This window comes from Ensifer sp. 38_S197 (assembly GCF_056924495.1).
In genome coordinates this window covers 1,989,269-2,104,611 of sequence record NZ_JBXOVZ010000001.1, presented here as the reverse complement: position 1 = coordinate 2,104,611, position 115,343 = coordinate 1,989,269, and the positions used below count along the sequence as shown (strand labels likewise).

Below are 115,343 nucleotides of genomic sequence, written 5' to 3'. Positions count from 1 at the left end.
GACGATAGCCAGACCACAATCCTACGCCCCAGAGTTCCGGCTGCTCGCCACGCCGCTGATCCTCTTCCTGCTCGTCTTCCTGGGGTTCCCGGCGGTCGTCAATCTGATCTATTCGGTCTCCGAGGTTTCCTTCGAGACCCTTCGCCAGCCGGCGTTCACCGGGCTTAAGAACTTCCTGGCGGTCTGGAGCGATGGCGCCTTTTGGCAGGCGAGCTGGTTCTCGCTCCGTTTCGGACTGCTGACCGCCGCCCTCGAATGTCTGCTCGGCCTGTTTCTGGCGATATTCCTGTCGCCACTTATCGAACGGCGGAGTTGGCTGATGGCGATCCTGATGCTGCCGCTGATGGTCGCGCCAGCGCTGGTCGGGCTGATGTATCGTCTCGTCCTGCACGAATTCGTCGGACCGGTGCCCTATTATCTCTGGACCTATTTTGGCGCCAGCGTCTCTTTTCTCGGTCCCGGCTCCGCCTTCTGGACGCTGGTCGTCGTCGAGACGCTGCAATGGACGCCATTTACGCTGTTGCTCTTCTACATGGCCTACCAGGCGATCCCGTCGGAAATTGCCGAAGCCTCCGCCATGGACGGGGCCAAGAGCCTGCAGCGCCTGTGGTACATCGAACTGCCGATGATGGGCCCGACCATCGCCGCCGCCCTGCTCATCCGTTTCATCGACGGCTTTCGGGTCTTCGACAATGTCTACGTGCTGACCGGCAGCGGCCCTGGCGGATCGACGGCGTCGCTGTCGATCTACATCTATGAGGCCTTCTTCAAGCAGGGTGCGATCGGCAAGGCCGTCGCCGCCTCGGTCATCCTGTTCGCCGCCTCCTTTGCGGCGCTCTATGGCCTCAATGCCCTTGCGAGCAGACGGAAAGGAGCCAAACGATGATCGCCGCACTGCGCTGGATTGTCTTCGCCGTCGCCGCCATCGCCCTGAATTTCCCGGTCCTGGTGACGCTTTCGACCTCGTTCAAGAGTCCACGCGAACTCTCCGGCAATCCCGGCCTCTGGGTTCAGGCGCCAACGCTTGAAAACTACCTGACCGTCTTCCACGTCTCGGATCGGTTGAACATCTTCCTCTATCTGTTCAACAGCCTTGCCGTGGCGCTGATGGGAACCGTTCTGGCCGTCGCGCTGGCATTGCCGGCGGCCTATGCGATCGCCCGCGGCAAGTTCGGCGAGCGCACGCTGCTACCCTTCATCGTCAATCTGCGCGCCGTGCCGCTGATCATCTTCGCGATCCCGCTGTACATGATGTTCCAGTGGCTGGCGTTGCTCGACACCCGCCTCGGACTGGGGCTGATCCTCACGATCGTCAACCTGCCGCTCGCGCTGGTCATTCTCGTCAACGCCATTCGCGATCTGCCTGCCGAACTCGACGAGGCGGCGCTAATGGATGGCGCAAGCCGCACGCAGATCCTATTGCGCGTCGTGACGCCGCTTTGTCGTCCGGCAATCGTCACCAGCCTGATCTTCGGCTTCATCACCGCCTGGAACGAATTCCTGTTCGGTCTGATGCTGACGACGTCGAAGGCTGTGCCGGTTACCGTTGGCGCCTCCTTCTTCTTTGCTGCCAGCGGCGGCGGCGTGCAATGGGGCGTGGCCTCGGCCGTGATGATCGTCGGCGCCTTGCCGCCGATGCTGCTCGGCCTCGTCATGTATCGCCAGATCAGCGGTTCGATGACCGCCGGCGCGGTCAAGGGTTGAACGTTTTCAGGAGAGACGCATGGGTACGATTTCGCTCAGGAAAGCCGGCAAGCGCTATGGCGCGGTGGAGATCATCAGGGAGCTCGACCTGGAGATTGCCGACGGCGAATTCGTCGTCATCGTCGGGCCTTCCGGATGCGGAAAGTCTACGCTGTTGCGAATGATTGCCGGCCTCGAAGAAACCACAGCCGGCGAGATCCTGATCGACGGCAGGGACATGACCGCCGCCTCGCCGGTCGATCGCCAGCTCGCCATGGTCTTCCAATCCTATGCGCTCTATCCGCACATGACCGTGCGCCAGAACATGGGCTTCGGCTTGAAGCTCGCCAAGGTGCCGACTGCGGCCGCAACGGCCAAGATCGAGACTGCAGCCGAAACGCTGAAGCTCACGTCGCTGCTCGACCGTTACCCGAAGGAACTCTCCGGCGGTCAGCGCCAGCGCGTCGCCATCGGGCGGGCGATCGTGCGCGAGCCGGTCGGTTTTCTCTTCGACGAACCGCTGTCGAACCTCGATGCGGCGTTGCGCGTCGATATGCGGCTCGAAATCGCCAAGTTGCATCGCACGCTCGGCGCCACCATGATCTACGTGACCCATGACCAGGTGGAAGCGATGACGCTGGCCGACCGGATCGTCGTCATGAAGGATGGGCGGATCATGCAGCAGGGCAGCCCGCGAGAGCTCTACGAGAAACCCGCCAACCTTTTCGTTGCGCAGTTCATCGGCAGCCCGAAGATGAACCTCTTGCCCTGCCGACGCGACAGCGGCGACCGGATCGACCTGAGCGGCGAAGGACACCTGGCGCTCGCAATGCCGGGAATGGCCGCGCCCGAGCAACTGGGAGCTCGCCCCGAACACCTCTTGCTGGTCGCGCCCGACAGCGGTCATTGCCGCGGCGTCGTCGAGGCGAGTGAGTATCTCGGCGGCAACATGAGCGTCTTCGTGCGTGCCGGCAGGCTGGGCCTGATCAATGTCACCGCGCCGGCCGACACGCCTTTCCAGGTCGGGGAAGCCGTCGGCATCAGGATCGACGAGGCCCGGTCCGCCCTGTTCGACGGTGCGGGCGCCGCCATCGGCGCCCGTCACTGACACAAGCTCTCAGCCTTCCCTGACACGCTCAGGCAGCAGCACCATCGCGCCCGTCGTTTGGCGTCCTTCGAGCAGGCGGTGCGCCTCGGCCGCCTCCGCCAAAGGCAGGCGTGCGTGGACGGGGATCTTGACCGCGCCGCTCGCGACGACGTCGAAGAGGTCCTTGCTCATGGCGAGCACATCGTCGCGGCGCGCCAGATGCGTGGGCAACAGCGGCCAGGTGGCGTAGAGCGAGCCCTTCATCGCCAGTATCGTGATGTCGAACGGCGCGATGGGACCGGACGCCGCGCCGAAGCTCACGAAGTGACCGAACGGCCGCAGGCTGTCGAGCGAGCCTTCGAAGGTCGCCTTGCCGATGCCGTCATAGACGACATCGACGCCCCTGCCTTCCGTAATCTCGCGAACGCGCGCTACGAAGTTTTCCTTGCCATAGTCGATTACGTGGTCGGCGCCATTTGCCCGCGCGAGCTCAGCCTTTTCCGCTGAGCCGACCGTACCGATAACCGTTGCGCCAAGATGCTTCGCCCATTGTGTCAGGATCAGGCCGACACCGCCCGCCGCCGCATGGACGAGGATGGTGTGACCGGCCTCGACCCGGAAGGTGCGACGCAGGAGATATTGTGCCGTCAGGCCCTTCAGCATCATCGCAGCACCCGTCTCGAAACCGATATCTTCCGGCAGGTGCACGAGGACATGGGCAGGCACATTGTGCTCTTCCGCATAGGCGCCGAGCGGCTCGGCATAGGCGACCCGATCGCCCGGCTTGAAGGCCTGGACGTCAGGTCCGACAGAGATCACCTCGCCTGCCCCTTCTTTTCCGGGCGTGAATGGGAGCCGCGGCGGCGGATAGGAGCCACGACGCAGGTAGACGTCGACGAAGTTGACGCCGATCGCGCGGTTGCGAACGCGAACCTCGCCTGGCCCTGGCTCGCCGATCTCGACATTTTCATAGGCGAGCACATCCGGCCCGCCGTGCTGGTGCACGCGAATTGCTTTCATGCGTTTCTTCCTTTGACTTGGATGCTGGCGGCGGGACCCAAACGGCGCCTAGACGGCGATGGATGCCGGCCTGGCTGTCACGGGCAACGTCGCTTGAAGCGCTCCTCTCTGATCACAGCGAATAGATAGCCATCCCGAAGTTCCCATTGTAGATTGATATCGATGACAACAGAGTTCAAACTTCATGATACCTGATCAGATCGGCATCGACCTGCTGCGCACCTATGTCGCCGTCTGCCGGCAGGGCAGCTTGAACCGCGTCGCCACCCAGACCGGCCGCACCCAATCGGCGCTCAGCATGCAGATGCGCCGGCTCGAAAGCCTGCTCGGCCGCCAGCTGTTCCAACGCACAGGCCGCGGTGTCGTGCCGACGCCCGAGGGCGAGCTGTTCCTGGGATACGCGACCCGTATGCTCGCACTCGGCGACGAAGCGGCGGCCCGCCTCCGGCAGGCGGAACTGAGCGGCGGCGTGCGCGTCGGCCTTGCCGAGGAAGTGGCGACGACGGCGCTGCCGGAAGCGCTCGGACGGCTGCGGCGCGGCTATTCGGAAATCCGGCTCGACGTGGTTGTCGAGCAATGCGTCCCACTCGGGAAGTCCTGGCCCGAAGGCGATCTCGATATCATGGTCGTGCCGACCTCCGTCGTGACCGCCGATGCACTGACCACCTGGAACGTCGAGCTGCAGTGGGTCTGCGCCACGGACTATGCGCTCGATGAGATGCGGCCGATCGATCTCGTCGCCTTCGCCGCGCCCTGCCTGTGGCGCCGGCGCATGATCGAAACGCTGGCGGACAAGGGGCGGGAACACCGGATCACATTTACGAGCCAGAGCATCACGGCCCTGCAGGCCGCCATAGAAAACGGCCTCGGCATCGGATTGCTGCCGCCGGAGGCGGTGCGGGCGAGTACGATGCGCGTGCTCACCGCTTCCGCCGGCGTGCCGAAGCCGCTTCCGGTCCAATACGGGCTCTTTGCAAGGGACCGCCGCGCAGCCGTCGTCGACGCGGCGATCGCCGTTCTGCTGGAGGGGCTGCCGCTGGCGCCGGATACTTAAACTCTGTCGCGCAGCAGTTTTGTACAACAGGCGAAGTATCAAAAAGCGCAGGGGCGCGAACCGAAAGTTCGCGACGCGTTTTAAGCTCCCCAGGTCGTCTCCAGAACACGGATCCAATTGCCATGGCAGATCCTGGCAAGCGCCGCATCGTCGTAGCCACGCTCGCGCAAGAGGTCGACAAGCAGGGGCAGGTCGGCCGCACTGCGCATCGCGGCCGGGATCGTCGTTCCGTCGAAGTCCGAGCCGAGCGCGACATGCTCGATGCCAATGCGATTGACGATGTAATCGATGTGATCGGCAAGCAGCGTCAGCGGCGTATCCGGGTTCTTGACGCCATCGGAGCGCAGGAACAGGACGCCGAAATTGATGCCGGCGAGACCGCCGGTGTCCTTGATTGCGTCAAGCTGCCGATCGGTCAGATTGCGGCTGTGCGGGCAGAGCGCATGCACGTTGGAGTGGGACGCCACCAGCGGCGCCTGCGACAATGCGGCGATATCCCAGAAACCCTGCTCGTTCATGTGCGAGAGGTCGAGCATGATCTTCAGCTCGTTGCAGGCGCGCACCAGATCTCTGCCGGCTTCGGTCAGGCCCGGGCCGATATCGGGCGAGGAGGGAAAGCGGAATGGAACGCCATAGGCGAAGATGTTCGGCCGGCTCCACACAGGCCCAAGCGTGCGCAGGCCGGCGGCATGGAGCACGTAGAGCGCTTCGAGGTCGGCGCCGACAGCCTCGATGCCTTCGATATGCAGCACCGACGCAAACGCGCCCTTCGCCATGGCGCCGCGGATATCCGCCGCACTCCGGCAGATCTTCAATCGTCCCTCGGACTGGCGCTCGATCCGGATCAACAGGCTTGCCATGCCGAGCGTCGCTTCGAGCGCGCTCGCCTGATCCGGCGTCGCAAACTCGCCGCTACCGTCTTTTGCGAGCCCCGGAGAGGACACATAGACGGCGCACAGGCCGCCGGCCAGACCGCCCTCCTCTGCCTTGTCAAGGTCGATATGCCCTGTATCGACGCCATCGAGAAAGCGGCGTTCCGGCGCGCCGCCGGGCGAACGCCAGAGCCGCGACAGCACATCGTTATGTCCGTCAAAGACCGGAATTTTCGCTTGGATCGCCAATTCTGGATCGCCTTCTCAACCTGTTGTCCTGCGTGCGACTCATGGATAGTCGCGGACGGACCATAGACTTTGGATGCGGGCACCGCACCCCTTTTCCTCAGAGCGTCCCTAGTGTGTTCATCCGAACCACGCCGCTCTAGAGAGCACGGCAGGCATGCCGGGCAAATGCAAACCATGCATAGGCCCTGCCGGAATCGGAATTGGCAGCAAGCGCGGCCGTCGTGCTTAGTCGGAAAATACGCACGGGAGCACCCGGCAAACGGAATGGAGAATGGACATGACGAAGCCGGCAACGCTGGATTGGCAAGCCGCCGAAGCAACCGCCAAGCGCCTGACCGCACAATGGGCAGAAGATCAGCCGGGCGGCGCCGTCATCGGTTTCGACGAATCCGGAATCTGCTTTTCGCATTCGGGCGGCGTCGAGAGCCTCGCGACGTTTGCGCCATTCACGGTTGACAGCGTGGTGCGTTATGCGTCCCTCACCAAGCATGTCTTTTCCGCGATGGTGCTCACCCATGCCGACGTCATTGGTCTCGATGATCCGCTCGGCCAACACCTTCCGGAATTGCGTTCACCGCTTGCCGAAGTCACCGTCGGGCAGGCTCTCGACATGAGCGGCGGGCTGCCGGACACCCGCGAATGCCTGTCGTTGCTCGGCCTCTCGGTCTATACGGAGACGAAGGCGGGACCGCTGCTCGATTACATTTCGCGCCTCGAACGGCTGAATTTCGATGCTGGCCGCGAGGTCTCCTATTCGAACACCGGCTACCGCCTCGTCGAAGCCGCGCTCGTGCGCAAGGGTTTCCGCTTCGACGACTTCGTTGAGCGCGAGATCGCGACGCCGCTTCGCGTCGCGCTGAAGGCGCCAGACGTCTGGAACGACCCGGTGAAGGGCCTCGTTTCCGGCTATTGGCTTTCGGGGGAACGCTGGCAGCTTTCCGCCGCCGGTCTGCACATCTCCGCGTCAGGCAGCCTGACGGGCAGCGCGCGAGCGCTCACCACCTGGCTCCAGGCCCTGCTTGACGATGAAGGTCGCTTCGCTGGCCTTCTCGACAAGCTGCAGGCAACGCGCTTTCTCGCCGACGGACGGCCGACCGGCTACGGTCTGGGCTTGCGCAAGTCCTGGCTCGGCGCGCACGAATTCGTCGGCCACGGCGGCTCGCATCCAGGCTACAAGACCTATTTCCTGCTCGATCCCAAGACCCGCGCCGGCTTCGTCGTCGTTTCCAACCGCGAAGACACCAACGGCTACAAGATCGCGCTCGAAGGCATGGCGGCGCTCACCAGTCTCCCCCTACCGGCTCCCGCGGCCGATCTCGGCGACGGTTTCTACGTAACGGAGACCGGCCCCTGGTGGATTGAGATCAATGGCAGCACCTGCACCTATCTCGATGCCGACGAGACGCTTTATGACGACGGCGAGGGCTGGGTCTCGTCCCGCTCCGCCTCGGCGCCGATACGGCTTCGTCGCGATGGTCCTGCGCTCGTCGGCGAGGTCGGCCATGCCGCCAGGCGCTTCCTTCCCGCGGCGACGCATGAGCCAGTGCCGGCCTCGCTCTCCGGCGTCTGGCTCTCGGACGAAGGCGCGGAATTCACGATCGAGAACGACACCGTCTTGATGGGCGTCGGCCCTACCCGCCACGCCATGGCGCTGACTGCACTCGGCAATGGCCGCTTCCTGCTCACCCTGATCGATGGTCCCTGGGTCAAACGCATCTGCCTGCATCTGCTTGCGCCCGATCATCTCGAGTTGGTGTCGAGCCGCGCCCGCATGATCGAATATCGCCGTCGCGCTTGATTTTTCTTGATGCCGCGCGGGCGCTGCCGCAAAGAAGCCTGTCCCCGGCACCGGCTGAGCGGACTGGACTTCCGGAGTGCATGTCGTGGAAATCAAATGGCTTGAAGACTTTCTGGCGCTGGCCGGCACGCTGAACTTCTCCAAGGCGGCAGACGAGCGTCACGTGACCCAGTCGGCTTTCAGCCGTCGCATCCGGCAACTGGAGGCCTGGCTCGGCGCGACGCTCGTCGACCGGGCGACCTATCCGTCGCGCCTCACCGAAGCAGGCGTGAAATTCGTGCCGGTGGCGCAGGAAACGTTGAAGCAGCTCTATCAGGCGAAGCGCAACCTTCAGCAGGAGGAAGGCTCCGACGCCCGCACCATCAAACTGACGGCGCTGCACACGCTTTCCTTCACCTTCTTTCCCGAGTGGATGAGCCGCGTGAACGCCAGGATCGGGCCGCTCTTCTCGCGACTTCGCCCGGACTCCGGCAGCATGGAGGAAAACCTCAACTCGCTCGTCGACGGCGAGTGCGACTTCCTGCTCACCTATGCCCATACCCAGGTTCCACACCTGCTGGACCCGCGGGCCTTCGAACATCGCGTGCTGGGCCACGAGCGCATCCTTCCCGTTTCGGCGGCGAGCGAAACGGGCGCGCCCATGCACCCGCTCGACGGCGGCACGAAACCCTTTCCGCATCTGAGCTACGAGAAATCGTCCTTCTTCGGCCAGCTTCTCGACGACCTGATAGGCCCGGAGTTGCCTACCTCCGAGCGGGTCCACGAAGGCAGCATGTCGGTTGGGCTGAAGGCCATGGCCGAGGCCGGATGGGGCATCGCCTGGGTTCCCGAGAGCCTGATGACGGCCGAACTGGCGAGGGGCTCGCTGGTGCGTGCCGCCGATCCGCGCTGGGATGTCAGCGTAGAGATTCGCCTCTATCGCGCCAAGGAGAACCGTCGCCGGATCGTCGGCCGCGTCTGGCAGAGCCTGGAGGCCGCCACCTGAGCGGCAGTCCAAACGCGGAAGGACGATCTAGATCGCCGTCCGCCGCGCGTGCTCCAGATAGAGTTCGCGCAGACGCTTGACGATCGGCCCCGGTGCACCGGAGCCGACAGGCTTGCCGTCGATACGGGTAATCGGCGCGACGAAATTCGAGGCACTCGTCAGGCAGGCTTCGCGGGCGTTCAACGCCTCGTCGAGCGTGAAGGGGCGCTCTTCGAGCGTCAGTCCCTGTTCGGCGGCCAGCGCCAGGGCGGCAAGCCGGGTGCAGCCGGGCAAGGTCGCGTGGCTGTTGCCGCGTGTGATCAGGCGGTTGTCCTCGGTGACGATATAGGCAGTGGAGGATGCGCCCTCGGTCACGAATCCGTCTTCGATCATCCAGGCTTCATCGCAGCCTTCGGCCTTGGCGATGCGCTTGGCGATCACCTGCGGCAGCAGGCAGACGCTCTTGATGTCGCGGCGCGCCCAGCGCTGGTCCAGTACGGTCTTGACCGAAAGCCCCTTCTCCGCCGCGGCGCCGCTCACCAGCGTCTTTTCCTGGGTGAAGAGCACGAGGGTCGGCTTGATATCCTCCGAGAACAGGAAATTCCGGTCTTCGGCACCGCGGGTGAGCTGGAGATAGACGATGCCTTCGACCAGGTCGTTGTCTCGCACCAGGCGCTTTTCAATCGCCACGATTTCCTCGGTCGACACCGGCAGCGGCACGCCGATTTCGCGCGCTGAGCGTTCCAGTCGGGCCATATGCGGCGCACTGTCGATCAGCTTGCGGTCGAGCACGGCGGTCACTTCATAGATGCCATCGCCGAAGAGGAAACCGCGGTCGAAGATCGAGAGGCGTGCTTCGCTCTCCGGTAGAAACGCGCCGTTGAGATAGACTGTGCGAATGGGCGACTGGGACATGTGGGCTCCGTGAACATTAGGTTGGCGTGCAGCAATGGATCGCCGCACTGCTCGCGATCCATGGCGCAATTATCACTGCGCACTGAGGGCGCGAAGCCTCTCGAGCGAGATCGCTTCGACCGTGTTTGGCTTGCCGCTCGCGGCGTTGAAGCCATGCATCGTGCGCGCCATGGTGAGCGAATTGAGGATCGCCTCTTCGCTCGCCTCGATCGCTGCCTCGAAGAGCGGCGACATCAGGTCGTTCGGAAGGTCCGGATAATCCGCGATCGCTGCCCGCCGCGCCCTTGTGCGGCGCACGGCAGGGGCCGTGGAGAAGGCAAGCGCATAGTCTCCGGAACCGTTGCTGAGCGCCGCCCCGGTGCGGGCAAGGCCGCCGAAGGCGCGCGCGGCGAGGCGCTTTAGATTGCGTGCGCAGAGCGGCGCGTCGGTCGCGATCACGATGACGATCGAGCCATCCCGGTCGTGCGCCGCCGGCGCCTCGTAGGCACGGCCGCAAACGGTGAGCCTGCCGCCATAATTCGTTTGAACCAGCACGCCGAGAGTGAAGACCACGCCGGCGGTCTTGACGCGTCGCGAACTGGTGCCGATACCGCCCTTGAGGCCGAAAGCCACGGTGCCGGTTCCGGCGCCGACTGCGCCCTCCTCCACAGCACCGGTCCTGGCGGCCGCAAGGGCTGCACCGATCTCATCGATCGTCGGGCGGCTGGCGCGGATGTCATTGAGGCGGGAATCGTTGGTCTCGCCAACGACCGCATTGAGCGATACGACCCTGTCGTTGCCGGGTTGCGCCAGCGTCCAGCGATTGATCGCCTCGATGGCGCGGCCGGTCGCCAGGGTGTTGGTGAGAACGATCGGCGTCTCCAGTTCGCCAAGCTCCTCTACCTGAGTGGACCCGGTGAATTTGCCGAAACCGTTGAGTACGGCGAGCGCCGCTGGAACCTTGTCCTGAAAGAGGTTGCCGCCATGCGGCAGGATGGCGGTCGCGCCAGTGCGGATGCGGTCCGCTTCGATGACGGTCGCATGGCCGACCGCGACGCCCTCGACATCGGTGATGGCATTCAACGGGCCGGTTTCATAGACGCCCGGGCGGAAGCCAAGATCTCGAAGTCGTAAGCAATTGATATCTACCATTTTTCCCATCATTTCGTTGCCCATCGACCCGATCGCGAAACAGACTTTTCATCGCGGGCACCCTACCTTTATCGCTGGCGAAACGGCATCTCAAAAATGGAATAGTTTCATGAGAAGCCTGCAACGCCGGCGGATGCATCGATAGTCCGGGATCATGGCGCAAGGGCCGATCGCGCCGTCACGTTCCGAGACCTCGGCGCGCGGCGCAGCTCACGAAGCTGGCCTACTCCATCGCCGAGGCGAAGCTTCGCGAATGGCTTGGCGGCGCACCCATGATCTTGCGGAAGGCACGGCTGAACGAGGCCTCGGAATCATAGCCGAGGCGGTTCGCCACATGGGCGACGCGTTTTCCTTCGCGCAGCCATTGATGCGCCTGATGCATGCGCATGCGTGCCACATAGCGGGCCGGCGTCTCGCCGACTGTATCGGAGAAGCGCTGGGCAAAGCCTGAGCGCGACGCGCCCATGAGTTTGGCGAGCTCGGGCACCGTCCAGTCCTTCGTGGGATCGAGATGAATGGCGGCGAGAACGCGGCCGACCTCCGGATGGCGGACGGCCGCAAGCCAGCCCGTCGCTGTACCGCATCCATGCTCCACCCAGGCGCGGATGATCGTCGCAGTCAGTACATCGGCAAGCCGCGCCAGGATACCGCCCGAGCCGACGCGCTGCATCGCCGCTTCGCGCGTCATGGTATCAAGCAGCGACGGGATCGACGGCTCGCTGGATGCGAGATCGCTGGTGCGCATGACCGAGGGCATCAGTTGCAGCAAGGGGTGCAGGCGATCGACGTTGAACTGCATCACCGCGAAGAACAAAAGGTTCTGGCTGTCCGAATTGGGGCATTGCACGTCGACGATGCCGTCGCAGAGCTGCCGCTTCGGCAGATCGCGGATCGAAATCGTCGGCAGGCCGGGTTCGCTGGCAAGCACATGCGCATCGCCGCGCGGCAAGAGCACGGCATCCCCCGGCGTAAGCTCCATCCAGTCGCCGTCCGGCGTCTGAAGATGAGCGGAACCGGACGCCAGAAAATGAAATCGCGCCGGTTCCTGCGCGGGATAGGAGGTTGCCCATGGCGCACAGGGCTGACAACGCCCATATTCCACTCCGTCGAGCCTCAGGCCGCGCAGGATGTCAGTGAGCGCATCGGTCATTGGACACTCCAACTTTGGACAAACGGCATAGTGTTTTGGATTTTCTAGCATAGAAACTCCAAACCGCCATGCATATTTTCATCCCAACTGCAATGGAGATGAAAATCATGGATGGCATCGTCGCAAGCCCTGCGGGCGAGGCGGATGAACGCAAGAAGCCGCTATGGGCGGCCGTCGTTTCGCTTTCGCTTGGGGTTTTTGGCCTGGTAACGGCGGAATTTCTGCCGGCAAGCCTTCTCACGCCCATGTCCGCCGATCTCGGCGTAACCGTCGGTGCGGCCGGCCAATCGGTAACTACGACTGCCGTCGTTGCGGCCATCGCCGGTCCGGCGATCGTCGTCTACACCGGGCGCTTAGACCGGCGGAATGTCCTTCTCACACTGACCGCGTTACTGGTCATATCGAGCCTGATCGCCGGCTTTGCCTCGAGCCTGCCGATGCTGCTTGCTGCACGGTTCCTGCTCGGCATCGCGCTTGGCGGCTTCTGGGCCCTGTCGCTGGCACTCGCCATGCGGCTCGTTCCGGGCAGGCTGATGCCGCGGGCGATGGCGATCATCATGTCGGGCGTGTCAATCGCGACGGTCTGCGCCGCCCCCGTCGGCGCCTGGATCGGTGCGACGCTCGGCTGGCGCTACGCCTTCCTGCTCGCCGCCGTCGTAGGCATCATCACTTTCGCTGTCCAGGCGCTGACGGTTCCGCGGCTTCCGCCGGTCGGGTCAACCGGCCTGAATACGATCCTCAACGTGCTGAAGCGCCCGGCGATCCGGCTCGGCCTCGCAACGATCCTGCTCGTCGTCACGGGTCACTTTGCCGGCTTCACCTATGTTCGCCCGTTCCTGGAGCAGGTGCCGCAGTTCGGCGTCGAGGCGATTGCCGCAATCCTGCTCGCCTTTGGCATTGGCGGCTTCTTCGGCAACATTGCCGGCGGCTTCCTTGCCGAGCGCAGCACGCGCCTGTCGATGATGTCGGCTGCAGCCGGTGTCGCCGTCACGACCCTGACGCTGGCGATTGCCGGCGCGCTGCCGGCCGTTGCCATCCTAGCCACCGCCGCCTGGGGCTTCGCCTTCGGCGCGCTGCCCGTCAGCGTCCAGTCGTTCTTGAGCCGCGCCGCCGGTGACGAAGCCGAAGGTGCAGGTGCTGCAACGCTCACGACCTTCCAGATTGCCATTTCCACCGGCGCAATCCTCGGCGGCCTTCTCGTTGAATTGCAGGGGCCAGCTGGTGTCTTCCTCTTCGCCGCGGTCGCTGCGATGCTCGGCACATCACTGGTCTCCGTCTACCGCGAGCGGGCGCTGCAAGCCGCGGAGTGACGCTATGCGCCACGGTTTGGTGCGAGAGTGGCAACTCGCACCCGTGCCTGCCGGGCTCAAGGGCCCGGCAGGCGAAACGCCTTACAGCGTAGCCGCCGTCCATGCCGAATGAACCGACCGGCTTTCAGTTATGGGTCGCCAGATGGCGTTCGCGCAATGCAGGTGTGCCGTGCTTGGGGCTTGAAGGCTCAGTTCACCGGCAGGCGCCGTTCTTGCCAGCTCGTCCTCGGCACGATGCCGCCGATGGCGATGCTGAAGGAAGTCACCTCCGTCGCGTCGTCGTTGACAACGCATTTGAAGTCGACGTCATACCAGTTCGACTTGCTGCGGTAGGCGCCGCCACTGGCATTAAAACGGTTCTTTGAAATGAAGCCCCCCCTCGGACCGAAGGGGACGAGACCCTCCGGCGGGGTATTCGGTCTCTGATTACGGATCTGCTCCAGCGCCTCTGTGTTGCAGATCTGGCGGATGCGCGTCTTCACCGGAAGATTGATGAGTGCCTGCTTCACCCGCGGATCGGCGATCGACTTCGCCGAATAGAGTTCTTTTGCTTCGGTCAACTTGCTTGGGATCGGCTTGAGGTCGACCTTTGCAGCCCTATCTGCCGGCTTCGTCTTCGGCTTTTCTTCCGGCTGCTTTTCCGCTTGCTGCCTGGCCTCGGCTGCCTTCATATCCTTCGCCTCAGCCACCGTCGCCGGCGGCTTTTCGTCCGATTTTTCCGTGGCAGTCTCCGATGATTTCGCCGGCACAGCCAGCGTCGGCAACGGCTTTTGCTGCTTTACCGGTGCATCTTCCTTCTTGGGCGGAACCTTTGCCGGTTCGTCAGCGGCCTTCGCCGGTTCGGTCGCAGCCTTTGCCTGCTCCGACGCGTCGGGCTTCTTCCCAGCCGTTTGCGCGGCCGGCGGAAGCTCGGCCTCCTTGTTGTCCTGCTTGGTCTTGGCCATAGCGGACGCGAAGGACTGCGGCAGTTGTTGCGGCGGCTTCGGCTGCGGCTTTGTTTGGGGCTGCGGTTTTGGTTGTAGCTTCGGCTTGGGCTGCGGCTTCGGCTGCTCGGCCTTCTTCTCCTCGCCCTTCTTTTGCTCAGCCTTCTTCTGTTCGGCCTTCTTCTCTTCCTTTGCCTGGGGAGGAGGAACGAGTTCGACGTTGACGGTCTGCTCCTTCGGAGGCTTCGGCAGTTCGAGTGGCAGGTCGAACCAGAGCAAAAAGGCAACGATGAGATGCAAGGCGACCGACGTCGGCGCGCCCCATCCTACCCGGTCCCACCAATTTTTCGCAAAGAGCCGCATCGCCGACGAAGTAAACTATTCGACCGGCGGAACCTAGGAACTTCCGCCGATCTCAACAAGAGGCGCAAATCCTGGGCCTGGCAACCCGGATGCGCAGCTCTTGGCCGGTCGGCCCGACCTCCCGCTTGTCAAAAACGTTCCCGGCAAAAACGGGACGGCGAAATCTGTTTCGGACCGCACGCCAATTTTGCACAAAAATACCTATTACATAATTTCTATAGATTTAATTATCTCAGGACGCAGCGGGCGCTTCCGCCCTGCATGCGCAGCGACATTCCTTTCTGGCTTGGGGGCCTCTATGCAGCGACATTTCACTCACCGAAAACTTTTCACCAAAGCCTTTGCCGCAACGGCAGCGCTGGCGGCTGGCCTGATCGCCACGTCAGCGCTTGCCGGCGAAACGCTCGACAAGATCAAGGCACGCGGCGTGATCAAGGTTGGCGTCGGCACCACGCCGGGTTTCTTCTCGCCCGATAGCAGTGGCCGCTGGCAGGGCTTCTTTGTCGATTTCGGCCGCGCCATCGCCATCACCGTCTTCAACGACGCCGAGAAGGTCGAATTCACCAACTCCTCGCCGCAGCAGCGGCTGCCGGCATTGCAGTCCGGCGAATTCGATATCCTGCTTTCCGGCGTCACCCAGACAGTGAGCCGCGCCTTCAAGCTCGGCTTCCACTTCGGCCCCGTCGTCTTCTACGACGGACAAGGCCTGCTGGTGCGCAAGGACCTCGGCGTCACCAAGGGCGAGGAACTGGACGGCGCGACGATCGGTGTCCAGAGCGGCACGACCGGTGAGCTCAACATCGCCGACTTCTTCCGCAAGACTGGCAAGGCCTTCACGCCCGTCACGATCGAGGAAACCGGGGAATTCCTGAAGGCGCTCGATTCCGGTCGTGTCGATGCTCTGACCCAAGATGCGACCGACCTTGCCGCCAAGCGCACTCAGCTTTCCAAGCCCGACGATTACGTGCTTCTGCCGGAGCGCCTGTCAAAGGAGCCCCTGGCACCGGCGATCCGCGCCGGTGATGACCAGTGGCTCGAAATCGTCAACTGGACCGTCTATGCCACGATCCAGGCGGAAGAATTCGGCATCACCAAGGAAAACGTCGACACGTTCCTGAAGAGCGAAGATCCGGCAATCAAGCGCTTCCTCGGCGTCGACCCGTCTCTCGGCGAAGCCATCGGCCTAGACCCGAAATTCGCCTATAACATCGTCAAGACGGTCGGCAACTACGGCGAGATCTTCGAGCGCAATGTCGGCAAGGGCACGGCCCTCAACTTCGAGCGAGGCTACAACCAACCCTGGACCGCGGGCGGCCTGCTCTATTCGCCGCCGTTCCGTTGAGCCGGGTCTTTCCCATGACACGCTTCCTCCAACCGGGCCCTTCGGGGACCGGACTCGCCTCCCGCCTGCGCTCCTGGGTCGGGCCCCTGCCGCTGCAGCAAGGCGTGCTCTTCATCGGCGTGCTCCTGCTCTTCGCGGTTTTGGGGCAGAACGCAGCCGACAGCATGCACCGCATGGGACTTACGCCGGGCTTCGCCTTCCTCTCCCATCAGGCGAACTTCGAGATCGGTGAAAGCGTGCTTTCCTATTCCGCCGGCGACAGTTATGCCCGGGCGCTTGCGGCCGGCATCGCCAACACGGTCAAGGTCGCCGTCGTCGGCTGCCTGCTTGCAACCGTGCTCGGCGTCGCGCTCGGCATCGCGCGGCTCTCGGGCAATTTGCTGCTTGCCAGCTTCGTCCATGGCTACGTCGAGCTTTTGCGCAATACCCCGCTGTTGCTGCAACTCTTCCTGTGGAGCGCGATCATTCACGTGTTGCCGCCGCCGCGCGGCGCCTACACCTTCTTGGGCAGCGTCTATCTCAGCAATCGCGGCATTTACCTACCCTCGCTCTCGATCGAGGGGGTACCGACCATGGTCTGGCTTTCGACGGTCGTACTTGCTCTCCTCGCCGCGATCCTCCTCTGCCGTCGCCTGTTTGCAGGCTCAGCCTTCTATCTTCCGAAATCTGCCGGTGCCGCACTCGCCGCCCTCGCCCTCTGCTACCTCGCGCTCACCTCCCTTGGCTTCGCGGCCGCTGTCGAAATCCCCGCCAAGGGCGGTTTCAACATTCGCGGCGGCCTGTCGCTGACGCCGGAATTCGCTGCGCTGCTCGTCGGCCTCGTCGTCAATGCCTCGGCGTCGATTTCGGAGATCGTGCGCAGCGGCATCCAGTCGGTGAAATCGGGCCAATGGGAGGCAGCCCGGGCGCTCGGGTTGAAACCGGCGCAGATCCTGCGTCTTGTCGTGCTGCCGCAGGCGCTTCGGGTCATCACGCCGCTGATGATCTCCAGCTTCCTGGATCTCACGAAGAATTCGAGCCTCGCGGTCGCAATCGGTTACCCCGACCTCGTCAGCGTCGCCAATACAACGGCCAACACGACCGGCCAGGCACTGGAAGCGATCATCATCATCGGCTCCGTCTACCTGACCATCAGCCTGTCGGTATCGGCGGTCATGAACCTCTACAATCGGCGCGTGGTTCTGCGCGGAGAAGGAAAGCGATGAGCCAGATCGAACTTGCGCCCCCCGTCGCGCCCGATTGGCACCGCTGGCGCCAGGGGCTTTTCAACGGCTGGGGGAATGGCCTCGTCACGCTTGGAACACTTGCGGCAATCCTCTGGCTGTTGCTTCCCTTCCTGCGGTGGGCGGTCATCGACGCGGTCTGGACCGGTACGTCGGCCGATTGTGCTGAGGAAACGGCCGGCGCCTGCTGGGCCTTTGTCGGCGCAAAGCTGCGATTCATGCTGTTCGCCTTCTTCCCGCCGCCCCTGCAATGGCGCCCGGCGCTGGTCGTGGTGCTGATCCTGACGCTTCTCGCGGTCTCCGCCCTTCCCCGCTTCTGGAGCTTCCGGCTCGTGCCCCTGTGGTTGGCCGTGCTCGTCGGTAGTTGGGCGTTGATGGCGGGGACGGCCGGCATGGAACCGGTCTCGACCAATCACTGGGGCGGGCTGCCGATCACGCTCACCGTCTCGATCGCCGGCCTCGCCTTTGCCTTCCCGATCGCGCTCCTGCTGGCGCTTGCCCGCCAGTCCGACATGGGCATCCTGCGGTGCCTGGCGATTGCCTTCATCGAAGTGCTGCGCGGCGTGCCGATGATCGCCGTTCTCTACGTCGCCATGCTGATCGTGCCGATGGCACTGCCGAGCGGCGCCGCCATCGACAAGCTGCTCCGCGCGCAGATCGGCGTTACCCTGTTCTTTTCCGCCTATCTCGCCGAAGTCATTCGCGCGGGTCTCCAGGTCGTTCCCGTCGGTCAGCGGGAGGCGGCCCTGTCGCTCGGCCTCGGCAGGATCCAGATGCTGCGGCTGATCGTGCTGCCGCAGGCGCTTCGCGCCGTCATTCCGGCTATCGTCAACCTGTCGATCGGCATCGTGCTCAACACCTCGCTGCTTGCGGTCATCGGCATCTACGATCTGCTAAACGCCGCCAAGACCTCGGCGACCGACCCTGGCTGGCTCGGCTTTTACGGCGAGGCCTACATCTTCGCCGCGGCGGTCTATTTCGTCATCTGCTTCACCGGTTCGCGCTACAGCCTGTGGCTCGAGAAGAAGCTCAATGGCGCCAATCGCCACTGAGTGCATGTCAGGCGGGGTTGCGCGACCGCCGTCGCCGGGCCAAGAGTGCACGGGAGTGGAATCGATGACCGGGCAGGTGCATGGGGAAGACGCAGATCGCCGTTATCGGCGGTGGGCCAAGCGGGCTGATAGCCGCCGAGGAGCTGGCTGAACGCGGCCACAGCGTCACGGTCTACGACGCCATGCCGACGGTCGCGCGGAAGTTCCTGCTTGCCGGCAAGTCGGGCCTCAACATCACCCATTCCGAACCCTATGCGGTCTTTGCCGAGCGCTTCGGCAACGCGTCGCCGCGGCTGCGCGCGGCCCTAGACGCGTTCACACCCGAAGATGTCAGACAATGGGCCGCCGCTCTCGGAACGAAAACCTTCGTCGGCTCGTCGGGCCGTGTCTTCCCGGAGGTCATGAAGGCGTCGCCGCTGCTGCGCGCCTGGCTCAAATCGCTGGAAGGCCGTGGAGTCCGGATCCTGACCCGGCACCGCTGGACAGGCTTTGAGGGCAACGAACTCGCCTTCGATACACCCGATGGCAAGAAGCTTGTCAGCGCCGATGCGACTGTGCTCGCGCTCGGCGGCGCCAGCTATCCACGCCTCGGATCTGATGCCGTCTGGCTTGCCTGGCTGGAAGAAAGGGGTATTGCCATCGCTCCCTTCCAGCCCGCCAATTGCGGCTTCGATGTCGACTGGAGCGAAACCTTCCGCGATTGCTTCGCCGGCGCAGCACTCAAGGGTGTCACCGCGACATCTGAAGCGGGCACCGTGCCGGGCGAATTCGTCGTCAGCAAGAGCGGCATCGAAGGCAGCTTGGTCTACGCCCATGCAGCCCCGCTCAGAGACCGCCTTGCGGGCGGGGAACGGGCCGATCTGTTGGTCGATCTCGCCCCCGGACGAACCGCCGAGCGACTGGCGAAGGATCTCGGCCGCTTTGACAGCAAAACCAGCTTCGTCAACCGCCTGCGCAAGGGGGCCGGGCTCGAAGGTACGAAAGCCGCGCTGCTGCGCGAACTTGCGCCCAAAGCCGCGCGGATGAGCCCATCGGATCTCGTTGCCTTGATCAAGGCGCTGCCGATCCCGCTGCGATGCCCGCGGCCGATCGCCGAAGCCATCTCTTCGGCAGGTGGAGTCAAGTGGGATTCGATTGACGATGGCTACATGCTGAAGGCCTTGCCCGGCATCTTTGTCGCTGGCGAGATGATCGACTGGGAAGCACCGACCGGCGGCTATCTGCTGACAGCCTGTTTTGCCACCGGGCGTGCGGCTGCACGCGGCATCGATCGTTGGCTTGCTGAGTAGATATGAAATTCGCCGCGCCCATATCAGGCGCGGCGAATAGTTTCGCAGATAGGATCCCTACTGATCGTTCAGCACCAGTCCTTTGGTCAGTTCCAGCGCCTGGCGCTCGAAGAGACCGCGGTAGATGCCGCCATCGAGACGGATCAGCGCGTCGTGCGTGCCCTCCTCCGCGATCCGGCCGTGATCGAAGACCAGCAGCCGATCGAGCGCCCGCACGGTCGACAGGCGATGTGCGATCACCAGCGTCGTGCGCCCGAGCATCAGCCGTTCCATCGCCTGCTGGATCAGCACTTCCGATTCCGAATCGAGACTCGACGTTGCCTCGTCGAGAATCAGGATCGGTGCATCCGCCAGGAACGCGCGCGCAATGGCGATGCGCTGGCGCTCGCCGCCCGAGAGCTTCACGCCGCGCTCGCCCACCAGCGTGCCGTAGCCTTTCGGCAGGGCCGTGATGAAGTCGTGCGCACTTGCGAGCTTCGCCGCCTTCTCGATCTCGCTCTGCGTGGCGCTCGGCCGCGCATAGGCGATATTTTCCGCAAGCGAGCGATGGAACAGGATCGGCTCCTGCTGGACGATCGCGATCTGCTGGCGCAGCGACGTCTGCGCCACGGAGGCGATGTCCTGGCCGTCGATCCGGATCTGCCCGGACTTCAGATCGTGCAGACGCTGGATCAGCTTGACGAAGGTCGTCTTGCCCGAGCCGGAATGCCCGACGAGACCGACACGCTCGCCCTCGCGAATCGTCACCGAGAACCGGTCGTAGAGCGGCTTGCGGTGCGCACCGTAATGGAACGTGACGTCCTTGAACTCGATGCGACCGTCGGTGATCCGGATCGGCTTGGCATCGGCCCTGTCCTCGATACCGAGCGGCTGGCCATGGATGTCGACGAGCTCCTCCATGTCGTTGATCGAGCGCTGCAGGTTGCGGATATGCTGCCCGACTTCACGCAGGTAACCCTGCAGGATGAAGAACGAGGTGAGCACGAAGGTGATGTCACCCGCCGTTGCCTGCCCGCGCGCCCACAAAAGCAAGGCGAAGCCGATCACGGCCGCGCGCAGGACGAGCAGCATAGCCCCCTGTGTCGTGCCATTGGTCGTGCCTCTAATCCACGTGCGGCGCGTGCGGTCCCGCCATTTGGAAAGCACCTTGGCAAGCCGTGCATCCTCCCGGCTTTCGGCGCCGAAGCCCTTGACCACGATGTTGCAGCTCACCGCGTCGGCGAGCGCTCCGCCGAGCTTCGTGTCCCATCGGTTGGCGAGGCTCGCCATCGGCGCGACATAGCCGAGCGAAAGTACGATCGTCATCAGGATGAAGACGATCGAGCCGATGCCGATGATGACACCCATCATCGGCCAGTAGAACGACATCAGCACCGTCGAACCGACCAGCATCACGACGGACGGGAACAGAGCGACCAGCAATGTGTCGTTCAGAAGGTCGAGCGCCCACATGCCGCGGGTCACCTTGCGCACCGTGGAGCCGGCGAAGCTGTTGGCGTGCCAGTCTGTCGAGAAGCGCTGGATGCGGTAGAACGCCGCCGAGGCGATGTCTGCCATCATCTTGAGCGTCAGATCCGTGACGCCCAGGAAGGTGAGGTGACGCAACAGGATCGCGCCGAGCGAGAGCGCCATCAGCATCCAGAATGCCGCGATCGCTGCATTCCAGGCAAGTTGATCGGTTGCCGCGCCGGAAACGACGGCATCGACGAGCCGGCCCGAATAGAGCGGCGTCAGGACATCGGCGAGCGTCGACAGGAGGACCATGCCGAGGATGATGCTGATCCTGAACGGCTGCGCCTTCCAATGAGACCAAGTGAAACCAAGAACGCTGCGGAACGCACCGCCGCGCAAGGCGAAACGAGTAAAAGCCATAATATTTGCCCGATGCGCGACGCATCGGCCTCAAAAAGATTCAGAATGAACTATGCCGTGAAAAGGAACCCAGCTTCCGATGCGGCATCATTGGCTTGGCGATATTCTCTGGAAGAGAACGGCCAAGGTCAGCGAAACGAACTCTGACCCGGAAAAGACGGAAAGGCGAAGGCGCCCTTCTGCGTCCAGCTCAGAACTGTACGCCGCCCCGTAGGGAGAAAGAAAAAGCTGGCATCTTTTGAAACCTCCCTGATTGGTTGCCGGAAGAGGAGCTATAAGCGAATCGCGTGCAACCGCCAAGTGCAGAAATCTTGCCATGGCGCCAATCGTCACGGCTGCGGCCCGGATGCAACAGTCGCAGAAACAGCCGACGGTGTGCCTTCTGCCCACAACCCTTCTACCAGCGGACGAGCCAGCGGGCGCCGAGGGTCCCGAGCAGTGCGAGGCCAAGGACCGCAATCGTGTACCAGGTCGCGACGAAGAGCGGTGAATCATCGGGGCAGTGCGCCGCATAAAACGTGGCGGCGATGCCGCCGGCCGCAAGCCCCGCCAACGCACCGGATAGCGCCGGACGCGATGGAGCGCCGTAGCGCAGCGCCAGCAGAAAGAGCCCCAGCGGCGCCAACCCGATCAGCGGAATGAAGGTCAGGCAAAGCAGGCTGTTGGTGCCGATAAGTCTCGTCGCCCAGGCGTCGCGCGGCACCGCGAAAAGCTCGAGCACGACGCCACCGACCACCAGCGCCGGCGCAATTGCGAGATAGGGCAGCAGCTTGCGCAAATCGGCTTCGGGCCAGGCCGCGACACGCATGGCGCCGAAGGCGGCGGCCGCCAGCGCGATGGTCACGACGAACTTGAACAGGAAGCGCACCGTTTCCGCGACGATGGCGATATCCGGCCGCGGTCCAAGAAGGGCCGAGAACTCGAGCCCGGCGAGAACCAGCGCGCCGGCACAGGTGGCGAACCAGACGGCATTCATCGACAATCCGGGCCGCCTTGTATCCGCGGCAAGAGCCTTGATCAGGTCGTTCGTGTCCATGTTCAGTCTCGTCCAAATCGGCGGGCGATTGCGGCAAGGCCGCGATGAAGCGCCACGCGCACCGCCGTCTCATTCATATCCAGTCTCTTCGCCGTCTCGGCGACCGAACAGCCTTCGATCGAGATCGCGTTGACGACCGAACGCTGCCCCGGTGCGAGGCCCTCGAGTGCCCGGCCGATCTCCCAATCGCAGGCCTTTTCGGTTTCGGCGCTCGCAAGTGTCTCTTCAAATTCCTCAATGCCAACCGTCGGGCGGCGGGCCTGTCGCCGGACGGCATCGACGAATTTGTGCCTGGCGATCGCGTGAAGCCAAGGGAGAACGGGTGCATCGTTTCGCCAGGTGTGGCGCTTGACGTGCACTGCCAGCAAAGCCTCCTGCACGATGTCCTCGGCATCAATGCCGCCGCCAACGGCCCACCGCCGCGCCCAACTGCGGATCAGGACCGCGGCGTCACGCAGAAAGTCAGCATAGGCCTTCTCATCTCCGGCCACGGACCCGCGAAGAAGTCCTGCCAGATGTTCGTCGTCCGCGCCGCTCAACCGCGCCTTTCCTTCTCATTCGCCGAACCCGGGCGTTCGTTACACCTTCATCCCAAAAATCGCAGCGGCTGTCAGCCGGCTGTCATCAACGATACCGCTCGCGAAGACATCACGAAAGCGTGTTGACAAGGTTATGTAACGCCACCCGTCTCCGCGACGAAAGACCCGATGTGCGCCCGAGACAGGACGCACGGGAACAGTTCAACACGGAGAAAGAATGATGTCCATGAAGTCCACGATCAGCAGTGCAATGCTGGCTGGCGCAGTGGCCGCGGCCCTGTCATCGCTCGCCGCCGCGGCACCACTCACCAAGGCACAGGTCAAGGCCGCGATGGATGCCGGCAAGGAAAAATGTTTCGGCGTCGCCCTGAAGGGCCAGAACGATTGCGCCGCCGGACCGGGCACGACATGCCAGGCCACTTCGACGGTCGACTATCAGGGCAACTCCTGGAAGTTCGTCGATGGCGGTACGTGCACCACCATGCAACTTCCGGACGGACGCAAGGGCTCGCCGGAGCCGCTGAAGCGCGACCTCCCGTCCTGAGCCGATCCGACGCGGGTGGGAGGAGCGAACGCCTTTCCGCCCGGGCACGGCAACAGCGGTCGCGCAATCCGGCGCGACCGCGAAAAACCAGCGACAGGATTGGCAATGAGCACTTCACCAGCAAGTCCCGATCGGCTCGCTTCGGCAAGCCAGCGGTTTCCCAGGCATGAGATCGATGGCCTGGCAGGCACCAGCTTCAAGCACCAGCATCTGCAGGCGATCCTTGCGGATGACGCTCCCGGCGGCTTCTTCGAAGTCCACGCGGAAAACTACATGGGCGCCGGCGGTCCGCCGCATGCGGCGCTGGTCAGGATCCGCGAAGATTTTCCCGTTTCGCTGCACGGCGTCTGCATGTCGATCGGCGGGCCGCAGCCGCTCGACAAGGCGCATCTGGGGCGGTTCAAGGATCTGGTCCGACGCTACGAGCCGGCGCTCGTCTCCGAGCATCTCGCCTGGTCGACCCATGAAACCACCTACTACAACGACCTCTTGCCGCTGCCCTACACCGAAGCCACGGTCACGCGCGTTGCCGCGCATATCGATGAGGTCCAGCAGGCGATCGGCCGGCCATTGTTGCTCGAGAACCCCTCGACCTACGTCACTTTCCGGGAATCGACGATGAGCGAAACGGCGTTCATTAGCGAACTGGTGAAACGCACCGGCTGCGGATTGCTGCTCGACATCAACAACGTCTTCGTTTCCGCCACCAACCAGAATTATTCCGCGCTCGACTATCTGAACGACTTTCCGTTGGACCATGTCGGCGAAATCCATCTCGCCGGGCATGCTAAGCAGCAGGATGACGAGGGCGAGTTGTTGCTGATCGATAGCCACGACGGACCGGTCAGCGATGCCGTATGGAAGCTCTTCGACATCGTCATCGGCCGTTGCCGCCCGATCCCGACGCTGATCGAATGGGACAGCGCCATTCCCGGCTGGCCGGTGCTGAAGCGCGAGGCGGCGGCGGCGCAATTGATCCTCGACCGCCATTCCAAGGCAGCTTCACGGGAGAAGCTCCGTGCAAGCGCCTAGCAAAATGCCCGCTATGCCGCTCGACGGGAGCGAGAACTACGCCGCCGGATTCGTGCCGCCGCTTCTCGATCCGGGATGTGAAACGCCGATGCTCGTTTCCGGCCCAAACGGCAAGGCGGCCGCGAAGCGCTTCAACGTCTACCGCAACAATGTCACCGTCAGCCTGATCGAGGCGCTGGCGGCGACCTTCCCGGCCACGGCGCGCATTACCGGCGAAGCCTTCTTTCGCGCCATGGCCCGTTTTCATATGCGGGAGACACCCCCGACGTCGCCGCTGCTCTTCGAGTATGGCCGGGATTTCCCAGATTTCATCGCACACTACGACCACGCACGGTCGATGCCCTGGCTGGCCGATGTGGCACGGATCGAACGCGCCTGGCTCGATGCCTATCACGCTGCCGATGCCCCAGCTTTGACGCCCGAGGCACTCGCCTCCGTCCCGACTGACCGGCTCGGCGACGTCGTTTTCGCGGCCCATCCCGCGACCAGGCTTGTTCCTTCCGATTATCCGGCCGTGACGATTTTTGTTGCCAATCGCGCGAGTGGTCCGGTCGGCCGAATCCAGACCTCGGCACCGGAAAGCGCGCTGATCACCCGCCCCGACTTGGAGGTGGCTGTCCGCCACCTGACACCGGGAGCCGACATTTTGCTCGACCGGCTGCTCTCAGGCGTTCCGCTGGCCGCGGCGGCAACGCAGGCAGCAAGCCATTGCCCCACACTCGACCTTGCCACCGTCATCGCAACGGCTCTCGACGCCGGCGCCTTCACGGCCATTCATCACGGAGGATGAAAACATGATGTCCGCATCCAGTTCACCGAACGGCATCAACCGCGCGGACCTGTCGCACTGGGCCCGTCGCGCAAACCAGGCCGTGAGCATGCTTGCCCCACTTTGGCTTGCCCAGCTCGTCCTGCGCTTCGGTCTCGCAGTTCCGTTCTTCCGCTCAGGCATGAGCAAGTGGGACGGCTTCCTGCAGTTGAACGATGTCGCCGTGCTGCTGTTCAGCTCGGAGTTCCAGCTGCATCTTCCCGGCGGTCCCTACCCCTACCCTGCCCCAGCCGCCATGGCGTTTGCTGCCGGCTCTGCCGAGATCATGCTGCCCATCCTGCTGGTGCTCGGCCTGGCAACCCGCTTTGCCGCGCTCGGTCTCCTGATCATGACGGCAGTCGTTGAGCTGACCGTGCCGGATGGCTGGCCGATCCATATCACCTGGGCGGCGATGGCACTTGGCCTCATGGCCTCCGGTCCCGGCAAGTTCTCGCTCGACCATATGCTCCACGCGTGGCGCGGCGGCGCTCACAAAGCCTGAGACCAACCCTGGCGCCTGGGGTCAGCGCCTGGCGTCGGGGGCAGCGGCATAGGATGCAATCAGCGGCGTGCGCACCCTCGCACGCCGCTGTTGCGTTTTTCGGATAGGATACAAAAAATCTATTATGGACAATTTTGTCTACACATGATTTAACGGCCATCAATCGAGAAAGGGAAGGCCGTGAACCCGGAACTCCGCCCGCATATCCTGGTCTGCGACGCGATTGCATTGCTGTTCCAGCCCTTTGCCGAAGTCGTGCTGCACGACCTCGCAACCGAAACCGTCGTCCATATCTCCGGCAATTTCTCGAAGCGGGAAATCGGCGAGCCCTCGCTGCTCAGCGAGATCGGCTTCACGGAAGCGGACGGGATCATCGGTCCCTACGAGAAGGTCAACTGGGACGGCCGCCCGATCAAGGCGATCAGCGCCGTGCTGCACGACAGGACGGGCAAAGCAATCGGCGTGCTTTGCATCAACGCCGACGTCTCCGATTTTCACGCCGCACTGCGCACGCTCAACGCGCTTGTCCGCGTGCCGGCCCGCGACAAGCCGGAGAGCCTGTTCAAGGAGGACTGGCACGAGCGCGTCAACGAATATGTCCAGCAATGGACGACCACCCGCGGACTGACGATCTCGACCATGAGCCGTACTGACAAGCAGGCGCTGGTGATCGCGCTTTCCTCCGACGGCGCCTTCGGCGGCAAGAATGCCGCCTCCTACATCTCCCGCATCCTCGGCATGGGCCGGGCGACCGTTTACAAATATCTGAGCAAGGAGAGCGCGCAATGATCGTCATCGACCGCGAAAGACTTGCCAAACTGCCCTTGCTGACGCTCGCAGCCCCGGCGATCCGTGACGCCTACATCGCCGCGATCGACGGCCGCGCCAACCTGCCGCCGGTCGGCTACCTGCCGCTTTCCGGCCGCAACGCCGATTGCCACATCAAATACGGCTACATCGAAGGCGATCCGTTCTTCGTCGTGAAGATCGCCGCCGGCTTCTACGACAACCCGGCCAAGGGGCTGCCATCGAGCACCGGCATGATGGTTGCGGTCTCCACCGAGACCGGAGATGTGGTCGCCGTGCTCGACGACAAGGGGATGCTGACCGATCTTCGCACCGGCATCGGTGGCGCTATTGCGACCATGGCGCTCTGGCGCGGCGACGCCCGGAGGATCGGCATTGTCGGCACCGGGACGCAGGCGCGCGTTCAAATCCGGGCACTCGCTGCGCTCTCCGACCGTTCTTTGCACTTCACTGTCTGGGGGCGGTCGCCGGAACCTGCTCAGGCCGTGCTCACCGACCTGGCAGACCTTGATCTTTCCATCGCGGCGACAACCGACCTCGAAACATTGTGCCGCCAGTCCGACGCGATCATAACGACGACACCGTCAAAAGAACCGATGATCCGATCGCAATGGATCGCACCGGGCACGCACATCACCGCCCTGGGCGCCGACGCACCAGGCAAGCAGGAACTCGATATCGCGCTTGTTGCGCATGCGGATCGGCTCGTCGTCGATCTCGCCGATCAATGTCTCGACCATGGCGAGTTCTCCGTCGCAGCCCGGGCCGGGCTGATCGGCGAAGGAGGCTGCATTGCCCTTGGCTCTGTCCTTTCCGGCACGGTCAAAGGTCGGCGCTCGGACGGGGATATCACCATCGCCGACCTGACGGGGATCGCCACGCAGGACATCGCCATCGCCCGCACCGCGCTTGATGCACTCGGCCTGTTCGGCCGCTCGCAAGGAACAACCCCATGACCAAAGACGTCCTTGAAACGGCCGCGCGCTCTGTCAGGGCACGCCAGCGCATCCGCCCCTTCATCTATGAGACACCACTCATTCCGTCGCGCACGGCCGGGCGGCAAACATCCTCGACGGTGCTGTTCAAGGCCGAGAACCTGCAGTTGACAGGCTCGTTCAAGATCCGCGGCGCTGCCAGCAAGATGACCTCGCTGCCGCGGGACCAGCGGGTCATCACTGCCTCCTCCGGCAATCACGGCATCGGTGCTGCCCATGCCGCAAGCGCGATCGGCCAGAAACTGACCGTCGTGCTGCCCGAGATCGTCAAGCCGGCAAAACTCGAACGCATCCGTTCCTATGGCGGCGACGTCATTCTCCACGGCGCCGAGACCGGGCTTGCCGAACGGCATGCGCAGCGGCTGGCCGTATCGGAACAGCTCGCTTACGTCTCGCCCTACAACGACCCTGATATCATTGCCGGACAGGGGACGATCGCGCTTGAATTGCTGGAACAGGCCGAGCGCATCGACAATGTCTTCGTCGCCATGGGCGGCGGCGGGCTGATCAGCGGCATAGGCTCGGTACTGAAGAGCTTCAGTCCACACACCCGCGTCGTCGGCGTTTCAGCCGCCAACTCGGCAGCACTCGCTGCGTCCATGAGAGCCGGCCGCGTCGTCGACACGGATCACCTCGACACGCTCGCCGAAGCGGTCGCCGGCGGTCTCGATGAAGACAGCCTGACGCTCGGCCTTTCGATGACCGTGATCGACGAGGTCGTGACCTGCACGGAAGCGGAAATCGCAGCGGCGATGCGCGACCTGCTTCTTGGCGAGCACATGCTGGTGGAAGGTGCTGCCGCCCTCGCACTTGCCGGCTTCCGCCAGGTAGCCGAAAAATGTGCCGGCCAGACCAATGTCGTCCTGCTCTGCGGCGGCAATGTCGACGGCGCCAGCGCTCTGCCGTCGCTGCTCGGCTAAGGAACGAACCTATGACAATTCAGGACAGAAAGTCGTTTCACGCTTTTCCTGGGATTGCTCTAAAGACTGACCCGTTCCACGTAGTAGCGCGGGATCTTCACCCGATCCCGGTCGCGATAGAAGTCGATGCAGAAGTCGACAAAGGCCTTGAAGCGTTTCGACACGTGCCGGCGGCGCGAATAGATGAGGTTGATCGCCGTCTGTGGCGAACGCCAGTCGGGAAGCACCGGCTCCAGCAGTCCGGCCTGCCGTTCGGTCTCGACGAAGAAGTCCGGCAGATAGGCGATGCCCTCGCCAGCGACCGCGAAATACTTGATCGTCCAGTAATCGTTGGTGGTGCAGGTCGCCGTCGGCAGCAGGTCCACCTCGTCCTCGCCGGGTTGCGTCAGATACCAGGACTGTAGCCGCGTCGGCTGGCGGAAGACGAGGCCGCGATGGCCGGCAAGCTCGTCCGGATCTTTCGGTTGGCCGTGGCGCGCGATGTATTGCGGGCTGGCGAAGAGGCCGTAGGACGAGACGGAGAGCCTGCGGCTGATATAGTCGACATCAGAAGGCTCGCCCCAATGGAAAATACCGTCGAGCGCCTGCTCGGTGACATCGGAAAACGGCTGGCGCGAGGACAGAAAGACGACATCGAGATTGACCTGCGGATATTGCTGGCGAAAGGCGTAGAGCAGTTCCGACGTGATCGTGGTGCCGAATTCGCCGGTCGAGCCTACGCGCAGCGTGCCCGCCACTTCCTGGCGCATCTCCGCCATGGCGGTTGCCGCGTCGTCACAGTTCGACTGGATGAGCCGCGCGTAGCGCAGGAACTCCGCCCCCGCATCGGTCACGTGCAACTGATGCCCTTCACGAACGAAGAGCTCGATGCCGAACTCGTCCTCCAATTGCCGGATCTTGTGACTGAGCGTCGACTTCGGCAACCGATAGCGACGCGAAGCCGCTGAAATCGAACGGGAATCGGCGACCTTTACGAAACAGTCGATGAGCGAGAGATCCATACTTCGTCCAAAATCTTGGATGATATGTTCAGAAATTAGCCTGTTTCGGCCCATTGTGCAAACAGCGTGGAATTGGGAATATTCACTGGAGCTAAGGGAGAAGAGGTTCCAGTGAGCGATATCAGAGAATTCATTCGCGCCGCATCGGGCACCGGCGGCAAGGCGACCCTGGCGATCCGGGGCGGTCGCCTGGTCAATGTCGTCTCGGAAGAGATCTATCAGGCCGATGTTGCCATCTATGGTGAGCGCATCATCGCCGTTGGCGATGTCTCCGACTATATCGGTCCCGAAACCAAGATCGTCGATGCAACGGGCAAGTATCTGACGCCGGGCATGATCGACGGGCATCTGCATGTCGAGTGCTCGAAGATGTCGCTGACGAGCTTCGCCAAGGCCGTCGTTCCGCTCGGCACGACCTCGATCGTCACCGGTCTCGACCAGATCATCGTCGTCGGCGGGCCGGCTGCGGCGCGCGAATTCCTCGACGAGGCAAAGCAGACGCCGCTGAAAGTCTTCTGGGGTGCGCCCTGCAAGACGCCCTACACCATGCCGCGCTCGACCGTCGGCCACTATTTCAGCCCCGCCGACCACCAGGCGACGCACCACTGGCCGGAATGCGTCGGCATCTGGGAAACCGTGCGCGAATTCATCCAGGAGGAAGACGCCGACGTGCTCGCGGCGCTGGAGCTTGCCGAAAAGAGCCGGTTGCCGGTGCTCGGCTGCTGCCCGATGACGCGCGGCGCGCGTCTTAACGGCTACCAGCAGTCCGGCGTGCGTGCCGATCACGAGAGCTACACGCCGGAGGAAATGCTCGAAAAGCTGCGCGCTGGCATGCATGTCGTGGTGCGCGAATCCTCGATCTCGCACTTCCTCGCCGACAACCTGCGGATCGTCACCGAGATGGGCGCCAAGGCGCTCCGCCGCATCAGCTTCTGCACCGACGACGTGGTGGCGAGCGACATCCTGAAGCGCGGCCATCTCGACAACATGGTGCGCATGGCGATCGCCATGGGCATCTCGCCAATGGCGGCGATCCAGATGGCGACGATCAACGGCGCCGATGCGCTCCGGATCGACGACAAGGTCGGCTCGATCTCGCCCGGCCGCGCCGCCGACATCCTGCTCGTCAACGACCTTCGAAACTTCAACGTCGAAACGGTCGTCGCCAAGGGTGAGGTGGTCGCACGCAACGGCAAGATGGCGATCGAGTTGACGCCGCCTGAACGCAGCGCAGCACTTCTCAACTCGGTCAAGGTCGCACCGCTCCAGCCCGGCGACCTCAAGGTCGCCTATGACGGCGGCGGAGACACGGCAGACGCCATGGCGATCGCCGTCACACCGGAAAAGATCTTCGTGCGCACCCGCCGCGACGTGACACTTGCAGTCAAGAACGGCCAGGTGCTCGCAGATCCCATGAGGGACGTGCAATACGTCACCGTCGTCGAGCGCTACGGCAAGACCCGGAACCGCCCGGTCGCCTTTGCCTCCGGCTTCGGCCTCAAGGAAGGCGCGATCGCCAGTTCCACCGCGCCCGACGACAACAACATCATCTGCATCGGCGCCGATCTCGAGGACATGCGCATCGCCATCAACCACCTGATCGCCAACAATGGCGGCCAGGTCGTGGTCAAGAACGGCAAGGTCGAAGCCTTCCTGCACCTGCCGATCGGCGGCATCGTCTCCGACATCGAGCCGGCCGAAATGGCGGCGCTGGAAGATCAGCTCGACGATGCGGCCCGCGCACTCGGCTGCCCGCTGCCCTGGCCCTTCATGTACATGTTCGTGCTGCAGATCACGGCGATCCCCGAATATGCGATCACCGATCTCGGTGTCGTCGACTGCGTCGGGCTCAAGGTGATCTCGCCGTTTGCGCCCGCAAGCGGGGATGAGCGCGCCGTTGCCGCGGAATGATGCCTAGGAGGGGGTCGGCCACGCCGGCCCCCTTCGTCGTTTAAAAAAGGGGAACAAGATGAACTATCCGAACAAGACCGTGGAGGCGGCACCAAGCCCGGAAACATCCTGGCTCGGCGCTCTTCTCGACCGCTACTTCCAGATTTCGCGGCTCGGCTCGACCGTCCGTACCGAAATCCTCGCAGGACTCACCACCTTCCTCGCCGCCTCCTACGTCATCGTCGTCAATCCCTCGATCCTGGCGCATGCCGGCATTCCGTTTTCGGCCGGCGTGACGGCGACGGTGCTTGTCAGCTTCATCGGCAGCTGCGCCATGGGGCTCTATGCCCGTAGCCCCATTCTGGTGGCGCCCGGCATGGGCATCAATGCGCTCTTTGCCTACACCATGGTCGTCGGCGCCAAGGTTCCGCTCGAAATCGCACTTGGCTGCGTCTTCTGGGCCGGCGTGCTCTTCACCATCATGGCGTTCTTCAACCTTCGCCAGACGATCATCGAGGCGATCCCGGTTGATCTGCGCTATGGCATTGCCTGCGGCATCGGCCTTTTCATCGCACTGATCGGCCTGGAAAACGCCAAGTTCATCGTCGCCAATCCCGATACGATCGTTGGTCTCACGCAGTTCAACCCAGTGACGCTGACCTTCATCGTCGGCTTCGTGCTGACGGTTGCTCTGGTGGTACGGCGTGTTCCCGGCGCCATGATGGCCGGCATGATCCTCACCACGATCCTCTCGATCCCGATTGGCCGCTGGTGGGGCGACGGCAGCGCGTTTTGGCCCGAGACCCCTGATGTCCACACGCTGGTCAACTGGAGCGGTTTCTCCGCCGCGCCGGATTTCAGCTTCGTCGGCCAGATCGATCTCTTGGGCGCCTTGAACCTGATCTACCTGCCCTTCATCTTCGTCTTCCTGTTCACCAACTTCATCGAGGCGCTTTCGACCTTCCTCGGACTTGCGGAAGCCGCCGACCTCAAGGATGAGACCGGCATGCCGCGCAACATCCGCGAATCCATGCATGTCGATGCGATCGCGGCGCTGCTCTCCGCACCGCTCGGAACGAGCCCGGCGACAGTCTATCTCGAATCCGGTGCGGGTATTGCGCAAGGGGGACGAACCGGCCTCGTCGCACTGATCGCGGGGCTTCTCTTCCTGCCCTTCCTGTTCCTGTCGCCGCTGCTTTCGCTGGTGCCGGCGGTCGCGACCGCGCCGGTGCTGATCCTCACCGGCCTCTTCATGTCCGAACCGATCAGCAACATCCGCTGGAGCGCACTCGATGAAGCGATCCCGGCCTTCCTTGCGATCGTATTGATCCCGCTCACCTTTTCGATCACGCTTGGCCTGTCGCTTGCGATCATCGCCTATGTGCTGATCAAGCTGGTCTGCGGCCGGGCCGGCGATGTAAGACCGGTGATGTGGTTCGTCGCCCTGCTTGCCGCAGCGCTCGTCGCCCAGACCCAGTAGACCGCCAGCAAATCCTTCGGCGCCCTCCTTCCCGATGGAAGGGCGCCGACATCGCCCATTCGAAGGAAACTCTCATGCTTCAATCCTGGTCGAAGACCGCACCCGAACTGGTCGACGTCGCCATGGGCCGCAAGCCGGCCGATCTCGTGATCCGCAACGGCAAGTGGGTAAACGTCTATTCCGGCGAGATCATTCCCGGCACCGATATCGCCGTCAAAGCCGGCCGCTTTGCCTATGTCGGCCCGGACGCCGGCTACACGATCGGCGCTGAAACCAAGGTCGTCGACGCCGCGGGCCGCTACCTCGTGCCAGGCCTTTGCGACGCCCACATGCATGTCGAAAGCGGCCTCGTCACCGTTACCGAATTTGCCCGTGCGGTCATCCCGCACGGCACGACCACCATGTTCATCGATCCGCACGAGATCGCCAACGTGTTCGGGCTCGACGGCGTCCGGTTGATGAACGATGAAGCCCAGAGCCTGCCGATCAACGTGCTTGTCCAGATGCCGAGCTGCGTGCCGAGCGCGCCGGGGCTCGAAACCGCCGGCGCCGAGCTTTCCGCCCAGGATGTCGCCGAGGCACTCGCCTGGCCGAACATCATCGGGCTTGGCGAAATGATGAATTTCCCGGGCGTTGCCGGAAACGATCCGAAGATGATGGCCGAGATCGCCGCCACACAGGATGCGCGTCTCACCGTCGGCGGGCATTATGCCTCGCCGCATCTCGGCCGCGAGTTCCATGCCTATGCCGCCGGCGGACCGGCCGACGACCACGAAGGCACGACCGTGGAGGACGCCATTGCCCGCGTTCGCCAGGGCATGCGCGCTATGCTGCGGCTCGGTTCGGCCTGGTACGACGTTGCGGCCCAGATCAAGGCCGTCACCGAATCCGGTCTCGATCCGCGCAATTTCCTGCTGTGCACCGACGACAGCCATTCCGGCACGCTCGTCCATGACGGACACATGAACCGGGTCGTGCGCCACGCGATCGCTCAAGGGCTAAAGCCGGTGACCGCCATCCAGATGGCGACGCTCAACACTGCCCAGCATTTTGGCCTGGAGCGCGAGCTCGGATCGATTGCGCCGGGCCGGCGAGCCGACCTTATCGTCACCTCGGATCTCGTGGCGCTACCGATCGAGATGGTTTTTGCCCGCGGCGAACTCATGGCCGAAAGCGGCACGCTCGTGCGCGATATTCCGGCTTACGTCTATCCGGAAAGTGCGCGCAACACCGTCCACCTCGGCCGGATGCTCGCCGCCGCGGATTTCGATATTGCGTCCAACGCACGCGCATCACGCGCCCGCGTTCAGGTCATCGGCGTCGTCGAAAACCAGGCGCCGACGCGTGCGCTCGAGGCCGAGGTCGCGATCGAGAACGGCCTGGTGCAGATGGACCGCGTCAACGACATTTGCCAGATCGCACTGGTCGAACGCCACCGCGGCACCGGCGACGTCGTCAATGCCTTCGTTTCCGGCTTCAGCTATGACAGCGACTGCGCGATCGCCAGCACGGTCGCCCATGACAGCCATCACATGATCGTCGTCGGTACGAACAAGTCGGATATGGCCAAGGCGGCCAACCGGCTGCACGAGGTCGGCGGCGGCATCGTCGTGATCAAGGAAGGCCGCGAGCTGGCGCTCGTCGAGCTGCCTGTCGCGGGCCTGATGTCCGATCAGCGGGCAGAGATCGTCGCCGAGAAGGCGGCCGCCATCGTCGAGGCGATGCGCGCCTGCGGCTGCCGCTTGAACAACGCCTACATGCAGCACTCGCTGCTGGCGCTGGTCGTCATTCCGGAACTCAGGATATCCGACAAGGGCCTGATCGACGTCAGGAGCTTCCAGAAGACCGACGTGATCTTGAGCACGCGTTGATCCCGCATTGGAATCGGCCGCGAAACTGTGCTTTCGACCCCGTCGCGGGCGGCGAACAGTCATCCAATCCACCGGTTTCTTCGTTTATGGTTAACCCGCGCCTGAAGGAGACCCTTCCATCCGCTTGCCCGTCAAAATCAGCGGTTCGTCGATCCCAGGCAGGAAGGCCTTGCGCCGAAAAGCTCGGTTCACACGGCTGTCCTGCAATGGGATCGCCACATGAACCAGCCTTCGGCGACTTCTCGAAACGGCACCAAATTGCATGCAATGATGGTAAATGATAAAAGAAGGGGCTTATATACAACCGGGCAGGGCAATGGTGCCGCGCCAGGCCCGCCATGTTCTGAAGCGAGGTTTCCACAGGCAGTATTCACCGTGCGGCAAAGGCATTGACCCGGATACGTCGCGCGATAGCTTTGGAGAAGGACCAAACCACGCCGAAGTGCCGCGTGGCGCTGTCCACGGGAGACGCGACCGCTACCGTCCCCGGTTGAGTTCGGAACAGAAAGGGAAAGGCAAGTATGCCGGACACTGATGCAACCTCGTCTGCTTCAGCTTCAGTGCAAGATCCCGTAGCGGCCAACGCCGATGAAATCCTTTCGTTCTATGACGAGGCTTTCCATCTGACGAGCGCTTCGCCAGCGCTCCAGGAGACCTACGAAGTCGGCGCGCTGGTCGATGCGACCTTGTGGCACCTCTATCCGGAGTTGCTTGCGCCCGCCTCCAAGGCGACGGTCGAGTCGGTGATCGCAAACGGCGTGCCCAGAAGCGTCGAAGTCATCGACGCCACCACCAAGTCACGGCGCACGCTTCTGGTCTTCCGCGCCGTGCGCGGCATCGGCGTGCTCGAAACGACCGGCCGCTCGACGCGCCGAGAGATCGGCAGCCATGGCGAAAGCGAACGGGCGCTGCTGTTGCACCAGGCAACTCACGATGTGCTGACGGGCCTGCCCAATCGCCGGCAATTCAGCGACGATCTGCAAAGCATCCTGCCGACGCCCGGCGAAAAGCTGGCGCTGATGCAGATCGACCTCGACGACTTCAAGCCGGTCAACGATACGCTCGGCCACGGCGCCGGCGACGCCGTGCTCAAGATGGCGGCGGAGCGGATTCGCGGAGCGCTTCGCGATGGCGAGGTCGCCTATCGCCTGGCCGGCGACGAGTTTGCCGTCATCCAGCGCCACAGCGACCAGCCGACCGATGCCGAGTATCTCGCCGAGGCCCTGGTCCAGGCGTTCAATGAGCCGTTTACGATCGATGGCATCTCAGTCTTCGTCGGCGCCAGCATCGGCATTGCCATCGCACCGAACGATGGCAACGAGATCGAGCAACTGATGAAGGCGGCGGACATCGCGCTCTACGCGGCAAAGAAGGACGGCAGGGGCCGGGCCAAGACCTTCAGCCGCTCGATGCTGATCGTTCTGGAACAACGCGAGATGCTACGCCGAAGCCTGCGCACCGCGCTGCAGGACAATCAGTTTTCCATCGAGTACCAACCGCTCGTCGAACCGCCGTTTTCGATCGTCGGCTTTGAAGCCCTGGCGCGATGGCATCATCCGCTGGTGGGCGTCATTCCCCCCAACGTCTTCATTCCCATGGCGGAAGCCGACGGGCTGATGAGCGAGATCGGCCAATGGGTGCTGGAAGAGGCCTGCCGGCAGGCCGCCACCTGGCCGTCGCACTTCACCGTCGCCGTCAACCTCTCCCCGGCAGAATTTCTGCGGGAGGGCCTGACCGACCGGATCGCCCAGGCGCTCGACATGGCCGGCCTCAGGGCTGACCGGCTCGAGTTGGAGGTCACGGAAACGGTCCTGCTCGAGCGCACGACCAACAACCTGGACACGCTGAATACCCTGAACGTGCTGGGCATCCAAATTTCGCTCGACGATTTCGGCACCTTCTACTCGTCGCTCAGCTACCTCAAGAACTTCCCCTTCGACACGATCAAGATCGACCGCTACTTCATCAAGGACCTCGAGAGCGACGAGAAGAGCCAGACGATCATTCGATCGATCATCGGGCTTGCGCATGGCCTTGGCATGCGGGTGACCGCCGAAGGGGTGGAAACCGTCGGTCAGGCGGTCTGGCTGCGAAAGGAGGGATGCGACCGGCTGCAGGGCTATTTCCTGGGCATGCCCATGCCGGCAGACGCGATCGGCGCCTACCTTCGCCGCTCGTCGGCGATGGCGACGCTCTAGTCGCATCCATGCGTTGCGCGACGAGAAGCGCAGCGCAAAACCTGGGTTGTTTACGTGCAAAATCCGGGGGTTGCGTGGTTACAAATCATTATAGAAAGTGCCTTATGGCCGTGTCAGAGTTCGGGGTGCGGAGGACATTGCTGCATGGGTGCAAGTGTCAATAAGACCACGGAGACGGCTTTCGAGCCCTTGCTTCAGTTCGATATGGAGATGGAGATATTCCTCTCGGATTGGCAGCATTGCGACCATGTTTCGAGCTACCTCGCCCGCATGATCAGCCACAACAGAACCGATCCCGTGCGGCATTCGAACTTCTTCTCTTCCGCTCTGAACGAGCTTCTGGAGGTCTCGTTTCGCGGCGGTACCACGGACGGAAAGATCGGCCTGTCGATCTACCGCCAGGGCGACACGGAGCGAGTTCAACTCAGCTTTCCATGCCCGCCAGGTCAGGCACGTTTCTACCGGGAGGCCGTATCGAAAACCCTTGGGAGCGATGCCGAGGCCCGCTATCTCGACGCCATTTCCAACGATCTCGCCCCGAGCCGGGAATCGGTGCTCCTGGATCTCGCCGTCAACTATGACGCCCACCTCCGGCTTGATGAAGACGCAGCTTCGGCCATCACCCTGATCGTGGATCTGCCTCTTGAAGGGATGGTGAGTTGATCACCGCGGGCCTCAAACAGCGCTTCAAGGTCGCCTTCGATCCGAACAGCCAGATCTTCTCGCTCGCCGGAACGATCCGGCCGCGATCGATCGATGAGATCGCCGAGAGCATTCATGCGCTGCGCGAAGCAATCGATGCGGTGCGCGGCGTTCTCTATATCGACGTAAAGCGCCTCATCCAGATGAACAACACGGCCTTCCAGGCCTTCATCCGGGTCGCGCTCGATGCCTGCCGGGAGCGGTCGGACTTGCGCCTGGTCGTCGTCACGTCCAGCGTCGTCGGCTGGACGACGCGCATGTTCCGGCACTTGAGCACGATCGAGCCGCAGATCTCCGTCGAGGTCTACGATTCGATGTTCTATCCCGGCCAGAGCTTCGTCGAGGACACCAGCTTCATTCCGATCCTCCGCACGCAAACGAAGATGACCTGGCGCCACGAGCGAGACATCCTGCCGCGGCATGGGATGCGATCCGGCATCGCCATGGCAGATATCTGCTGCGGCATCGGCGACTTCGCGGTCTTGGTCCAGAAGGAATTCGAGCCGGCCCGGATCGTGGCGCTCGATCATTCCCGAGCGAGCCTCGCCTATGCGCGCAAGGTGGCCGCCGATTTCGGCGTGACCGGCATCGAATACACCTTCGGCGACGCCTCGGAGATGCTGATCGAGGACAACCAGTTCGACTTCGTGACCTGCCGCCACTCGCTGCAAATCTTCAATCAGCCGGAGCTTCTGCTGAAGGAGCTTTACAGGATCTGCAAGCCCGGCGGCCGCGTCTACATCACCAACGAGAAGAACTCGCACTGCCTTGGCGAACCGCGCGGCAACAGCATCCAGTGGACCTACACGGAGGTCGCCAAGCTTTTCAGCCACTTCGAGATGGATGTGGAGCTCGGGCCGAAGAGCCGGCGCTATCTCGCCGAAGCGGGTTTTGACGACATCCTCGTCGAATCCTTCATGGTCACCAATCTCGACGGCGACCCGCAGGACTTCGCCGACATGATCGCCGCCTGGGAGAACGTCTATGCCGGCGAAATGGCCGTGAAGCGCGGCGACCCCCCTGAATTCATCGAGCGCTTCCGCCAGGGCTTCCGCGATCATATCTTTGCAGCGCTGCACCCCAAGGGCTATGCCGGCTGGCCGATCTGGGCCGCGTCTGGACGCAAACCCTTATGAGCGCCGTAGACGAACAACGCCCCCGTTTCGGCCTCCGATCGTTCCGCGCCAAATTCGTGCTGGTGGTCGGCGGCGCCGTGCTTTTCGACCTGCTGGTCACGGGCGGCCTAGCACTCTGGAACGTTCAGAGGCTTTCGCGGGATGCCGCGGCTGAAGTCGGGCAAGGCCTGGAAAAGGCCAACCAGGACTACATCCGCTCCTATGCGGAATTGACCGTCGCACGTGTCAACTTGCTCATCGGCCAGGTGCATTCCGACGTTGGCACGCTCGCGGGTGTCCTGCAGGGACAGATCGACCAACCGGCGAGAGAGACCGCCGTCGGCGGCGCTTTGGCTGAGGGCGCTCCTAGCGGCGTCGATGTCGTCTATGACCCCAAGGGCGGGTGGGCCCAGAACCTGCCCGGTGCTTCCTCGGTCGTCAGCGTCTGGGGATATCTGCTCGGGCCCGACCACCGCCCATTGCCGGAGGTCCAGGCCGATATCGAAAACAGCACGGTGCTTGACCTCGTCGCACCAAGCTTGATGGCGAGCGGTAGCTCCAAGCTGCAGATGTACTACATCGGTCCCCGGGAACGGCCTATCTTCAGGACGGTGCCGTATACGGATCAGGCCCAGACCTTCGACCGCCTTTATCCCGGGCACAACCAGGCGGAGTTCTGGACCTTCTTCTTTCCGGGAATCTACGAGTCCTGGCAGCAGTGGGCACAGAATCAGGGTCTGCGCCCAGTGCCGAGCGACATCACGCAGACCGCGCCCTACACCGACGCGATCACCGGCAAGCTGATCGTGAGCTTCTTCCAGCCGCTGTGGTCGCTGGACCGCAAGAGCGTCGCCGGTGCCGCGGGCGCCGATATCACCCTCGACCAGCTCGCCGAGGTTGTCGAAAACGTCAAGGTGGCCGACAGCGGCTTCGGTTTCCTGACCATGTCGGACGGAAACGTTCTCGCGATCAACCCCGTCGGGGAGAAGGTGATCGGGCTGCAACGGTCGAGCGACACGGGAGGGCAAGGTGTCACTGGCCTCGACCGTTCGCTCCGTCGCAGCGCACAGTCGGCGATTGCGCAACTACCGCTCGACGCCGACGGCGCCGTACAGCGCGTGCTGCTCGACGAGGGCGGCGAGAAGGTGCCCTATCTCATCCTCTTGAAGCAGCTCGAGCCGGAGAATTTCTGGGTATCCGGCCCCGTTCGCCGCGAAACCATGTCGCTTGGCATCGTCGTGCCCGAACGCGAGATCTACGCCTCGTTGTTTGCGGCGCAGGCCGGGATCTCCGAGGCGACAAACCGGATCCTGATCTATCAGATCCTCGCCTTGCTCGCCTCGCTGCTGTTCGTCACCACCGCGGTGTTCGGCATTTCCAAGCGCGTTACCCGCGGCATCAGCGCCCTTGCCGGCGCGGCCACGAGGATCGAGGCCAAGGACTATTCGGTCCGGGTTCCCATTTCCACGCGTGACGAGGTCGGCGAAGCCGGTATCGCCTTCAACCGCATGGCAGAGGAAATCAGCTACCACACGGAGAACCTCGAAAACCTGGTGACCGAGCGCACCAAGCAGCTCGAAGACGCCAACCATCAGATTTCGACGCTGAATACGCAATTGCGCAGCGAGAACCTGCGCCTCGGCGCCGAACTCGCGGTCGCCCGGCAGATCCAGATGATGGTGCTGCCGAAGGCCGGCGAACTCGCTGAAATTTCCAATCTCGAGATCGCAGCCTATATGCGGCCTGCCGACGAGGTGGGCGGCGACTACTATGACGTGCTACGCGACGGCGGGCGGCTGAAGATCGGTATCGGCGACGTAACCGGCCACGGCCTCGAAAGCGGCGTGCTGATGCTGATGGTGCAATCGGTGGCGCGCGCCTTGCAGGAGGCCGGCGACATGGATCCCCGACAGTTCCTCAATCGCCTCAACCGCGCGATCTACAAGAACATCGTGCGGACCAATACCGACAAGCATCTTTCGCTGGCTTTCCTCGATTATGACGGAACCCATCTGACGCTGTCGGGACAGCACGAGGAACTGATCGTGGTGCGCAAGGGAGCCGAAGTCGAGCGGATCGACACGCTCGACCTCGGCCTGCCCATCGGCCTCGAATCCGACATCTCGCCCTTCGTCGCGACTCGCGAGATTTCCTTCGGGCACGGCGACATGATCGTGTTGCACACGGACGGGGTGACCGAGGCGGTGAACGCCAAGGGCGAAATGTTCGGCATCGAACGGCTGTGCGCGAGTGCAGGCAAATTTTACGGGCAGAGCGCCGAAGAGGTCAAATCGGGTATCATCGAGGACCTGATGGCCCATATCGGCAAGCAGAAGATATATGACGACATCACGGTCGTCGTCATGAGACACAGGTGATCAGATGACCACGCTCTACGGACTGGCGGACCTGACGATCGGCGCCCACCAGAGAATGACGCGGCTGCGCCTTTATGATGGGCCGCTCGACCTGAGCTGGAAGCATTGCGCCATGGCTTCGGATTTCGTGGCCGAGCTCGCGGCGCTGCGCTACCGAGCCTCGCGCAATGTCTACCGCGAAGTCCGGCACAATATCGGCTATCTGACCAACGAACTGGTCGAGAATGCGGTGAAGTTCCGTGCTTCGGGCGCCGTTGTCGTGGAAGCGGCTCTCGAAGCGAACAGCTTCCGCACGAAAGTCTCCAACGTCATCGACAACGAGGCGGCTGTCCGCTTCCAGCATCTGCTTTCGGAGATCGCCGAAGGCGACCCTGGAGACCTGCTCATCGAGCGTATCGAGGCTAATGCAACGGGGCTCGGCAAGAGCGGTTCGGGGCTTGGTCTTTTGACGCTGATGAGCGATTATGGTGTTCGTTTCGCTTGGGTTTTTGGCGCCCAGGGAGACGATGGCGAAACCTCCCTGGAGACCTATGCGTCCATCGCGGTCCCAGACCTCTCGAACTGATGAGCCGGTGAACATGGAAAACAAGGACGAAGAAGAGTATCGCGTTTGGTCCGAAGGCAACGATATCCATTTCGAAGGCACCATGCGGCTGCCGGGGACGGAAGCCTATGCCCCGATCTTCTCGACCGTCATGGGCGTGCTCGAAGCCGAGCCTGAGCACATCACGATCGATCTCACCGAATTGCAGTTTCTGAATTCGTCTGGGATCAACCTGCTCGCCAAGCTGACGATCGAGGCGCGCAACCGGCCAAACGTGCAATTGACGGTGCGCGGAACCGCAGAGATTCCGTGGCAATCGAAATCCCTGCCGAACCTCAAGAAACTGCATCCCGGCCTCGATCTCAGGCTCAACTGAGGCCGGCTGTTCGGCCGCACTGCGGCTCGCGCAAGGCGATTGTATCAGGCCAGCGCTCCCTTGCCGGCGCGCTGGCTGATGTCAGTCCATACAAAGCGGATTTCAGCGGCCCTAGAGTTTGTAGTTGTTCCAAACAATACGATCACCTGATCCGATCCCTTTGCTCCGGTCCCATTACGGAGTCCTCAACGCTCATACGGATCGGTCCGCCCCAGTCTCCTGCATCGGTATTCTCGCCTTGCGGTTTCGCCGCTTGGGCTTCTCCCTTGGCGTCATGAGCCTGGTTCCTGCAGTTCTACGTAAGAGGTTGTGGCCGACGTCGGGAATGGAAGACAGAATTGGTGCTCGTAGGACAACCCGACGATCCATCGTTCACGACCCGATCAGCACATCCGCTCGCAGCATCTTAGCAGGATCTCATCTGTCCCAGATCGATAGATCAGCAGTTCACGTCCTTTCCTGAAGCAGCCGGATCGTCAGGTGCTGAAGCAGGATGACCGTTTTAGCGTCGCGTATCTCACCACGGTTGATCATTTGCATCGCGTCGGGCAACGCGATTTCCAGCACGTCTATGTCCTCTCCCTCGTCAGCAGCACCGCCGCCAGTTCCCACTCTGTGTTTCTCGGCATATTCGCCGTAGAAAAATGCCAGATATTCCGTGACCGATCCCGGGCTCATGTAGATGTCGAAAAGATGCGTCAACTCGGAGACGTCATACCCGGTTTCTTCAATCAGTTCCGCACGCATTCGCGTTGCCGGCTCGGCACCTTCCAGCAGTCCCGCCGGGGTTTCGATCAGTGACTCCAGACCGCCGTTCAAAAAAACCGGCAAACGAAACTGACGGGTCAGCAGAACACAGCCACTTCGGGGATTGTACAACAGGCATGTCGCCCCGTTGCCACGATCGTAAGCTTCTCGTGTCTGCCGCTGCCAACCTCCATCTCTAAGCCGAAGTTCAAACTCGTACTTGGTCAGCCGTCCCCAATCATCCGCCAACACACGCTCCGCGATCGGCCGGAAAACACTCTCGTTCATCAAATCATCACTCTCTTGTTTGCCGCCTCAAAGACCGTGCAATCGGTCTCGTGCAGTCTGCCTAAGATAGGTAAGAAGCCTCTGCTCGCTGAGCTTGAACTAGGCTTTGGCAATAATCTTGCCGTTTTCAACTTCATGGATACAAACGACATCCACCTCGCCCTTCCCTTCCGGGAAAGTTCGCGTAACCGTTTCGTGGTCGATGACGACATTGCCGACCACAATGCGTGTCAGCAGAGCTCCGTATAGATCGGGCTCTTTGAAGCGCTCGATATGTCGCTCTCGAATTTCCGCAGCACTGCCTGTCAGAAGCGTGGAGTGAAATGCGCAGGAGCGGCAATCATCAGCCCACCAAGGCACGAATGCGTCGATGTCTCTGGCGTTGTAAGCCTCGAGCTGTCTTTGGACAGGAAGCTATTTTCGACCCCACGATAGTACTCAATAAAACACCTCTTCTCTCCCTTTTCAAAGGTCGTGTAGCGCGCCTTCGAGATGCGTCCGCGTTTTACCGCCTACCCAAATCCGGCCAACATCATCGCGGTGCACCTGAATGCGGCCATGGCGCCCAAGACGGGTCCCCTGGGCGGCGACATAGTGCTCCTCAACCACACCTGCTGTGAATAGCCACTGTGCAATCGAGGCATTAAGGCTTCCGGTGACGGGATCTTCGATGATTGTACCTAGATGGTCGCTAAAGAAAGCGCGAACCTCGAAAGCGGCATCGCCACCTTCTGAATGAGGGCCGACCACGCCAACGTCGATCCGACCGGGCCAGTTTCGGAGCGGATTGAGCGAAAGAACTTTTTCCGCCGACGGCAATCTGATCCCCAGCCATCCAGGGCCATTATCGATCCAGGCTGCATCAAGGATATCGCGAGCTTCGATTCCCAGTAGTCTCCGGGCCTCGTCCAATTCACCCTGTTTCGGCGCACCGGAGCGGAGCAGCGGCGGAGCAGCGAAGGAAAGCCGCCGGTGATCGCGTCGGATCGTGACCAGACCGGCGCCGCATTCCTGGACGATGTCCATGTCGTTCTTCGGTATGCCGTTGGTAGAGAGCCAGACATGGCAGCTTCCAAGCGTCGGGTGCCCGGCAAAAGGTATCTCTCTGTCCAGCGTGAATATCCGGACCCGGTAGTCTGCATCTGGATGCGTGGGGGACAAGAGAAAGGCGGTCTCTGACAGATTGAACCACCGCGTCAACTGCTGCATCTCATCGGTCGTCCAAGCGTCGGCGCCGATGACCACCGCCAGCGGGTTACCAGAAATCGGCCCAGCGCCAAACACATCCACCATATGGACGGCAAGGGTCATGACAATACTCTTTCAATTTGGATCAATTCATCGGGGCGTCGAGAGGGCTCGAGCATCAGGTCTGCGAAGTGAGCAGTTTAAGCCCCGCAACTGCAAACACCGCTGAAAGCACACCTTCAATCCAGCGCCGCAATCTGGCGTACAGGGCAATCATCGAGGCGGTCGAGAAGACGATGGCGTAGCCGCCAAACACCAGGACACCCAGGATGCCGCAACCACCGACGATCACTGGCAGGGTGCCTGCCGGCGCATCCTCACGGAAGCCCAGCGACATGATCGCCATCCAGGCGATGATGGCCTTGGGGTTTCCGATATGCATAAGAATGCCCTGCCGGTAGAGCGACCGATGGCGAGGCGTCGTTCGCCCTGCATCCATCTGCATAAAATCGGAAGTCGGCTTCAGAGACGACTTGCCCGCACGAAACGCCAGATAGAGCAGATAGACACCGCCAATGATCTTGATGACGAAAAGCGCCTCGGCGTAGGCGGCCAGCACCGCGGAAATGCCCGTCGCCGCCAGCACCGCCCAGAAGAGTGAGCCCGTGATGACGCCCGCCGCCAGGACCAGGGCGGGAAGACGGCCGTCGCGCATCGCCGTCCCCATGATCGCCATATTGCTCGGCCCTGGACTGGCGGTGGCGACGAGATAGGTGCCGTAGACGAGTGCTATCTGACTGCCGATCATTCGGAATTCTCCAGAAACAGGCTCCTCCAGCGCTATTGCTGGAGGTCTCCGCGGTGAACGATGTGGACCTTGTTCCCCTCGGGATCGCGCAGATAGGCACCGAAGTAGCCGTCGCCGTAGCGGGGACGTGACCCAGGCGCGCCTTCGTCCATCCCGCCATTCGCGAGACCAGCCGCATAAGCCGTATTCACAGCTTCCTCCGACGGGGCCAGAAAGGCGACCATGCTGCCGTTTCCGACCGTGGCTGGCTGGCCATCGTAGGGGATATAGACATAAAAACGCGGCAGTGGCGCTTGAACAGTCACCCAGCAAAGCGCCGGAGGCCCCCCATCGGAGGTAACGACGCGGCGTCTCAGGCCGAGCGGAGCGAGCACGGCGTCGTAGAAACGAGCGGCCCGCTCAAGATCGCGCGCCCCGACGGTAACATGGCTGAACATCCGGCTCTCCATGCGCCCGTCATCGCAGTCAGGCGCCTCCTGCAAAAGTGTGATTTTGTTCAGCGTCGTCATAGCGTATGTTACACTTGCTGTTTATATGAATAGTGTCATGTGACACTTTTATCGGGGTGGTGAACATGCTCCTTCAATCGCCGTGGGTGCCACGCCTCGCCGACATAGAGGCGAACGCCGCCGAGCGGCTGGTCCTCGCTCTTGCCGACGACATCATTGAAGGGCGGCTGACGGGAGGGGACCGCCTGCCCGCACATCGCGATCTTGCGTGGAAACTGGGGATTGGCCTTGGCACGGTGACGAAAGCCTATGCCGCCCTTGAACGGCGCGGCCTGACGCGCAGCGTCAAGGGCCGTGGAACCTTCGTGGCGATCCGCCACGCACGCAAGGATCGGCAGATCGACCTCTCCTCCAATGCCCCGCCCGCATCGCTCAACGCTCGCCTTCTGGCGCGGACATTGACGGCGGTTGCCCGCAAGATCGATGTGGATCATCTCAATCTCTATGCCCCGCCCGCCGGACATCTGGAGCATCGGCGTGTCCTGGCCCGTTGGCTCGAGACACTAGGCCTTATGGTCGAGCCATCGCATCTGGTGTTGACGAGCTGCGCCCGCCAGGCGCTGGCATTGGCCTTCGACCTCGCCTGCGGTTCGCAGGGACTGCTTCTGACCGAGAGGATCTCCTATCCCGGCGCGATCGCACTGGCCCGGCGCAAGGGGTATCGGATGCAAGGCGTCAGAATCGACGCTGAAGGGATGGTGCCAGAGGCACTGGCAGACGCGCTCGACGGCGCACCGGCCGGCAGGAAGGCGGTTTACGTCACACCGACGCTTCACAATCCGACCACCGCCACGATGGGCGGGGAACGAAGGCAGGCCATCGCGGAAACTTGCCGTCGGGCGGGCGCATGGATCATCGAGGACGGCGTCTACACGCCGGCTGAGCCAACTTTGCTTCCCCTGACGGCATTGGCACCCGAGATCGCCTTTCATGTGAACGGGCTGTCCAAATCACTCGGCCCCGGGTTGCAGATAGGCGTGCTCGCGCTACCGGCTGGATTCAACCAAGCAGCGGAAGGCGCCTTGCAAGACATGCCTTTAGCCCCGTCGCCTCTTGCCTGTGCAGTGGTCGAGGAATGGCTGATCACTGGCGTCATCCCTTCGATCCAGCGGGATCTACGCCATGAGGCGCGGCGCCGATCCAGTCTGGCTGTGGCTCTACTCGGCAGGGCCGAACTTGTCTCGGATCCCGACGCTTATAACGCCTGGTTGCCGATGCCGCGCGACGCGGCCAACCGTTTCGTATCCGCCGCTTCCGTGGCCGGTATCAAATTGACCCCACCGGAAGCCATGATGGTGGACCGGGAAGATCGGGCGAGCGGGGTTCGGCTTTGCCTCGGTGGCGCATCGTTCGAAGATCTGACCGAGGCACTGACACTTCTGGCGACATGGCTGAAGAGCGAGGACGAGTTCAGGGAAACCAGCCTGTGAATGTGGCGCTTCCGGTGATCCGCTGCCGTCTCGGCTGCGGTTCCACACTGATTGACTCGCGCACCCATCCGGCTTATCAAATCATCTGATGACTTGATAAGCTGATGATGCAACCGATCAATCGTACCAATCTTGCCGAGAGCGCAGCCGAAAGCCTGCGAGCGGAAATCCTCAGCGGCCGCTGGGCGGTCGGGGAGCGTATTCCCAACGAAACGGTGCTCACCGAGCTGCTCGCCGTCAGCCGTGGCACCGTGCGTGAAGCCGTTCGGGTCCTGATCTCGAAGGGCCTGCTCGACGCCCGCCAGGGCTCCGGCACCTATGTCCGTTCGACCGTCGACGCCTCCGGTGCTCTCGACCGGGTCAAACGCACGGGACTGCGCGATCAATGGGAAGCGCGCGCGGCACTCGACGTCGAGGCCGCCCGGCTGGCGGCACTGCGCCATACGCCTGAAGATCTCGAGCGCCTGTTCAAGCTGCTTCGGGCGCGCGGCACAGTGGCCGACGGTGGACGCGAAGCTTTCAGCCAACGCGACATCGCCTTCCACCGATCGATCGTCGAAGCATCGGGCAATCGCGCCATCATCGAACTCTACGATTTCTTCACCTCCGCCATCCTCGAGACGATCCACTCGACGCTCAATGGCGACCTGCCAGAACCGGACGACCGGGCGCATGCCGCGATCGTCGAGGCCATCGCGACCGGCAATCCGGACGAAGCCGCAGCCTCCGTCCGGGCGTTCATGGCTCCCGTCCTCGCTGAACTTGATCGGCTTCTCACCCAATGAATCAGACTTTCCTTACCCCCCGTGAGGCTGGCGCCGCCGAGCGCTTGGACCTCGAAGACCAGCTCATCGATGCCGAAGCCGACAGCCTGCCGGCGCCGCAACCGCCGGTCTTGAACCGTGGCGCCCGCATTCTCCTGGGCGTGAGCCTCGTCCTGATCGCCTTCAACCTGCGGCCGCTGTTTTCCAGCCTCTCGGTGCTTCTGCCCGAAGTCATGCAGGCGACCGGCCTCTCCACCGCCGGCGCCAGCATGCTCACCACCCTGCCGGTGCTCTGCCTCGGCGTCTTCGCGCCGCTTGCACCGAAACTCGCGCAACGCTTCGGCGCCGAGCGCACACTGCTTGGCGTGCTGCTGCTGCTGACGCTCGGCACGGGCCTGCGCGGCCTCCAGTCCGTGCCGCTGCTGTTCCTCGCAACCTTTGCCGCCGGTGCGGCGATCGCGATCGGCAACGTCCTCCTTCCCGGTCTCGTCAAGCGTGACTTTGCCGACCGGGCCGCGATGATGACGGGTCTCTACACGATGGCGCTGTGCGCCGGGGCGGCCAGCGCCGCCGGTCTTACTTTGTCGATCGAGCATCATATCGCCGGCTCTTGGTCCGGCGCGCTCGCCGCCTGGGCAGTGCCAGCCCTGATCGTGCTGATGATCTGGGCGCCGCAGGCGCTGCGCGGCAAGGCGCAGGCCCGCCACAGCGGCTTCCGCGTCGTCGGCCTCTGGTGCGACCGGCTCGCCTGGCAGGTGACCCTTTTCATGGGACTGCAATCGGCGCTCGCCTATTGCGTCTTCGGCTGGATGGCGCCGATCCTTCGCGAGCGCGGTCTCGATGCCGCTACCGCCGGCGCGGTCGTCTCGGCCTCGATCATGATGCAGGTCGTCACCTGCCTGCTCGTCCCTTCCTTCGCCGTCAGGCGTCGGGACCAGCGTGCCGTCTGCGTGGCGCTCGTGGGCGCGGCTGTTATTGCACTCATCGGCATCCTCTTCGCGCCGCTATCGACGGTGCTCGTCTGGGCCGTGCTGCAGGGTATCGGACAGGGCGGCCTGATCGCCGCGGCGATGACCCTCATCGTGCTCCGCTCGCCCGATTCCCATGTCGCCGCCCATCTGTCCGGCATGGCCCAAGGCGTCGGCTACGTGCTTGCCGCCATCGGCCCGTTGCTCGTCGGTTTCATCCGCGGCTGGACCGGCAGCTTCGCAGCCAGCTCCGTTCTCTTCATCGCCCTCGGCACCGGCGTGGCGATCATGGGGCTTGGCGCAGGCCGGGCGCTCCATGTCGGCGCCCGGACGGTCAGGATCGACGATCGTTAAAGCAGGCCAGACCTCTCGGGGCAGACATCGATCGGATCGGGCTCCATTCTCAGGTGGAGCCCTCTCGATCTCCCATCATGCCGCCGCAGCAACCGCCTGCTGATAGCGCGGTGCAGGCCTGAACGTCAGCGCGATCAGGAACGCCCCGAGGCCGATACCCCAGGAACCGACATAGAGCCAGGTGTAGCTTGCCAGCGCATCGTAGATCATGCCGCCGGCAATCGGTCCCGTCGCCATGCCCAAGCTGCCGGCCATGGCCGTTCCACCAATGACGGTCCCCATCATCCGCAAGGGGAAATTCTCGCGGGCAAGCACGGCGTAAAGCGGCATGACCCCGGCATAAATGAAGCCGAACAGGGCCGCGACGGCATAGAACGAGGCAAGCCCCGCCGCAAAGACATAGGCCAGCGCCCCGAAGGCCTGGGCGAGCAACCCGAGAACCAGGACGCGCTTTGCCCCGAAGCGGTCGCCGAGCAAGCCGAACACCACGCGCCCGCCCATGCCCGCCAGGCCCTCGACACTGTAGATTGACACCGCCGCCATCACGGGAATGCCGCAGGTGATGGCATAGCTCACCGTATGGAAGATCGGGCCCGAATGGGTGGCGCAGCAGAAGAAGTTCGTCAGCAGCAGGATGATGAAGAGCGGCGATTTCAGCACCTGGCTCGTCGTCATCGACGAATGTGCCTCGTCCTGCGGAGATACCGCGGCAGCGCCCGCTGCGAGCGCCGGCGCCTGGCGAACAAGAAGCGACACCGGGATCATCACGACGGCCACAACGACCGCGATGATCTGCAGTGCGGTTCTCCAGTCGTAGCCTGAAACCAGCCAGGCCGCGAAGGGCGACATCGTCATCGGCGCCATACCCATGCCGGCCGAAACGAGTGAGACCGCGAGGCTCCGGTGCGTGTCGAACCAGCCGGTGACGCAGGCCATCATCGGCGCGAAAATCGCCGCCGCTGCCGTTCCGACGACGACCCCGAAGACGATCTGGAAGACAATGAGGGACGTCGCCCAGCTTGCTGCCATCAGACTGACGGCCAGCAGCACCGAGCCGATGAACACGATCGGCCGCGCGCCCCAGCGATCGGAGAGGCTGCCCCAGGCAATGCTGGCGAAGGCCATCGCCAGGAAGCCGATGGTCATGGCACTGGAGACCCCGGTGACAGACCAGCCGGTATCACGCGAGATCGGCAGCAGGAAAACCGGAAGCGAAAACATGGCGCCGATCGCCAAGCAGCCAAGCAGGCCACCAGCGGCCACGATAACCCAACGATAGTGCGAATTGGTCATTGCAAATCTCCCTGACGGCGCCCCACTGTCGGCAGCGCCGATAACGTGCAATCTGATCGCGCAGCAGGTTGGAAGTGCAGGGCACCTCCTCTTGCTGGTTGCTTTAAGACGCGGCCACCAATCGAAATCCGACACCGTATTTTGCAGAATTTTATAATTATTGCAGGTTCGCTGGACGTCTTTCTAGCCACGCCTGCAACCGGTCCGGATTCAGGCCACTTGATTGTGCCGTGAAGGTCCTCTCTGTTGTCCCGTGCCGTTCGAGCAATAGATAGAGGCCGGAGCACAAGTGGGGGAGTGACAAGTGTGACGGGATTTCCATGGATTCGCTGATTACCGCGGCAGGCCGGGCTCTGGCGGCCGGAGACCTGCTCGGTGCGTTGAAGCGGGTCGCCTTGCGCGACGACCCTCCGGCTCTGGCGCTTCGCGGTATCGCGATGGCTCAGCTCGGAGAGCTCGGCCGCGCCAAGGCCCTTTTGAAAGCCGCTGCGCGCGGCTTCGGCCCGAAGGAGGCCGTGGCTCGTGCGCGATGCGTCGTCGCCGAGGCGGAAATCGCCATCGTCTCGCGCGATCTCTCCTGGCCGATGAAGGCGCTCGACGCCGCCCGTGCGACGCTCGAAGTCCATGGCGACCACCTCAATGCCGCACACGCTCGCAATCTCGGCGCCCGGCGCCTGTTGCTTCTCGGCCGTCTCGACGAGGCCGAACACCTGCTTGCCGGCGTCGATCCGGGCCGGCTGACACCGCCAGCAAAGGCCACACACGAACTCGTGGTCGCCGGCATCGCCGTTCGCCGATTGCAGACGGCCGCTGCGGCCAGCGCCTTCGCCCGGGCAACCGAAGCGGCGCGAGCAAGCGGCATGCCGGCTCTGGGCGCGGAAGTCGAAGCCGCGGCCCTTGTCCTGAAGACACCTGCGGCCCGGCTTCTGTCCAGGGGAGACGAGCGCCTGCTGCAGCTCGCCGCCGTCGAAGCCCTGCTCAATTCCGGCGTGCTGGTGGTCGACGCGTGCCGGAACATCATCCGGCGCGAAGCCTCCGCCGTTTCACTTGCGACGCGGCCGGTGCTCTTCGCGCTGGCGCGCGCACTTGGAGAGGCGTGGCCGGCCGATGTCTCGCGGCGCGCCTTGCTCGCCCGCGCGTTCGGCGCGAAACATGTCGACGAATTGCACCGGGCAAGGTTGAGGGTCGAGATCGGTCGGCTGCGCGAAGAACTCCGCGCTTTCGCGGACGTCATCGCGACCCAGGACGGCTTCCGGCTGGTTTCGCACGGCGAGCGCCCGGTCGTCGTGCTCGCGCCGCCAGTCGATGAACGCCATGCGGCGGTGCTGGCGCTGCTTGGCGACGGCGAGGCGTGGGCAAGTTCCGCTCTCGCCATCGCGCTCGACGCCAGCCCGCGCACCGTGCAACGGGCCCTCGACGAGCTTTCCTCGGAGGGAAAGGTGCTGCCGGTCGGCCGCGGGCGGGCGCGACGCTGGGTGATCCCGCCGGTGCCGACATTCCCGACAGTCTTGTTACTCCCCGGCCCACTGCCAAGCGATTAGGATTGAAACCATGAAACGATCCGAAGCCGAAATCCTCCGCGAATATGGCCCCTTCCCCGGGGCTGACCACGTCCATGGCGTCACTTTCGACGGCCGGAACATCTGGTTTGCCTCCGGCGACAAGATCAATGCGCTCGATCCGGAAAGCGGCAGCACCGTGCGCTCGATCGACGTCGCGGCGCATGCCGGTACGGCCTTTGACGGCAAGCACCTGTTCCAGATCGCCGAGGACCGCATCCAGAAGATCGATCCTGATAGCGGTCGTGTGCTGGCGACGATCCCGGCACCAGGCGGCGGCGGCGATTCCGGCCTTGCCTGGGCCGAAGGGACGCTTTGGGTGGGGCAGCATCGGGGCCGAAAGATCCATCAGATCGATCCGGAGACCGGCGCAATCCTGCGCACCATCGAGTCCAAGCGCGTCGTGACCGGCGTCACCTGGGTCGATGGGGACCTCTGGCACGGCACCTGGGAAGGCGACGACAGCGACTTGAGGCGCATCGACCCTGAAACGGGGTCGGTGCTCGAGCGGATCGTGATGCCATCGGGCACCGGTGTCTCGGGGCTGGAGTCCGACGGCGACGATCGCTTCTTCTGCGGCGGCGGTGGAAGCGGAACGATCCGGGCCGTTCGCCGGCCGAAGCGGTCCGGCTGATCCTCCAGCAGCCTCAACGATCTGACAGAGCCTGGGCCGGGCTGCGCCTTGCGCGGAGCTTCGCTGTCAGCGCCAGCATCGCAAGCACGGCACCGAGCAGGCCGACGCCCGGCCAGGCGCCATAGCTCCAGGCGGCGAAGGACAGGGCGGAACCGGCCGCTCCTCCGAGAAACATGCTGGTCATGAAGACCGTGTTGATACGGCTGCGCGCCGCGGGCTCCAGCGCATAGATGATGTGCTGGTTGGCGATCAAGGCGACCTGGATGCCGACATCGAGCACGATGACGCCGACCACCAGTCCGGCGACCGAGGTCCACGTTCCGAGCAGAACCCAGGCGGCGAGCGTCAGGACGGCGCCGAACCAGACGACGGACCGCGCGCCTCTTCGATCTGCCATCCCGCCGGCAAGTGGTGCCGCAAAGACGCCGACCGCGCCGACAATGCCGAACAGACCGGCAGAATCCGCGCCGAGATTGAAACGCGGCGTCGCAAGATAAAGGGCAAGCACGGTCCAGAACGCCGTGAAGGATGCGAAGAGCGCCGCCTGCACCATCGAGGCGAGGCGCAGCTCGGGTTCGCGCCGCCAAAGCGTGGCAAGCGAACCGAGCGCCTCGCGATAGGGCAAGCGCGATACCGGGCGCAGATCCGGCAAGGTCCGGATCATCAGCAACGAACCTGCGAGAGCAAGTGGGACACTCGCCCAGAACATCTCGCGCCAGCCAGCATGGGCGCCGACAAAGCCGGAAACCGTGCGGCTAAGCAGGATACCGGTCAGGACCCCGGCCATGACTGTCCCGATCGCCGCCCCGCGTTTGTCAGACGTGGCAAGCATTGCAGCGAGCGGGACGATCTGCTGCGCGACGGTGGCGCTTGCTCCGAGTAGCACGGACGCGGCGATCAGCCATGACGGCGACGGAGCCAAAGCCGCGGCTGACGCTGCTATCGCAACCGCCAGGAACTGGCCGACGATCAGTCGCCGCCGCCGGACGATGTCGCCAAGTGGCAACAGAAGCAAGAGGCCGAGCGCGTAACCGAGTTGCGTCGCTGTCGGAAGGAGGCCGACGGCCGCCTCACCGGGAAACTCAGCCTCGATGAGGCCCAGCAGCGGCTGATTGTAATAGATGTTTGCGACGGCGACGCCGCTGGCGACGGCCATGGCGTAGAGGCGGATTCGGCCGAGACCGGAATGCTCCGTTTCGTGGGTAACCATTTCACTTGCCCTTCTCGCTGGAGTGATGGGCTTGATCTATCTCTTTATCGAAATTCGCTGTAGTAGTGCGTGCTTTGGTACCAGTATATCGGAGATCGATATAATGAATCTCGATGAGGTCCGCGTCTTCACCGCGGCGGCGCGCGGCGGCAGCCTCGCCGAAGCCGCGCGGCGGCTTGGCATCACGCCGATGATCGCGACCAGGCGGCTTGCCTCATTGGAGCAAGTGCTCGGTGTTCGGCTGATGCATCGCACGACCCGGTCACTGTCGCTGACGCCCGAGGGTGAGACCTTTCTGCCCTATGCCCTAGGCCTGCTCGAAACCGAACAGCAGGCGCGAGCGCTGCTTCGTGGTGACGGGGATGGGGCGCGCGGTCTCCTGCGTGTCTCGGCACCCGTTGCCTTCTCGATCAAGCTGATTGCTCCGCTGATACCTTCGCTGCTTGATGACCATCCGGAACTCAAGATCTCACTCGACATGAGCGACACCATGCCCGATCTCGTAGCCTCGGGCATCGATCTGGCGATCCGCATCGCACGACTGAAGGACAGCAACCTGATAGCCCGCAAACTCGGCGAAAACCCGCGTTCTCTCGTCGCGGCTCCATCCTATCTCGAAAAGCACGGACACCCGCGAACCGGCAGCGATCTCATTCACCATCAATGCCTGCCCTTGCACGGCGTCAGTCATTGGACCTTTCTGAGCGCCGGGGCCGAGACACATGTCCGCTTGCAGAGCCGCTTCTCGTCGACGAGCATCGAGGGGTGCCATGCCGCCTGTCTCGCCGGTGCCGGTATCACGCTGCTGTCAGACTGGAACATTGCCGACGATCTCGACGCGGGCCGACTGATGCGCATTCGCCTCGAAGACGCGGAGCCCGAGACATTGGTGATCTGGGCCGTCTACCCGACGACAAAGCTCGTCGCGCCCAAGGTACGGGTCTTCATCGACCGGTTGATGCGCGCCCTTGGTGAAACCGCGAAGCCACGCGCTTGAGCAACAAAGGCCCGCACCGCGGTCAAGGCGGTGCGGACACTACAGCGCCGCGCGGCTTAGAAGACGCGCAAGGGTCGCTGTAGCACTTTGATTTGCTGCATGTCTTTGTCCTTAAGTCGAAGTCGACTTAAGGAGACATGCCGTGACATTTGTCCCGGCACGGTCCGCTGTGCCGAGACGTTGCGGATCATGCCAGCCTTTTAGGCCTGGATGAAGGCGAGCAGGTCCGGATTGATGACATCGGCATGGGTCGTCAGCATGCCGTGTGCATAGCCCTCGTAGACTTTGAGCGTGCCGTTTTTCAGGAGTTTGACCGCAAGCCGCGCGCTATCGTCGATCGGAACGATCTGGTCGTCGTCGCCGTGCATGACCAGGGTCGGCACGTCGATCGTCTTGAGGTCTTCGGTGAAGTCGGTTTCGGAGAAGGCCTTGATGCCCTCGTAATGTGCCTTGGCGCTGCCCATCATGCCCTGGCGCCACCAGTTCCGGATCACACCCTCGGACGGCTCGGCGCCAGGCCGGTTGAAGCCGTAGAAAGGGCCGGTCGGAACATCGAGGAAGAACTGGGCGCGGTTGGCGGCCAGTGCCGCCCGGAAGCCGTCGAACACCTCGATCGGCAGGCCGCCGGGATTGTTTTCCGTCTTGACCATGATCGGCGGGACCGCACCGACGATGATCAGCTTGGCGACCCGGCCGCCACCATGGCGCGCCACATAGGCAACCGCTTCACCACCGCCTGTGGAGTGGCCGATATGGATGGCATCGCTCAGACCAAGCTTGGTCGTCAGCGCCGCAACGTCCCTGGCGTAGTGGGCAATATCGTGACCTTCGCTCACCTGTGTCGAGCGACCATGGCCGCGGCGGTCGTGGGCAATGACGCGAAAGCCCTTGTTGACGAAATAGAGCATCTGCGCGTCCCAATCGTCTGCCGATAACGGCCAGCCGTGATGAAAGACGATTGGCTGGCCCGAGCCCCAATCCTTGTAGAAGATATCGACACCGTCTTCAGTCCTGACGAAGCTCTCGGTCATGGGAATGGTTCCTTTGCTTGGGTTCGACTGCATCATTTTCAGGCACGTTCCGTGGCGCTGGCATCGCGCCATGGAACGCCACCGCTTCAACCGAGATGCGGCCGGTTGATCGCGAGAAGGTGGTGAACGACCGGCGCCGCCGGTCCCTTGTGAAAGCGACGAACGTCTTCCTGGACATCGGCATCGGCCTTGGACACGCGCTTGTGCTGGCGCAGATGCTCAGCCCAGGATTCGACCATGAACCACTCCACCATGCGGCCGGTGTCGGCCGCGTCCTCGGTCACGCCCCAGCCATAGGCGCCGTCGCGGCGGCGCTCATGCGACAGGCGGGCAAGCGCCTTCAGGAATTCGGAACGGTCCGCCTTGTCGACCGTGTACTCGATCAGCACGAGGACGGGGCCGCGGTCGTGTTCGACCGGCTCGCTGGTCAGGGGCTCCGGCCAATGGTTGGAGGGAACGAGATCCGCCTCTCCCTTCGGCAGTTTCATGGCGTGAAAGACGGCCCCGACGCAGAGAAGGCCGACAGCCGCCGCCCCCAGGGTGAAGGGCACCCCGATCGCCTCGGCGATCGCGCCCCAGGCAAGGCTGCCACCGGTCATGGCGCCGTTGAAAACGGTAAGATAGACGGCGAGGGTACGCCCTCGCACCCAGTTTGGAAGGATGGCTTGCGCGGTGCTGTTCAAGGTCGTGAGCGCCGTGATCCAGGCGGCTCCGCAAACGAGCAGCGCGACAACCGCCACCCATTGCGCCGGCGCGAAGGAGAGCACGCCCATCACCGCGGCCGTCAATACTGCCGAAAGCAGCAGCAGCCCGTCCGCATCCATCCGGGCGCGCAGGCGCGGCATCACCAGCGCGCCACCGATCGCACCGGCGCCGACGGCACCGAGCAGGATGCCGTAGAAGCTGGCGCCACCGCCGAGAAGCTGACGGGCGACCAGCGGCAGGAGCGCCCAGATCGCGCTCGAAAAGGCGAAGAACACGGCGGCACGCAACAGGACCACGTGCAACTCGCGGCTGGCGCGGGCGTAACGCAACCCCGCCCGGAAGGCGCCGAAGAAGCGTTCTGCAAGAGCGTCGTCCTCCGCCGCCCCGCGCCGCCACCACAGGAGCGCCGCGATCACGAAGGCATAGCTGATGACATCGACGCCATAAGTGACAGCGGCGCCGAACCAGGCGAGCAACAGACCGCCGAGTGCCGGCCCGATCGCGCGGGCGATGTTGATGCCGAGCGAGTTCAGCGCCACGGCGCCCTTGACGTCCTGCCTCGAGACGAGTTCGGGCACGATCGCCTGCCAGGTCGGGGCGACCAGTGCCGCACCGATGCCGCCCACAAAAGTCAGCGCGATCAGCGAACTCACGGACTGCAACCCGGTCGCGGAGAGAAACAGCAGGCAAAGGCTCGCCGATGCGAGCAGGAACTGCACCACGATCAGGAACTTGCGTCGATCGAGAATATCCGAGAGGACCCCCGCGGGAATGGCAAGCAGGAAGATCGGCAGCGTCGCCGCCGCCTGGACCATGGAAACGGCAGCCGGCGTCGCAGAAAGGTCTGTGACCAGCCAGGAACTGGCGACATCACGGATGAAGCTGCCGGTATTGCCGATGATCGTCGCGACCCAGAGAACCGCGAAAACCTTCTGCCGGAGCGGTGCAAACGTGCCTGCGCCCTGTTTCGCTGCCGCCGTCATCGCCCTGCCCTCCTTGCGGACGCCCGTTGGCTGAGATCGTAGCAGGCGACGAGCAGGAAGGCACCGGCGAGACCGATATGCTCGAAGAAACCGTTCGTCGCCATTGCCCGTTCCATGCCCGGCGGCAGCTCCCAGAAGCGAAACGCAAGGAAGGTGGCGGCCAGCGTGAACGCAGCAAGCGCACTGGCTGCCGCCCAGCGATAGAACCCTATGAGAACAAGGGCCGACATCAGAAGCTCGAAGCTGATCACGCCGACGGCAAAGAGCGGTGCCGGATGCAGACCGAAATGGTCCATCTCGGCAAGCGCGCCCGGAAAGTCGAAGATCTTCGTGAGCGGCCCCTGGATGTAAGCCGAGCAGAGCGCCAAGAGCCCGATGAATATGACGCGGCTGCCGGCAAGGCCCGGCCGAAGGCGAGCGACGAGATGGCTTTCAAGGGCGGAAAGACTAAGCATTTTGGTTCCTTGTCAGGCGGTCTTCGACTTAACGGGGAGCCGGACCGCCCTCATCGCGTTTGCTATCATTCGAATTGGCGATCGGGGTCTGGGATACGCCCTGGTAGTAGGCCCCGTGCTTCGCCACTGGATGGTTCACCACGACCTTCGCCCAGGGGTGCCGGACGCCGGCCGTTGGCGCGGCTGAGGCCTGAACAGGAAGCGACGCGTTGATCAGGATTGAGACCGCCGCCATCGCCACAGTCCCGACTATCGTTCTCATTTGGTATGCCCTCCGCTTGTCCTCACACGGCCCAGCACGAGCAGCCGAGCGCCCCGAAGAAGCCCTTGAGATCGGCGATCGGCAGCTTTGACGTCCAAGCGCCGGCATGGTCGTGACCATGGACGCCGCAATGGCTGGCGCAGCCGCAGGAGGTGATCGCGGTCCGCCTGAGGGAATTCTTGCCGGCACCATCGGGCTCGCCCCAGGCGGCATAGCCGCCGAAGGTTCTGACCGGCGACCAGTCAGGCATCGCCGGCGGCACCGGGTTTTCGTCGTGGGGCGCAAAATCTCCCGCCGCATAGACGATCTTGCCACCGACCATCGTCAGTTCCGAGGTCAGGAACGAGATCTCGTCCTCGGCGCAGTTGAAATAATCCTTGTCCGGCACGATCAGGTCGGCAAACTGCCCCTTCTCGATGCGCCCCTTCTTGCCCTCCTCGTTGGAGAACCACTGCACCTTTTCGGTCCACATCCGAAGTGCCGTTTCGCGGTCGAGACAATTGGCGCGCGGATAGAGCTGCGTGCCGCCGACGGTCTTGCCAGTGACCATCCAGGACAACGAGACCCAGGGGTTATAGGAAGCGACGCGGGTCGCGTCGGTGCCGGCGGAAACCTTGACGCCCTTTTCGAGCATCTTCGCCACCGGCGGTGTCGCTTGCGCCGCACCATGGCCATAACGCTCGACGAAATACTCGCCCTGATAGGCCATGCGATGCTGGACGGCGATGCCGCCGCCGAGTGCGGCGATCCGGTCGATCGACCGGTCGGAAATCGTCTCGGCATGGTCGAAGAACCAGTTGATGCCGGAGAGCGGGATATCCTGGTTGACCTTCTCGAAAACGTCGAGCGCGCGGGTGATCGTCTCGTCATAGGTCGCATGCAGCCGCCAGGGCCAGCGGTTCTCGGCCAGGATCCGGACGACCGCTTCGAGCTCGCCCTCCATCTCCGGCGGCATGTCCGGACGCGGCTCGCGGAAGTCCTCGAAATCGGCGGCCGAGAAGACCAGCATCTCGCCTGCGCCATTGTGGCGGAAGTAGTCGTTGCCCTGCTTGTATTTGACCGAGGAGGTCCACTTCAGGAAGTCTTCCTTCTCCTGCTTCGGCTTCTGGGTAAAGAGGTTGTAGGCGAGGCGCACGGTCATCTGGCCCTCGTCGGCCAGCTTCTGGATGACGGCATAGTCATCCGGGTAGTTCTGGAAGCCGCCGCCGGCGTCGATGACGCTGGTCACCCCCAGCCGGTTGAGCTCGCGCATGAAATGGCGGGTCGAGTTGACTTGATAGTCGAAGGGCAGTTTCGGCCCCTTGGCGAGCGTCGAATAGAGGATGCCGGCATTCGGCTTTGCCAGCAGCAGACCGGTCGGGTTGCCGTTGGCGTCACGGCTGATCTCGCCGCCCGGCGGGTTCGGCGTGTCCTTGGTGTAGCCGACCGCCCGAAGCGCCGCGGCATTGAGCAGCGCCCGGTCATAGAGATGCAGCAGGAACACCGGCGTATCCGGCGCCACGGCGTTGATCTCGTCGATGGTCGGCAGCCGCTTCTCCGCGAACTGGTGCTCCGTGAAGCCACCGACGACGCGCACCCATTGCGGCGCCGGCGTGATCGCCACCTGCCGCTTGAGCATCGCCATGGCATCGGCGAGCGAGCGCACCCCGTCCCAGCGCAGTTCCATGTTGAAGTTCAGACCGCCGCGCACGACGTGGGTATGGTTGTCGTTGAGGCCCGGCAGGACGCGCTTGCCCTTGAGATCGATGTTTTTCGTGGCTGACCCGGCCAGCGCCATGATCGTCCGATCATCGCCGACGGCGAGAATGAGGCCGTCCTTGATCGCAATCGCGGTCGCAGCCGGATTGGCGCGATCGAGCGTCGTGACAAGGCCGTTGTGAAGGATCAGGTCGGGCGTCATCGAGGTGTCTCCGGTCTGTTGGGCGCCGGCGCTACGGACCGACGAAAAAAGGGCAGGCAGGGCAAGCGACGATGCCGCGCCGAGGAAGGAGCGTCGCGTCGGCATCATCCGATCCTTTCATCGTTGATCGCCGCATCCTTCGCCTTGCCGGCGGTGGGCTGTGCGCCGCCAGGGAGATGGCCGAACATGTGCGGCATGCACTGCAGATTGAACCAGCTGAGATTGACCGGTTCACCCGACAGGACGCGCTTGACCAGCGGGACGGACTGCTCCCCGACGAGGATGCCGAGCAGTCCGACCAGCGCGATGACCGGCGGCGCCGGCGAGCGGACGTTCAAGAGGGAATAGATGACACCGACCAGCACCCCGGCTCCGAGCGAGAGAAGATACATCTTCATCGCCAACTCCTTCACGAATGACATTGCCGCCCCGGCGAGCGCACGCACGGCCGGAGCGTTCATCTCGGGCGCCGCGCGTTCAGAGGAACGCGCGGCGCCCGCTTGGATCAGAGCGTCCCGTCAGTGCCCTTCGGAAGCGCCGAACATCGACTTGGCGTAGATGATGCCGAGGCCATAGGCGCCGCCGAACTTCTTGGCGATACCGGTGGTCATGTCGTAGGTCTCGGTGCGCGCCCAGTCGCGCTGAAGCTCGAGCATGTATTGCAGCGAGGTCATCGGCCGTACGCCGGCCTGCACCATGCGGTCCATCGCGCGCTCATGCGCCTCGTCGGAGACGTCGCCGCAGGCATCAGCGATGACATAGACCTCAAAACCCTGGTCGAGCGCCGACAGCGTCGGACCGACGATGCAGACGGACGTCCACAGCCCGCACATGACGAGCCGCTTCTTGCCGATGCGGTTGACCTCTTCGATCACCGCCGCGTCTTCCCAGGTGTTCATCGAGGTGCGGTCCAGAAGCTTCTGGCCCGGGAAGGCATCGGTGAGCTCGGAGAACATCGGGCCGGAGAAGGTCTTTTCGGCCACGGTGGTGAGAATGGTCGAAACGCCGAATCCCGCCGCCGCATGGGCGACCAGCGCCGCATTGTTGCGCAAGAGAACCGCGTCGATCGATTTGGTCGCAAAGGACATCTGCGACTGGAAGTCGATCATGATCAGGGTGTGGTCCCTGGGCGAGACGAGGAGTTTGCCGGGGGTCGCTGTCGCGGACATGGTCGTGGCCTCTTTCTGTTGAAACTAACTCCGATCGGAGAGGTCCAATTATGCCGCCGACCGCGGTCCCGTTCTTGTCGCCAAAGATGGATTTTTGAAAATTTCGCTCGCCTTGCCGTGGCGGGCGCGTGTGTATTCAGTGGGTTACGACTGGCGGCTGCGCCGCCACAGACGCGGTGTCGTCCCGACCGCCTGGACGAAGGCACGGGTAAAATGGCTCTGATCCGAAAAGCCGCAGGTGGTCGCGATCTCGCTCAGCGATGTGGAGGAGAACTGCAGCAGGTCCTTGGCCTTTTCGATCCTTTGCTGCAGCAGCCAGCGATACGGCGTGCTTCCCATGGTCTCCCGAAAGGCGCGAAGAAAAGCGGCCTGCGACAGGTTGCAGGTCGAGGCCAGTTCCTCGACGGTGAGCTCGCCGTCAAGACGGGATTGCACGAGTTCGCGGATCTTTGCCTGGCAGCGCTGCGAGAGCCTGCGTCCTCCCGCCAAACTATCGCCGCAACCGTTGCCGTACTGTCGCACCATATGCACGCCGATTGCGACCGAGAGCTGGTCGACGAACAGGGCGCTTCGATCCGTGTGGCCGTCCACCGACGCAAACAAGGCGCCGAGCATGCCGCCGAGAACAGGATCGGGCGAGGCGGAAATGGATCTGAGCTCGCTGACACCGGTAAGATCTGCCGCATCCGCAATGCGCTGAAGCGCACCGTAGCCGATTTCAAGCAGGGTGAAGTCGAATGACCCTTTGAGATCCGCCTTGTAATCGTCGGCGAAGTTCCTGACGTAAATCGAGTTCTGGCCGAATTCCTGGATCGCCGAATGATGCTCCCCGAAGACCCGGCGGCTATGGCCGCCTGCAAGCGACAGGCCAATCAGATATCCCCGGCCATTGCCGGGCGTCGTGACCCGGCCCGGCGGCCCGGCAAGCGATCGCTTGCGATAAAAGACCATGTCGCGGCCTTCGATCGTCCTGTCGTCATCGAGTTGGTCGAGCGAGCATCCGAGGCTATCGCGCGGTCGCGTTCCGACCGAGGCAGCGGAGGCATTCGTCATCGTCTTCGCTCCTGTTTGTCGCGACCACTCGCCAATACCTCTTGCAGCGCCGATGAAAACGAAAAGCGCGGAACGAGGCCGACGCGTCGATTGCGGCGCGCTTGAAACGGGTGCACGCAATTCATTCTGATAATCACCAAATCGTCTGCAGGAGCGGCCTATGATTGCCTCGACCGCGGCGGCATTCTTGCACGCTTTTCATGTATTTTGAATGATCCGCATGAGGGCGCGCCCTCTTTCCGCGCTATTGATGAGATCGATCGGCCGCCACGCTGACGGAGCGGTTCTTTTTCCTGAAACGCGCCGGCGTTTCCCCCGTCTGGCTGGTGAAAACCCGGGTCATGTGGCTCTGGTCGGCAAAACCGCAGTGGATCGCGACTTCGGCAAGAGGGGTGTCCTGAAGCAGACACTCCTTGACCCGCGCTATCCGGTATTCGGTCAGCCACCTGGACGGCGTGCGCCCGAAGCTCTCCTTGAAAGCCTTGTTGAAATAGCTGCGCGAGAGCGCACACTGGGCCGCGAGATCGCCGATCGAAAACGCCTTGTTGAAGTGTGCGACCAGAAATTCGGTTGCCTGCTTCTCCTGCCAGGGCGCCAGCGTGCCTTTCTTGTCGACAGGGAAATGCAAGCCGCCATAAGTCTGGCTGAGATGAGCCAGTGCCGCGAGGTTGATCTGCTCGACGAAAAGCAGATTGGCCCGGTCCGGCTCGTCGAGCGAAGGCAGCAATGCCTGGGCGAGGCCGAACATCACCGGATCGACCTGACCCTGCACCGGCGAGAGCGACACATACTCGCCGCGCCCTGCCCTTTCGGTGAAGGTTCGCATGCAGGAAAAGGGGATGTGGAAGCGGACATTGTCGAAGGGAGACAGGTGGTGGCACTGCCATTGATCCCGAAGGTCGGTGATCGCGAGCGAGGCCTTTGAGTGCCCGCCTTCGTAGACGAGCTCGCCGCGGCGCCACAGCCGATGCGCCTCGAAATCGCGCATCTGGACGATGACGTTGAAGGCGTCGGCGACGGGGATCATCGGCCCGCGCTCCAGATCGAAGCGATCCGAGAAGGTTCTCGTCACGGTGATCTCGCCCGCGCTGATTTTTTTGACAGTGGGGCGCGACGTGCGATCGCCGGCGCTCAATCCCTCATGCAAGGCCATCGGTCACGCTCTCCCGATTTGCAGCTCGGCGGCCCGCTTCAGCGGCCGGGCAGATGCTACACCGGTTGGCCACCACATGACAGCGGCAATTCCTGCAGCGCTTCTCAGAGCTTCATGGGTCAACGTCGTATCCCCTCACTGCAGCCAGCGCGCACGCCAGGCGGCGGGCGTCACCCCTGTCACCTCGCGAAAGGCTTCGATGAAACGCGGCTCGTCGGCATAGCCGCAACTGGCAGCGACTTTGGCGCACGACCAGCCCTCCTCGATCAGGTAGCGTTTCGCTCGACCGATCCTGTAGCGCATCAACCATTCTTCTGGCGTCTGTCCCGTCAGGGCCACGAAAGCTGCGGCAAAGTCGCCCTGCGACAGGTTCGCCGCCGCCGCCGCCGCCGCCATCGAAAAGTCCTTGGCCCAATGGTCGATCATGAAGTCCTTGGCCGCCTTCTCCTGCCATACGGTGAGATCCGGGCCGCCGGATAGAGTGGCGCGATCCGGATAGGAGTGCAGGAGATGTGCGCAAATGGCGACGGCGATATGCCGTAGAACCGGACCAGGTTCGTTCTCGCTCTCCGCAAGCAGCGGCAGCAGGGCCAAGGCAAGATTGTGCATGACGTCGTCGATCTCGCCGCGGCGGCACCGCAGACCGGTGGCGGCGGGAGCGTGCGAGAACTCGGAGACTTCGCGGAACAAGGCCCGCGGCAGATGAAAGGCGAGTGAATCGAGATCGCTGACAAGACGGATGCTGGCGCCCTGAACGAGATCGACGAGGCAGATCGATCCTTGCCGGTAACGGCGAATTTCACTGTCGCTTTCGCCCGCAACCACGTCGCAATGCATGACATCCTTGAAATAGAACATCAGGAAATAGGCGTCGTCCGCGGGAAGGGAGACGACACGGCTCAATGCTCCATCGAGCCGGCACTGCAGACGTGTCACCGAAAACCGGGCGTCGCGGACGGGCCGAACCATGAGCGACCGCGCCTTCGGCTCGCCGAAATGCGCTCCAATGCCATTCGGATCTGTCATAACCTGCCGTCCACCCTCGCCTCCTGGCGATGGAGTTCATTCCTCGCGTGGAACCGGCCCCAATGCTTGATCGACCCGATGGCGAACGCACAGGGGATCATCTCGCGATTGCCCTCCATGTCAGGGAAAACATGCGGCGCGCTGCCGCCAATTTCTTGTATCCTTTGCTCACATTTAGCCGCAAACGACTCCCTATTGACGGAAAATCCGTTCGACATGAACCGATCAGCCTAGAGTGGTCGCGTTTCCGTGACATAGCTCTCGAAGAAATCCGAGAATTTGGCAACCCTCAGGGGCAGCCGTTCATAGGGCGGATAATAGAGCGTGAGCCATAGTTGCGGGGCCTCCCACCCCTCGAGAACCTGCCTGAGCGCGCCCATTGCCAGCGCATCTTCGACAATGAAAAGCGGCAGGAGCGCGATGCCCTCTCCATTTTCCGCAAGCCTCGCGACGAACTCGCCATTGTTGGCAGCCAAGGTCTGGCCGGCCCTGACCCTTCGCGTCCGGCCCTGGGATGTCAGCTCCCAAGTCTCCGAGATCGCCTGTCCGTCATAGGCCAGGCAGCCGTGACGGTCGAGATCATCCGGTGTCTGCGGGGATCCATATCTGGCGAGGTAACCGGGCGACGCGACCAGCACGCGTCGCACCGGACAAATCCGGCGCCAGATCGTCGATTTGTCGCGCGGCGGTTCCGACACGCGGACAGCAAGATCGAAATCCTCGGCCACAATGTCGATGAGCCGGTCGGTTAGCGACAGCGAAATTTGTGTGCCTGGATGCTCGGTGCGAAAGCCGGTAACGATATCCGGCAGGATGTGCTGGCCGAGCGACAGCGGCGCGTTGATGCGGATCAGTCCGGCGACGTCGCCGTGCTGCTCACGCAGATCCTCGCGCGCTTCATCGAACTGGCGGATCAATGGCTCGATGCGCGCCGCATAGACCGCGCCGGCCGAGGTCAAGGATACCTGGCGTGTCGTGCGCAGCAGCAATTGAACCCCGAGGTCGTCTTCCAAGGCACTGACCGCACGGGTGACGCTTGGCGCCGTCATCGAAAGCTGGCGCGCCGCAGCGGTAAAGCTTCGCTGTTTCGCAACCGCCAGGAAGACGCGGATATCACTCAAATCGCTCATGCGAAATTATTGCAATAGGTGCAATAATAATGTCAATATTATTGCCATTCTCTTTGGTCGTGAATGCACCGATCCTTGTCATGGGAGAAGCGCGACGCGTGGCGTGCTGACCGGGATCAGGCAGTAGTGACCGCTGCCTCGGCGACGGCCTTTCGATCTCCCAAATCGGGAGTGGCAGCATGACAATCTCACGTTTCGACGAGCAGGTGGAACGTTTCAAGCACGACGAACCGATCGTCTTTGCTTTTTACGATCCCGGTCCGGACGATCCGGTCGCCCGGCTGATCGCCAGTATCCTACCGGATGCCCGGGTGTTTTCTTTCCATAAAGCCACGAGCGATACCAATCCCGCGCGCCCTTCCCGGGTCAGCGACGCGATGGCCGATATGCAGGCATTCGCTGCCCATGTGGAAGACTTGGCAAACGTCGTTACCGATAAGCGGCGCGTATATCCTGGCAGGGCCGCCTACGGGATCGGCTGCACGAGCGGAGCGACGGTGCTCACGGCGCTCCTGTTCAAACGCCCCGATCTGTTCGATCGTGCCGCCTTGTTGCATCCCCTCGTTGCGTGGACGCCGCCCGGCAATGTCGGGCTTGCGGGCAAGCCGGTCCTGGTCACGGGCGGCCAGGACGATCCGGCTCGCCCATTGGCGCTTACCGAACGGCTGGTCGATTATCTTGCGGGACAAAAGGCTGATGTCCGAGCCCTCTACAATCGTGGCACGCATGAGATCGGACGGGAAGAAATGATGGCACTGCGAGAATTCCTCGAGGAACCCACAGGTAGAAGAGACGCGGGCCGCGTCGACTGACGCAGCCCGCGATCGCGTTATTACTGTGCCGTGGCTTCGAGGTCGACCTTCTCGAGCAGAAGCGCGGGGTTTTCAGCAGCGCCCATCAATTCGAGAGCACCGATCCCGGCTTCATCCTTGGCCTTGACCTTCAGGGTGAAGGCGCCAGGCTTGCTGATGAACTGGGTAAACGCACTTGCCGCCTCCTGCAGCTTCGGCTGGGTGGCAGCAAAATGCTGCACGCCTGCGCTCGTCATCAGCACGAGGAGCCCACGAACGCTGTCCTCGGTCATGTGGTTGTCCTCGGCATAGAGCTTGATGCCCTTGGCCAAGATGCCTTTGTCTTCAAGCTTGAGCGTGGCTTCCCGGGCCGTGAGGCCGAAGAGCGCCACCTGCGCAGCGGTCATGTCGCCGGAGAAGAAATCCTTGCTGGCGCCGCCCATCAAGCCCGAGAAGGAGAAGCTGCCCATGTCCTTGCCGTTCACGGAGATGTCCTTGATGACGAGGTTCTCGTTCGGCTCATCCCAGGCGAGTTCGACGTTGGAGGAGAACACCAGCTTGTCGAAACCCAGCTTGCGCAGCGTCGCGAAACCCTCGTCCTGCGTATCAGCCGGCACCTGCACGCTGAGATCGCGGTAGCTGACCCGAACATCCGTCGGAATGCCGTTACGCGGCTTGGTCAAAGCCAGTTCGTAACTGTCGAGCGTGAAGCGCACGCGTTCCGGAACCGAAGGCACGGCAGCCTGCTCAGCCGGCGCTTCGGCCATCGGATCGTCCTGGCCATCGGCCGGAACCTCTGCTTCGGATTCGGCATCGCCATCCGTCGAGGCATCACCATCGGTTGAGGCAGCAGTATCGGACGCGGCATCACCATCGGTTGCCTCATCCGGCGCCGGCTCGGCGTTGACCGACGGGTCGGTCTCGTTTTCGATGGCGCTCTGGTCGTCTTCGCTGATTTCGCTGTCCGTCATGCTTGTCGGCGCGGTGCCAGGCATGTCCACGTCCAGTCCGGCGATGCGGATCGTTCCGAACTCCGGCATCAACGTCGTGAAGGGGAAGGTTTCAAACTCTTCCTCTTTCAGCCCCGCCAGCTTTGTGAGCGCCTCCATGGTCGGAGCCCAGGAGAAGCCCTTGATGCTTGCTTCGGCGAGCTTGACGTAGTCGGCACCTTCGCCGGCGGAAAGACCGTGGATGGAACCGTCGAAGCTGCGGCCATCGAGCTGCATCGCCATCTTGTCGACAGCGAGCTTGATGGTCTTGCCTTCCTCTTCGCTGCTCTTGTCGGGCGCTTCCATCTTGAGGCCCGACAACTCGATGTCGCCGTTGCCGATCATGTCGACGACCGAAAGGACGCGTTTGAAGAACGCCTGCCGCTCGGCCGGCGGCAACGCCTCGGGGTCCGTCACTCCTTTCAGTTTCTCGAACGTTTCGAGCAGGGGTTCCGCTGGCATGCGCGCAGTGAAGCCTTTGCTGCGCACTTCGTCATAGCCGAACTTCGCCTTGCCGTCGGAGAAGGCAAGGTTCTTCACCGTGATCGGGCCATAGAGCGGCTTCGGCTCCTTGTCGTCGGGGCCGGCCTTTTCCGTGTAGATCCGCGCCAGATAGGCGGCATCGAAGTTCTCGCCCGTGACTGCCCCGATCGAGCCGTTCATCTGCTCGCGCTTCGTTGCGCCTTCTCCGTCAGGAACATCCATGGCAAAGGCGAAGCTTGCGCCGCTGGCCGAATAACGGGCGACGCGGCCGCCGGCGATATCCTCGAGGGCGAGATCCTTGTAGACCGTCTTCTGCTCGGTACCGGCCACATCCTGGCTGATTGTCGCCTCCGGCGCCGAGATCCGTTTTGCGGCAAAGCGCTCAATGCGTTTCAGGGTCGTCAACTCACCCTGATCGCCTGTTTTGGAGAGCGCGGCAGCGAAGAAGTCCGGCTCCTCGAGGACCGCATGCGGCACGGAGAACTTTCCTGCGGCGATGTCGAGTTCAAGTCCCTTCACCTCAAGCTTGCCGCTCAGGAAGAAGATCTTGGGACGGCCATCGATCGCGGCGACCTGTACGCTGGCGCCATTGGCAAAGGGCAGCGTCACGTTGCGCAGGTGAATGCGGCCGAGAAAGTCCGCCTCGACGGAGCCGGCCTTGCCACCACGCGCGGCGATGAACTTATCGACCGATTTTTCGAGCATGAACTTGCCGCCGGTCACGCCGGCGGCCGCTATCGCAATCACTGCGACGGCCGCCCAAAGCGCTTTGCGACGGCCCTTGCCGGCCCCAGTTTCTGTCTCAGCCACGATGTCTGTCCTTTCACGACACGAAGAATGGATAGCTCTTTAGAGTCTTTGCGGCTGTGACTAACCATTGGCGCTTTTTTCCGCAAGTTTGGCGGGAGTGCGGTGCACCAATATTCTTGTGTGGGCTGCAATCGGCGAACACGCTCGGGCGTCATCAGAGATGCATACAGGGCTGCAAGCATACCTTTGTTGCCCTGTCGCCCATCGGCAATAGGATTGCCTTATCGCCACCATCAGGAAATCCAACTTAAATTAATGGAACCACTTTGATAGACTCGTCAGCGCAATGAGGGAGATGCAGCCAGTGGCCAGACCACATCGCGCAACGACAACCGCCGACGGCACAAAGAATGCCGCAAGCCGGGCCCGGCAAACCGTTGGCCCGCACAGCCTGCTTTTCCTCTAACCCGCACAATTCACGTCATCGTAAAGGGAGATAGAAATGGACGCGAAAGCCGACAAAACGGGCAAATGTCCCGTCATGCACGGAGCTCAGACGAGCGCTCAATCCGCCGGCACCTCGAACCGTGACTGGTGGCCGAACCAACTCAACCTGAAGATCCTGCACCAGAATTCCTCCCTTTCCGATCCGATGGGCGAAGCCTTCGACTATGCCGAGGAATTCAAGAAGCTCGACCTGCCGGCGGTGAAGAAGGATCTCTTCGCGCTGATGACCGATTCGCAGGATTGGTGGCCGGCCGACTTCGGCCACTACGGACCGCTGTTCATCCGCATGGCCTGGCATAGCGCCGGCACCTACCGCACCGGCGACGGCCGCGGCGGCGCCGGTGCCGGGCAACAACGCTTTGCACCGCTCAACAGCTGGCCGGACAACGCCAACCTCGACAAGGCGCGCCGCCTCCTCTGGCCGATCAAGCAGAAATACGGCAACAGCATCTCCTGGGCCGACCTGATGATCCTCGCCGGCAACTGCGCGCTCGAATCGATGGGCTTCAAGACCTTCGGTTTCGCCGGCGGCCGTCCCGATGTGTGGGAACCGGAAGAGGACATCTATTGGGGCACGGAAAAGACCTGGCTCGACGACAAGCGCTATTCCGGCGACCGGGACCTCGAAAACCCGCTCGCAGCGGTGCAGATGGGCCTGATCTACGTGAACCCGGAAGGCCCGAACGGCAACCCGGACCCGCTCGCTGCCGCCAGGGACATTCGCGAGACCTTCGCCCGCATGGCGATGAACGACGAGGAGACCGTTGCGCTGATCGCCGGCGGCCACACCTTCGGCAAGACCCACGGCGCCGGTGATGCGGCCAATGTCGGCCGCGAGCCGGAAGGTGCGGGCATCGAGGAACAGGGTCTTGGCTGGGCAAGCACCTACGGCAGCGGCCGGGGCGGCGACACCATCACCAGCGGTCTCGAAGTCACCTGGACGACGACGCCGACCAAGTGGAGCAACAACTACTTCTGGAACCTCTTCGGCTACGAATGGGAACTGACGAAGAGCCCGGCCGGCGCCCACCAGTGGACACCGAAGCATGGCATGGGCGCCGGCACCGTCCCGGATGCGCATGACAAGTCCAAGCGTCACGCGCCGTCGATGCTGACGACCGACCTCGCGCTGCGCGTCGATCCGGCCTATGAGAAGATCGCGAGACACTTCTACGAGAACCCGGACGCTTTCGCCGACGCCTTTGCCCGCGCATGGTACAAGCTGACGCACCGCGACATGGGTCCGCGCGCCCGCTATCTCGGCCCGGAAGTTCCGGCCGAAGAACTGATCTGGCAGGATCCCATCCCGGCCGTCGATCATCCGCTCGTTGACGCGAAGGATGTCGCCGACCTCAAAGCCAAGATCCTCGCTTCGGGTCTTTCGGTCTCCGAGCTGGTTTCGACCGCCTGGGCATCTGCCGCGACCTTCCGCGGTTCGGACAAGCGCGGCGGGGCCAACGGCGCCCGCATTCGCCTTGCGCCGCAGAAGGACTGGCAGGTCAACCAGCCGGCACAACTGGCAAAGGTTCTCGAAACCCTCGAAGGCATCCAGCGCGCCTTCAACGATGCGCAGTCCGGCGGCAAGAAAGTGTCGCTCGCCGACCTGATCGTGCTTGGCGGCGCCGCTGCCATCGAAAAGGCAGCGAAAGCAGCCGGCCAGGAGGTAGAGGTTGCCTTCGCGCCGGGTCGCATGGACGCTTCGCAGGACCAGACCGACGTCGATTCCTTCGCCGTTCTGGAGCCGATCGCCGACGGTTTCCGCAACTACCAGCGGACCCAATATGCGGTTTCGCCGGAAGAACTGCTGATCGACAAGGCCCAACTCTTGACGCTGACCGCGCCGGAGATGACCGTTCTCGTCGGGGGCTTGCGTGTTCTTGGCGCGAACTACGATCAGACGAGGCACGGCGTCTTCACCGATCGTGCCGAAACGCTCAGCAACGACTTCTTCGTCAACCTGCTCGACATGAGCACGGTCTGGAAGGCGACGTCGGATGCGAAGGACGTGTTCGAGGGGCGCGACCGCAAGACCGGCGACGTCAAGTGGACGGCGACCCGCGTCGATCTCGTCTTCGGTTCGAACTCGCAGTTGAGGGCGATTGCGGAAGTCTACGGACAGGCGGATGCCAAGAAGAAGTTCGTGCGCGACTTCGTGACCGCCTGGAACAAGGTGATGAACGCCGATCGCTTCGATCTCGCCTGACATTCCGTCTGGCTACACTATCGATTGCAGGTCCCGGCGTCACGCCGGGACCTGTTTCTTTAAAGCATCCGCTTGGAGCATCCGCGCGAAGTTCGTCACCTAAGGTTGCAAATCTTACCCTGCGGCCGCGACAGTGCAGCACACGTTAAACGATGGACGTCGAGTGGCAAGCGCAACCGTTCCGCCATGAACCGTGCGCCAGAACACACTTTTGCCTCGAACAGGGCACCCGGTGCAAGCCATTGCTTTTGTGACAAGTTCTCCTCCGGGGCAATCCGTTTCCGGCAAACCCGTCCCATTTATGTGGTCGGCGCCTTATCAACCAATGATTGCGTGACTTGAGGCAGAGAACGTGTTCTGATTTCAATGCAACGAGGACGCCTGCCCGGGCGCGCCGAAGTCATCTCAAGCTGTTTCGTTCAGGGGGAACGTTGCATGCGTCAAACGAGAATCCGTGCAGCTTCAATTACATCAACGCTTCTGGTCGCAGTTGGTCTCACGGCGCAGGCGGCTCTTGCCCAGCAGGCTCCGGCGGTGGTCGTCGCGCCGGCGGCAATCATGGACCTGCGCGAGAGCGTCGACCTGACCGGCAAGGTCACCGCCATTCAGAGAGTCGATATACGCGCCCGCGTTTCGGGCTTCCTCGAGGCGGTCAACTTCACCGAGGGGCAGAAAGTCATCGCTGGCACGGTGCTCTACCAGGTCGAAGACGGCGCCTATCGCGCCGCCGTGCAGGAGATCGAGGGGCAGATCGAAGCGGCGGAGGCCGCCAAGGAACTTGCCATCCTCGAGCGTGACCGCGCCGAGCAACTGTTGACGACCAAGACGATTTCTCAGGCCAAGGTCGACGAGGCCCATGCCGAGGTGAGGAAAGCCGAAGGCGATCTGGTGCGGCTCAAGGGCAGCAAGGACAATGCCGAGCTCAACCTCTCCTATACGAAGATCGTCGCTCCCTTCGACGGCATCATCGGTCTGACATCGGCCGACGTCGGCGCGCTCGTCGGCCCGGACAGCGGGCCGCTGGTGACGCTGACGCGGCTTGATCCCATCTATGTCCAGTTCCCCGTGGCGACCGCCCTCTACCTCACCTATCGCGAGCGTGTGCTGAAGGGCGAGATCAGCGGCGGCGCCAATGTCGGGCTCGGGCTGCCGAACGGCACGGAATACAAGCAGAAGGGGACGATCAACTTCATCGCCAGCAATGTCTCGCAAGGGACGGATACCGTGACCGTACGCGCTGAATTCCCCAATCCGGACAGCATATTGCTCGACGGGGCCCTGGTGCGGGTCATGCTTGAACAATCCGACAAGCAGGAGGTTCTCGCCGTGCCGCAGCAGGCGATCCAGCGGGATCAGCAGGGCGCCTTCGTGCTGGTGGTCGATGCCAGTTCCAAAGTGGAGCTTCGCCGCGTCGACGTCACGCGCAACACGCGCGGCCAGGCCGTCATCAGCAAGGGCCTCAAGGAGGGCGAAAACGTCATCACCGAGGGGGCGGGCAAGGTCCGACCGGGCATCACCGTCGATGCAGCCACGGCAGCAGGTGGCTGACCCATGATTTCAGAGATCTTTATCGATCGCCCGCGCTTCGCCACGGTCATTTCCATCGTGCTGACGCTGGCGGGCCTTCTCGCGCTCACCCGCCTGCCGATCGCGCAATTCCCCGACATCGTTCCGCCGCAGGTGAGCGTCACCGCAAGCTATCCCGGCGCCGGCGCCGACGTGGTCGAAACCACCGTCGCCCAGCCGATCGAGAGCAAGGTCGTCGGCGTCGACGACATGCTGTACATGAAGTCGACGAGCGGCGCCGACGGCTCCTATACTCTGACGGTCACCTTCGCCGTCGGCACCGATCCCGACATCGCCACCGTCAACGTCCAGAACCGCGTCTCGCTCGCCGAAGCAGGTCTGCCGTCCGAGGTCAAGCAGAGCGGCGTCAGCGTGCGCAAGAAGTCCTCCGCACTGATGCAGGTGATCACCATCTATGGTGCGGACGAGAAGCAGAACTTCGATTCCCTGTTCCTGTCCAACTACGCCACGATCAACGTGCTCGATACGGTCAAGCGCGTGCCTGGCGTCGGCGACGCCCAGCTCTTCGGTGCCCAGGACTACTCCATGCGCGTCGTGCTCGACATCGACCGCATGACGAGCCTCGACCTGACGCCGACGGACGTGATCAACGCGCTGAAAGCGCAGAACGTCCAGGCTGCGATCGGCCGCATCGGCGCACAGCCGATGACCGACGATCCGCTGTTCCAGTTAAATCTCCAGACGCAGGGCCGCCTCACCGACCCCAAGCAGTTCGAGGATGTGGTGCTGCGCGCAAGTCCCGATGGTTCCTATGTGCGCATCCGCGACGTCGCGCGTGTCGAGCTCGGCGCTGCCAGTTCCGATTCCAACGCCCGGATCAACGGCAAGCCAGTCGCGATGATCGGCACCTATCAGGCGCCGGGCGCCAACGCGCTTGCCGCCGCCAAAGGCGTGCAGGACGCGATGGAGCGATTGTCGAAATCGTTCCCGCCGGGCCTCACCTACTCGGTCTCCTACGACACGGCGCAATTCGTCGAGGCGAGCGTCGACAATGTCGAGGAAACACTGTTCGAGGCCTTCGTCCTCGTCATTATCATTGTCTTCCTCTTCCTTGGAAATTGGCGGGCAACGCTGATCCCGCTCGTTGCCGTTCCGGTCGCGCTGATCGGCACCTTCGCGGTACTGCTTGCGATGGGCTTCTCGCTCAACACCGTGTCGCTGCTCGCATTGGTTCTGGCGATCGGTATCGTCGTCGACGACGCGATTGTGGTGGTTGAGAACGTCGAGCGGGTGATGGAGGAGAACCCGGGTCTTTCGGCGGCGGAAGCGGCGCGGCGCGCGATGAGCGAAATCACCGGGGCCATCGTCGCGATCACGCTCGTGCTGCTCTCGGTTTTCGTGCCGGTGGCCTTCATACCCGGCTTGAGCGGCCAACTGTTCCAGCAATTCGCGGTCGCCGTCTCGGTATCGATGGTGATCTCGGCAATCAATGCGCTGACACTCAGCCCGGCGCTCTGCGCCGTGCTCCTGAAGCCGCATCACGGTCCAAAGCGGGGCATTCTCGGCTATATCTCGCGGACCATCGACAAGGGACGAGACGGCTATACCTATGTGGCCGGTCATATCGCCCGGCGCGCGATCATCGGCCTTGCGCTGCTGGCGCTCGCCTTCGTCGCGGCGGGCTCCCTCTTCCGTATCGTTCCAACGGGCTTCCTGCCGGCGGAAGACCAGGGCGCCTATTTCACCGAAATCCGCCTTCCGGAGGGCGCCTCCTACAACCGTACCGATGCGGTCGTGAAGCAAGTGGAGACGATGCTTGGCGGCATCGAGGGCGTCGCCAATGTGATCACCGTCACCGGCTACTCGTTCCTCGACGGCCTCTCCAAATCGAACTCCGCTTTCGCCATCGTGACGATGAAGCCCTTTGCGGAGCGCCTGAGTGCATCGACCGGCGTCGAGGCGGCGATCGCCACCACCATGGCCAAAGGGCAAACGATCCGTGGTGCGCAGATCTTCGCCTTCAACCTGCCGCCAATCATGGGTCTCGGCACCGGGTCGGGCTTCGAATACCAGTTGCTCGACCTGCAGGGCCGCTCGGTCACCGATCTTGCGGCGACTGCCGGCGGGCTGATCATTGCCGCCAACCAGAACCCGGCGCTCGGCCCCACCTTCACCACCTATTCGGCCAGTTCGCCGCAACTCTATCTCAACATCGACCGTGATCGGCTGCAATCGCTCGGCGTCTCGGTCAGCGATCTCTTCACGACGCTGCAGGGCACGCTCGGCAGCTACTACGTCAACGACTTCAACCTCTTCGGCCGCACCTGGAAGGTGACGATGCAGGCGGCCCAGGCCGACCGAAACGCGGTCGACGACATTCAGCGCCTGCACGTGCGCAACGTGAATGGCGACATGGTCCCCGTCGCCTCGGTCGCCAAGGTCGACTATATCGTCGGCCCGCAGTCGATCGTGCGCTACAACAACTACCGGTCGATCACGCTGAACGGCCAACCGTCCGCCGGCCATTCCTCGGGCGAGGCGCTCGCCGCCATGGAAGCGCTATCCGCCTCGACGCTGCCGCCCGGCTACAGCTACGAATGGACCGGGACGGCGCTGCAGGAACTGGAAGCGGCCGGCAAGACCACCGCGATCCTGGCTATGGCCGTCCTCTTCGCCTATCTCTTCCTCGTGGCGCTCTATGAAAGCTGGACGATCCCGGTACCGGTGCTGCTGTCGGTCGCCTTCGGCGTCTCGGGTGCGCTTCTGTCGGTGCTCGTCGCCGGTCTCTCCTTCGACATCTACGCCCAGATCGGCCTCGTCGTTCTGATCGCGCTCGCCTCGAAGAATGCGATCCTGATCGTCGAGTTCGCCAAGGCGCACCGCGAGGCCGGTGCGACCATCGTCGATGCGGCAATCGAAGGGGCTCGCGCCCGCTTCCGTGCCGTGATGATGACGAGCTTCGCCTTCATCGTCGGCCTGGTGCCGCTGGTGATCGCCAAGGGCGCCGGCGAACTCAGCCGCCGCGCGGTCGGCACCGGCGTTGCCGGCGGCATGCTCGCCGCCGCTCTCGTCGGTATCTTCGTCATCCCCGCGCTTTACGTCGCCTTCCAGTGGCTGCGCGAACGCGGCCACAAGCTCGCCGGCATTTCCAAGCATCCAGCCGAAGCGCAAGGTGCCTCGGCTGAGAGCGGCATGACCGAAGGAAAGTCTGAGACACCGGCCAGCCACGGCTAGGTTTGGGCCCAGACGACAATATCGAGACGGGGCCAATCTGGACCCGTTTGCGTTCGCTATTTCCAGTCGCAGGCCGGCGATCGAATTCCAAACCTGACCCGCCTTCGGGACGTTCCGGCTCTGTTGTGCGGATGTCCCTCAGGACAGGGTGATCCCTTGTTCCGCGAGATAGGCATCGAATAGCTCGGGTGCCTGCTTTTCAGCGGCGAGCGCCACGTAAGTATCCGGCCGCAGGAGATAGGCGGTATCCGCGGCCAAACCTGCCGTCCCGTGCGCCCTAGTCCATGGGAACACATGGAGCGGCACGCCGCGCGCTTCGCACCAATCTCTCATCTCGTCGCGCGGCGTGCCATAAACATGCACCTGCCAGGTGATGGCGGTGAGCGGCTGATGGTTGTCGCGGCCAGCCGCATCGACCCAGGGAAGCCGATCTCCACCCGCCACCCCGCCGGCCGTGCCGCGGCTCAAGGGGCCACCGCGATAGTTCAATTGGGTCTGCGAGAGTATCCGGAACAGAAATTCGCGAACACGGCCGATGCGAAGGGCGACACCCGCCAGAATGGGAGCGATCTCGACACGCAAGACGTCCGCGAAACGGCTTTCGGCAGTCACGAAGGTAAACAGCCGGTCAGTGGTTGCGACGAGCTGGCGCGCGAAGCCGATGCGCTCGCGTTCATAACTGTCGAGCAGGCTGTCGGGCGCCTGTCCCGCCAACACTGCCGCAAGCTTCCAGGCAAGATTGATCGCATCGCCGATGCCGGTGTTCATGCCCTGGCCGCCGACGGGGCTGTGCACATGTGCAGCGTCACCCAGCAGGAAGACATGTCCCTGTCGAAAACGATCAGCGACGCGATGATGGACGTGATAGGTCGAGAACCAATTGACCTTGTCGATTGTAAGCCGCAAGCCGTCGATCGCCCGGTGGCTGACATCCTCGAAGGTGAGTCTGTCCGCTTCCTCCCGTTCGTCGCGGACGAGACCGATCAGACGCCCGCGCCCCTTGGCGTAGGCGAGCAGCGCAACAAAGTCGCTGCTGTCGAGCGAAATATGCACCTCGCCATTGGCAGTAGGACCACTCGCCTCGACATCGGCAACGTAGAAAGTTTGGTTGTAAGTGCCGCCCGCAAAACCGGTCGCGAGCTTGCGCCGCACGGGCGAGTGCGCGCCATCGCACCCCGCGAGATATCGCGCGATTGAGACCACCTCGCTGCCGTCGGGCACCCGAAGATGCGCGCTCACCCGGCCGTCGACGTCCTGGAAGCCAACAAGCTCGGTCTGCCGCTCGACCTTGACGCCCAGAGCTTCCAGCCGTGCGGCGAGCAGCCGCTCATGATGATCCTGCGGATAGACCAGGACAAATGGATAGGGCGTCAGCCTCGCACCGGTCGGACTGAAGGAGATTCGTGCCTTTGCCCTGCCCCTGGCCCAAAGGTTGACCGATGGGTTGCAGTGCCCCGCTTCGATCATCGGCGTTGCCAGGTCGAGCTGGCGATAGAGCTCGAGTGTGCGGGCATGCACCACCATCGCCCGCGACGTGGGGCCGGGACCGGCGTTCTTGTCGATGATACGGACCTTCACCCCCTGGGCGGTCAGCCAGAGGGCAAGCACCAGCCCCGTCGGCCCAGCGCCGACGATCAGCACATCCTGTTCCGTCACCCGGTTCTCCGCTCGCCTTCACCCTCAGCGGCAGCCTACGCACAGGTGACGGACAAAGCCAAGCCGCGCAGAAAATACCTTGTGGCCACGCGTCTGCGAAGCGTCCGGCGCTCACCTCCGGGTCAGTCGCGCACCCGCAAATTTGCGATCAACTGTTGCTGCCCCACGCGGATCACATGCTCCATTGCGCTTCGTGCACCTTCCTCGTTGCGGAGGCGGATTTCCTCGACGATGCGGATATGTGCGACGGCGACACGATCGATCTCGGCACCATCGGTGGCCGCGTTGGTCAAGCGGAAAACGCCCATCAGCGCCGCCTCGATCAAGCTGCCCACCGTCTGCATGAACGGATTGAGCGACGCTTCGAGCAGGCGGAGATGGAATTCGAGATCGGCAATGGCCAGCGTCTGCGCGCTGTGCCCGGCATCGCCCATGGCGACCGCCAGCCGCATCATGTGGGAGATATCGGCGTCGGAGGCGCGCCGCGCAGCCAGCCCGGCCGCATAGGGCTCCAAAGCGAGACGGACCTCGGTGACGTGGCGCAGGAACTCCTCATCGACACCGGCCCGGAAATGCCAGGAAAGCACGTCGCCGTCGAAAAGGTTCCAGTTCGCTCGCGGCATCACGCGTGTGCCGATGCGAGCGCGCGCGACGACCAGCCCCTTGGCGGCGAGCGTCTTCATTGCTTCCCGCAAAACCGTGCGGGAGACGTTGAAGCGTGCCGCAAGCTCCACGTCTCCGGGCAGAATGGCGCCGACGGCGAATTCCCCTGCGACGACCGCCTGGCCGAGCTCTTCGACCACGAGCCGGTGGCTCGTCCTTTTGCGCGGCGGCTGGAAGAATGGCCACATCGCACGATCCTTGCCCGATCACGCCGGCTGTCGGCGATGACGCGAGACGTAGATGATGCCCTTCTGCAAGAGGATGAAAGCAAAGAGCAGAAGGCCGATCAGGATCTTCGTCCACCAGCTCGACAGCGATCCGTCGAAAGTGATGTAGGTCTGGATCAGGCCCTGGATGAGGATGCCGACAAATGTGCCCGCAACGAAACCGGAGCCTCCGGTCAGAAGCGTCCCGCCGATGACGACCGCGGTAATCGCGTCCAGTTCGACGCCGACGGCCGCAAGGGAGTAGCCCGCGGACGTGTAGAGCGAAAAGACGATTCCCGACAACCCGGCGAGCAGCCCCGAGAGCGCGTAGATCCTGACGGTCGTTGCCGCAACAGGAACGCCCATGAGCCGCGCCGTGGCCGTACCTCCGCCGAGCGCATAGACATTGGTGCCGAAGCGGGTTCGATGCGCCAGGAGAATGCCGATCGCAAAGACGAGCAGCATCAGCCCGCCGATCAGCGTGATGCGTCCGCCGCCGGGCAGTTTGACGTAGAGTCCTTTCAATGTCGCGTAGAATGGATGCTTGATCGGTATGGAATCGATCGACAGCACGAAGGCCATGCCACGCGCGAGAAACATGCCCGCAAGTGTGACGATGAAGGCAGGCATCTCAAGATAGTGGATGATCGCACCCATCGCGGCACCGAAAAGTGTCGCGATCGCGAGGACCATCGCGAAGGCGACGAGCGGGTGGATGCTGCTGTGTTCCAGCACGACGGCCAGGAAAACGCCGGTGAACGCGATGACCGAACCGATGGACAGATCGATGCCGCCCGAGAGGATGACGAAGGTCATCCCGACGGCCGCTATGCCGAGGAAGGCATTGTCGGTCAAAAGGTTACCAATCACCCGCGTGGACAGGATGTTCGGATACTGCGCGACGCAAAGCGCATAGCCGAGCAGAAAGATCACGAGCGTCGCGATCAGCGGAAGATGTTTCGGCTTCATTTTGCAGCTCGCTCGCTCGGTTTGCTCGCACCGCGCGCCGGGACGAGGAAGGCAAAGGCGGTGCGGAACCGCGGCGACTGAAGCACCAGGATGACGACGATGATCGCGGCCTTGATGATCAGGTTGAACTCTGGCGGGAAGCCGGAGAGAAGAATGCCGGTGTTGATCGCCTGGATGATGATCGCGCCGAGCACCGATGCGGCGATGCTGAAGCGTCCGCCGAGCAGTGACGTGCCGCCGACCACGACCGCGAGAATGGCATCGAGCTCGAGCCAGAGCCCGGCATTGTTGGCATCGGCGCCACGAATGTCGGCGGCGGCAATGATCCCGGCAATGGCGGCGCAAAGACCGGAAAGAACATAGGCGGCGATCAGCAGGACGGGCGTTAGCACGCCGGACAGCGTACTCGCCTGACGATTGACGCCGATCGCCTCGATCAGCATGCCGAGCGCCGTCCGCCTGACGAGCACGGCGATCAGCACCCCGAAGACCAGCCAGATCACGACCGGCATCGGCAGGCCCGCGAAGGAACCGCTGCCGATGAAGATGAGGCCGGGATCATTGAAGGTCAGGATCGCGCCCTCGGTGATGAGCTGGGCAATCCCCCGCCCGGCGACCATGAGGACCAATGTGGCAATGATCGGCTGGATGTCGAGCACCGCGACCAGCACCCCGTTCCAAAGACCGCAAAGCATACCGACGGCAAGCGTGATCAGCAGCGTTCCGGCGAGCGAGTGGCCGGAGGTGATCGCGGCGGCGGCGGTGGCGCCGCAGATCGCCATCACCGCACCGACCGAGAGATCAATGCCCTTGGTGGCAATGACGACAGTCATGCCAATCGCCAAAAGCACGACTGGCGCGCCACGATTGAGGATGTCGACGAGGCTGCCATAAAGGCGACCGTTCTGGATTTCCAGGCTGAGGAAGCCGGGAAACACGAGCGAAACCGCCACGACGATGACGGCAAGCGCGATCAGTTGCAGCAGCAACCGGTTCAGATAGAGCCGGAAGAACGACGTCACGACGCCCTCCTTTCATTGGTTGCGGCGATCGCTTCGACGATCTCGTGGGTGGTGATGCGGTTGCCGTCGAGTTCGGCGACATGGGCGCGATCCCGAAGCACGATGACCCGCGTGCTGTAGGCAACCAGTTCCTCGATCTCCGACGAGACGACGATCAGCGACAGCCCCTTCTCGCGCAGCGCCTCGATGAGCTTGACGATCTCCGCATGGGCACCGACGTCGATGCCGCGCGTCGGCTCGTCGAGGATCAGGAATTCGGGCTCGGTCGCAAGCCAGCGCGCCAGGATCGCCTTCTGCTGATTGCCGCCGGATAGAAGCTTGATCGGTTTCTCCCGATCGGCGGTGCGGATATCGAGCGCGCGGATGTAGTGGTCCGCCAGCCTATTCTGTTCCGCCCGCGAGATCGGCCGTGTCCAGCCGCGGCGCGCCTGCAGCGCGAGCACGATGTTCTCGCGCACCGAGAGATCGCCGATGATGCCTGATGTCTTGCGATCCTCCGGGCAGAAGCCGAACCCATGCCGGATGGCGGCACGCGGCGACGAGAGATCGGCCGCATGGCTGTCGATCTCCGCCTGACCGCTATCGGCAGGATGGGCGCCGAAGAGAAGCTCCGCTGTTTCCGTCCGTCCGGAGCCGAGCAGGCCAGCCATGCCGACAACTTCGCCGGCACGGACATCGAGATCGAAGGGACGGACGCGACCCTTGCGACCATAGTTTCGAAACCGGTAGCGCAGGGGCCCTTCCGAGGTTTGCGCGCGTGGCGCGTGAATCTCTGCTGCCAGTTCGCGGCCGATCATCATCGCGATCAACTCGCGGCGGTCGAGGTTGGCCGTTTCACGGGTTCCGACGAGCTGCCCGTTCCTGAGCACCGTTATCCGGTCGGAAATCTCGTAGACCTGTTCAAGGAAGTGGGTGACGAAGACGATGCCGAGCCCGCGGGCCTTGAGGCGTCGGACAATGCGAAAGAGCATCGCCACCTCATGCGCGTCGAGGCTTGCCGTCGGCTCGTCGAGGATCAGCACCTTGCCTGAGAGATCGACGGCACGGGCGATGGCGACGACCTGCTGGATCGCCACCGAATAGCTTGCGAGATCGCGGGTGACGTCGATGTCGAGCTCATAGTCGGCGAGCAGCTCCCGCGCACGCCGGTTCATGGCGCCAACGTCAACCATGCCGAAGCGGCGCGGTTGGCGCCCGAGGAAGAGGTTTTCGGCAACCGTCAGGTTCGCCAGCAGGTTGACCTCCTGGTAGACCGTGCCGATACCGAGCGTCTGGGCCTCGAACGTGTCGCGGGGATCGACCTCCGTGCCGTCGAGCAGGATGGCGCCGCCGTCGCGCCGATAGGCGCCTGTCAGGCATTTGATGAGAGTAGACTTGCCGGCGCCGTTTTCGCCAAGCAGCGCATGGACCTCTCCGCGCCTGAGGTGAAAATCGACCTTGTCGAGGGCCCTTGTGCCCGGGAAGGCTTTCTCGATCCGGATCGCCGAGAGAATGTGATCACTGGTCTGCATCGATACCGTCTCCGCGATGCGGGTATCTGCCGGACGAGAAGCACAGCTAGGCCGCGGCAAGCTGCACTCTTCATCCGGAAAGTATCTCAGGAAAGGAGCGTGGCCCGCGCGAGAAGGGCACGGGCCACGGCCGACATCAGTAGCCGAGGCCCTTCTTTTCCTCGTAGACCTTCAGCGGCTCGTCGGCCTGCGTGTAGAGCTTCGATTCCGTTTGGATCCACTTCGGCGGTGCCGTGCCATCCTTCTGGTACGCGGCAAGCGCGTCGAAGGCGGGGCCGGCCATGTTCGGTGTCAGCTCGACCGTGGCATTGGCTTCGCCCGCGGCCATCGCCTGGAAGATGTCAGGCACGGCATCGATCGAGACGACAAGGATATCCTTGCCGGGTTTCAGGCCGGCCTCCTTGATCGCCTGGATGGCGCCGACGGCCATGTCGTCGTTGTGGGCGTAGAGTGCGCAGATGTTCTTGCCACCGTCCTCGGCCTTCAGGAAGCTTTCCATCACTTCCTTGCCCTTGGTGCGGGTGAAGTCGCCGGTCTGGCTGCGGATGATCTTCAGATTGTCATGTCCGGACAGCGCCTGTTCAAAGCCCTTCTTGCGGTCGATCGCCGGCGAGGATCCGGTCGTACCCTGGAGCTCAACGACATTGCAGGGCTTGCCGGCCGTGGTGTCGACGAGCCATTTGCCGGCGACATTGCCCTCGTGCACGAGGTCGGAGGTTACCGCCGTCAGATAGAGTTCCTTCGAGGCGTCGACGGTGCGATCGAGCAGGATGACCGGGATCTCCGCGTCTTTGGCTTCCTGCAGCACCTCGTCCCAGCCGGTGGCGACGACCGGCGCAAGAAGGATGGCATTCACGCCCTGCGCGATGAAGGAGCGGACCGCCTTGATCTGGTTTTCCTGCTTCTGCTGCGCATCAGCAAATTTGAGGTCGATGCCGCGCTGCTCGGCCTGCTGCTTGGTCAGCGTCGTCTCGGCGGCGCGCCAGCCGGACTCCGAGCCGATCTGCGAAAAGCCGACGACCAGATCGGCCGCGGAAGCGCTGCCGAACGTGCAGGCAGCAAGGATCGTTGCACCCGCAAGTGCCTTGGCGATTTTCATGATTTCCTCCCAAAGAAAGCTGCCTCCAAGCAGCCATCGAGAAAAAATCATATAATATTACTTTTGTAAACGGGCACTTTTCATCTGGCGCGCAAGACGTCGAAGAAATTTCATTGGAGGTCGCGGACGGCTGAACCCGGGTCAGCCGTCTCGGCCGCAAGCGGCAGCGGAAGTTTCGCAGAATTGACGCACGAGAAAAACGCCTGCCGCTAGGGCGCTAGGCTTTCGCCAGCACGGTTCCGGCGGCACTGGCAAGCATCACGAGTGCGACGCCGAAGATCTGGTTGAGCGACAGCGCCTGTCCAAGGACGATGAAGCCAGCGCCGGCGCCGATAGCCGGCTCGAGGCTCATCAGGATGCCGAAGGCCGACGGCTGCATGCGGCGGAGCGCCATGAATTCGAGCGCGTAAGGGAGCAACGGCACCAGAACGGCGAGCCCGGCCGTCACCAGCAGCAGGTCGAAGGAGAAGCCGGATTGCACTTGGCCGACACCGAACGGGGTTGCGACGAGTGCTGCAAACAAGAGCGAAACGGCAAGCCCCTCCAATCCCCTGAAGCTTTGGCCGGCATGCTTCATCAGCACGATATAACCGCCCCAGCCGATCGCAGCGCCGAAGGCGAAAAGCAGCCCGCGCGCATCCGCCACCCACGCCGAACCGTCCCAGGAGAGGCACAGCACGCCGGCCGCCGCGATCGCAGGACAAAGCAAGCGCCAACCGCGACCGCCAAATATCGCCGCGACGGTCAGGGGGCCGAGAAACTCGATTGCTACGGCAAGCCCGAGCGGAATCCGTTCGATCGCCGCGAAGAAGCAGAGCGTCATCATCGCCATCATGGCGCCGAGCGAAAGCGCCGTAAGCCACTGCGATCGCGTGTAACTGAAGAAGCGCGGCCGGACGAGGAGCAGCAGGAATGCTGCCGCCCAGGAGACCCGCAGCCAAGTTGCGCCAAAGGTGCCAAGGCCTTGCATGGCCGGATTCGAGAGTGCGGCACCGAACTGCACGCTCGACATGGACAGGAGGCAAAAGGCGATCGCTATGGACACTCGCCCGGCCGAATCCGGCACCGTTGCCGGCCCGCTCCAGCCGCTATCTACCGTTGCCGTTGCCGTTTCGGTATCCGCCATGTCCGTTCTCCTGTTGGGCTTGAACGGACATAGCAACTTCGGCATGATAATGAACTCTAATAGTTGTGATGGCTCTATAAAGGATCGTTATATGCATGATCTGGACATCGGCCTGTTGCGGGCCTTCGTCGTCACCGCCGAATGCGGCAGTGTCAGCGGTGCCGCCCAGCGGCTGGCGCGGACCCAGGCCGCCGTCAGCATGCAATTGCGCCGGCTGGAGGACGATCTTGGCGCCAGGTTGTTGAACCGCAGCACAAGGGGCATGGACCTCACCGAAGCCGGGCATGTGCTGCTTCCCTACGCCCAGAAAATGCTGGGCTTGAGTACGGGCGCAAGGAGAGCGCTTGCCGGTCGATCGGTCCACGGCCCGATCCGCTTCGGCATGATCGAGGACATCGCCGTCGGCTCGCTGCCAAGGGCACTGCAGCGCTTCGCCCAATGTCATCCAAACGTGGCACTCGAGCTCACGGTCGCCGAAAGCACCGTGCTGTCGGAGAAGCTGTCGCAGGGAGGGCTCGATGTCGCCATCGGCGACCCCGCTCTGATCCATGGCCGGCCGATCCTCGCCTGGCGTCTGCCGCTCCGCTGGGTCGCCGCGCGTGGTTTCACGATGCCGGAAGAAGGTCCCCTGCCGCTGGTCACCTTCGACGGGGTCTGTACCTGGCGGCAGAAGATGATCGAAGCGCTGGACGGCGGCAAAAGGCCGTGGCGCATGGTGCTGACGAGCGCCAGCCTCGCCTCGATCCAGTCGATGATCGAAGCCGGTCTTGGCATTGCGGTTCTGCTGGATCTCAACATCCGCCCAAACACAATGAAGATCCTTGGCGCCAATGAAGGCTTGCCGCCGGCTCCGATGATCGAACTCGGCCTCTTCGCTGCCGACGACCAGGGGCTCTCGTCGCAGCCCGTTGCAGCGCTCTGGGAATTCCTCTCCGACGAGCTTCAGGCAGAAGCCCTGGCAACGGCTCAATCTTAGCCCTCGCAAATGCATTCCGATCCCAGAACGAAATACGGCCCCGGCGCAACCCAGAGATTGAAAATCTCAAGGAAAAATTTTACTAAATAACGATTGCGCCGCGCCCGAAACCGGGGCCGCTGGCGGCGGGCAGGAAGCAGGACATGGTCACAATAAAGGAAATCGCTTCGGCTGTCGGGGTCTCGTCGGCAACGGTTTCGCGGGTGTTGAACTACGATCCGACGCTTTCGATTTCCACGAAAAAGCGTCAGGCGATCATCGAAACGGCCGAGGCGCTGAACTACGCGACGCCACGCAATCGCGGTCGTGGCGCGGGGCCGATGCAGGGCCTGAAGTTCGCGCTGGTACATTTCCTTCAGCCCGCCCAGGAACTGATCGACCCCTATTATGTCGGCGTCCGGCTCGGGATCGAAAACCGCTGCCAGGCGCTGAAAATCGAGGTGGTCAAAGTCTTCCACAACGGTAACCTGCCGGAGGCGGCGATCCTCCAGGGCGCCAGCGGCGTCGTTGCCGTCGGTCACCACTATGGCGAAGAGGTTCACTGGTTGCGGCGCCACAGCCGCCACTTGGTCTTTGCCGACTTCGCGCCTGACGACGACATCGACGATAGCGTGATGAGCGATGTCTCCGTGGCAATGAATCGCCTACTGCAAGGCGTTCACGGCATGGGTTACCGCCGCATCGGCTTCCTCGGCTGGATCGACGCCTTTCGCGACAAGGATGACATCCATTCCGAACGCCGCTGCCGCGCCTTCATCAACTGGATGACGAAAGCAGGACTCTACGACCCGGACCTCTGCATGGTCGAGAAGCTGACGCCGGACAGCGGTTACACGTTGGCAAAGGCCCTGCTGTCGAAACCCAACCGGCCTGAAATCCTGATCACCTGCAACGACAACATGGCGATTGGCGCCTATCGCGCTATTCACGAGATGGGCTTGAAGATTCCGGAGGATGTCGCCGTGGCAAGCTTCAACGACATTCCGGTCGCGCAGTTTCTCGGCCCGCCGCTTTCGACCGTCAAGATACCGGCGGAAATCATCGGCGAAACGGCCGTCGACCTGCTGGTCGAGCGGCTTTCGGGACGTGACGTCGCCAAGAAGGTGCTGCTCGGAACGGAGATCGTCTGGCGCGGCAGCACGGCCGCCGGGAGCACGATTGCGGGCGTGTAAAAATGGCCTGGTAAAAATTTACTGAAATATTGCCTTCTTCGGAGTTTTACGAAATACTCCGCGCCGAGACACGGAGGAATGTCTCGGGGAACGAAAATCGAGGGAGGAAACTATGGACATGCGTATCTATCTGCCGCGCGTTGCCGCCGTGGCGCTCGCGGGGGCCAGCCTGTTAGCGGTGACTTCAGCGCAAGCCAAGGAAATCACGGTCTGGTGCTGGGATCCGAACTTCAACGTCGCGATCATGAAGGAGGCCGGCGCGCGCTATACCAAGTCGCACCCTGACGTCACCTTCAATATCGTCGATTTCGCCAAGGCCGACGTCGAACAGAAGCTGCAGACCGGTCTTTCGTCCGGTACGGCGGATGCGCTTCCCGATATCGTGCTGATCGAAGACTACGGCGCGCAGAAATATCTTCAATCCTTCCCCGGCGCCTTCGCGCCACTCTCCGGCACAGTCGATTATTCCGGCTTCGCTCCCTACAAGGTCGAGCTGATGACGCTGGATGGCCAGGTCTACGGCATGCCCTTCGATTCCGGCGTGACCGGCCTCTATTATCGCAAGGACTATCTGGAGCAGGCCGGCTTCAAGCCCGAGGACATGCAGGATCTGACCTGGGATCGCTTCATCGAGATCGGCCAACAGGTCGAAGCTAAGACCGGCAAGAAGATGATGGGTCTCGATCCGACCGACGCCGGGCTCGTGCGCATCATCATGCAATCGGCCGGCCAATGGTATTTCGACAAGGAAGGCAAGGCAACCATCACCGGCAACGCCGCACTGAAGGCGGCGCTGGAGACGGTCGGCAAGGTCATGTCGGCCAATATCTACAAGCCGGCCGCCGGCTGGTCCGACTGGGTCGGCACCTTCACCTCGGGTGATGTCGCCACCGTCATTACCGGTGTCTGGATCACCGGCACCGTCAAGGCGCAGCCGGATCAATCGGGCAAGTGGGGCGTGGCACCGATCCCGGCTCTTTCGATCGATGGCGCGACGCATGCCTCCAACCTTGGCGGATCGAGCTGGTACGTGCTCGAAAGCTCGGCCGAGAAGGCCGAGGCGATCGATTTCCTCAACGCGGTCTACGCCAAGGACGTCGATTTCTATCAGACGATCCTGCAGGACCGTGGCGCCGTCGGCTCGCTGCTTGCCGCGCGCGGCGGTGCGGCCTATGGCGAGGCCGATGCCTTCTTTGGCGGCGAAAAGGTCTGGCAGAACTTCTCCGACTGGCTCGCAAAGGTCCCCTCGGTCAACTACGGCATCTTCACCAACGAGGCGGACACCGCCGTCACCGCACAGCTTCCGGCGCTGCAGCAGGGAACGCCCGTCGACGACATCCTGAAGGCGATCGACGCCGAGGTCAGCGCGCAGGTCCAGTAATCGCCACGGCGATTGTCTGCACTATTCCCGGCCGTGGCGGCGTATGCCACGGCCAACGGCTCCTGCTATCCATGAGGATGATGATGGCTCTCGCACGTCGCGGCGGCATCGGCCGATACTACAACATCAATGGCTGGCTCTTCGTCGCGCCGGCGCTCGGGCTGATCGCCCTTTTCATGATCTATCCGATCCTCTGGTCGCTCTGGATGTCGTTCCAGTCCGGCCGCGGCATGATGCTGAAATTCGCCGGTTTCGCCAACATCGTCCGTCTCTGGAACGATCCGGTCCTCATCAAGGCGCTCACCAACACGATGACCTATTTCGTCGTGCAGGTGCCGATCATGATCCTCCTGGCGCTGATCCTCGCGTCATTGCTCAACAACCCCAGTCTCGTCGGCCGCGGCTTCTTCCGCACCGCCATCTTCCTGCCCTGCGTCACCTCGCTCGTCGCCTACTCCGTTCTCTTCAAGGGAATGTTCGCGCTCGACGGAATCGTCAACTCGACCCTCGCGGCGGTCGGCATCATCGCTTCGCCGATCCCGTGGCTGACGCATCCCTTCTGGGCGAAAGTGCTCGTCATCATCGCCATCACCTGGCGCTGGACCGGCTACAACATGATCTTCTACCTCGCGGCGATGCAGAACATCGACAAGTCGATCTACGAGGTGGCGCGCATCGATGGGGTGCCTGCCTGGGCGCGCTTCACCCACATCACCATCCCGCTGTTGAAGCCCGTCATCCTGTTCACCACGATCATCTCGACCATCGGCACGATCCAGCTCTTCGATGAGGTCTACAACCTGACAGAAGGCAAGGGCGGGCCGTCGAATGCGACGCTGACGCTGTCGCTCTACATCTACAACCTGACCTTCCGCTTCATGCCGAACTTCGGCTATGCGGCGACGGTCTCCTATGTGATCGTCGTGCTCGTCGCCCTTCTCGCCTGCCTTCAGTTCTTCGCGGCACGGGAGCGCGACCGATGAACAACGGATCCGCACGCATCGTCAGCACCATCGTCACCTACGGCTTCGTCGGGCTGATGGCGTTTCTCTCGATCTTCCCATTCGTCTGGATGCTGCTCGGTGCCACCAATTCGTCGATCGACATCATCAAAGGCAAAATGCTGCCTGGAAGCGCGCTTGCCACCAACATCAGCACCTTCTTCACCCAGGTGAACGCGCCGCTGGTCTTCTGGAATTCGGCCAAGATCGCCATTCTTGCGACAGCGCTGACGCTCGCCGTATCGTCGCTTGCCGGCTACGGCTTCGAGATGTTCCGCTCACGCCGTCGCGACCGGATCTACAGCGCTCTTCTGCTGACGATGATGATCCCGTTTGCCGCGTCGATGATCCCGCTCTTTATCATGATGGGCAAGGCGGGCCTCATCAACACGCATCTCGCCGTGGTGCTGCCGTCGATCGGCTCGGCCTTCGTCGTCTTCTATTTTCGCCAATGCACCAAGGCGTTCCCGTCGGAGCTTCGCGACGCGGCCAAGGTCGACGGGCTGAAGGAATGGCAGATCTTCCTCTACATCTACGTGCCGGTGATGCGCTCGACCTATGCGGCGGCCTTCATCATCGTCTTCATGACGGCGTGGAACAACTATCTCTGGCCGCTGATCGTGCTGCAGTCGAACGAGACGAAGACGATCACGCTCGTCATCTCTTCGCTCGCCTCCGCCTACTATCCCGACTACGGCGTCGTCATGGTCGGCACCATCCTCGCGACGCTTCCCACGCTCGCGGTCTTCTTCTTCATGCAACGCCAATTCGTCCAGGGAATGCTGGGCTCAGTCAAATAGGAATGATCATGCGTTCTGTTAGCTCTTTCAACGACACCTGGGTCTTCTCCGAAGGCTTCGCCGCCACGGAAGCAGGCCGTCTGCGGACGGGCAAGCCCGTCAGCCTGCCGCACAATGCGGTGGAACTGCCGTTCAACTATTTCGACGAGACCTCCTATCAACGCACCTTCACCTATCAGAAAGTGCTTACCTGGCGTCGAGAGTTCCATGGCCGCGAAGTCTCGCTCATCTTCGACGCGGCCATGGCCGACGCCGTCGTCTACCTCAACGGCGAAGAAATCGTCGCCCACAAGGACGGCTATACGCCCTTCGAGGCGCGGCTGACGGATAGGTTGCGAGAGGGAGACAACCTGATCACGGTCAAGATCGACGGTAGCGAGAACCCGGAGATCCCGCCCTTCGGCGGCCGCATCGACTATCTCACCTATGCCGGCATCTATCGCGACGTGTGGCTGAAGGTCACCGACGCGGTTTCGGTCGCCAATATCAAGATCGAGACCCGCGACGCACTCAGCGATACCAAGTCCATCTCGATCGGCTGCGATCTCGCCAATCCGCAAGGACTGGCCTTCGCCGGCGCAGTCACGGCGCTCCTCAAGGACGCGAACGGCAAGGTTTTGGCGGAAGCCGTCACCGAAACCCGGGGTGACAGCGTCGCGCTGGAGATGACCGGCCTCACCGGACTTTCGCTCTGGGATATCGACGATCCTGTCCTCTATGAAATCGAAGTGCAACTGCGCAGCGATCGCGGCAATGACCGCCTCTCCTCGCGCTTCGGCTTCCGCACGGCGGAGTTCACCACGGATGGTTTCAAGCTCAACGGCCGGCCGCTAAAGATCCGCGGCCTCAACCGCCACCAGGCCTTCCCCTATGTCGGCTATGCCATGGGCCGCACGGCACAGGAACGGGATGCGGAGATGCTGAAGAACACGCTGCATTGTAATCTGGTGCGGACCTCGCACTACCCGCAGTCCAAATGGTTCCTCGACCATTGCGACCGCATCGGCCTGCTCGTCTTCGAGGAAATCCCCGGCTGGCAGCATATCGGCGGCGAGGCGTGGAAACAGGAGGCGATCCAGAACGTCCGCCGCATGATCGAGCGCGACTGGAACCATCCTTCGATCATCATCTGGGGCGTGCGCATCAATGAATCGCAGGACTCGCATGACTTCTACGTCGAAACCAATCGGCTGGCCCGTGAACTCGACCCGACGCGGCAGACGGGCGGCGTGCGCTATATCACCGACAGCGAATACCTCGAAGACGTCTACACCATGAACGACTTCATCCTCGGCAACGAGGAGCTTCCGGGGGCAAACCGCCCGCGCACGGCGCTGCGCCCGCAGCAGGAATGCACCGGGCTTAATCGCAAGGTGCCCTATCTCATCACCGAATTCGGCGGCCACATGTTTCCGACGAAGATCTACGACCAGGAGCAGCGGCAGGCCGAGCACGTGCGCCGGCATCTGGAGGTGCTGAATGCCGCCCATGGCGACCCAAGCATTTCCGGCGCCATCGGCTGGTGCATGTTCGACTACAACACCCACAAGGACTTCGGCTCCGGCGACCGGATCTGCTATCACGGCGTCATGGACATGTTCCGCCAGCCGAAATTCGCGGCCTATGTCTATGCCAGCCAGTGTGAACCGTCGGAGGAAGTGGTGATGAAGCCAGTGACCTTCTGGGCGCGCGGCGAGCGCAACATCGGCGGCGTGCTGCCCTTGATCGTGCTCACCAATTGCGACGAGGTCGAGCTGAAATACGGCGCGCTGGTGAAGCGCATCGGTCCGGACAGGGAGAACTTCCCGCATCTGCCACATCCGCCCGTCGTCATCGACCATCGCCACTTCACCAAGGACGAACTCGGCGTCTGGGGCATGAAGTGGGAAGATGCCGCCTTCACCGGTTTTATCGACGGCAAGGCCGTTGCCAACCTCCGCATGGTCGCCGATCCCGTGCCGACGACGCTGGAGGTCGTCGCCGACAGCGCGACGCTGAGAGCCGAAGGGCGTGACAGCGTCCGCGTGATCGTGCGCGCGCTCGATCAGGTCGGCAACGTGCTGCCGTTCCTCAACGATGCGGTCGACGTCACCGTCACTGGCCCGGCCCGGCTGCTCGGGCCCGAACGTCTCGTCTTCCAGGGCGGCTCTACCGGTTTTTGGCTGGAGACGACGGGGGCAGCCGGCGGCATCGCGGTCGCGGTGGCCTCGACACGACTTGGGTCCGTAAGACTGGAACTTTCGGCAATCGCCAACGAGGCAGCGGCTGCATGAGCGAACTCCAACTCAGCGACGTCAGAAAATCCTATGGCAACTTCGAGGTCATCAAGGGGGTCGACCTCGACATCAGGACCGGTGAATTCGTCGTCTTCGTCGGGCCCTCAGGCTGCGGCAAGTCGACTTTGCTCCGGATGATCGCCGGCCTCGAGGAGATCACGTCAGGCGATCTCACGATCGGCGGTGAGCGCATGAACGACGTCGACCCCTCGAAGCGCGGCATCGCCATGGTCTTCCAATCCTATGCGCTCTATCCGCATATGACTGTGAGGGAAAACATGGGCTTCGCACTGCGTTTTGCCGGTGTGCCGAAGGCCGAGATCGACAGCCGCGTCAGCGAAGCGGCGAATATTCTCGAACTCGCACCGTTGCTCGACCGCAAGCCCAAGCAGCTTTCCGGCGGCCAACGCCAGCGCGTGGCGATCGGCCGGGCGATCGTGCGGCATCCGAAGATCTTCCTTTTTGACGAGCCGCTGTCCAATCTCGATGCGGAACTGCGCGTGCACATGCGCATCGAGATCGCAAGGCTGCACAAGAAGCTGGCGACCACGATCATCTACGTCACCCACGATCAGGTCGAGGCGATGACGCTTGCCGACAAGATCGTCGTCATGCGCGGCGGCGTGGTCGAGCAGGTCGGTTCGCCCCTCGATCTCTATGACGATCCCGCCAATCTCTTCGTCGCCGGCTTCATCGGCTCGCCGAAAATGAATTTCCTGAAGGGGATCGTCGAAGCGGGCGCCGGCGGAGAGAAACACGTCCGTCTGCCGGACTTCGGCAATACGACGCTTCCGGTTACCGCAAAGGACGCGGCACCTGGGAGCACCGTGACGATCGGTATCCGGCCCGAGCATTTCGGCGACAATGGCTCGGCCTATCTCACTCTGACGATCGACATGCTCGAGCATCTCGGCGGCGAGACCTTTGCCTATGCTCGCCACGGCGACGGCGAGCTGATCGTCATCGAAACGAAGAACGGCCGCGGCCTCAAGTCCGGCGACAGCATCGCCGCTCGCTTCGACCCGGCCGTCGCGTTGGTGTTCGACGCTGACGGCCGACGCCTGCGCTAGCCTATCCGTGCGTTCGGATGAACGCACAAAGGATGCTTTAGGCTACGACAGGAAAGGGCGCATGCAATGCGCCCGTTGACACCCGTCGGTCACCAGCCATACGACGACAAAACATGGCGTGCGCCTTCCGGTGCAAATCTGTGGTATCGACTGGCATCAAACGCTCTTGCCCGCTCGAGTCGTTTGCATGCAGCACCAGACCGAACGACGGATAATGATTGTGCGCCCCGATCGCAGCCACATCGACGTCGACCGCCAGCCGATAGCTGTCGACGCTTTCAGCCGTGCATTCTGCCGGCGGTCCGCATGACCGACCCGAACAACCAGCCGATACATGTGCTGCTACTGCGGCTGGTGCTCAACCTTGCGTTCCTCGTCGTGCCTTTCGTGATCCCGCTCTATCTGCCGTTGCCGTTTGCGATCGCCTATTGGGCCGGCGCCATGGCCGCAGAGTGGATCGAAGATCGCCTCTTTGGAAAGGTCGACCATACCTTCGTATGGATGCTCGGCGGTTGCTTCGGCCTGAGCTATGCCGTTGCAATGCAGATGTCCGGAGCGGTGGCATCCGTACTCGCCGGCATTGCCTGCTTCTTGTTCCTGCTTTGGCTGCAAAGTCTCTGGGAAAAACGCACAGGCATGCGGATCGAGCGGACACCGGAGTCTCCCATCGCTGACGCAGAGTCTATCGCGCGCAGCGACAACAGCGCCTGGGGTAGTCCGGTTCCGGTCACGCCCGAGGGAGAGAGCCTGCGCGTGCTTGCCTGTCATGAGATCGCCATGGGCGGCCCCGTGATCTGCGACTACCTTTTCCCTGATGGTAGCGTCATTCTGGGGGCAGGCTCTTCGACCGGCTTCTCGGCGGATGGGCAATACTTCGTTTCGCCGAGCCCCTCCCGTGGGAAATGGGGTCTGCTGATCTACGATCGCCGCAGCCATATCCTCTACCGCTGCGACGATACGACAGCATTCTGGGAGATCGACCTCGTCACCGAAACGACGATAACCGGTCGCCACAGCCCGATCACCTCGAACCGGACCTACAGCGCCCAGATCGCCGAACTGATCGCCGGCGGCGAAAAGGAACAAATGGTGACGGTCGCTGATCTTAAGATCCCCGCAAAGGACTGGGCCGACATATGCGACCGCGACGAAGCCTCGCTGCCTGCCGGCCCGGCGGGAGCCCCTGGCATCACTAGCATTCCCTATCTGCCCGACAGCCTGATGGCGCTCGAATCGCCGCTGGACCCGCTCTATCACCCGATGGCCGAACTCGTCGTCGATGGCGTCACGAGCGGGCTGCTCATCTCGACGCGCTATCCGGATGTCGTGTGGCGGGAGGATGCAAATGCGTTTGCCTGCCTCGCAGACCGAAAGGACCACCGCGACGAGAGCGGCTACTGGTCCTGGAACACAGCGAACGGATGGCGGGAGATCGCCAAAGGGCACGACATCGGCGCGAACCGCCCCTATGCCAGCCGCAACGGCCTTGCCGCCCTCGATCCGGACCATTTGGCGGTCGGATGGACGCTGGCTCAGCCGGAACTTGGTTATAGCCGGTTCGGGCGGCTCAGCAGCTATGCGCATGCGCCGCTGGAGATCGATGGCCGGACCTATCCGCAGCCGGTTGTTCGCCAGTGCCTGCCGCTTGTCGAAGGGGGCGCCACGGAATCAATCGAGAGCGCGCCGCTGAATACCGGGAAGCGTATTCGGTGGCATTTTCTGCGCCGGGATACCGATCTGTCCTGTGATGTCTTCACCTGTACCTTCGGCGGCCAGGCTCTTGAGGGCGAATGGTTGCTCGACCATAGGATTTCAGCCACAGGGGATTTCATCGCTCTGGTGGCCTATGCGGCCTCGCCGGAGGTCCCCCACCGCATCGCCGTGCTCGATGGTGGAACCGGCATGCTGGCGTGGATTGAAGAGAGCCTTTGCGATCCTCAGCTTCAGGGATTTGCCGAGGACACGCTTCATTTCGTTCATCTTGTCGGCCGCATCGACGATGGGCCGACGGGGGCCGCCTATCTGTCGGCAGATGAGGCGCCGCAGAACCTCGATGAAGCCGTCCCGCCCCCAGCGAAAGCTCGCGCCTTCATGGAACACCGCGACGGTTCCGCCCTTCACTATCGGCAATCGGCAGCTACTCTCCGCAACGGCGCATGGCGGTTGCGGAGCGACAAGCTGTAGGCCGATCGCTCCACAATGGGGGGAAGTCACCCACCAATGCATCGCTCTCGCGGCAGTCTCGCACTTACGGAAACATGCCCTTTGGCGTCTCGCCCCTCAGGAAAGGCTCGATGAATGCGTACAGGAGATCCGTCTGGTTGATGACCGCGGTGTGCGACGTCGCCGGCAGGATCGCAAGGCGCGAGGCGGCAAGCGGCTTGCCCATGTCGCCCATCGCTCCGCCGCCGAGCAGGCGAAACAGCGCAACGTTGTGTTCGAGCGTCGCTACGTCCGCATCGCCGGCAATGATCAGCACCGGCGCCTTCAGAGCCTTGACGTCAGCCTCCCAGGCCATCGGCTCCTTTTCGAGCTGGATGAGCTTTCGGGCCAGTTCCGGGAAGCCATCCGGGTTGGCGGCGAGCTTGCGATAGTCTTCGGCAAAGGGCAGGCCGACGATCATCTCAACGGTCATTTGCGGGATGATCGCCTTGAACTCCGGCTGCCAGCCCTCGGCATCATAGGCGACGGATGCGGCCACCAGATTGTTGACCTTCTCCGGATGCCGGATCGCGAGTTGCAGGCCGGCAGCCGCGCCCATCGAATAGCCGAAGACATCGGCCTTCTCGAGATCGACGGCATCCATGAAGGCGGCGACATCGTCAGCCAGGTTCGGATAGGTGATCGGCCGGTCGATATCGGTCGTGCGGCCGTGGCCCTGCAACTCGACCGCATAGACCTTGTGAGTCTCGGCAAGCTTCGGGATGATCGTGCCCATCGACGGAATGTTCATATAGGCGCCGTGCAGCACGACCAGCGGCTCGCCTTTGCCCGAGACCTCGTAATACATCTTCATGCCATTGACATCGACGCGATTACCAACCGGCTCGGCCTCGGCAAACGCGCTGCCGAAAATCAGCAGGGCGCCTGCGATCAAAGCGGTACGAAACATTCTCAATCTCCTTGTTGTCAGCGCGGTCCAAAACCGCCGTCGAGATTAAGACGTGCGGCGCTTTCCCATCCCGACGTCGACAATCGATAAAATTTCATACAACATTGCGCCGCGCCGAAAGCGCCCCGCATACCCGTCGCCGTCACAGGCGTTTCAGCTCGGCGGACTGAGTTTCGCTCGCAGACCGGCCGACGCTTCCCCTTCCAGCACGACTGGCGCCGCATCACTGCGCGCATAGCCAGCCGATTCGGGACACCCACTGCAGCCACGTGATGCCGGGCTGACGCCTCGTCTATCGCGGCATCAGGACATAATCCTTGAGGAGCTCGGCGTGATTGTGCGTCTCGTCCTTCACACTGTAGAGCAAGGTCACTGGGCCTTCGGCGATGAGCTTCCGCAACTGCTCGACCGCGGCCTGGTTACTGTCGAGCTCGGCAAGATAACGTTTGCTGAACTCGGCCCAGGTGCCCTGGTCTCCATGAAACCAGCGGCGCAGTTCCGTCGTTGGCGCGATCTCCTTCAGCCAGAGATCGACCGCGGCTTCCGCCTTGGTCAAACCCCGCGGCCACAGGCGATCGACGAGAATGCGCATTCCGTCGCTGTCTGCTTTCGGCTCGTAGACACGTTTGGTGTTCAGTTGCATGACCGCCCCCCACGCATTCTCCACCGTTGGAGCATAGCCCAGGGCCTTTGTCCAATCGCGGGGCGTCACACCCCGCGCCTGTTGCCCCAGAGCAGAACATGCAACTGCGGCAGAACGCGAGCCTCGAACCAGCGATCCTCCGTTACCTTGCCCACGAGCCAGAGCATGCGGTCGATGATACCGTCGATATCGACGGTGGCGTTGTCGTCATCAGGCGGTGGCGGCGTGTGGTTGCCGGGCTGCAGGTAGAGCGGCAGATGCGGATAACGCGCGGCGACCTCACGCGCATAGGCATAGTCGCGCTCGTCGAACACGACGATTTTCAGCGCGACCTCAGGCTTTCCCGCCGCCATCAAAAGACAGTCGGCGAAGTCGTGCCAGTCGGTCTCCATGCCGCTCGACGGTGGCTTCGGGCTCAGCACCAGGACGTCGAGATCGGCGAACCAGTCCTTCGCGATACTGCCCTGCGTCTCCAGGGCAAACCGGTAGCCGTCCTCTCGCCCACGCGCGATCAGGGGCCCAAGCGGCTGGATCGCCGGATTACCGCCGGATAGCGAAACCGTGAGCGGCTTGCTGCCGGACAGCCGGATCACTTCGCTCCAGATCTCCTCCACCGTCATCGGCAGCCATTGGTCGCGGTATTCGCTGTCGACCGCATGCAATGTATCGCACCAGCTGCAACGATAATCGCAGCCACCCGTGCGCACGAACACGGTCGGCAGGCCGATCAGGATGCCCTCGCCCTGGATCGTCGGGCCGAAGATCTCGCTGACGCGGATGCGTGTTTCGCCGGACCCGGTCATGGCCGGTATTCCGCCCAGGTCTTCGGCGTCTCGCTGACGCGCACCGCCGAGGTTTCGGGCAGCCGCGCCTTGCACCAGTCGTAGAAATGCCTCGCCAGACATTCGGCCGTCACCTGGTCGTGACCGAGAACATCGTTGAGGTGACGGTGGTCGAAGCTCTCATCGATATAGCGCTTCAGCGGTGCCAACTCGTGATAGTCGCGGACAAAACCGTGGACATTCAATTCCTCGGCAGCGAGTTCGACTTCGACGACGTAGTTGTGCCCGTGCAGCCGGGCGCATTGATGGTCGGCCGGCAGGCTCTTCAGCTGGTGCGAAGCGGAGAAATGGAACTCCTTGGTGATCCGAAACATCACTTCACCTCCTCTGCCGCATATGCCGAGGTCGCAGCCACCCAGAAATCCGGATCCTCATAGTCGGTCGGATCCGCAACGCCGGCGAGATGGAAGGCCTCGCGTCGCTCGACACAGGTGCCGCAGCGGCCACAGTGGCGGGCGCCGCCCTTGTAGCAGGACCAGGTCTCTTCGAAGGGGGTCGCATGGCGTGCGCCATCGGTGACGATATCCGCCTTTGAGATCGTCACGTAGGGCGCATAGAGTGCGACCTTGGCATAGCCATCGAGTGCATGGTTCTGCATCGCCTGGAACGCATCGATGAAGCCGGGTCGGCAGTCGGGATAGATGAAATGATCGCCGCCATGCACGGCGACGGCCACCGCATCCGCCTTCTGCGCCGCCGCCAGTCCGAAAGCAATGGCGAGCATGATGGCGTTGCGGTTCGGAACGACCGTCGCCTTCATCGTTTCCTCGGCATAGTGGCCGTCGGGCACGTCGACGTCATCCGTCAGCGCCGATCCGGTGAGATGGGCGCCGATCGCGCGGATGTCGATGATCTGATGCGGAACGTCGAGGCGCCGGGCGCAAGCCGCGGCAAAGTCCAGTTCCTTGCGGTGTCTTTGGCCGTAGTCGAAGGAGAGCAGGCCGACAAGCTCCTGCTCGGCTGCGACCTTGTGGGCAAGCGATACCGAGTCCAATCCGCCGGAGCAGATGACGATGGTCTTCATGATAGGTGTCCTTGTTTTGACCGGGTAGGCTGCGACCGGATTACAGGGTGCCTTCTAGGACAAAGCAGAGGCGATGGGAAGCGTTATGTTGTTGTTGTTATTTGTGGGAGGACGCATAGTTTGTCCCTTGGCCACGGAGGCGTCCCGAGCAACCAGACGTTAAACACGAAATTCGTTTCCACGTTCCCGCCGAAAAACGGTAATAAGCAGTCGCGCCGCGATCCGAAGGATCGGCATCGGCGCGAGTACTTGATGAGAAACAAGCTGCTAAATTTGTGAAATAGCCGCCCCTACCTATCGTCCTTGAATGGATCGATGCCGAGTTCTTTGAACAACGCTTCCGTCTTCGCCCGATCAGCGCGGCTCATGAAGCCGATCCCGGTCCTGAGCGCGTAGCGCCAGGCCTCTCCCCTCTCCCATGCCTCGTGCAGTGCGTCCGACAACTCATTGAGCCGATTGGCGACATCGAGTGCTTCGAACAGGAGAACGGTCTGCCTCAAGTCCTTGTCTCGTTTCGCGGAACCAAGCGTGTCAACGACGCGGCGGCTGGCGACGATCAGCTTGTGGATCGCATAGCGCTCCGGAGCTGGTACGATCACGCTGATGCCTGACTTGTGCAGCATGACGGCTCTGATCGGCTCATAGATCAGGAAGTCCAGGAATCTCAGCGGTTCGGCCGAGGCCCCACCAAGGGCGGGCATGTCGGCCGGTTTGTCCATGTGGTCATCTGATCCCCTGTTTCCGGTCAGGAACTCGACCTTGTAGCCGCTGCGATTGATGAAGCCGGTCATACGCGGTGACCCCGAGCGATGCATAACCGGCCGGAATGTCGGATCGAGGCCCTTCAGGATTTCGAGAACAGGTGGAAGGCTGTCCCCTACTTCGGCCGAGATCGCATAATCCTGAGCGAAGTCGACATCTCCGGTCTGAAACGACGCAGCAGGCAGACGGACGCCAAGATGCCCCGCATAGGTCGAGAAGGCGACCGATCCAACGAGGCAGGCCCGCAGGCGGAAGATTCCGGCATTGGCGAGAGCTTCGACGACATCGCCGGTAAAGCGGTCCGGTTCCGGCAAGCCAGCCTCACGAACGAGCGTCGAGACGAATTTGCGGCGAGCTTTCGTATCGTCTTTGATCGCCTTGAACTCCTCGACGCGTTTGTTGATCTCCGGATCGTCGGCCGGTCCAACATAGCGGCGCTTTTGGCGATAGCCCTCCCCTTCCGATGGCTGGTCGAAATACCAGTATTTCCGGCCCTTGTTGTTGACCCCGACGAAGCGGCCTTCAACCGGGAAGTCGGTCGAGAAGGAAGCATCAAGTAGCCGTTGACCGAGTTCGGCGGTCATGGTGCGATACATGAGATCGATCTGCTTCATGTTGCCTCGCTATACTAAAACAGAGTTTTTAGTATAGCGCGCGATCCGCCAGAGAAAAGGGTAGGCGACACTCGCTATACTAAATTTGCGTATTTAGTATAGCGACGGCCCCACTTTTCAAGAGCAATCTTCGAAACACCTGGGTTCCCTGTCTCACGATTGGTTTATTTTGAATCAATTGCTGCAGCCTCCTCAAGTCGCTTGCCAGTTAAAGGGGAGAATGCGGCTAGAAGGGTGCCGCTCCGGCCATTGCGGCACTCGCCGCGCTCGGTCGTCAAGGATATCGACAACCGAACGGAAACTTGCATCGGGCCGCCGCCGAATTATGCCTGACTGGGACAACCGTAGCCGTCGGTCTGAGCCTCGCCTTCACCGCGGATTGATGACCGGGCCGGCGGGCCGGCGGCGTCTGTGCAATAATCCGATGAAGTCGCAGCACCGCCGACGCTCCGGTACGACACCTCAGCGAGGACGCCTTTGAGTGGCTTGTCACAGTGACATTTTTTGAAGACGAGAAACAGGGCGGAGACCCCGCATACTCTCAAACCCGGGTGAAGCTGCATACAGGAGATTGCACCGAATTACGCCGTCTGTTCGCGGCCCGGAGCTGCGGCGCCGGGCCGCGACCTTCGCTGCTCATCATCATGCATGCGCATGCGGGTGCTGCCGTTCGTCCCAGACCGACCAGATCGCGAGCGCAGTCACCAGTGCCCCGAGGACGACATGCGTCCACATGGGAATGGCGCTGGTCGAGAACCCGAGCAGCCAGGGCGAAGCGATCAGCCAGAGCCCGACGATGAGGCTTGCCCATTCCTCCCATTCCGCAAACATGGCCAGTGTTGCGACCGCCAGAACGCCGAGCACGACGGCGGCGGCCCAGGCGTTCCAAGCCGGAACGCTCTCGACAACGAAGCCCATGATCCAGGGGGAGATGAACAGGCAGACGGCGAGAACCAGATTGATCCAGTCCTGCGCTTTCTTTCCTTCCATCAGTGCCATGACAACCTCCACGAATGAAGCTTGATCAAAGCGTACGACCGCGTGCGGCGCACGCTCTGGAAACTATAATAAATTCAATCAAAAGCGCTTTCAAATCTTTTTCGCGCGAGTATCCGGTGATCGCACCTGCGAAACCGCGCGGCGAACCGACGATCCGCCGCTTTCCCAAGCGGCCTCGTCTTGCCGCCATCGTCTCGCCGAAGCTTTAGTAGCCGCGTGCCGCGCCTGCGCCGATGCGGCTGTCCACCGCGCCGTTGTAGCGCGCGCCGCCGCCGGCCTCGATGTCGGAGAGGCTCTCGCCGCCGACGAGAATGCCGGTCGCCTGCCCCCAGATCGTCCAGCTTTCGTCGATCTGGACGTTGTGGCCCATTGCAGACAGAAGCTTGCGGGTATCGGGCGAGAGGGCATAGGGCTCCATGAAGACCTTGTCCGGCAGCCATTGGTGATGGATGCGCGGCGCGTCGACCGCTTCCTGGATGTTCATGCCATGATCGATGACATTGAGGATCGCCTCGAGCGTGATGGTGATGATGCGGGCGCCTCCGGGGCTGCCGATCACCATGAAGGGTTTGCCATTCTTGGAGATGATCGTCGGGCTCATCGACGACAGCGGCGTCTTGCCGGGAGCGATTGCGTTCGCTTCGCCCTGGACGAGCCCGTAGAGATTGGGCACGCCGGGCTTGGCGGTGAAGTCGTCCATCTCGTTGTTGAGCAGGATGCCGGTTCCAGGCGCCACCACGCCGGCGCCGAAGGAGCCGTTCAATGTATAGGTGACGGCGACGGCATTGCCCTCGTCGTCGATGATCGAATAGTGGGTCGTCTCCTTGCTTTCGCCGAAACCCTTGGGGATCAGCGTCGCGGAGACGCCGGCACGGAACGGATCGATCTTGGCGCGGATTTCCTTCGCATAGGCCTTGTCGGTGAGCTTGGCGACCGGGTTTTCGACGAAATCAGGATCGCCGAGCGACGTGTTGCGATCGACATAGGCGTGGCGCATCGCCTCGATCATCGCGTGAACCGTGTCCGCGGCGCCGTAACCCATATAGGAGAGCGGATAGCCTTCGAGAATGTTGAGGATTTCGCAGATGATGACGCCGCCGGACGACGGCGGCGGCGAGGAAACGATGTCGTAACCGCGATAGTTGCACTTGACCGGCTCCAACTCGCGCACCGCATAGCGCTCGAAGTCTGCTTTCGCCAGAATACCGCTCTTCTCGGCACTGGCCTTGACGATCGCATCGGCGATCGCGCCCTTATAGAAGGCGTCAGTTCCCTTTTCCGCGATGCTGGACAGAGACGCCGCAAGATCTGTCTGAACCAGCTTCTCACCGACCACGAAGGGTTTGCCGTCCTTGAGGAAGATCGCGGCCGCCGCCGGATCCTTGGCGAGCCTATCGGTCTCGCCGTCGAAGGAGTCGATATCGCCTTGCTCCAGCACAAAGCCGTCCTTGGCAAGCGCGATCGCAGGCGCGATCAGTTCGGCCAGCGGCTTCGTGCCATAGCGACTGCGGGCCACTTCGAAGCCCATGACCGGCCCCGGCACGCCGACGGCAAGATAGCCCTCGGTGCTGAGCCCTTTGACGACATCTCCCTTGTCGTCGAGATACATGGTCTTGGTCGCCGCCTGTGGCGCCCGCTCGCGGAAATCGAGGAAGGTCGTCTTGCCGTCCTTGAAGCGGATGGTCATGAAACCACCTCCGCCGATATTGCCGGCGGTCGGATAAGTGACGGCAAGCGCGTAGCCGACGGCAACAGCGGCATCCACCGCATTGCCGCCGCTCTTCAACACCGCAACGCCGACATCGGATGCCAGATGCTGCGCCGTGACGACCATGCCGTGCTCGGCCTTCGCCGGCTCCGGCGAGGCCGCTCGGCCCTCTAATGGGGCCAGGCTCAGCGCAAGAAACAAGGTAACGGGCAGGCTCTTCAAGCGGAAACTCAGCATGCGTCTCTCCCTAGCAGGCGTTGCTCGCAATGCTTTGCCGACGGCCGCAGTGCGGACGCCCCCCACCGCGTCAAACGCGGCGGCGACAATCTCTTGGCCAGGCAAGCACTGATTGTGGGCAGCTATGAAGTCAACGGAGTATAGCCACGCTCGATCGGCGATGGCAATTCACTCCTCGCCAATCGCAGCGCTTGCATTCGCGGCCGTCGCTGGGCGCCAGCGAACGGTGGACCATTCGGGCCTCGCGTCAGGCGGCATCCGCCAGGATGAGATCAGCGCCCTTTTCCGCAACCATCATCGTCGGCGCATTGATGTTGCCGGCGGTGATGTTCGGGAAGATCGAGGCGTCGACGACGCGCAAGCCCGGAACGCCATGGACCCGCAGGCCGCTGTCGACGACGGAGGTCGCCTGATCCGGCCCCATCGTGCAGGTGCCGCAGAGATGGTAGATTGACCCGGAGTTTTCGCGGAAATAGTCCATCAGGGCCTCATCGCTTTCTACGCGCGGCGCGGGCGAAATCTCTTCAGCGGTCAGCGAAGAGAGCGCCGAAGCCGAGGCTATCCGCCGGACGAGCCGGCTCCCCTGCAATACTTCATCGATGTCGCGGTCGGTCGTCAGATAGTTCGGGCGAATGAGCGGCATTTGCGCGGGATCGCCGGACGCGATCGAGATGCTGCCGCGGCTTGTCGGCCGGCAGGAATTGAAGCAGATCAGGTAGCCGGGATAGGGCTCGGGCTTCAGGCCCGCTTTCGGCTCGTTCGGGATGCGATAGGACAGAGGATTGAAATAGAGCTGGATGTTCGGCCGTTCTTCGTCTGGCCTGCCGCGGAAGAAGCCGCCGGCCTGGTTGACGCTCATCGAGAACGGACCCTTGCCGGTCAGCAGATATTGGAGGCCGAGGCGCATCTGGCCGAAGAGACTGCCGAATTCGTCGTTGAGCGTCGGGATCGTCGCGCGATAATAGAAGCTGGCGCAGAGGTGATCCTGCAGGTTCTGGCCGACGGCCCGCAAGTGCCGCCGCGTTTCCATGCCGAGCGAGGAAAGTTTCGCACCATCGCCGATCCCGGAGAGCTGCAGCAGTTGCGGGCTGCCGACCGCGCCGGCGGCGAGAATGACCTCGCGCCCCGCCGTGAAGCGCCGCCGCTCGCCGTTCTGGAGAACATCGACACCGGTCACGCGCCCATCGTCCCCAAAGACCAGCCGCTCGGCCTGCGCGTAGCGCTCCATCGTAAGATTCGGCCGCTTCAGCGCCGGCCGAAGATATTCCGCGCTCGAATGCGAGCGGCGGCCCTTATTGGTATTGACGTCGTAAACGCCGGCCCCCTCGATCGAGGCGCCGTTGAAATCCTCATTCAGAGGCAGTTGCAGCGATCCGCAGCTTTGGAGAAATGCGTCGGTGATCGGGTGCGTCATACCGCGCATCGGCGTAATGTGGATCGGGCCTTCGCCGCCATGCCATTCGGATGATCCGCGCGCATGGGTTTCGAGCCGGCGGAAATAGGGCAGCACGTCGTCATAACCCCAGCCCGCGTTGCCGGCATTTTTCCAATCGTCGAAATCGTCGCGCGCGCCGCGCACGTAGATCATCGCGTTGATCGATCCGGAACCACCCTGGACCTTGCCGCGCGGCACGTAGACGCGGCGGTCCCGCAACTCGCCCTCCGGCTCGCTCGAATACATCCAGTTGACCCGCGGATTGTAATAGCTGCGGGCATAGCCGACGGGGATCTTGAACCAGAAGGAATTGTCGTTGCCGCCCGCCTCGATCAACAGGACGCGGTGCCGGCCGTTCTCGCTGAGGCGGCTCGCCAGGATGCAGCCTGCCGACCCGGCGCCGACGACGATATAATCGTGGATCATCTCCAAGTCCTATCGTCGAAGTTATCCGCGCGCCGGTGCGAAGGCCTTCACGTCGGCCGGCCGGCAGTCCATCTGCAGGTGCAGATGCTCGCCAGTATAGGGCGTGTGCTTTTCGACAACCTCCAGATCGAGTTCAATGCCGAGCCCGGGCTCGCGCGAGGGGATCAGATAGCCATCGTCGAAGGCGAGCTTGGTCTTCAGCACATCCGCATGGAAACCGGAGAAATCGAGGATCGCCTCGTGGATCAGGAAATTCGGCGTGGCGGCCGAGAGCTGGATGCTCGCCGCGGCGCCCACGGGACCGTTGTAGAGATGCGGGGCGATCTGGGCGTAATGGGTCTCGGCCATGCCGGCGATCTTCTTCGCCTCCAGCAGGCCGCCGACGCGTGCGACGTTCATCTGCAGGATCGACGCCGCCTTGAGCTCAAGCACGCGTTGGAATTCGTACTTCGTCGTCAGGCGTTCGCCGGTCGAAATGGGAATCGAGGTTGCGCGCGCCACTTCAGCCATGGCCGCTTCCTGTCCCGGAGGAACGGGCTCCTCGAACCAGAGCGGGTCATATTTTTCCAGGCGCCGCGCCAGCCGGATGGCCGAGGACGGCACCATCTGGCCGTGGGTCCCGAAGAGGAGATCCGCACTGCTGCCGACCGCGTCGCGGATCTTGCGGCAGAACTCCTCGCAGCGATCCATCACGCCGAGCGAAAGCTGATGACCGGAATAGTTGGTGTAGGGACCCGCGGGATCGAACTTGACCGCGGTGAAGCCCATTTCGACCATCTGGACGGCGCATTCGGCCGCAAGATCCGGGTCGTTGAAATCAAACTCGCCGGCGGCGTTCTTCGGGTAGAGATAGGTATAGGCGCGGAGCTTCTCGTGCACCGTGCCGCCAATGAGATCCGCGACCGGCCGGCCGGCTGCCTTGCCGATGATGTCCCAGCAAGCGATCTCAAGCCCGGAGATGATGCCCATCATCGTCGGATCAGGACGCTGGGTGAAGCCGCTCGAATAAGCCGAGCGCCAGAAACGCTCGATCTGATGGGGATCGTGGTCGAGCAGATGCCGCTCGAAGACGTCTTCGATCAGCGGCGTCATGGCGCTCGGATGGAACGAGGTCGCATAGATCTCGCCGATGCCCTCGATGCCGCAGGCGGTCGTGAGGCGTACGAATATCCAGTACATTCCGCCCACATGCGGCGGCGGGACGGCGACGGTATAGGTCTTGAGAAACGCGATTTTCATGAGTGTCATCCCCCTTTCTTGAGGCGGACCACCAGAACCAGGGTGGCGATTTCGGTTTCAGCGATTGAACTCACAGGCCATCTCCATCCCCGCCGGTGGCGGGAGCTCTGCCAACGGCCCGGTATCGATGTCGGTGTCAGAGCAATTCCGGTTTCCGGCCGGACGTGCGCAATCTCGAAAGGTTAGTGTTTGAGCACCACAAGGCGCGTCTGGGTGAATTCCAGCATGCCGTGTTTGCCGTCGTCGCCGCCCAGCCCCGAACGTTTCCAACCGGCGTGGAAGCCCTGATAGGGATCGGCCGGGAAACGGTTGACATAGAGTTCGCCCGCCTCGATCGCCTCGCTGGCGCGCATCACCGTGCGATAGTTCTCGGTGAAGAGCACCGAACTCAGGCCGAACTGATGGTCGCTCGCCTTCGCAAGCGCTTCCTCGAAGGTGGAGTAACGGAGAACAGCGAGCACCGGACCGAAGACCTCTTCGCGGACGATCTCCATCTCCTGGCGACAGCCGGAAATCAGCGTCGGCGGATAGAAATAGCCGTCTCCCTCAGGCAGGTGGCCACCGGTCTCAACGACGCCGCCTTGCGCCCGCGCCTGCTCCACCATGGCGTGGACCCGCTTCTGTGCGGCAGCGTTGGCGAGCGGTCCCATGCGGGTAGCATCCACGGCGCGGTCGCCGAAGGCGCGGCCGGCAAAACCTTCGCGCAGCTTGGCGAGCAGCCGGTCGTGCACGCTTTCGTGCACGTAGAGCCGCTCCGCGCTGGTGCAGACCTGGCCGCAATGGGTGGTCTTGGCAGCGACGATCATCTGCGCGACGGCATCAAGATCCGCGTCCGGCTCGACGATGACGGGCGTCTTGCCGCCCAGTTCGAGCGACGGCTTGGCAATATTTTCCTTGCAGTATTCGAGCACGACACGACCAGCCGACACGCTTCCCGTCAGCGTGATCATGCCGACACCGGGATGGGTGCAGAGCGTCTTCGCGACGTCGTGCGACATCGTCAGGATGTTGACGAGCCCTTCCGGCAAGCCTGCCTCGAGGACGGCCTCGGCAAAGACGAAGGCCGAGGTCGGCGTGTTGTTGCTCGGCCGCACGACAACGGCGTTTCCGACAATGAGCGCCGGTGCGATCTTCCGCACCAGCGTGTAGATCGGATAGTTGAACGGGATCAGGCAGGCGACCACTCCGATCGGCGTGCGCTTGAGGAGAAGCGTTTCGCCTGGATTGTCGCTCTCGATCACCTCACCTTCGATGCGACGGGCCCACTCGGCGTGGTAGCGCATCAGTTCGGCGCCGTAGATCAATTCGGCCGTCGCGTCGGCAAGGCTCTTGCCCGACTCTTTTGCGAGTGCGGCACCAATGTGCCCGGCCCGACTTTCCAGCGCTGCCGCAAGGCGGCGCAGCGCGTCACCGCGCTGGATCGCCGGCAGCGCCGCCCAGGCGCGCTGTGCCTTCGCTGCGGCATCGACTGCCGCCCTCGCCTCGTCGTCCGTTGCCGCCGGCACCGACGCGAAGACCTGCGCCGTTGCCGGATTGCGGACCTCGATCATGGCCGCGGACGCGCTTTCGATGAAACGACCGCCGGAGAAGTTGCGATAGGGGCCCATGGCATCTCGGAAAGGTTCGCCGCTGTCTGCGCGCCTGTGGCAACGCGGGAAAGCAGATTGGCGGGAGAGCGCATTACGAGCGACGGCCCAGGCTCCCTCCCCGACCGAAACCGTCCCGAAAACTGATGCGACGATCAAGACGAGGGCACAAGCGAGTAATTTTCGATGAGAGCATTCCAAAAAGGAATGCTTGGCTCAGGCGGTCCGCTCAGTCGCGACCTCCGCCAGCAGCCAGGCGCGGAACGCTTGCAGCTTGGGATCGCTTCCGGATTGCGGTCGCGCCACGAACCAGTAGGATTCATGGCCTTCGACCTCGACGTCGAAGAGCTGTACCAATTGTCCCGACTGCAATTGCCCACGCACCATCGAGCGGTCGGCGACGGTGACACCCAGCCCGGCACAAGCCGCCTCGATCGCGAGATCGAGCAGGTCGAACTCGAGGCCGCCGCGGGTATCGACATCGTGGAAACCCGCCGCATCCAGCCAGTGGCGCCAGGTCAGATAGCGCCGGTCGGGCGAGGCCAGCACATGCAGGAAGGTGAAGCGCTGAAGATCGGTCGGCCCCTCAACTTTCATCCCATCGAGCAGGGAAGGCGCGCACACGACCACATGCCGCTCCGTCATCAGAATGCTCGTATCCAGCATCGGCCACTCACCGTCGCCAAAGCGGATGGCGCAATCCAAGAGCCCGCGTTCGGCAAGCGTGTCCGTGGCCTCTGTGCTGATACTGACATCCACATCCGGCATGACCTCACGCAATCGAGCGAGACGCGGCAGCAGCCAGCGCTTGGCGAAGGTGGGCGGTACGTTGATCCGTAAGCGATTCTGGTTGCTCTTCTCGGTGATGCTGCGCAGCGAAACTTCGATACTGTGAAACGCCGCCTGGATCGTCGCCAGCAGTTCGGCGCCGGCGGGCGTCAGTTCGAGATGATGGTGGCGGCGGATGAGGAGGTCCTCGCCAAGTTCGTCCTCGAGATTGCGGACCTGCCGGCTGACGGCGCTCTGCGTCAGGTTGAGGCGCTCGGCCGCCCGCGTGAAGCTGCGGGTTTGCCCGACCACTTCGAAGACCTTCATCGCCGACAATCCAGGAAGTCTTCGCATCGCTATTTTAGCCTCGGGATAGGGAGCGCTGGCATCCGCATAGACGCCAACACGAGATCCACGCGCACTTTTGCGTGCCACGCCTTGGCGCACAAGCAGGAAAATCCAAACGGCCCCGAGCCGCCCGAGAGCGCGCTCGGGCGCAACGATCGCAGAACGACAAACGGCGGCTTCGCCGACGTTCGCTTTTGGATCTCGCGGCCTTCGGTCTCACCGACAGCGGGGACCCAGGCGCTGCTTCAACGCCTATTCCGCGGCATAAAAGCCGTAGAGAACCGGCATCAACCCGACCAGTGCTTCGAAGCGCTTGAAGGACTTGCGTTCCGGTCGCGTCCAGCCGGTTTCCGCCAGCGCCGAAAGCCGCGGAAAGACCAGCCGGTCGAAGACGGCGCGGTCGGTCATCGGCTCGGACCAGATGCAGCACTGCACGCCGAGCAGATGTTTCTTCTGCTCGTCGGTCCACCCTTCCACCGGGTCGAAGGTGTAGAGCTTTTCCGGGTCCGACCAGCCGGCCCAGCTACCGCCCGGCTCCGACCAGGCCGGGCTGTTGGCCATGTCGAGATAATAGACCTGGCCGGGGCAGACGACGATGTCGTAGCCTTCCTCGGCAAGGGCCGCCGAAGCCTCGACCGTGCGCCAGCCGAAGAGCAGCGACTTGGCCTTGTCGATGACGTTGCCGTGCGCTGCCTCCTGCCAGCCGCCGGTGACGCAGTCGCGGCTGGCGAGATAGGCCTGGACGCGCGCCAGGAACTCGGCCTGCAGCACCGCCGCACCCGAACCGTCGATTTCATCTGCCCCGTGGGTGTTGGTGACGACATTCAAGCGCTTGGCGTGCGTATCGGCGACCTCGTCTCCGGCGAGCGCACGAAGCCGAGCGAGCGCCTCCGGCGAACCGGACCAGGCACCCAACGGCACCTCGTCAGCGCCGACATGGATGGCACGCATCGGAAACAGTTTGATCAGTTCGTCGAAGATCGTCTCCAGAACCCGATAGGTCTCTTCGCGCGCCGGGTTGAGGCAATTGTCGGGGAAGCCCTGCACCGAATAATAGCTTCCAGCTTCTTGCGGGTCACGGAGTTCGGGGATTGCCTGCAGCATCGCATAGGAATGGCCGGGAACATCGATTTCCGGCATCACTTCGATGCCGAGACTTGATGCCAGCGCCACGATCTTCCGGATCGCCGCCTTCGAATAGTAACCGCCGGTCGGTTGCGGACCGGAACCGAGCAGCGGCGGGATCTTGCGGCCGTGGCCGCGCCAGGCACCGATCTCGGTCAAGGCCGGATAGGCGTCGATTTCGACGCGCCAGGCCTCGTCATCGGTCAGATGCCAGTGGAAGCGGTTGAGCTTGTTCCAGGCCATCAGCCGCAGGAAGCGCTCGACCTCCGCGGTGCTATAGAACTGCCGGGCAACATCGAGATGGGTGCCGCGCCAGGCAAGTGCCGGCGCGTCCTTGATCTCCCCGCTCGAGGGGAACAGGAAGGTGCCCGGATGCAGCCGCGCACCGCGCAGGACCTGACCGAGCGTGATCAGGCCATAGAGCAAGCCCGTCTCCGTGCTGCCCGAAACGGCAGCGCCCGCGGGAGAGAAACGGATCGAATAAGCCTCCGAACCGAGATCGGCCGCCTCCGACACGGCGACGGGGAAGCCGCCCTCGGACGCCGATCGAACGATACCCTCGACCGGAAACAGGCTTGCAGTGAGGTCGGCAAAAGCCTTCGCGGCCCGTGCGGCTTCGTCGCCCTCGGGCTTGAGGTCGAGACCGGGAGGCGCGACCACCTGCCCCGAAACGGAAACCGCCTGCGGCCACGGCACGATCGACACTGGAACCGGCGCGACCTTCGGCACCGGATAGACGGCAGCGCCGCGCTTCAGTTCGGCATTGTCGCCATGCGCCCGCGAGGCAAGCACCGCGACTGGCGCCATCGTGCCGTCGGACAGCACTAAGCAGAGATTCTCTGGATGGCCAACGGATGGAAGCGGGCTTCGTGGTTGAGGGCGGTTACGGCTCTGATGATGGCTTGTTCGAGGGCGTGTTCGGTGGCGAAGGTCTGATGAGCGAGATGATGGGCTTTGAGGTTTTTCCAGACGATCTCGATGTCATTGAGTTCGGGGGCGTATTTGGGCAACCACTCGATGGTGAGCCAATGGGCACGGGTCTCAAGCGCGGCGCGCGACGCTTTGCTGGTGTGGATTGGCCCGTTGTCGAGCACCAGGACGACCGGCCTGCCGGCCACGCCGGGCTTGGGGCCATAGCCTGCGTCGAGCGTCTCCAGGAGGGCGATGAAATCGGCGCTGCGCTTGGTTTTCGAGGTTTCGACGACGAGCCTGCGCGCGGCCCAGTCGAAAGCACCCATCATGGCGATCTTGCGCGCCTGGCCGGGCGCGGGAACCCGCAGATCGGCGCCGCGTCTGGCCCAGCAACGCGCCAGATAGGGATGGGTGAGCGCCTCGCTCTCGTCGCCGAAGAGGAGGACGATATCGCCCGCCTCGGCCTGTCGCTTGCGCAGTTGCAGTCGCAGGCCGGCGCACTCGACGGCCTGCGGGTCCTGGCGGTTCTTCAGCGAGTGCCGGGGCCGCCGGAAGCGAAAGCCCCTTTTTTGCGCAGCGTTTTCGAAAGCTGCGATCGGGAGATGCTGAGCCCTTCGCGCGCCTCGATCTCGGCGGCAAGGCGCGCCAGCGTCCAATTGTTGCGGTCGGCGACCGGCGCCGACAAGAGCGGCCCGGCAACCCGAAGCGCGGCCTCCGACTTCACCGGCGCCGGGCCGGCCGCGACGCGCTTCCTGAGGGCCGTCACCGACCCGGCCATGAAATCGCTGCGCCACAGCCGCACCGTATCCTCACGAACGCCGAAGGCTTGGGCGATCCGCGCGCTCGTCCAGCCGTCAAGTGTCAGCAGGATCGCCCGCGCCCGGTCCGCCTCGCCGCGATCCCGGCTCGCCGCCAGATGCTCCAACGCTGCACATTCCTCCTCCGTCGCCTTCACCAGAGATTTCCCCGCCATGCCACCGCTCCCGAATCAATCCCGGAAACGGAATCACAACGCCAATCTGTTGGCCAGATCACGCAAAGCTGCTTAGGAAGGCGGCATTGGCGCCGTCGGTCCAGTGGCGCGGCTCGAAGCTCATGCCATGCGCCTTCAATGTCCAGGTCGCCCCCGGCTTCAGCTCAAAACCTTCCAGCGGCGCGAACTCCGCGTAGTTGGATAGCCGGATCAGAAGCCTGCCCCCTTCGATCTCCGCGGCGGGATCGATGCGCGCAGGCCCGGAGACGCCGAGGCGAAAGCCTTTGAGCGGCCCGTCCGAATTGTTGGTGAGGGTCAGCGCATAGACCGATTTGTCGGCGGTACCGACCGACACCCAAAGCGTTTCCAGCAGATAGTCAGATTTGGCGGCGAACGTCATCAAATGGCTCCACGAAAGTTGATCTCTGCGGCCGAACGGCCATCGGGGTTTCTGAGGCAGGACTGTCCTCGGTTCAGATAGCTCACGTCGGAGCCTGGCCAAGGGCACGGACAAAATGGTTTTCGGCGTCCTCTTCCCCCGCGTCCGATGCCGGGCGGCTCAAGCGCCGCACCTCGTGGGCCTGCGCCAGAAAGCGGGCGCTCTGCCCCAGCACGAACGGACGATCTGGAGCGGGGACGGCCGAAAGAGAAGCTGGGTACAGGGATGGCGGGGATTGCCGAGATGGCATTGGTTTCGCCCCACTCGACCATCTGTCCGGCGAATATCACCACGACCTCTTCGGCGATGCGCGCGGCGGTGGCGATGTCATGGGTGATGTAGAGCATCGCGAGATTCCGCTCGCGCTTGATGCACGCCAGAAGCTCTCCCGCCCCCCGGCTCATTGCGCAAAGGCCGCATTTCCTCGACTGCCGTCATGACGAATTCCCCCTCAGGCTTCGTTGATCGAACTATTAAGTCAAGTAATTTGACTTAACGATAGGTCCCGCAAAGAGAGCCTGTCAATGCAGGTCTATTCGCCCCTGCCGAAGTTTTGCGAAAAGCCGTCGAGTGGTATTTTGAAGTTTAATACCACTTGCGAAAAAGCGGCTTTCTCTCGGTCGTTCAGACGGCTGGTTTAGGCTCTTGCGGAAACATCTGCCGAGTGATGAGGAGAAGAATCACTACTCCTGCATCCGGCGATAGGTCCGCGGTGCCCTGTCCATATCAGCCACCAGGGCACGCACCGGCGAAATCTGAGACCCCATTGTCTTGCAGCTAGGAGACGGTGCGTGTGCGACCAAAGGCGCGCAGCAACAGATTCACGGATACGGCGACCTTGTCGATGTCGGGGATGTCCTGCGAATAGCGGCCGGTGTAGAGCTTGACGATCATTTTGTCGCGCTCCCTGCCGCTGAGTTCGTAGTGAAGATGGAGGTAAAAGCGCCTCTTGTCTCCGGCGCGCGAGATGTCGCCGCGCCGCTGTGTCACTTGCCTGAGGTCCGCATGTAGCGGCTCGAAGCCATCAAGCTTCAGCGTCACCTGTGTGGATTGGAAGCGCACCTCCGTCGGAACGGCGACCACTGCTTTGTCGAGCGAGAGGCTGACGATGCGGCCGGGCGTGCCATCGACACTGGCCGGCTCGTCCAGTTTGAAGGCCTGGAATAGGCGGCGCGGTTTCTCGAAACAGATCAGTGAGGCGATGACGAGCACGACGATGTTGATACCCGACCAGACGGCTCCGATCGCCGAGAACGATCCCTTGACCTGTGCCGTTTCCGGCACGAGGTTGATCAGAAGTCCTAGCGCCGTAACGGCGATGAAGCCGGCGATCCAGGTGAAGGTGTAGGCATCGAAGGCGTTGGCCTCGTTGCCGGTGCCTTTCGGGGTTACCTTGAATGGCTTGCCGAAGGGCCGCATGAGGCTGGATAGAACCGTCGGCAGCATACGGAATGTCGCGAAGGTCCCGACGGCGCTCGACACCACGGGGAGATAACGCGTCGGCGTGATCCAGAGCATCAGGAGGAAATAAGCCGCCAGGACGGGGAGCTGGTTCGAGACATAGTCGGCAACACCGGTGAAATGCAGCGGCAAGGCGCCGAACCAGAGGTAGGCGATCGGCACGATGAGGACGATCAGGCGCACGACGTACTGCACCAGCCATGACATGGGGAGAAACATGATCCGCTGGAACAGCGACAAGCCCGGTCCGCGCAACGGGCCGTTGTGGAGATAGAGCGTCTGGATGCCGCCCTGGCACCACCGTTCACGCTGGACGAAGTAGCCGGTCAGGTTCTCTGCCGCCAATCCCATCGAAAGCCGCTCGTTCAGATAGCGGGTCTTGTAGCCTTTGTTGAGCATCGACAGCGTCGTCAGCAGGTCTTCGGTGATCGACTCCGTTGGGAAGCCGCCAATCGCATCTACGGCCTTGCGGCGGGCGATCGAGCACGATCCGCAGCAGAAGCTGACATCCCAGACGTCACGGCTCGGTGCGATCTCGTCGAAGAAGAGGCGCTGTTCGTCCGGCCAGATGTTCTCCAGGCCCAGGTTCGATTGGACCGGATCGACATTGAAGAAATGCTGCGGGGTCTGGACGATCCCGATCGCCTCGTCCGAGAAGAACGGCAAAGTGCGCTTGAGGAAGTGGCGATAGGGAACGAAGTCCGCATCGAAAATGGCAATGAAGTCGCCCGAACTCGCGAGCAGCCCATTGTTCATGTTCCCGGCTTTCGCGTGCGCATTGTCCGTCCGCGTCACGTGGACGGCGCCCCGCTCCGCGCAGAACGTCTTCAGCCAATCACGCCGGCCGTCGTCAAGGACATAGACCTTGAACTTGTCCTTCGGATAATCGAGCGCCAAGGCCCCGACGATCGTTCGCTCCAGGACGTCAAGCGGTTCATTGTAGGTCGGAATGAAAACGTCGACGGTGGGCAGATCCTGCTGCTCGCGCGCAAAGAACGTTTTTCCCAAGCGGTCCGCTTCTGAACTTCGGTCAACGTATCGGCTCATCAGAATGAGGAAAAGAACGACCTCGGTGAAGGCAAGGAGTTCGATAACGAAGACAATCCAAACCCACCATACGTTCGCGCCATCGGTTGGATAGGGAAGAACAGTTTCAAAGAGACGCCAGACCATGTAGCGCAATGCGACCACCCCAACGACCGTGCAGGTGATGGTGCGTGCCCAACTTTGATGCCGGGACCAGTTCGATGGCCCAAGCAGGAAGAAGGCAATCACCAGCAATGTGGGCGCGAGCGCTAGAAGAGGTTGAACCACAGTCCTTTGATCCACTGCGTCAGTTGCAGATTGTGGCGGGAGATGCGTACCTGGGCGGTCCGTCCCACCTGGCAAAAATTGCCGAAATCGGTGTTGAGCGCCGAGGGGAGAAGCTGGACGCGGATCCTGGCATCGCGCTCCTCGGCCTCAGGCTCCTTGGCCGCGAGATTGTCTTTCTCGACGACGGCGGACGAGCCCTTGACGGCCTGCACTTTTCCTTTGAAGATCTCGCTCCGACCCAGCAACCGAACCTCCGCTTCGCGCCCCGGATAGATCTCGTCGTAATCGACTTCTGGAACGAGGATATCGACGA

The 115,343-nt window shown here is 62.9% G+C and carries 98 protein-coding genes and 2 pseudogenes (2 of these 100 running past the window's edge); 45 read left to right on the top strand and 55 right to left on the bottom strand.

All coding sequences use genetic code 11. The annotated features are described in order from the left end of the window. The 3 genes in view from AC1Z3V_RS09725 to AC1Z3V_RS09715 are tightly spaced (at most 19 nt apart) and all read left to right on the top strand, a layout consistent with a single transcriptional unit that may run on beyond the window. Positions 1 to 886, top strand: partial view of a carbohydrate ABC transporter permease gene (locus AC1Z3V_RS09725; RefSeq protein ID WP_483498513.1) — the 3' portion only. It extends 2 nt beyond the left edge of the window; 886 of the gene's 888 nt are visible here — the last part of the coding sequence; only part of the start codon is in view: it crosses the left edge, with 1 base visible at position 1; it ends in the stop codon at positions 884 to 886. Next, a complete protein-coding gene (locus tag AC1Z3V_RS09720) occupies positions 883 to 1,704 on the top strand; it encodes a carbohydrate ABC transporter permease (RefSeq protein ID WP_483498512.1) in 822 nt (273 codons plus the stop codon). The genes AC1Z3V_RS09725 and AC1Z3V_RS09720 overlap by 4 nt, the downstream gene beginning before the upstream one ends. A 19-nt stretch (positions 1,705 to 1,723) precedes the next feature. After that, positions 1,724 to 2,791, top strand: a complete 1,068-nt coding sequence (locus tag AC1Z3V_RS09715) for an ABC transporter ATP-binding protein (RefSeq protein ID WP_483498511.1) — start codon at positions 1,724 to 1,726, stop codon at positions 2,789 to 2,791. A gap of 9 nt (positions 2,792 to 2,800) precedes the next feature. Here AC1Z3V_RS09715 and AC1Z3V_RS09710 read toward each other — a convergent pair whose 3' ends face one another. Beyond that, positions 2,801 to 3,790, bottom strand: a complete 990-nt coding sequence (locus AC1Z3V_RS09710) for a quinone oxidoreductase family protein (protein ID WP_483498510.1) — start codon at positions 3,788 to 3,790, stop codon at positions 2,801 to 2,803. 184 nt (positions 3,791 to 3,974) lie between these two features. On the opposite strand from AC1Z3V_RS09710, the gene AC1Z3V_RS09705 reads away from it, so the two are divergent. Continuing rightward, the gene (locus tag AC1Z3V_RS09705; RefSeq protein WP_483498509.1) at positions 3,975 to 4,844 is read left to right on the top strand and encodes a LysR substrate-binding domain-containing protein; all 870 of its coding nucleotides are present in this window, start codon (positions 3,975 to 3,977) and stop codon (positions 4,842 to 4,844) included. 80 nt (positions 4,845 to 4,924) lie between these two features. On the opposite strand, the gene AC1Z3V_RS09700 is transcribed toward AC1Z3V_RS09705, so the two are convergent. After that, positions 4,925 to 5,965, bottom strand: coding sequence for a dipeptidase (locus AC1Z3V_RS09700; RefSeq protein ID WP_483498508.1), 1,041 nt, complete (start codon positions 5,963 to 5,965; stop codon positions 4,925 to 4,927). A 277-nt stretch (positions 5,966 to 6,242) separates the two neighbouring features. On the opposite strand from AC1Z3V_RS09700, the gene AC1Z3V_RS09695 reads away from it, so the two are divergent. Together AC1Z3V_RS09695 and AC1Z3V_RS09690 are read left to right on the top strand one after the other, a co-directional pair. After that, positions 6,243 to 7,763: a serine hydrolase domain-containing protein gene (locus AC1Z3V_RS09695; RefSeq protein ID WP_483498507.1), complete on the top strand. Its 1,521-nt coding sequence runs from the start codon at positions 6,243 to 6,245 to the stop codon at positions 7,761 to 7,763. An 85-nt stretch (positions 7,764 to 7,848) separates the two neighbouring features. Continuing rightward, the gene (locus AC1Z3V_RS09690) at positions 7,849 to 8,748 is read left to right on the top strand and encodes a LysR family transcriptional regulator (RefSeq protein ID WP_483498506.1); all 900 of its coding nucleotides are present in this window, start codon (positions 7,849 to 7,851) and stop codon (positions 8,746 to 8,748) included. A gap of 27 nt (positions 8,749 to 8,775) precedes the next feature. Here AC1Z3V_RS09690 and AC1Z3V_RS09685 read toward each other — a convergent pair whose 3' ends face one another. The 3 genes from AC1Z3V_RS09685 to AC1Z3V_RS09675 form a co-directional block, all read right to left on the bottom strand. Further along, positions 8,776 to 9,642 carry a D-amino-acid transaminase gene (locus AC1Z3V_RS09685; protein ID WP_483498505.1) on the bottom strand — a complete coding sequence of 289 codons (867 nt, stop codon included), beginning with the start codon at positions 9,640 to 9,642 and terminating at the stop codon, positions 8,776 to 8,778. A 72-nt stretch (positions 9,643 to 9,714) separates the two neighbouring features. Continuing rightward, positions 9,715 to 10,773, bottom strand: a complete 1,059-nt coding sequence (locus tag AC1Z3V_RS09680) for a P1 family peptidase (RefSeq protein WP_483498504.1) — start codon at positions 10,771 to 10,773, stop codon at positions 9,715 to 9,717. A 223-nt stretch (positions 10,774 to 10,996) separates the two neighbouring features. Further along, complete coding sequence (locus AC1Z3V_RS09675) at positions 10,997 to 11,923, bottom strand: AraC family transcriptional regulator (protein WP_483498503.1); 927 nt, start codon at positions 11,921 to 11,923, stop codon at positions 10,997 to 10,999. A 107-nt stretch (positions 11,924 to 12,030) separates the two neighbouring features. Between AC1Z3V_RS09675 and AC1Z3V_RS09670 the strand changes: the two genes are divergently transcribed. Further along, complete coding sequence (locus tag AC1Z3V_RS09670; RefSeq protein ID WP_483498502.1) at positions 12,031 to 13,233, top strand: MFS transporter; 1,203 nt, start codon at positions 12,031 to 12,033, stop codon at positions 13,231 to 13,233. Positions 13,234 to 13,421: 188 nt separating this feature from the next. On the opposite strand, the gene AC1Z3V_RS09665 is transcribed toward AC1Z3V_RS09670, so the two are convergent. Then, entirely contained in the window at positions 13,422 to 14,456 is a 1,035-nt protein-coding gene (locus tag AC1Z3V_RS09665) for a DUF930 domain-containing protein (RefSeq protein WP_483498501.1), read from the bottom strand. 361 nt (positions 14,457 to 14,817) lie between these two features. Here AC1Z3V_RS09665 and AC1Z3V_RS09660 point away from each other — a divergent pair, with 361 nt between their 5' ends. The 4 genes from AC1Z3V_RS09660 to AC1Z3V_RS09645 all read left to right on the top strand — a co-directional run bounded on the left by AC1Z3V_RS09660 (position 14,818) and on the right by AC1Z3V_RS09645 (position 19,425). Beyond that, positions 14,818 to 15,861: an amino acid ABC transporter substrate-binding protein gene (locus tag AC1Z3V_RS09660; protein WP_429818222.1), complete on the top strand. Its 1,044-nt coding sequence runs from the start codon at positions 14,818 to 14,820 to the stop codon at positions 15,859 to 15,861. 14 nt (positions 15,862 to 15,875) lie between these two features. Beyond that, a complete protein-coding gene (locus AC1Z3V_RS09655; protein WP_483498500.1) occupies positions 15,876 to 17,066 on the top strand; it encodes an amino acid ABC transporter permease in 1,191 nt (396 codons plus the stop codon). Then, positions 17,063 to 18,136: an amino acid ABC transporter permease gene (locus AC1Z3V_RS09650; RefSeq protein WP_483498499.1), complete on the top strand. Its 1,074-nt coding sequence runs from the start codon at positions 17,063 to 17,065 to the stop codon at positions 18,134 to 18,136. The genes AC1Z3V_RS09655 and AC1Z3V_RS09650 overlap by 4 nt, the downstream gene beginning before the upstream one ends. A gap of 80 nt (positions 18,137 to 18,216) precedes the next feature. Then, the gene (locus AC1Z3V_RS09645) at positions 18,217 to 19,425 is read left to right on the top strand and encodes a TIGR03862 family flavoprotein (protein ID WP_483498498.1); all 1,209 of its coding nucleotides are present in this window, start codon (positions 18,217 to 18,219) and stop codon (positions 19,423 to 19,425) included. A gap of 57 nt (positions 19,426 to 19,482) precedes the next feature. On the opposite strand, the gene AC1Z3V_RS09640 is transcribed toward AC1Z3V_RS09645, so the two are convergent. The 3 genes from AC1Z3V_RS09640 to AC1Z3V_RS09630 all read right to left on the bottom strand — a co-directional run bounded on the left by AC1Z3V_RS09640 (position 19,483) and on the right by AC1Z3V_RS09630 (position 22,872). After that, entirely contained in the window at positions 19,483 to 21,297 is a 1,815-nt protein-coding gene (locus tag AC1Z3V_RS09640; RefSeq protein WP_483498497.1) for an ABC transporter ATP-binding protein, read from the bottom strand. Between the two features lie 397 nt (positions 21,298 to 21,694). After that, the gene (locus AC1Z3V_RS09635) at positions 21,695 to 22,333 is read right to left on the bottom strand and encodes an NrsF family protein (RefSeq protein WP_483498496.1); all 639 of its coding nucleotides are present in this window, start codon (positions 22,331 to 22,333) and stop codon (positions 21,695 to 21,697) included. Between the two features lie 2 nt (positions 22,334 to 22,335). Further along, the gene (locus AC1Z3V_RS09630; protein ID WP_483498495.1) at positions 22,336 to 22,872 is read right to left on the bottom strand and encodes a sigma-70 family RNA polymerase sigma factor; all 537 of its coding nucleotides are present in this window, start codon (positions 22,870 to 22,872) and stop codon (positions 22,336 to 22,338) included. Between the two features lie 220 nt (positions 22,873 to 23,092). Between AC1Z3V_RS09630 and AC1Z3V_RS09625 the strand changes: the two genes are divergently transcribed. From AC1Z3V_RS09625 to AC1Z3V_RS09595, 7 genes are all read left to right on the top strand, one after another. Continuing rightward, complete coding sequence (locus AC1Z3V_RS09625) at positions 23,093 to 23,416, top strand: BufA1 family periplasmic bufferin-type metallophore (RefSeq protein WP_429818208.1); 324 nt, start codon at positions 23,093 to 23,095, stop codon at positions 23,414 to 23,416. Between the two features lie 105 nt (positions 23,417 to 23,521). Further along, positions 23,522 to 24,448, top strand: coding sequence for an MNIO family bufferin maturase (gene bufB, locus AC1Z3V_RS09620; RefSeq protein ID WP_483498494.1), 927 nt, complete (start codon positions 23,522 to 23,524; stop codon positions 24,446 to 24,448). 13 nt (positions 24,449 to 24,461) lie between these two features. Then, the gene (locus AC1Z3V_RS09615) at positions 24,462 to 25,238 is read left to right on the top strand and encodes an HvfC/BufC family peptide modification chaperone (RefSeq protein WP_483499618.1); all 777 of its coding nucleotides are present in this window, start codon (positions 24,462 to 24,464) and stop codon (positions 25,236 to 25,238) included. A gap of 7 nt (positions 25,239 to 25,245) precedes the next feature. Beyond that, a complete protein-coding gene (locus tag AC1Z3V_RS09610) occupies positions 25,246 to 25,758 on the top strand; it encodes a DoxX family protein (RefSeq protein WP_483499616.1) in 513 nt (170 codons plus the stop codon). Positions 25,759 to 25,938: 180 nt separating this feature from the next. Next, complete coding sequence (locus AC1Z3V_RS09605; RefSeq protein WP_483498493.1) at positions 25,939 to 26,547, top strand: helix-turn-helix transcriptional regulator; 609 nt, start codon at positions 25,939 to 25,941, stop codon at positions 26,545 to 26,547. Beyond that, positions 26,544 to 27,521, top strand: coding sequence for an ornithine cyclodeaminase family protein (locus AC1Z3V_RS09600; protein ID WP_483498492.1), 978 nt, complete (start codon positions 26,544 to 26,546; stop codon positions 27,519 to 27,521). Before AC1Z3V_RS09605 ends, AC1Z3V_RS09600 begins: the two co-directional genes overlap by 4 nt. Continuing rightward, on the top strand, positions 27,518 to 28,480 hold the full coding sequence (locus tag AC1Z3V_RS09595; protein WP_483498491.1) for a threonine ammonia-lyase: 963 nt from the start codon (positions 27,518 to 27,520) through the stop codon (positions 28,478 to 28,480). Before AC1Z3V_RS09600 ends, AC1Z3V_RS09595 begins: the two co-directional genes overlap by 4 nt. 59 nt (positions 28,481 to 28,539) lie before the next feature. On the opposite strand, the gene AC1Z3V_RS09590 is transcribed toward AC1Z3V_RS09595, so the two are convergent. Beyond that, the gene (locus AC1Z3V_RS09590) at positions 28,540 to 29,481 is read right to left on the bottom strand and encodes a LysR family transcriptional regulator (RefSeq protein ID WP_429818195.1); all 942 of its coding nucleotides are present in this window, start codon (positions 29,479 to 29,481) and stop codon (positions 28,540 to 28,542) included. A 111-nt stretch (positions 29,482 to 29,592) separates the two neighbouring features. On the opposite strand from AC1Z3V_RS09590, the gene AC1Z3V_RS09585 reads away from it, so the two are divergent. From AC1Z3V_RS09585 to AC1Z3V_RS09545, 9 genes are all read left to right on the top strand, one after another. Then, entirely contained in the window at positions 29,593 to 31,392 is a 1,800-nt protein-coding gene (locus AC1Z3V_RS09585) for an adenine deaminase (RefSeq protein WP_483498490.1), read from the top strand. 58 nt (positions 31,393 to 31,450) lie between these two features. Continuing rightward, entirely contained in the window at positions 31,451 to 32,851 is a 1,401-nt protein-coding gene (locus AC1Z3V_RS09580; RefSeq protein WP_483498489.1) for an NCS2 family permease, read from the top strand. A gap of 74 nt (positions 32,852 to 32,925) precedes the next feature. Further along, positions 32,926 to 34,722, top strand: coding sequence for an adenine deaminase (gene ade, locus AC1Z3V_RS09575; protein ID WP_483498488.1), 1,797 nt, complete (start codon positions 32,926 to 32,928; stop codon positions 34,720 to 34,722). 521 nt (positions 34,723 to 35,243) lie between these two features. Next, complete coding sequence (locus AC1Z3V_RS09570; RefSeq protein WP_483498487.1) at positions 35,244 to 36,920, top strand: putative bifunctional diguanylate cyclase/phosphodiesterase; 1,677 nt, start codon at positions 35,244 to 35,246, stop codon at positions 36,918 to 36,920. Between the two features lie 144 nt (positions 36,921 to 37,064). Further along, positions 37,065 to 37,583, top strand: coding sequence for a ubiquinone biosynthesis methyltransferase UbiE (locus AC1Z3V_RS09565; protein WP_483498486.1), 519 nt, complete (start codon positions 37,065 to 37,067; stop codon positions 37,581 to 37,583). After that, on the top strand, positions 37,580 to 38,758 hold the full coding sequence (locus AC1Z3V_RS09560; RefSeq protein ID WP_483498485.1) for a methyltransferase domain-containing protein: 1,179 nt from the start codon (positions 37,580 to 37,582) through the stop codon (positions 38,756 to 38,758). Before AC1Z3V_RS09565 ends, AC1Z3V_RS09560 begins: the two co-directional genes overlap by 4 nt. Beyond that, positions 38,755 to 41,115, top strand: a complete 2,361-nt coding sequence (locus AC1Z3V_RS09555) for a SpoIIE family protein phosphatase (protein ID WP_483498484.1) — start codon at positions 38,755 to 38,757, stop codon at positions 41,113 to 41,115. Before AC1Z3V_RS09560 ends, AC1Z3V_RS09555 begins: the two co-directional genes overlap by 4 nt. Before the next feature lie 4 nt (positions 41,116 to 41,119). Further along, positions 41,120 to 41,680: a slr1658 superfamily regulator gene (locus tag AC1Z3V_RS09550; protein ID WP_429818181.1), complete on the top strand. Its 561-nt coding sequence runs from the start codon at positions 41,120 to 41,122 to the stop codon at positions 41,678 to 41,680. Positions 41,681 to 41,693: 13 nt separating this feature from the next. Continuing rightward, complete coding sequence (locus AC1Z3V_RS09545) at positions 41,694 to 42,035, top strand: slr1659 superfamily regulator (protein ID WP_173518853.1); 342 nt, start codon at positions 41,694 to 41,696, stop codon at positions 42,033 to 42,035. A 447-nt stretch (positions 42,036 to 42,482) separates the two neighbouring features. On the opposite strand, the gene AC1Z3V_RS09540 is transcribed toward AC1Z3V_RS09545, so the two are convergent. From AC1Z3V_RS09540 to AC1Z3V_RS09520, 5 genes and pseudogenes are all read right to left on the bottom strand, one after another. Beyond that, positions 42,483 to 43,070 carry an NUDIX domain-containing protein gene (locus AC1Z3V_RS09540; RefSeq protein ID WP_483498483.1) on the bottom strand — a complete coding sequence of 196 codons (588 nt, stop codon included), beginning with the start codon at positions 43,068 to 43,070 and terminating at the stop codon, positions 42,483 to 42,485. Between the two features lie 99 nt (positions 43,071 to 43,169). Continuing rightward, positions 43,170 to 43,466 (bottom strand): annotated as a pseudogene (locus AC1Z3V_RS09535) (nuclear transport factor 2 family protein); the annotation flags it as partial. A 69-nt stretch (positions 43,467 to 43,535) separates the two neighbouring features. Further along, positions 43,536 to 44,381, bottom strand: a complete 846-nt coding sequence (locus tag AC1Z3V_RS09530) for a PhzF family phenazine biosynthesis protein (protein WP_483498482.1) — start codon at positions 44,379 to 44,381, stop codon at positions 43,536 to 43,538. Between the two features lie 55 nt (positions 44,382 to 44,436). Beyond that, on the bottom strand, positions 44,437 to 45,066 hold the full coding sequence (locus AC1Z3V_RS09525; protein WP_483498481.1) for a LysE family translocator: 630 nt from the start codon (positions 45,064 to 45,066) through the stop codon (positions 44,437 to 44,439). A gap of 32 nt (positions 45,067 to 45,098) precedes the next feature. Further along, positions 45,099 to 45,503 carry a VOC family protein gene (locus tag AC1Z3V_RS09520; protein WP_483498480.1) on the bottom strand — a complete coding sequence of 135 codons (405 nt, stop codon included), beginning with the start codon at positions 45,501 to 45,503 and terminating at the stop codon, positions 45,099 to 45,101. A 131-nt stretch (positions 45,504 to 45,634) separates the two neighbouring features. Between AC1Z3V_RS09520 and AC1Z3V_RS09515 the strand changes: the two genes are divergently transcribed. The 3 genes from AC1Z3V_RS09515 (at position 45,635) to AC1Z3V_RS09505 (ending at position 49,091) form a co-directional block, all read left to right on the top strand. After that, the gene (locus AC1Z3V_RS09515) at positions 45,635 to 47,005 is read left to right on the top strand and encodes an aminotransferase-like domain-containing protein (protein WP_483499615.1); all 1,371 of its coding nucleotides are present in this window, start codon (positions 45,635 to 45,637) and stop codon (positions 47,003 to 47,005) included. A gap of 107 nt (positions 47,006 to 47,112) precedes the next feature. After that, positions 47,113 to 47,790, top strand: coding sequence for a FadR/GntR family transcriptional regulator (locus tag AC1Z3V_RS09510; RefSeq protein ID WP_483499613.1), 678 nt, complete (start codon positions 47,113 to 47,115; stop codon positions 47,788 to 47,790). Continuing rightward, entirely contained in the window at positions 47,787 to 49,091 is a 1,305-nt protein-coding gene (locus tag AC1Z3V_RS09505) for a CynX/NimT family MFS transporter (protein WP_483498479.1), read from the top strand. The genes AC1Z3V_RS09510 and AC1Z3V_RS09505 overlap by 4 nt, the downstream gene beginning before the upstream one ends. Before the next feature lie 75 nt (positions 49,092 to 49,166). Here the strand turns inward: AC1Z3V_RS09505 and AC1Z3V_RS09500 are convergent, their stop codons facing one another. After that, positions 49,167 to 50,384 (bottom strand): MFS transporter, encoded by a 1,218-nt coding sequence (locus AC1Z3V_RS09500; RefSeq protein WP_483498478.1) that lies wholly within the window; start codon positions 50,382 to 50,384, stop codon positions 49,167 to 49,169. Between the two features lie 320 nt (positions 50,385 to 50,704). On the opposite strand from AC1Z3V_RS09500, the gene AC1Z3V_RS09495 reads away from it, so the two are divergent. Both AC1Z3V_RS09495 and AC1Z3V_RS09490 read left to right on the top strand, forming a co-directional pair. Beyond that, positions 50,705 to 51,925, top strand: coding sequence for a helix-turn-helix domain-containing protein (locus AC1Z3V_RS09495; RefSeq protein ID WP_483498477.1), 1,221 nt, complete (start codon positions 50,705 to 50,707; stop codon positions 51,923 to 51,925). Positions 51,926 to 51,935: 10 nt separating this feature from the next. Then, a complete protein-coding gene (locus AC1Z3V_RS09490; RefSeq protein ID WP_483498476.1) occupies positions 51,936 to 52,577 on the top strand; it encodes a Vgb family protein in 642 nt (213 codons plus the stop codon). Between the two features lie 13 nt (positions 52,578 to 52,590). Here AC1Z3V_RS09490 and AC1Z3V_RS09485 read toward each other — a convergent pair whose 3' ends face one another. Beyond that, positions 52,591 to 53,787, bottom strand: coding sequence for an MFS transporter (locus tag AC1Z3V_RS09485; RefSeq protein ID WP_483498475.1), 1,197 nt, complete (start codon positions 53,785 to 53,787; stop codon positions 52,591 to 52,593). Positions 53,788 to 53,890: 103 nt separating this feature from the next. On the opposite strand from AC1Z3V_RS09485, the gene AC1Z3V_RS09480 reads away from it, so the two are divergent. Then, a complete protein-coding gene (locus AC1Z3V_RS09480) occupies positions 53,891 to 54,784 on the top strand; it encodes a LysR family transcriptional regulator (protein WP_483498474.1) in 894 nt (297 codons plus the stop codon). Positions 54,785 to 54,984: 200 nt separating this feature from the next. On the opposite strand, the gene AC1Z3V_RS09475 is transcribed toward AC1Z3V_RS09480, so the two are convergent. From AC1Z3V_RS09475 to AC1Z3V_RS09425, 11 genes are all read right to left on the bottom strand, one after another. Further along, positions 54,985 to 55,815 carry an alpha/beta fold hydrolase gene (locus AC1Z3V_RS09475; RefSeq protein WP_483498473.1) on the bottom strand — a complete coding sequence of 277 codons (831 nt, stop codon included), beginning with the start codon at positions 55,813 to 55,815 and terminating at the stop codon, positions 54,985 to 54,987. Between the two features lie 86 nt (positions 55,816 to 55,901). Further along, entirely contained in the window at positions 55,902 to 57,503 is a 1,602-nt protein-coding gene (locus AC1Z3V_RS09470; protein ID WP_483498472.1) for an MFS transporter, read from the bottom strand. After that, positions 57,500 to 57,958: a DoxX family protein gene (locus AC1Z3V_RS09465; RefSeq protein WP_483498471.1), complete on the bottom strand. Its 459-nt coding sequence runs from the start codon at positions 57,956 to 57,958 to the stop codon at positions 57,500 to 57,502. The genes AC1Z3V_RS09470 and AC1Z3V_RS09465 overlap by 4 nt, the downstream gene beginning before the upstream one ends. 28 nt (positions 57,959 to 57,986) lie before the next feature. Then, positions 57,987 to 58,220, bottom strand: coding sequence for a hypothetical protein (locus tag AC1Z3V_RS09460; protein ID WP_483498470.1), 234 nt, complete (start codon positions 58,218 to 58,220; stop codon positions 57,987 to 57,989). A 22-nt stretch (positions 58,221 to 58,242) separates the two neighbouring features. Continuing rightward, positions 58,243 to 60,225 carry an amidohydrolase gene (locus AC1Z3V_RS09455; RefSeq protein WP_483498469.1) on the bottom strand — a complete coding sequence of 661 codons (1,983 nt, stop codon included), beginning with the start codon at positions 60,223 to 60,225 and terminating at the stop codon, positions 58,243 to 58,245. Further along, entirely contained in the window at positions 60,225 to 60,518 is a 294-nt protein-coding gene (locus tag AC1Z3V_RS09450) for a XapX domain-containing protein (protein WP_483498468.1), read from the bottom strand. The genes AC1Z3V_RS09455 and AC1Z3V_RS09450 overlap by 1 nt, the downstream gene beginning before the upstream one ends. A gap of 120 nt (positions 60,519 to 60,638) precedes the next feature. After that, on the bottom strand, positions 60,639 to 61,289 hold the full coding sequence (locus tag AC1Z3V_RS09445) for a hydrolase (protein ID WP_483498467.1): 651 nt from the start codon (positions 61,287 to 61,289) through the stop codon (positions 60,639 to 60,641). A 144-nt stretch (positions 61,290 to 61,433) separates the two neighbouring features. Next, positions 61,434 to 62,342: a helix-turn-helix domain-containing protein gene (locus tag AC1Z3V_RS09440; RefSeq protein WP_483498466.1), complete on the bottom strand. Its 909-nt coding sequence runs from the start codon at positions 62,340 to 62,342 to the stop codon at positions 61,434 to 61,436. Between the two features lie 244 nt (positions 62,343 to 62,586). Next, positions 62,587 to 63,495: a helix-turn-helix domain-containing protein gene (locus tag AC1Z3V_RS09435; RefSeq protein ID WP_429818145.1), complete on the bottom strand. Its 909-nt coding sequence runs from the start codon at positions 63,493 to 63,495 to the stop codon at positions 62,587 to 62,589. A gap of 135 nt (positions 63,496 to 63,630) precedes the next feature. Continuing rightward, positions 63,631 to 64,521, bottom strand: a complete 891-nt coding sequence (locus AC1Z3V_RS09430; protein ID WP_483498465.1) for a helix-turn-helix domain-containing protein — start codon at positions 64,519 to 64,521, stop codon at positions 63,631 to 63,633. Between the two features lie 230 nt (positions 64,522 to 64,751). Then, on the bottom strand, positions 64,752 to 65,651 hold the full coding sequence (locus AC1Z3V_RS09425) for a LysR family transcriptional regulator (protein WP_483498464.1): 900 nt from the start codon (positions 65,649 to 65,651) through the stop codon (positions 64,752 to 64,754). Positions 65,652 to 65,857: 206 nt separating this feature from the next. Here AC1Z3V_RS09425 and AC1Z3V_RS09420 point away from each other — a divergent pair, with 206 nt between their 5' ends. Continuing rightward, positions 65,858 to 66,463 carry an alpha/beta hydrolase gene (locus tag AC1Z3V_RS09420; protein WP_483498463.1) on the top strand — a complete coding sequence of 202 codons (606 nt, stop codon included), beginning with the start codon at positions 65,858 to 65,860 and terminating at the stop codon, positions 66,461 to 66,463. Positions 66,464 to 66,483: 20 nt separating this feature from the next. On the opposite strand, the gene AC1Z3V_RS09415 is transcribed toward AC1Z3V_RS09420, so the two are convergent. Beyond that, positions 66,484 to 68,724: a hypothetical protein gene (locus AC1Z3V_RS09415; protein ID WP_483498462.1), complete on the bottom strand. Its 2,241-nt coding sequence runs from the start codon at positions 68,722 to 68,724 to the stop codon at positions 66,484 to 66,486. 442 nt (positions 68,725 to 69,166) lie between these two features. On the opposite strand from AC1Z3V_RS09415, the gene katG reads away from it, so the two are divergent. The 3 genes from katG to AC1Z3V_RS09400 all read left to right on the top strand — a co-directional run bounded on the left by katG (position 69,167) and on the right by AC1Z3V_RS09400 (position 76,135). Continuing rightward, entirely contained in the window at positions 69,167 to 71,374 is a 2,208-nt protein-coding gene (katG, locus tag AC1Z3V_RS09410; RefSeq protein ID WP_483498461.1) for a catalase/peroxidase HPI, read from the top strand. A 435-nt stretch (positions 71,375 to 71,809) separates the two neighbouring features. After that, positions 71,810 to 72,922, top strand: a complete 1,113-nt coding sequence (locus AC1Z3V_RS09405) for an efflux RND transporter periplasmic adaptor subunit (RefSeq protein WP_483498460.1) — start codon at positions 71,810 to 71,812, stop codon at positions 72,920 to 72,922. Positions 72,923 to 72,925: 3 nt separating this feature from the next. After that, entirely contained in the window at positions 72,926 to 76,135 is a 3,210-nt protein-coding gene (locus tag AC1Z3V_RS09400; RefSeq protein WP_483498459.1) for an efflux RND transporter permease subunit, read from the top strand. A 138-nt stretch (positions 76,136 to 76,273) separates the two neighbouring features. Here AC1Z3V_RS09400 and AC1Z3V_RS09395 read toward each other — a convergent pair whose 3' ends face one another. From AC1Z3V_RS09395 to AC1Z3V_RS09365, 7 genes are all read right to left on the bottom strand, one after another. Then, positions 76,274 to 77,791: an FAD-dependent monooxygenase gene (locus AC1Z3V_RS09395; protein WP_483498458.1), complete on the bottom strand. Its 1,518-nt coding sequence runs from the start codon at positions 77,789 to 77,791 to the stop codon at positions 76,274 to 76,276. Positions 77,792 to 77,913: 122 nt separating this feature from the next. Then, a complete protein-coding gene (locus AC1Z3V_RS09390) occupies positions 77,914 to 78,642 on the bottom strand; it encodes a FadR/GntR family transcriptional regulator (RefSeq protein ID WP_429818129.1) in 729 nt (242 codons plus the stop codon). Positions 78,643 to 78,660: 18 nt separating this feature from the next. Beyond that, entirely contained in the window at positions 78,661 to 79,629 is a 969-nt protein-coding gene (gene yjfF, locus AC1Z3V_RS09385; protein ID WP_483498457.1) for a galactofuranose ABC transporter, permease protein YjfF, read from the bottom strand. Further along, positions 79,626 to 80,651 carry an ABC transporter permease gene (locus tag AC1Z3V_RS09380; RefSeq protein ID WP_483498456.1) on the bottom strand — a complete coding sequence of 342 codons (1,026 nt, stop codon included), beginning with the start codon at positions 80,649 to 80,651 and terminating at the stop codon, positions 79,626 to 79,628. The genes yjfF and AC1Z3V_RS09380 overlap by 4 nt, the downstream gene beginning before the upstream one ends. Beyond that, entirely contained in the window at positions 80,648 to 82,162 is a 1,515-nt protein-coding gene (gene ytfR, locus AC1Z3V_RS09375; RefSeq protein ID WP_483498455.1) for a galactofuranose ABC transporter, ATP-binding protein YtfR, read from the bottom strand. Before ytfR ends, AC1Z3V_RS09380 begins: the two co-directional genes overlap by 4 nt. 136 nt (positions 82,163 to 82,298) lie before the next feature. Beyond that, positions 82,299 to 83,261, bottom strand: coding sequence for a galactofuranose ABC transporter, galactofuranose-binding protein YtfQ (gene ytfQ / locus AC1Z3V_RS09370; protein ID WP_429818121.1), 963 nt, complete (start codon positions 83,259 to 83,261; stop codon positions 82,299 to 82,301). 217 nt (positions 83,262 to 83,478) lie between these two features. Continuing rightward, positions 83,479 to 84,387, bottom strand: coding sequence for an EamA family transporter (locus AC1Z3V_RS09365; protein WP_483498454.1), 909 nt, complete (start codon positions 84,385 to 84,387; stop codon positions 83,479 to 83,481). A 91-nt stretch (positions 84,388 to 84,478) separates the two neighbouring features. Here AC1Z3V_RS09365 and AC1Z3V_RS09360 point away from each other — a divergent pair, with 91 nt between their 5' ends. From AC1Z3V_RS09360 to AC1Z3V_RS09325, 8 genes are all read left to right on the top strand, one after another. After that, positions 84,479 to 85,363, top strand: a complete 885-nt coding sequence (locus AC1Z3V_RS09360) for a LysR family transcriptional regulator (RefSeq protein ID WP_483498453.1) — start codon at positions 84,479 to 84,481, stop codon at positions 85,361 to 85,363. Positions 85,364 to 85,506: 143 nt separating this feature from the next. After that, on the top strand, positions 85,507 to 86,535 hold the full coding sequence (locus tag AC1Z3V_RS09355; RefSeq protein WP_483498452.1) for a LacI family DNA-binding transcriptional regulator: 1,029 nt from the start codon (positions 85,507 to 85,509) through the stop codon (positions 86,533 to 86,535). A gap of 112 nt (positions 86,536 to 86,647) precedes the next feature. After that, complete coding sequence (locus AC1Z3V_RS09350; RefSeq protein ID WP_483498451.1) at positions 86,648 to 87,916, top strand: ABC transporter substrate-binding protein; 1,269 nt, start codon at positions 86,648 to 86,650, stop codon at positions 87,914 to 87,916. An 83-nt stretch (positions 87,917 to 87,999) separates the two neighbouring features. Further along, the gene (locus AC1Z3V_RS09345; RefSeq protein WP_483498450.1) at positions 88,000 to 88,899 is read left to right on the top strand and encodes a carbohydrate ABC transporter permease; all 900 of its coding nucleotides are present in this window, start codon (positions 88,000 to 88,002) and stop codon (positions 88,897 to 88,899) included. Further along, positions 88,896 to 89,717, top strand: a complete 822-nt coding sequence (locus AC1Z3V_RS09340) for a carbohydrate ABC transporter permease (RefSeq protein ID WP_483498449.1) — start codon at positions 88,896 to 88,898, stop codon at positions 89,715 to 89,717. Before AC1Z3V_RS09345 ends, AC1Z3V_RS09340 begins: the two co-directional genes overlap by 4 nt. Before the next feature lie 8 nt (positions 89,718 to 89,725). Further along, complete coding sequence (locus AC1Z3V_RS09335; RefSeq protein WP_483498448.1) at positions 89,726 to 91,990, top strand: glycoside hydrolase family 2 protein; 2,265 nt, start codon at positions 89,726 to 89,728, stop codon at positions 91,988 to 91,990. Continuing rightward, positions 91,987 to 93,063: an ABC transporter ATP-binding protein gene (locus AC1Z3V_RS09330; protein WP_483498447.1), complete on the top strand. Its 1,077-nt coding sequence runs from the start codon at positions 91,987 to 91,989 to the stop codon at positions 93,061 to 93,063. The genes AC1Z3V_RS09335 and AC1Z3V_RS09330 overlap by 4 nt, the downstream gene beginning before the upstream one ends. 306 nt (positions 93,064 to 93,369) lie before the next feature. After that, entirely contained in the window at positions 93,370 to 95,247 is a 1,878-nt protein-coding gene (locus AC1Z3V_RS09325; protein ID WP_483498446.1) for a hypothetical protein, read from the top strand. A 64-nt stretch (positions 95,248 to 95,311) separates the two neighbouring features. On the opposite strand, the gene AC1Z3V_RS09320 is transcribed toward AC1Z3V_RS09325, so the two are convergent. The 19 genes and pseudogenes from AC1Z3V_RS09320 to AC1Z3V_RS09230 all read right to left on the bottom strand — a co-directional run. Next, entirely contained in the window at positions 95,312 to 96,175 is an 864-nt protein-coding gene (locus AC1Z3V_RS09320; protein WP_483498445.1) for an alpha/beta fold hydrolase, read from the bottom strand. Positions 96,176 to 96,467: 292 nt separating this feature from the next. Continuing rightward, the gene (locus tag AC1Z3V_RS09315) at positions 96,468 to 96,818 is read right to left on the bottom strand and encodes a DUF488 domain-containing protein (RefSeq protein WP_483498444.1); all 351 of its coding nucleotides are present in this window, start codon (positions 96,816 to 96,818) and stop codon (positions 96,468 to 96,470) included. 65 nt (positions 96,819 to 96,883) lie between these two features. Next, positions 96,884 to 97,621: a 7-carboxy-7-deazaguanine synthase QueE gene (queE, locus tag AC1Z3V_RS09310; RefSeq protein ID WP_483498443.1), complete on the bottom strand. Its 738-nt coding sequence runs from the start codon at positions 97,619 to 97,621 to the stop codon at positions 96,884 to 96,886. Next, positions 97,618 to 97,974: a 6-carboxytetrahydropterin synthase QueD gene (gene queD / locus AC1Z3V_RS09305; protein WP_483498442.1), complete on the bottom strand. Its 357-nt coding sequence runs from the start codon at positions 97,972 to 97,974 to the stop codon at positions 97,618 to 97,620. The genes queE and queD overlap by 4 nt, the downstream gene beginning before the upstream one ends. Then, complete coding sequence (gene queC / locus AC1Z3V_RS09300; protein ID WP_483498441.1) at positions 97,974 to 98,684, bottom strand: 7-cyano-7-deazaguanine synthase QueC; 711 nt, start codon at positions 98,682 to 98,684, stop codon at positions 97,974 to 97,976. The genes queD and queC overlap by 1 nt, the downstream gene beginning before the upstream one ends. 290 nt (positions 98,685 to 98,974) lie before the next feature. Further along, a complete protein-coding gene (locus AC1Z3V_RS09295) occupies positions 98,975 to 100,060 on the bottom strand; it encodes a nucleotidyltransferase family protein (protein ID WP_483498440.1) in 1,086 nt (361 codons plus the stop codon). Positions 100,061 to 100,702: 642 nt separating this feature from the next. Further along, a complete protein-coding gene (locus AC1Z3V_RS09290; protein ID WP_483498439.1) occupies positions 100,703 to 101,059 on the bottom strand; it encodes an SPW repeat protein in 357 nt (118 codons plus the stop codon). A gap of 205 nt (positions 101,060 to 101,264) precedes the next feature. Further along, on the bottom strand, positions 101,265 to 103,004 hold the full coding sequence (ggt, locus tag AC1Z3V_RS09285; protein WP_483498438.1) for a gamma-glutamyltransferase: 1,740 nt from the start codon (positions 103,002 to 103,004) through the stop codon (positions 101,265 to 101,267). 247 nt (positions 103,005 to 103,251) lie between these two features. Beyond that, positions 103,252 to 104,865 carry a GMC family oxidoreductase gene (locus AC1Z3V_RS09280; protein ID WP_483498437.1) on the bottom strand — a complete coding sequence of 538 codons (1,614 nt, stop codon included), beginning with the start codon at positions 104,863 to 104,865 and terminating at the stop codon, positions 103,252 to 103,254. A gap of 21 nt (positions 104,866 to 104,886) precedes the next feature. Further along, complete coding sequence (locus AC1Z3V_RS09275; RefSeq protein ID WP_483498436.1) at positions 104,887 to 106,104, bottom strand: mandelate racemase/muconate lactonizing enzyme family protein; 1,218 nt, start codon at positions 106,102 to 106,104, stop codon at positions 104,887 to 104,889. A gap of 182 nt (positions 106,105 to 106,286) precedes the next feature. Then, a complete protein-coding gene (aldA, locus tag AC1Z3V_RS09270) occupies positions 106,287 to 107,711 on the bottom strand; it encodes an aldehyde dehydrogenase (protein WP_483498435.1) in 1,425 nt (474 codons plus the stop codon). A gap of 195 nt (positions 107,712 to 107,906) precedes the next feature. Next, positions 107,907 to 108,785 (bottom strand): LysR substrate-binding domain-containing protein, encoded by an 879-nt coding sequence (locus AC1Z3V_RS09265; protein ID WP_483498434.1) that lies wholly within the window; start codon positions 108,783 to 108,785, stop codon positions 107,907 to 107,909. Positions 108,786 to 109,058: 273 nt separating this feature from the next. Next, complete coding sequence (locus tag AC1Z3V_RS09260; protein ID WP_483498433.1) at positions 109,059 to 110,738, bottom strand: beta-N-acetylhexosaminidase; 1,680 nt, start codon at positions 110,736 to 110,738, stop codon at positions 109,059 to 109,061. Between the two features lie 17 nt (positions 110,739 to 110,755). Further along, the gene (locus AC1Z3V_RS09255) at positions 110,756 to 111,376 is read right to left on the bottom strand and encodes an IS630 family transposase (RefSeq protein WP_483499611.1); all 621 of its coding nucleotides are present in this window, start codon (positions 111,374 to 111,376) and stop codon (positions 110,756 to 110,758) included. Then, positions 111,373 to 111,816 carry a helix-turn-helix domain-containing protein gene (locus AC1Z3V_RS09250; protein WP_483496724.1) on the bottom strand — a complete coding sequence of 148 codons (444 nt, stop codon included), beginning with the start codon at positions 111,814 to 111,816 and terminating at the stop codon, positions 111,373 to 111,375. The genes AC1Z3V_RS09255 and AC1Z3V_RS09250 overlap by 4 nt, the downstream gene beginning before the upstream one ends. A 58-nt stretch (positions 111,817 to 111,874) precedes the next feature. Further along, positions 111,875 to 112,216 carry a hypothetical protein gene (locus AC1Z3V_RS09245; protein ID WP_483498432.1) on the bottom strand — a complete coding sequence of 114 codons (342 nt, stop codon included), beginning with the start codon at positions 112,214 to 112,216 and terminating at the stop codon, positions 111,875 to 111,877. An 82-nt stretch (positions 112,217 to 112,298) separates the two neighbouring features. Further along, positions 112,299 to 112,641, bottom strand: a pseudogene (locus tag AC1Z3V_RS09240) (ABC transporter ATP-binding protein); the annotation flags it as partial. A 391-nt stretch (positions 112,642 to 113,032) separates the two neighbouring features. Beyond that, the gene (locus AC1Z3V_RS09235) at positions 113,033 to 115,030 is read right to left on the bottom strand and encodes a glycosyltransferase family 2 protein (RefSeq protein ID WP_483498431.1); all 1,998 of its coding nucleotides are present in this window, start codon (positions 115,028 to 115,030) and stop codon (positions 113,033 to 113,035) included. Further along, on the bottom strand, positions 115,012 to 115,343 hold the end of the coding sequence (locus AC1Z3V_RS09230; protein WP_483498430.1) for an HlyD family secretion protein. Its footprint extends 901 nt past the window's final position; only the last 332 of its 1,233 coding nucleotides appear in the window; the start codon falls outside the window, past its right edge — the gene reads right to left on this strand; its stop codon occupies positions 115,012 to 115,014. Before AC1Z3V_RS09230 ends, AC1Z3V_RS09235 begins: the two co-directional genes overlap by 19 nt.

Coding starts and splice junctions, on each gene's coding strand:
- AC1Z3V_RS09715 (WP_483498511.1), top strand. CDS start 1,724: ATGGGTACGATTTCGCTCAGGAAAGCCGGCAAGCGCTATGGCGCGGTG.
- AC1Z3V_RS09600 (WP_483498492.1), top strand. CDS start 26,544: ATGATCGTCATCGACCGCGAAAGACTTGCCAAACTGCCCTTGCTGACG.
- AC1Z3V_RS09275 (WP_483498436.1), bottom strand. CDS start 106,104: ATGAAAATCGCGTTTCTCAAGACCTATACCGTCGCCGTCCCGCCGCCG.
- AC1Z3V_RS09570 (WP_483498487.1), top strand. CDS start 35,244: ATGCCGGACACTGATGCAACCTCGTCTGCTTCAGCTTCAGTGCAAGAT.
- AC1Z3V_RS09325 (WP_483498446.1), top strand. CDS start 93,370: ATGACCGACCCGAACAACCAGCCGATACATGTGCTGCTACTGCGGCTG.
- AC1Z3V_RS09340 (WP_483498449.1), top strand. CDS start 88,896: ATGAACAACGGATCCGCACGCATCGTCAGCACCATCGTCACCTACGGC.
- AC1Z3V_RS09530 (WP_483498482.1), bottom strand. CDS start 44,381: ATGACCCTTGCCGTCCATATGGTGGATGTGTTTGGCGCTGGGCCGATT.
- AC1Z3V_RS09345 (WP_483498450.1), top strand. CDS start 88,000: ATGGCTCTCGCACGTCGCGGCGGCATCGGCCGATACTACAACATCAAT.
- AC1Z3V_RS09670 (WP_483498502.1), top strand. CDS start 12,031: ATGGATGGCATCGTCGCAAGCCCTGCGGGCGAGGCGGATGAACGCAAG.
- AC1Z3V_RS09545 (WP_173518853.1), top strand. CDS start 41,694: ATGGAAAACAAGGACGAAGAAGAGTATCGCGTTTGGTCCGAAGGCAAC.
- AC1Z3V_RS09580 (WP_483498489.1), top strand. CDS start 31,451: ATGAACTATCCGAACAAGACCGTGGAGGCGGCACCAAGCCCGGAAACA.
- AC1Z3V_RS09295 (WP_483498440.1), bottom strand. CDS start 100,060: ATGAAGCAGATCGATCTCATGTATCGCACCATGACCGCCGAACTCGGT.
- AC1Z3V_RS09495 (WP_483498477.1), top strand. CDS start 50,705: ATGGATTCGCTGATTACCGCGGCAGGCCGGGCTCTGGCGGCCGGAGAC.
- AC1Z3V_RS09250 (WP_483496724.1), bottom strand. CDS start 111,816: ATGGCGGGGAAATCTCTGGTGAAGGCGACGGAGGAGGAATGTGCAGCG.
- katG (WP_483498461.1), top strand. CDS start 69,167: ATGGACGCGAAAGCCGACAAAACGGGCAAATGTCCCGTCATGCACGGA.
- queD (WP_483498442.1), bottom strand. CDS start 97,974: ATGTTTCGGATCACCAAGGAGTTCCATTTCTCCGCTTCGCACCAGCTG.
- AC1Z3V_RS09625 (WP_429818208.1), top strand. CDS start 23,093: ATGTCCATGAAGTCCACGATCAGCAGTGCAATGCTGGCTGGCGCAGTG.
- AC1Z3V_RS09695 (WP_483498507.1), top strand. CDS start 6,243: ATGACGAAGCCGGCAACGCTGGATTGGCAAGCCGCCGAAGCAACCGCC.
- AC1Z3V_RS09440 (WP_483498466.1), bottom strand. CDS start 62,342: ATGACGAATGCCTCCGCTGCCTCGGTCGGAACGCGACCGCGCGATAGC.
- AC1Z3V_RS09320 (WP_483498445.1), bottom strand. CDS start 96,175: ATGTTTCGTACCGCTTTGATCGCAGGCGCCCTGCTGATTTTCGGCAGC.
- aldA (WP_483498435.1), bottom strand. CDS start 107,711: ATGGGCCCCTATCGCAACTTCTCCGGCGGTCGTTTCATCGAAAGCGCG.
- AC1Z3V_RS09445 (WP_483498467.1), bottom strand. CDS start 61,289: ATGTCCGCGACAGCGACCCCCGGCAAACTCCTCGTCTCGCCCAGGGAC.
- AC1Z3V_RS09710 (WP_483498510.1), bottom strand. CDS start 3,790: ATGAAAGCAATTCGCGTGCACCAGCACGGCGGGCCGGATGTGCTCGCC.
- AC1Z3V_RS09525 (WP_483498481.1), bottom strand. CDS start 45,066: ATGATCGGCAGTCAGATAGCACTCGTCTACGGCACCTATCTCGTCGCC.
- AC1Z3V_RS09405 (WP_483498460.1), top strand. CDS start 71,810: ATGCGTCAAACGAGAATCCGTGCAGCTTCAATTACATCAACGCTTCTG.
- AC1Z3V_RS09280 (WP_483498437.1), bottom strand. CDS start 104,865: ATGATCCACGATTATATCGTCGTCGGCGCCGGGTCGGCAGGCTGCATC.
- AC1Z3V_RS09490 (WP_483498476.1), top strand. CDS start 51,936: ATGAAACGATCCGAAGCCGAAATCCTCCGCGAATATGGCCCCTTCCCC.
- AC1Z3V_RS09335 (WP_483498448.1), top strand. CDS start 89,726: ATGCGTTCTGTTAGCTCTTTCAACGACACCTGGGTCTTCTCCGAAGGC.
- AC1Z3V_RS09590 (WP_429818195.1), bottom strand. CDS start 29,481: ATGGATCTCTCGCTCATCGACTGTTTCGTAAAGGTCGCCGATTCCCGT.
- AC1Z3V_RS09355 (WP_483498452.1), top strand. CDS start 85,507: ATGGTCACAATAAAGGAAATCGCTTCGGCTGTCGGGGTCTCGTCGGCA.
- AC1Z3V_RS09475 (WP_483498473.1), bottom strand. CDS start 55,815: ATGACCGAGAGCTTCGTCAGGACTGAAGACGGTGTCGATATCTTCTAC.
- AC1Z3V_RS09540 (WP_483498483.1), bottom strand. CDS start 43,070: ATGAACGAGAGTGTTTTCCGGCCGATCGCGGAGCGTGTGTTGGCGGAT.
- AC1Z3V_RS09470 (WP_483498472.1), bottom strand. CDS start 57,503: ATGACGGCGGCAGCGAAACAGGGCGCAGGCACGTTTGCACCGCTCCGG.
- AC1Z3V_RS09485 (WP_483498475.1), bottom strand. CDS start 53,787: ATGGTTACCCACGAAACGGAGCATTCCGGTCTCGGCCGAATCCGCCTC.
- AC1Z3V_RS09330 (WP_483498447.1), top strand. CDS start 91,987: ATGAGCGAACTCCAACTCAGCGACGTCAGAAAATCCTATGGCAACTTC.
- AC1Z3V_RS09595 (WP_483498491.1), top strand. CDS start 27,518: ATGACCAAAGACGTCCTTGAAACGGCCGCGCGCTCTGTCAGGGCACGC.
- AC1Z3V_RS09565 (WP_483498486.1), top strand. CDS start 37,065: ATGGGTGCAAGTGTCAATAAGACCACGGAGACGGCTTTCGAGCCCTTG.
- AC1Z3V_RS09430 (WP_483498465.1), bottom strand. CDS start 64,521: ATGACAGATCCGAATGGCATTGGAGCGCATTTCGGCGAGCCGAAGGCG.
- AC1Z3V_RS09615 (WP_483499618.1), top strand. CDS start 24,462: ATGCCGCTCGACGGGAGCGAGAACTACGCCGCCGGATTCGTGCCGCCG.
- AC1Z3V_RS09635 (WP_483498496.1), bottom strand. CDS start 22,333: ATGGACACGAACGACCTGATCAAGGCTCTTGCCGCGGATACAAGGCGG.
- AC1Z3V_RS09315 (WP_483498444.1), bottom strand. CDS start 96,818: ATGCAACTGAACACCAAACGTGTCTACGAGCCGAAAGCAGACAGCGAC.
- AC1Z3V_RS09390 (WP_429818129.1), bottom strand. CDS start 78,642: ATGTGGCCATTCTTCCAGCCGCCGCGCAAAAGGACGAGCCACCGGCTC.
- AC1Z3V_RS09260 (WP_483498433.1), bottom strand. CDS start 110,738: ATGGCGCCAGTCGCGGTGCTTGCCTCGCGGGCGCATGGCGACAATGCC.
- AC1Z3V_RS09720 (WP_483498512.1), top strand. CDS start 883: ATGATCGCCGCACTGCGCTGGATTGTCTTCGCCGTCGCCGCCATCGCC.
- AC1Z3V_RS09650 (WP_483498499.1), top strand. CDS start 17,063: ATGAGCCAGATCGAACTTGCGCCCCCCGTCGCGCCCGATTGGCACCGC.
- AC1Z3V_RS09425 (WP_483498464.1), bottom strand. CDS start 65,651: ATGAGCGATTTGAGTGATATCCGCGTCTTCCTGGCGGTTGCGAAACAG.
- AC1Z3V_RS09510 (WP_483499613.1), top strand. CDS start 47,113: ATGCAACCGATCAATCGTACCAATCTTGCCGAGAGCGCAGCCGAAAGC.
- AC1Z3V_RS09610 (WP_483499616.1), top strand. CDS start 25,246: ATGTCCGCATCCAGTTCACCGAACGGCATCAACCGCGCGGACCTGTCG.
- AC1Z3V_RS09675 (WP_483498503.1), bottom strand. CDS start 11,923: ATGACCGATGCGCTCACTGACATCCTGCGCGGCCTGAGGCTCGACGGA.
- queC (WP_483498441.1), bottom strand. CDS start 98,684: ATGAAGACCATCGTCATCTGCTCCGGCGGATTGGACTCGGTATCGCTT.
- AC1Z3V_RS09460 (WP_483498470.1), bottom strand. CDS start 58,220: ATGAGAACGATAGTCGGGACTGTGGCGATGGCGGCGGTCTCAATCCTG.
- AC1Z3V_RS09450 (WP_483498468.1), bottom strand. CDS start 60,518: ATGAAGATGTATCTTCTCTCGCTCGGAGCCGGGGTGCTGGTCGGTGTC.
- AC1Z3V_RS09360 (WP_483498453.1), top strand. CDS start 84,479: ATGCATGATCTGGACATCGGCCTGTTGCGGGCCTTCGTCGTCACCGCC.
- AC1Z3V_RS09655 (WP_483498500.1), top strand. CDS start 15,876: ATGACACGCTTCCTCCAACCGGGCCCTTCGGGGACCGGACTCGCCTCC.
- AC1Z3V_RS09680 (WP_483498504.1), bottom strand. CDS start 10,773: ATGGTAGATATCAATTGCTTACGACTTCGAGATCTTGGCTTCCGCCCG.
- AC1Z3V_RS09290 (WP_483498439.1), bottom strand. CDS start 101,059: ATGGCACTGATGGAAGGAAAGAAAGCGCAGGACTGGATCAATCTGGTT.
- AC1Z3V_RS09365 (WP_483498454.1), bottom strand. CDS start 84,387: ATGGCGGATACCGAAACGGCAACGGCAACGGTAGATAGCGGCTGGAGC.
- AC1Z3V_RS09350 (WP_483498451.1), top strand. CDS start 86,648: ATGGACATGCGTATCTATCTGCCGCGCGTTGCCGCCGTGGCGCTCGCG.
- yjfF (WP_483498457.1), bottom strand. CDS start 79,629: ATGAAGCCGAAACATCTTCCGCTGATCGCGACGCTCGTGATCTTTCTG.
- queE (WP_483498443.1), bottom strand. CDS start 97,621: ATGACCGGGTCCGGCGAAACACGCATCCGCGTCAGCGAGATCTTCGGC.
- AC1Z3V_RS09500 (WP_483498478.1), bottom strand. CDS start 50,384: ATGACCAATTCGCACTATCGTTGGGTTATCGTGGCCGCTGGTGGCCTG.
- AC1Z3V_RS09455 (WP_483498469.1), bottom strand. CDS start 60,225: ATGCCGACGCGACGCTCCTTCCTCGGCGCGGCATCGTCGCTTGCCCTG.
- AC1Z3V_RS09705 (WP_483498509.1), top strand. CDS start 3,975: ATGATACCTGATCAGATCGGCATCGACCTGCTGCGCACCTATGTCGCC.
- AC1Z3V_RS09400 (WP_483498459.1), top strand. CDS start 72,926: ATGATTTCAGAGATCTTTATCGATCGCCCGCGCTTCGCCACGGTCATT.
- AC1Z3V_RS09640 (WP_483498497.1), bottom strand. CDS start 21,297: ATGGCTTTTACTCGTTTCGCCTTGCGCGGCGGTGCGTTCCGCAGCGTT.
- AC1Z3V_RS09685 (WP_483498505.1), bottom strand. CDS start 9,642: ATGTCCCAGTCGCCCATTCGCACAGTCTATCTCAACGGCGCGTTTCTA.
- AC1Z3V_RS09465 (WP_483498471.1), bottom strand. CDS start 57,958: ATGCTTAGTCTTTCCGCCCTTGAAAGCCATCTCGTCGCTCGCCTTCGG.
- AC1Z3V_RS09435 (WP_429818145.1), bottom strand. CDS start 63,495: ATGGCCTTGCATGAGGGATTGAGCGCCGGCGATCGCACGTCGCGCCCC.
- AC1Z3V_RS09480 (WP_483498474.1), top strand. CDS start 53,891: ATGAATCTCGATGAGGTCCGCGTCTTCACCGCGGCGGCGCGCGGCGGC.
- AC1Z3V_RS09555 (WP_483498484.1), top strand. CDS start 38,755: ATGAGCGCCGTAGACGAACAACGCCCCCGTTTCGGCCTCCGATCGTTC.
- AC1Z3V_RS09245 (WP_483498432.1), bottom strand. CDS start 112,216: ATGACGTTCGCCGCCAAATCTGACTATCTGCTGGAAACGCTTTGGGTG.
- ggt (WP_483498438.1), bottom strand. CDS start 103,004: ATGCTGAGTTTCCGCTTGAAGAGCCTGCCCGTTACCTTGTTTCTTGCG.
- AC1Z3V_RS09520 (WP_483498480.1), bottom strand. CDS start 45,503: ATGTTCAGCCATGTTACCGTCGGGGCGCGCGATCTTGAGCGGGCCGCT.
- AC1Z3V_RS09505 (WP_483498479.1), top strand. CDS start 47,787: ATGAATCAGACTTTCCTTACCCCCCGTGAGGCTGGCGCCGCCGAGCGC.
- AC1Z3V_RS09550 (WP_429818181.1), top strand. CDS start 41,120: ATGACCACGCTCTACGGACTGGCGGACCTGACGATCGGCGCCCACCAG.
- AC1Z3V_RS09645 (WP_483498498.1), top strand. CDS start 18,217: ATGGGGAAGACGCAGATCGCCGTTATCGGCGGTGGGCCAAGCGGGCTG.
- ytfQ (WP_429818121.1), bottom strand. CDS start 83,261: ATGAAAATCGCCAAGGCACTTGCGGGTGCAACGATCCTTGCTGCCTGC.
- bufB (WP_483498494.1), top strand. CDS start 23,522: ATGAGCACTTCACCAGCAAGTCCCGATCGGCTCGCTTCGGCAAGCCAG.
- AC1Z3V_RS09660 (WP_429818222.1), top strand. CDS start 14,818: ATGCAGCGACATTTCACTCACCGAAAACTTTTCACCAAAGCCTTTGCC.
- AC1Z3V_RS09265 (WP_483498434.1), bottom strand. CDS start 108,785: ATGAAGGTCTTCGAAGTGGTCGGGCAAACCCGCAGCTTCACGCGGGCG.
- ytfR (WP_483498455.1), bottom strand. CDS start 82,162: ATGCAGACCAGTGATCACATTCTCTCGGCGATCCGGATCGAGAAAGCC.
- ade (WP_483498488.1), top strand. CDS start 32,926: ATGCTTCAATCCTGGTCGAAGACCGCACCCGAACTGGTCGACGTCGCC.